This window comes from Proteus mirabilis HI4320, assembly GCF_000069965.1.
Taxonomy (GTDB): domain Bacteria; phylum Pseudomonadota; class Gammaproteobacteria; order Enterobacterales; family Enterobacteriaceae; genus Proteus; species Proteus mirabilis.
Map to the genome: position 1 here is coordinate 1,326,443 of NC_010554.1, position 115,343 is coordinate 1,441,785.

The 115,343-nt window shown below is 37.3% G+C and carries 105 protein-coding genes and 1 pseudogene (2 of these 106 running past the window's edge); 56 read left to right on the top strand and 50 right to left on the bottom strand.

Annotated features, from left to right (window positions below):
- On the top strand, positions 1 to 294 hold the end of the coding sequence (locus tag PMI_RS06050; RefSeq protein WP_004242940.1) for a LysR family transcriptional regulator. The gene continues 594 nt to the left of window position 1, outside the view; only the last 294 of its 888 coding nucleotides appear in the window; its start codon lies off the left edge, out of view; it ends in the stop codon at positions 292 to 294.
- A gap of 3 nt (positions 295 to 297) precedes the next feature.
- On the opposite strand, the gene PMI_RS06055 is transcribed toward PMI_RS06050, so the two are convergent.
- The gene (locus PMI_RS06055; RefSeq protein WP_012367924.1) at positions 298 to 1,800 is read right to left on the bottom strand and encodes an MFS transporter; all 1,503 of its coding nucleotides are present in this window, start codon (positions 1,798 to 1,800) and stop codon (positions 298 to 300) included.
- 154 nt (positions 1,801 to 1,954) lie between these two features.
- Between PMI_RS06055 and PMI_RS06060 the strand changes: the two genes are divergently transcribed.
- Positions 1,955 to 2,551: a TetR/AcrR family transcriptional regulator gene (locus tag PMI_RS06060; protein WP_012367925.1), complete on the top strand. Its 597-nt coding sequence runs from the start codon at positions 1,955 to 1,957 to the stop codon at positions 2,549 to 2,551.
- 433 nt (positions 2,552 to 2,984) lie between these two features.
- Positions 2,985 to 3,989: a hypothetical protein gene (locus PMI_RS06065; RefSeq protein WP_012367926.1), complete on the top strand. Its 1,005-nt coding sequence runs from the start codon at positions 2,985 to 2,987 to the stop codon at positions 3,987 to 3,989.
- A 132-nt stretch (positions 3,990 to 4,121) separates the two neighbouring features.
- On the opposite strand, the gene PMI_RS06070 is transcribed toward PMI_RS06065, so the two are convergent.
- A complete protein-coding gene (locus PMI_RS06070; RefSeq protein WP_012367927.1) occupies positions 4,122 to 5,720 on the bottom strand; it encodes an ABC-F family ATPase in 1,599 nt (532 codons plus the stop codon).
- A gap of 250 nt (positions 5,721 to 5,970) precedes the next feature.
- On the opposite strand from PMI_RS06070, the gene PMI_RS06075 reads away from it, so the two are divergent.
- Positions 5,971 to 6,426 (top strand): YaiI/YqxD family protein, encoded by a 456-nt coding sequence (locus PMI_RS06075; RefSeq protein WP_004251194.1) that lies wholly within the window; start codon positions 5,971 to 5,973, stop codon positions 6,424 to 6,426.
- A gap of 56 nt (positions 6,427 to 6,482) precedes the next feature.
- Positions 6,483 to 7,883, top strand: a complete 1,401-nt coding sequence (locus PMI_RS06080) for an amidohydrolase (RefSeq protein WP_004251191.1) — start codon at positions 6,483 to 6,485, stop codon at positions 7,881 to 7,883.
- A gap of 73 nt (positions 7,884 to 7,956) precedes the next feature.
- Here PMI_RS06080 and yidZ read toward each other — a convergent pair whose 3' ends face one another.
- The 3 genes from yidZ to mnmH form a co-directional block, all read right to left on the bottom strand.
- Complete coding sequence (gene yidZ, locus PMI_RS06085) at positions 7,957 to 8,928, bottom strand: HTH-type transcriptional regulator YidZ (RefSeq protein ID WP_004242951.1); 972 nt, start codon at positions 8,926 to 8,928, stop codon at positions 7,957 to 7,959.
- Entirely contained in the window at positions 8,921 to 10,105 is a 1,185-nt protein-coding gene (locus PMI_RS06090; RefSeq protein ID WP_012367928.1) for an MFS transporter, read from the bottom strand. Before PMI_RS06090 ends, yidZ begins: the two co-directional genes overlap by 8 nt.
- A gap of 191 nt (positions 10,106 to 10,296) precedes the next feature.
- Positions 10,297 to 11,385, bottom strand: a complete 1,089-nt coding sequence (gene mnmH / locus PMI_RS06095; RefSeq protein ID WP_012367929.1) for a tRNA 2-selenouridine(34) synthase MnmH — start codon at positions 11,383 to 11,385, stop codon at positions 10,297 to 10,299.
- A gap of 303 nt (positions 11,386 to 11,688) precedes the next feature.
- On the opposite strand from mnmH, the gene PMI_RS06100 reads away from it, so the two are divergent.
- The 9 genes from PMI_RS06100 to PMI_RS06140 all read left to right on the top strand — a co-directional run bounded on the left by PMI_RS06100 (position 11,689) and on the right by PMI_RS06140 (position 20,787).
- Entirely contained in the window at positions 11,689 to 11,970 is a 282-nt protein-coding gene (locus PMI_RS06100; protein ID WP_004242955.1) for a YtcA family lipoprotein, read from the top strand.
- A gap of 3 nt (positions 11,971 to 11,973) precedes the next feature.
- Positions 11,974 to 13,014, top strand: coding sequence for a multidrug transporter subunit MdtN (gene mdtN / locus PMI_RS06105; protein ID WP_004242957.1), 1,041 nt, complete (start codon positions 11,974 to 11,976; stop codon positions 13,012 to 13,014).
- Positions 13,001 to 14,857, top strand: a complete 1,857-nt coding sequence (locus tag PMI_RS06110; RefSeq protein WP_012367930.1) for an FUSC family protein — start codon at positions 13,001 to 13,003, stop codon at positions 14,855 to 14,857. Before mdtN ends, PMI_RS06110 begins: the two co-directional genes overlap by 14 nt.
- Positions 14,854 to 16,329: a TolC family protein gene (locus PMI_RS06115; RefSeq protein ID WP_004242959.1), complete on the top strand. Its 1,476-nt coding sequence runs from the start codon at positions 14,854 to 14,856 to the stop codon at positions 16,327 to 16,329. Before PMI_RS06110 ends, PMI_RS06115 begins: the two co-directional genes overlap by 4 nt.
- A gap of 57 nt (positions 16,330 to 16,386) precedes the next feature.
- Positions 16,387 to 16,785 (top strand): DUF6122 family protein, encoded by a 399-nt coding sequence (locus PMI_RS06120; protein WP_004242961.1) that lies wholly within the window; start codon positions 16,387 to 16,389, stop codon positions 16,783 to 16,785.
- Between the two features lie 91 nt (positions 16,786 to 16,876).
- A complete protein-coding gene (yegD, locus tag PMI_RS06125) occupies positions 16,877 to 18,229 on the top strand; it encodes a molecular chaperone (RefSeq protein ID WP_004242963.1) in 1,353 nt (450 codons plus the stop codon).
- A gap of 137 nt (positions 18,230 to 18,366) precedes the next feature.
- Positions 18,367 to 19,392 (top strand): threonine aldolase family protein, encoded by a 1,026-nt coding sequence (locus PMI_RS06130; protein WP_012367931.1) that lies wholly within the window; start codon positions 18,367 to 18,369, stop codon positions 19,390 to 19,392.
- A 172-nt stretch (positions 19,393 to 19,564) separates the two neighbouring features.
- Entirely contained in the window at positions 19,565 to 19,828 is a 264-nt protein-coding gene (locus tag PMI_RS06135) for a YjbD family protein (RefSeq protein ID WP_004242966.1), read from the top strand.
- 359 nt (positions 19,829 to 20,187) lie between these two features.
- Positions 20,188 to 20,787, top strand: a complete 600-nt coding sequence (locus tag PMI_RS06140; protein ID WP_012367932.1) for a LysE family translocator — start codon at positions 20,188 to 20,190, stop codon at positions 20,785 to 20,787.
- Positions 20,788 to 20,848: 61 nt separating this feature from the next.
- Here PMI_RS06140 and xylB read toward each other — a convergent pair whose 3' ends face one another.
- The 4 genes from xylB to PMI_RS06160 form a co-directional block, all read right to left on the bottom strand.
- Positions 20,849 to 22,303 carry a xylulokinase gene (gene xylB / locus PMI_RS06145; protein WP_012367933.1) on the bottom strand — a complete coding sequence of 485 codons (1,455 nt, stop codon included), beginning with the start codon at positions 22,301 to 22,303 and terminating at the stop codon, positions 20,849 to 20,851.
- A 78-nt stretch (positions 22,304 to 22,381) separates the two neighbouring features.
- Positions 22,382 to 23,698 carry a xylose isomerase gene (gene xylA, locus PMI_RS06150; RefSeq protein WP_012367934.1) on the bottom strand — a complete coding sequence of 439 codons (1,317 nt, stop codon included), beginning with the start codon at positions 23,696 to 23,698 and terminating at the stop codon, positions 22,382 to 22,384.
- Positions 23,699 to 23,708: 10 nt separating this feature from the next.
- Positions 23,709 to 25,184 carry a Na+/H+ antiporter NhaC gene (gene nhaC, locus PMI_RS06155; protein ID WP_012367935.1) on the bottom strand — a complete coding sequence of 492 codons (1,476 nt, stop codon included), beginning with the start codon at positions 25,182 to 25,184 and terminating at the stop codon, positions 23,709 to 23,711.
- Between the two features lie 6 nt (positions 25,185 to 25,190).
- Positions 25,191 to 26,360: a MalY/PatB family protein gene (locus PMI_RS06160; RefSeq protein WP_012367936.1), complete on the bottom strand. Its 1,170-nt coding sequence runs from the start codon at positions 26,358 to 26,360 to the stop codon at positions 25,191 to 25,193.
- A 188-nt stretch (positions 26,361 to 26,548) separates the two neighbouring features.
- On the opposite strand from PMI_RS06160, the gene PMI_RS06165 reads away from it, so the two are divergent.
- The gene (locus PMI_RS06165; RefSeq protein ID WP_004242974.1) at positions 26,549 to 27,718 is read left to right on the top strand and encodes a XylR family transcriptional regulator; all 1,170 of its coding nucleotides are present in this window, start codon (positions 26,549 to 26,551) and stop codon (positions 27,716 to 27,718) included.
- A gap of 12 nt (positions 27,719 to 27,730) precedes the next feature.
- Here PMI_RS06165 and PMI_RS06170 read toward each other — a convergent pair whose 3' ends face one another.
- A complete protein-coding gene (locus PMI_RS06170) occupies positions 27,731 to 28,015 on the bottom strand; it encodes a VF530 family protein (RefSeq protein ID WP_012367937.1) in 285 nt (94 codons plus the stop codon).
- A 104-nt stretch (positions 28,016 to 28,119) separates the two neighbouring features.
- Positions 28,120 to 29,187, bottom strand: a complete 1,068-nt coding sequence (locus tag PMI_RS06175) for an alpha/beta hydrolase family protein (RefSeq protein WP_012367938.1) — start codon at positions 29,185 to 29,187, stop codon at positions 28,120 to 28,122.
- A 221-nt stretch (positions 29,188 to 29,408) separates the two neighbouring features.
- Here PMI_RS06175 and PMI_RS06180 point away from each other — a divergent pair, with 221 nt between their 5' ends.
- On the top strand, positions 29,409 to 29,723 hold the full coding sequence (locus tag PMI_RS06180; protein ID WP_004248086.1) for an antibiotic biosynthesis monooxygenase family protein: 315 nt from the start codon (positions 29,409 to 29,411) through the stop codon (positions 29,721 to 29,723).
- Positions 29,724 to 29,756: 33 nt separating this feature from the next.
- The gene (locus PMI_RS06185; RefSeq protein WP_012367939.1) at positions 29,757 to 30,458 is read left to right on the top strand and encodes an ArsR family transcriptional regulator; all 702 of its coding nucleotides are present in this window, start codon (positions 29,757 to 29,759) and stop codon (positions 30,456 to 30,458) included.
- A gap of 490 nt (positions 30,459 to 30,948) precedes the next feature.
- Here PMI_RS06185 and PMI_RS06190 read toward each other — a convergent pair whose 3' ends face one another.
- Entirely contained in the window at positions 30,949 to 31,347 is a 399-nt protein-coding gene (locus PMI_RS06190; RefSeq protein ID WP_012367941.1) for a hypothetical protein, read from the bottom strand.
- 983 nt (positions 31,348 to 32,330) lie between these two features.
- Between PMI_RS06190 and PMI_RS06195 the strand changes: the two genes are divergently transcribed.
- Positions 32,331 to 33,458, top strand: coding sequence for a hypothetical protein (locus PMI_RS06195; RefSeq protein ID WP_012367942.1), 1,128 nt, complete (start codon positions 32,331 to 32,333; stop codon positions 33,456 to 33,458).
- Between the two features lie 134 nt (positions 33,459 to 33,592).
- Here PMI_RS06195 and PMI_RS06200 read toward each other — a convergent pair whose 3' ends face one another.
- Positions 33,593 to 34,102 carry a GNAT family N-acetyltransferase gene (locus PMI_RS06200; protein ID WP_012367943.1) on the bottom strand — a complete coding sequence of 170 codons (510 nt, stop codon included), beginning with the start codon at positions 34,100 to 34,102 and terminating at the stop codon, positions 33,593 to 33,595.
- Between the two features lie 154 nt (positions 34,103 to 34,256).
- Between PMI_RS06200 and PMI_RS06205 the strand changes: the two genes are divergently transcribed.
- The 5 genes from PMI_RS06205 to PMI_RS06225 all read left to right on the top strand — a co-directional run bounded on the left by PMI_RS06205 (position 34,257) and on the right by PMI_RS06225 (position 37,259).
- On the top strand, positions 34,257 to 34,748 hold the full coding sequence (locus tag PMI_RS06205; RefSeq protein ID WP_004242988.1) for a hypothetical protein: 492 nt from the start codon (positions 34,257 to 34,259) through the stop codon (positions 34,746 to 34,748).
- A 258-nt stretch (positions 34,749 to 35,006) separates the two neighbouring features.
- Entirely contained in the window at positions 35,007 to 35,228 is a 222-nt protein-coding gene (gene osmB, locus PMI_RS06210) for an osmotically-inducible lipoprotein OsmB (RefSeq protein WP_004248092.1), read from the top strand.
- A 541-nt stretch (positions 35,229 to 35,769) separates the two neighbouring features.
- The gene (gene ydfG / locus PMI_RS06215; RefSeq protein ID WP_004242991.1) at positions 35,770 to 36,519 is read left to right on the top strand and encodes a bifunctional NADP-dependent 3-hydroxy acid dehydrogenase/3-hydroxypropionate dehydrogenase YdfG; all 750 of its coding nucleotides are present in this window, start codon (positions 35,770 to 35,772) and stop codon (positions 36,517 to 36,519) included.
- Between the two features lie 97 nt (positions 36,520 to 36,616).
- Complete coding sequence (locus PMI_RS06220; protein ID WP_004242992.1) at positions 36,617 to 36,973, top strand: DUF1283 family protein; 357 nt, start codon at positions 36,617 to 36,619, stop codon at positions 36,971 to 36,973.
- A 49-nt stretch (positions 36,974 to 37,022) separates the two neighbouring features.
- Positions 37,023 to 37,259, top strand: a complete 237-nt coding sequence (locus tag PMI_RS06225) for a DUF1161 domain-containing protein (protein ID WP_012367945.1) — start codon at positions 37,023 to 37,025, stop codon at positions 37,257 to 37,259.
- Between the two features lie 229 nt (positions 37,260 to 37,488).
- On the opposite strand, the gene bioD is transcribed toward PMI_RS06225, so the two are convergent.
- From bioD to PMI_RS06240, 3 genes are all read right to left on the bottom strand, one after another.
- A complete protein-coding gene (bioD, locus tag PMI_RS06230) occupies positions 37,489 to 38,160 on the bottom strand; it encodes a dethiobiotin synthase (protein WP_004242994.1) in 672 nt (223 codons plus the stop codon).
- A 195-nt stretch (positions 38,161 to 38,355) separates the two neighbouring features.
- Positions 38,356 to 39,567 (bottom strand): sugar metabolism global transcriptional regulator Mlc, encoded by a 1,212-nt coding sequence (gene mlc / locus PMI_RS06235; RefSeq protein ID WP_004242997.1) that lies wholly within the window; start codon positions 39,565 to 39,567, stop codon positions 38,356 to 38,358.
- Positions 39,568 to 39,696: 129 nt separating this feature from the next.
- Entirely contained in the window at positions 39,697 to 40,611 is a 915-nt protein-coding gene (locus PMI_RS06240) for a LysR family transcriptional regulator (protein ID WP_012367946.1), read from the bottom strand.
- 138 nt (positions 40,612 to 40,749) lie between these two features.
- On the opposite strand from PMI_RS06240, the gene PMI_RS06245 reads away from it, so the two are divergent.
- Both PMI_RS06245 and tus read left to right on the top strand, forming a co-directional pair.
- Positions 40,750 to 42,015 carry an MFS transporter gene (locus PMI_RS06245; RefSeq protein ID WP_004251149.1) on the top strand — a complete coding sequence of 422 codons (1,266 nt, stop codon included), beginning with the start codon at positions 40,750 to 40,752 and terminating at the stop codon, positions 42,013 to 42,015.
- Between the two features lie 472 nt (positions 42,016 to 42,487).
- The gene (gene tus, locus PMI_RS06250; protein WP_012367947.1) at positions 42,488 to 43,417 is read left to right on the top strand and encodes a DNA replication terminus site-binding protein; all 930 of its coding nucleotides are present in this window, start codon (positions 42,488 to 42,490) and stop codon (positions 43,415 to 43,417) included.
- A gap of 75 nt (positions 43,418 to 43,492) precedes the next feature.
- Here the strand turns inward: tus and fumC are convergent, their stop codons facing one another.
- Positions 43,493 to 44,890 carry a class II fumarate hydratase gene (fumC, locus tag PMI_RS06255; RefSeq protein ID WP_004243002.1) on the bottom strand — a complete coding sequence of 466 codons (1,398 nt, stop codon included), beginning with the start codon at positions 44,888 to 44,890 and terminating at the stop codon, positions 43,493 to 43,495.
- Positions 44,891 to 45,464: 574 nt separating this feature from the next.
- Between fumC and PMI_RS06260 the strand changes: the two genes are divergently transcribed.
- Complete coding sequence (locus PMI_RS06260) at positions 45,465 to 47,138, top strand: YdgA family protein (RefSeq protein WP_012367948.1); 1,674 nt, start codon at positions 45,465 to 45,467, stop codon at positions 47,136 to 47,138.
- A gap of 81 nt (positions 47,139 to 47,219) precedes the next feature.
- Here the strand turns inward: PMI_RS06260 and PMI_RS06265 are convergent, their stop codons facing one another.
- The gene (locus PMI_RS06265; protein WP_012367949.1) at positions 47,220 to 48,179 is read right to left on the bottom strand and encodes a hypothetical protein; all 960 of its coding nucleotides are present in this window, start codon (positions 48,177 to 48,179) and stop codon (positions 47,220 to 47,222) included.
- 559 nt (positions 48,180 to 48,738) lie between these two features.
- Between PMI_RS06265 and add the strand changes: the two genes are divergently transcribed.
- Positions 48,739 to 49,740, top strand: coding sequence for an adenosine deaminase (add, locus tag PMI_RS06270; protein WP_004248098.1), 1,002 nt, complete (start codon positions 48,739 to 48,741; stop codon positions 49,738 to 49,740).
- Between the two features lie 58 nt (positions 49,741 to 49,798).
- Here add and PMI_RS06275 read toward each other — a convergent pair whose 3' ends face one another.
- Together PMI_RS06275 and PMI_RS06280 are read right to left on the bottom strand one after the other, a co-directional pair.
- Positions 49,799 to 50,794: a bile acid:sodium symporter family protein gene (locus tag PMI_RS06275; protein ID WP_012367951.1), complete on the bottom strand. Its 996-nt coding sequence runs from the start codon at positions 50,792 to 50,794 to the stop codon at positions 49,799 to 49,801.
- Positions 50,795 to 50,816: 22 nt separating this feature from the next.
- The gene (locus tag PMI_RS06280; RefSeq protein ID WP_012367952.1) at positions 50,817 to 51,860 is read right to left on the bottom strand and encodes an oxidoreductase; all 1,044 of its coding nucleotides are present in this window, start codon (positions 51,858 to 51,860) and stop codon (positions 50,817 to 50,819) included.
- 132 nt (positions 51,861 to 51,992) lie between these two features.
- Between PMI_RS06280 and PMI_RS06285 the strand changes: the two genes are divergently transcribed.
- The 9 genes from PMI_RS06285 (at position 51,993) to PMI_RS06325 (ending at position 61,406) form a co-directional block, all read left to right on the top strand.
- Complete coding sequence (locus tag PMI_RS06285; protein ID WP_012367953.1) at positions 51,993 to 52,460, top strand: DUF2569 family protein; 468 nt, start codon at positions 51,993 to 51,995, stop codon at positions 52,458 to 52,460.
- A gap of 93 nt (positions 52,461 to 52,553) precedes the next feature.
- Positions 52,554 to 53,135, top strand: a complete 582-nt coding sequence (rsxA, locus tag PMI_RS06290) for an electron transport complex subunit RsxA (RefSeq protein WP_004243017.1) — start codon at positions 52,554 to 52,556, stop codon at positions 53,133 to 53,135.
- Entirely contained in the window at positions 53,135 to 53,761 is a 627-nt protein-coding gene (gene rsxB, locus PMI_RS06295) for an electron transport complex subunit RsxB (RefSeq protein ID WP_004243020.1), read from the top strand. The genes rsxA and rsxB overlap by 1 nt, the downstream gene beginning before the upstream one ends.
- A complete protein-coding gene (gene rsxC / locus PMI_RS06300; RefSeq protein ID WP_012367954.1) occupies positions 53,754 to 56,273 on the top strand; it encodes an electron transport complex subunit RsxC in 2,520 nt (839 codons plus the stop codon). Before rsxB ends, rsxC begins: the two co-directional genes overlap by 8 nt.
- A 5-nt stretch (positions 56,274 to 56,278) precedes the next feature.
- Positions 56,279 to 57,355 carry an electron transport complex subunit RsxD gene (gene rsxD / locus PMI_RS06305; protein WP_004243022.1) on the top strand — a complete coding sequence of 359 codons (1,077 nt, stop codon included), beginning with the start codon at positions 56,279 to 56,281 and terminating at the stop codon, positions 57,353 to 57,355.
- An 11-nt stretch (positions 57,356 to 57,366) separates the two neighbouring features.
- On the top strand, positions 57,367 to 57,993 hold the full coding sequence (gene rsxG / locus PMI_RS06310; protein ID WP_004248104.1) for an electron transport complex subunit RsxG: 627 nt from the start codon (positions 57,367 to 57,369) through the stop codon (positions 57,991 to 57,993).
- A 1-nt stretch (position 57,994) separates the two neighbouring features.
- Positions 57,995 to 58,699 (top strand): electron transport complex subunit E, encoded by a 705-nt coding sequence (locus tag PMI_RS06315; RefSeq protein WP_004243024.1) that lies wholly within the window; start codon positions 57,995 to 57,997, stop codon positions 58,697 to 58,699.
- 12 nt (positions 58,700 to 58,711) lie between these two features.
- Positions 58,712 to 59,350 (top strand): endonuclease III, encoded by a 639-nt coding sequence (gene nth / locus PMI_RS06320; protein ID WP_004243025.1) that lies wholly within the window; start codon positions 58,712 to 58,714, stop codon positions 59,348 to 59,350.
- A 112-nt stretch (positions 59,351 to 59,462) separates the two neighbouring features.
- Positions 59,463 to 61,406 (top strand): exoribonuclease II, encoded by a 1,944-nt coding sequence (locus PMI_RS06325; RefSeq protein ID WP_004243027.1) that lies wholly within the window; start codon positions 59,463 to 59,465, stop codon positions 61,404 to 61,406.
- Positions 61,407 to 61,628: 222 nt separating this feature from the next.
- Here PMI_RS06325 and yciH read toward each other — a convergent pair whose 3' ends face one another.
- From yciH to pgpB, 5 genes are all read right to left on the bottom strand, one after another.
- Positions 61,629 to 61,952, bottom strand: coding sequence for a stress response translation initiation inhibitor YciH (yciH, locus tag PMI_RS06330; RefSeq protein ID WP_004248106.1), 324 nt, complete (start codon positions 61,950 to 61,952; stop codon positions 61,629 to 61,631).
- The gene (gene pyrF, locus PMI_RS06335) at positions 61,945 to 62,691 is read right to left on the bottom strand and encodes an orotidine-5'-phosphate decarboxylase (protein WP_012367956.1); all 747 of its coding nucleotides are present in this window, start codon (positions 62,689 to 62,691) and stop codon (positions 61,945 to 61,947) included. Before pyrF ends, yciH begins: the two co-directional genes overlap by 8 nt.
- Before the next feature lie 43 nt (positions 62,692 to 62,734).
- Positions 62,735 to 63,904 carry a lipopolysaccharide assembly protein LapB gene (gene lapB, locus PMI_RS06340; RefSeq protein WP_004243030.1) on the bottom strand — a complete coding sequence of 390 codons (1,170 nt, stop codon included), beginning with the start codon at positions 63,902 to 63,904 and terminating at the stop codon, positions 62,735 to 62,737.
- Between the two features lie 12 nt (positions 63,905 to 63,916).
- Positions 63,917 to 64,234, bottom strand: a complete 318-nt coding sequence (locus tag PMI_RS06345; RefSeq protein WP_004243031.1) for a LapA family protein — start codon at positions 64,232 to 64,234, stop codon at positions 63,917 to 63,919.
- Between the two features lie 158 nt (positions 64,235 to 64,392).
- Positions 64,393 to 65,112: a phosphatidylglycerophosphatase B gene (gene pgpB / locus PMI_RS06350; protein ID WP_012367957.1), complete on the bottom strand. Its 720-nt coding sequence runs from the start codon at positions 65,110 to 65,112 to the stop codon at positions 64,393 to 64,395.
- Positions 65,113 to 65,390: 278 nt separating this feature from the next.
- Here pgpB and ribA point away from each other — a divergent pair, with 278 nt between their 5' ends.
- Together ribA and PMI_RS06360 are read left to right on the top strand one after the other, a co-directional pair.
- Entirely contained in the window at positions 65,391 to 65,990 is a 600-nt protein-coding gene (gene ribA, locus PMI_RS06355) for a GTP cyclohydrolase II (protein ID WP_004243033.1), read from the top strand.
- A 229-nt stretch (positions 65,991 to 66,219) separates the two neighbouring features.
- Positions 66,220 to 67,035: a MetQ/NlpA family lipoprotein gene (locus PMI_RS06360; protein WP_004243034.1), complete on the top strand. Its 816-nt coding sequence runs from the start codon at positions 66,220 to 66,222 to the stop codon at positions 67,033 to 67,035.
- Positions 67,036 to 67,089: 54 nt separating this feature from the next.
- Here PMI_RS06360 and PMI_RS06365 read toward each other — a convergent pair whose 3' ends face one another.
- On the bottom strand, positions 67,090 to 68,550 hold the full coding sequence (locus tag PMI_RS06365; RefSeq protein WP_004251102.1) for an LbetaH domain-containing protein: 1,461 nt from the start codon (positions 68,548 to 68,550) through the stop codon (positions 67,090 to 67,092).
- A gap of 206 nt (positions 68,551 to 68,756) precedes the next feature.
- Entirely contained in the window at positions 68,757 to 71,429 is a 2,673-nt protein-coding gene (gene acnA / locus PMI_RS06370) for an aconitate hydratase AcnA (RefSeq protein ID WP_004248112.1), read from the bottom strand.
- Positions 71,430 to 71,650: 221 nt separating this feature from the next.
- On the opposite strand from acnA, the gene PMI_RS06375 reads away from it, so the two are divergent.
- Complete coding sequence (locus PMI_RS06375) at positions 71,651 to 72,484, top strand: Evf family palmitoylated virulence factor (protein ID WP_004248113.1); 834 nt, start codon at positions 71,651 to 71,653, stop codon at positions 72,482 to 72,484.
- Positions 72,485 to 72,543: 59 nt separating this feature from the next.
- Here PMI_RS06375 and cysB read toward each other — a convergent pair whose 3' ends face one another.
- From cysB to topA, 12 genes are all read right to left on the bottom strand, one after another.
- Positions 72,544 to 73,518 (bottom strand): HTH-type transcriptional regulator CysB, encoded by a 975-nt coding sequence (gene cysB, locus PMI_RS06380; RefSeq protein WP_004243041.1) that lies wholly within the window; start codon positions 73,516 to 73,518, stop codon positions 72,544 to 72,546.
- A gap of 441 nt (positions 73,519 to 73,959) precedes the next feature.
- Entirely contained in the window at positions 73,960 to 74,706 is a 747-nt protein-coding gene (locus PMI_RS06385; protein WP_012367960.1) for a hypothetical protein, read from the bottom strand.
- 104 nt (positions 74,707 to 74,810) lie between these two features.
- Complete coding sequence (locus tag PMI_RS06390) at positions 74,811 to 75,560, bottom strand: hypothetical protein (protein WP_012367961.1); 750 nt, start codon at positions 75,558 to 75,560, stop codon at positions 74,811 to 74,813.
- Positions 75,561 to 75,663: 103 nt separating this feature from the next.
- Entirely contained in the window at positions 75,664 to 76,413 is a 750-nt protein-coding gene (locus PMI_RS06395; RefSeq protein WP_012367962.1) for a hypothetical protein, read from the bottom strand.
- Between the two features lie 104 nt (positions 76,414 to 76,517).
- Positions 76,518 to 77,267: a hypothetical protein gene (locus tag PMI_RS06400; RefSeq protein ID WP_012367963.1), complete on the bottom strand. Its 750-nt coding sequence runs from the start codon at positions 77,265 to 77,267 to the stop codon at positions 76,518 to 76,520.
- Positions 77,268 to 77,371: 104 nt separating this feature from the next.
- Positions 77,372 to 78,124, bottom strand: a complete 753-nt coding sequence (locus tag PMI_RS06405) for a hypothetical protein (RefSeq protein WP_012367964.1) — start codon at positions 78,122 to 78,124, stop codon at positions 77,372 to 77,374.
- A complete protein-coding gene (locus PMI_RS06410; protein WP_012367965.1) occupies positions 78,105 to 80,015 on the bottom strand; it encodes a lipase family protein in 1,911 nt (636 codons plus the stop codon). The genes PMI_RS06405 and PMI_RS06410 overlap by 20 nt, the downstream gene beginning before the upstream one ends.
- Positions 80,016 to 80,036: 21 nt before the next feature.
- The gene (locus PMI_RS06415) at positions 80,037 to 80,822 is read right to left on the bottom strand and encodes a DUF4123 domain-containing protein (protein ID WP_004251087.1); all 786 of its coding nucleotides are present in this window, start codon (positions 80,820 to 80,822) and stop codon (positions 80,037 to 80,039) included.
- A complete protein-coding gene (locus PMI_RS06420; RefSeq protein ID WP_004248123.1) occupies positions 80,822 to 82,795 on the bottom strand; it encodes a type VI secretion system Vgr family protein in 1,974 nt (657 codons plus the stop codon). Before PMI_RS06420 ends, PMI_RS06415 begins: the two co-directional genes overlap by 1 nt.
- A gap of 33 nt (positions 82,796 to 82,828) precedes the next feature.
- Positions 82,829 to 83,101 (bottom strand): PAAR domain-containing protein, encoded by a 273-nt coding sequence (locus PMI_RS06425; RefSeq protein ID WP_086935851.1) that lies wholly within the window; start codon positions 83,099 to 83,101, stop codon positions 82,829 to 82,831.
- Between the two features lie 909 nt (positions 83,102 to 84,010).
- Complete coding sequence (gene sodC, locus PMI_RS06430) at positions 84,011 to 84,535, bottom strand: superoxide dismutase family protein (protein WP_004243045.1); 525 nt, start codon at positions 84,533 to 84,535, stop codon at positions 84,011 to 84,013.
- A gap of 173 nt (positions 84,536 to 84,708) precedes the next feature.
- Positions 84,709 to 87,306: a type I DNA topoisomerase gene (gene topA, locus PMI_RS06435; RefSeq protein WP_004243046.1), complete on the bottom strand. Its 2,598-nt coding sequence runs from the start codon at positions 87,304 to 87,306 to the stop codon at positions 84,709 to 84,711.
- Between the two features lie 305 nt (positions 87,307 to 87,611).
- On the opposite strand from topA, the gene PMI_RS06440 reads away from it, so the two are divergent.
- Entirely contained in the window at positions 87,612 to 87,860 is a 249-nt protein-coding gene (locus PMI_RS06440; protein WP_036896103.1) for a YciN family protein, read from the top strand.
- 332 nt (positions 87,861 to 88,192) lie between these two features.
- On the opposite strand, the gene sohB is transcribed toward PMI_RS06440, so the two are convergent.
- Positions 88,193 to 89,239, bottom strand: coding sequence for a protease SohB (gene sohB, locus PMI_RS06445; protein WP_004243049.1), 1,047 nt, complete (start codon positions 89,237 to 89,239; stop codon positions 88,193 to 88,195).
- Positions 89,240 to 89,452: 213 nt separating this feature from the next.
- Here sohB and PMI_RS06450 point away from each other — a divergent pair, with 213 nt between their 5' ends.
- Together PMI_RS06450 and cobO are read left to right on the top strand one after the other, a co-directional pair.
- Positions 89,453 to 90,214 carry a YciK family oxidoreductase gene (locus PMI_RS06450; RefSeq protein ID WP_026090429.1) on the top strand — a complete coding sequence of 254 codons (762 nt, stop codon included), beginning with the start codon at positions 89,453 to 89,455 and terminating at the stop codon, positions 90,212 to 90,214.
- A 23-nt stretch (positions 90,215 to 90,237) separates the two neighbouring features.
- Positions 90,238 to 90,828, top strand: a complete 591-nt coding sequence (gene cobO, locus PMI_RS06455) for a cob(I)yrinic acid a,c-diamide adenosyltransferase (RefSeq protein ID WP_004243052.1) — start codon at positions 90,238 to 90,240, stop codon at positions 90,826 to 90,828.
- Positions 90,829 to 90,880: 52 nt separating this feature from the next.
- Here cobO and PMI_RS06460 read toward each other — a convergent pair whose 3' ends face one another.
- From PMI_RS06460 to rnm, 4 genes are all read right to left on the bottom strand, one after another.
- On the bottom strand, positions 90,881 to 91,792 hold the full coding sequence (locus PMI_RS06460; RefSeq protein WP_223878685.1) for a hypothetical protein: 912 nt from the start codon (positions 91,790 to 91,792) through the stop codon (positions 90,881 to 90,883).
- A 233-nt stretch (positions 91,793 to 92,025) separates the two neighbouring features.
- Positions 92,026 to 92,952: a 23S rRNA pseudouridine(2605) synthase RluB gene (gene rluB / locus PMI_RS06465; protein WP_004243055.1), complete on the bottom strand. Its 927-nt coding sequence runs from the start codon at positions 92,950 to 92,952 to the stop codon at positions 92,026 to 92,028.
- 366 nt (positions 92,953 to 93,318) lie between these two features.
- Complete coding sequence (locus PMI_RS06470) at positions 93,319 to 93,939, bottom strand: L-threonylcarbamoyladenylate synthase (protein ID WP_004243057.1); 621 nt, start codon at positions 93,937 to 93,939, stop codon at positions 93,319 to 93,321.
- Between the two features lie 24 nt (positions 93,940 to 93,963).
- Positions 93,964 to 94,824 (bottom strand): RNase RNM, encoded by an 861-nt coding sequence (rnm, locus tag PMI_RS06475; RefSeq protein WP_004243058.1) that lies wholly within the window; start codon positions 94,822 to 94,824, stop codon positions 93,964 to 93,966.
- Positions 94,825 to 95,142: 318 nt separating this feature from the next.
- Between rnm and PMI_RS06480 the strand changes: the two genes are divergently transcribed.
- From PMI_RS06480 to PMI_RS06510, 6 genes and pseudogenes are all read left to right on the top strand, one after another.
- Positions 95,143 to 96,720: an anthranilate synthase component 1 gene (locus PMI_RS06480; RefSeq protein WP_012367968.1), complete on the top strand. Its 1,578-nt coding sequence runs from the start codon at positions 95,143 to 95,145 to the stop codon at positions 96,718 to 96,720.
- A pseudogene (gene trpD / locus PMI_RS19635) lies at positions 96,720 to 98,313 on the top strand (bifunctional anthranilate synthase glutamate amidotransferase component TrpG/anthranilate phosphoribosyltransferase TrpD). Before PMI_RS06480 ends, trpD begins: the two are co-directional and overlap by 1 nt.
- A 5-nt stretch (positions 98,314 to 98,318) precedes the next feature.
- Positions 98,319 to 99,692: a bifunctional indole-3-glycerol-phosphate synthase TrpC/phosphoribosylanthranilate isomerase TrpF gene (gene trpCF / locus PMI_RS06495; RefSeq protein ID WP_012367970.1), complete on the top strand. Its 1,374-nt coding sequence runs from the start codon at positions 98,319 to 98,321 to the stop codon at positions 99,690 to 99,692.
- Positions 99,693 to 99,708: 16 nt separating this feature from the next.
- Positions 99,709 to 100,899: a tryptophan synthase subunit beta gene (trpB, locus tag PMI_RS06500; RefSeq protein ID WP_004243066.1), complete on the top strand. Its 1,191-nt coding sequence runs from the start codon at positions 99,709 to 99,711 to the stop codon at positions 100,897 to 100,899.
- Entirely contained in the window at positions 100,899 to 101,708 is an 810-nt protein-coding gene (gene trpA, locus PMI_RS06505; RefSeq protein ID WP_004243068.1) for a tryptophan synthase subunit alpha, read from the top strand. Before trpB ends, trpA begins: the two co-directional genes overlap by 1 nt.
- Positions 101,709 to 101,978: 270 nt before the next feature.
- Positions 101,979 to 102,293 carry a BON domain-containing protein gene (locus PMI_RS06510; RefSeq protein ID WP_004243069.1) on the top strand — a complete coding sequence of 105 codons (315 nt, stop codon included), beginning with the start codon at positions 101,979 to 101,981 and terminating at the stop codon, positions 102,291 to 102,293.
- Positions 102,294 to 102,944: 651 nt separating this feature from the next.
- Here the strand turns inward: PMI_RS06510 and ompW are convergent.
- Positions 102,945 to 103,586, bottom strand: a complete 642-nt coding sequence (gene ompW / locus PMI_RS06515) for an outer membrane protein OmpW (protein ID WP_004248133.1) — start codon at positions 103,584 to 103,586, stop codon at positions 102,945 to 102,947.
- 443 nt (positions 103,587 to 104,029) lie between these two features.
- On the opposite strand from ompW, the gene PMI_RS06520 reads away from it, so the two are divergent.
- A complete protein-coding gene (locus PMI_RS06520) occupies positions 104,030 to 104,791 on the top strand; it encodes a YciC family protein (protein ID WP_004243072.1) in 762 nt (253 codons plus the stop codon).
- 132 nt (positions 104,792 to 104,923) lie between these two features.
- On the opposite strand, the gene PMI_RS06525 is transcribed toward PMI_RS06520, so the two are convergent.
- On the bottom strand, positions 104,924 to 106,708 hold the full coding sequence (locus tag PMI_RS06525) for a SulP family inorganic anion transporter (RefSeq protein ID WP_012367971.1): 1,785 nt from the start codon (positions 106,706 to 106,708) through the stop codon (positions 104,924 to 104,926).
- Positions 106,709 to 107,013: 305 nt separating this feature from the next.
- On the opposite strand from PMI_RS06525, the gene PMI_RS06530 reads away from it, so the two are divergent.
- Together PMI_RS06530 and yciA are read left to right on the top strand one after the other, a co-directional pair.
- Entirely contained in the window at positions 107,014 to 107,667 is a 654-nt protein-coding gene (locus PMI_RS06530) for a septation protein A (RefSeq protein WP_004243074.1), read from the top strand.
- A 73-nt stretch (positions 107,668 to 107,740) separates the two neighbouring features.
- On the top strand, positions 107,741 to 108,172 hold the full coding sequence (gene yciA / locus PMI_RS06535) for an acyl-CoA thioester hydrolase YciA (RefSeq protein ID WP_004243075.1): 432 nt from the start codon (positions 107,741 to 107,743) through the stop codon (positions 108,170 to 108,172).
- Positions 108,173 to 108,270: 98 nt separating this feature from the next.
- Here the strand turns inward: yciA and tonB are convergent, their stop codons facing one another.
- Complete coding sequence (gene tonB, locus PMI_RS06540; RefSeq protein WP_012367972.1) at positions 108,271 to 108,996, bottom strand: TonB system transport protein TonB; 726 nt, start codon at positions 108,994 to 108,996, stop codon at positions 108,271 to 108,273.
- 115 nt (positions 108,997 to 109,111) lie between these two features.
- On the bottom strand, positions 109,112 to 109,291 hold the full coding sequence (locus tag PMI_RS06545) for a YciY family protein (RefSeq protein WP_004248137.1): 180 nt from the start codon (positions 109,289 to 109,291) through the stop codon (positions 109,112 to 109,114).
- Between the two features lie 307 nt (positions 109,292 to 109,598).
- Between PMI_RS06545 and cls the strand changes: the two genes are divergently transcribed.
- Together cls and PMI_RS06555 are read left to right on the top strand one after the other, a co-directional pair.
- Entirely contained in the window at positions 109,599 to 111,059 is a 1,461-nt protein-coding gene (gene cls / locus PMI_RS06550; RefSeq protein WP_004248139.1) for a cardiolipin synthase, read from the top strand.
- Positions 111,060 to 111,166: 107 nt separating this feature from the next.
- Positions 111,167 to 111,496 carry an HI1450 family dsDNA-mimic protein gene (locus PMI_RS06555; protein WP_012367973.1) on the top strand — a complete coding sequence of 110 codons (330 nt, stop codon included), beginning with the start codon at positions 111,167 to 111,169 and terminating at the stop codon, positions 111,494 to 111,496.
- Between the two features lie 147 nt (positions 111,497 to 111,643).
- Here the strand turns inward: PMI_RS06555 and PMI_RS06560 are convergent, their stop codons facing one another.
- The gene (locus PMI_RS06560) at positions 111,644 to 112,180 is read right to left on the bottom strand and encodes an Ail/Lom family outer membrane beta-barrel protein (protein ID WP_004243080.1); all 537 of its coding nucleotides are present in this window, start codon (positions 112,178 to 112,180) and stop codon (positions 111,644 to 111,646) included.
- A gap of 352 nt (positions 112,181 to 112,532) precedes the next feature.
- Between PMI_RS06560 and gloA2 the strand changes: the two genes are divergently transcribed.
- Complete coding sequence (gene gloA2 / locus PMI_RS06565; protein ID WP_012367974.1) at positions 112,533 to 112,922, top strand: SMU1112c/YaeR family gloxylase I-like metalloprotein; 390 nt, start codon at positions 112,533 to 112,535, stop codon at positions 112,920 to 112,922.
- Positions 112,923 to 113,010: 88 nt separating this feature from the next.
- Here the strand turns inward: gloA2 and PMI_RS06570 are convergent, their stop codons facing one another.
- Positions 113,011 to 113,313: a putative quinol monooxygenase gene (locus PMI_RS06570; protein ID WP_004251042.1), complete on the bottom strand. Its 303-nt coding sequence runs from the start codon at positions 113,311 to 113,313 to the stop codon at positions 113,011 to 113,013.
- A 440-nt stretch (positions 113,314 to 113,753) separates the two neighbouring features.
- Here PMI_RS06570 and leuE point away from each other — a divergent pair, with 440 nt between their 5' ends.
- Both leuE and ttcA read left to right on the top strand, forming a co-directional pair.
- A complete protein-coding gene (gene leuE, locus PMI_RS06575; protein WP_004243084.1) occupies positions 113,754 to 114,422 on the top strand; it encodes a leucine efflux protein LeuE in 669 nt (222 codons plus the stop codon).
- Positions 114,423 to 114,772: 350 nt separating this feature from the next.
- Positions 114,773 to 115,343, top strand: the 5' portion of a protein-coding gene (gene ttcA, locus PMI_RS06580) for a tRNA 2-thiocytidine(32) synthetase TtcA (RefSeq protein ID WP_004243086.1). 350 nt of this gene lie beyond the right edge of the window; the window shows 571 of its 921 coding nt (coding positions 1–571); its start codon is at positions 114,773 to 114,775; its stop codon lies off the right edge, out of view.

Here is a 115,343-nt window from a genome sequence, read left to right on the forward strand (position 1 = left end):
GAAGGGCAACCGTGGATCTTTATTGATAAAGAGCAGAACCCTGTAAAAGTGACAATTAATAGCTGTTATCGTGTAAATAGTGCTATCTTAGCCAAAGCTGCCGTATTAAAAGGTTTAGGTTTTGCTATTTTAGCTGAACATTGTTGCCTTGATGCGATAAAGGCAGGCAAATTGCGAGCTATTTCTTTTCCTCAACAGCCCGCATCAATTAGTTTAGTCGCGATATATGCAAGTCGTCGTTCGCTTTCACGTAATATTGAACATTTTCTTGCATTTTTAACTCAGCGTTTATAATAATTAATCCGCTATCTGCTGAGAAAGTGCACCTTGTTTCTCTTTGCAAGGAAAAAGCATAATAAACAGAGTAATAAAACAGGAAAGCCCTGCGGTTAGCATGGCATAGGCAAATCCTGAATTAAATGCTTCAGGTAATAGGGCAACCAACTGATTATCTAGGGAAGCGGTTTTATTTTCTGTTACTAACGTAATAATATTAATCGGTTCTGCCACTATTCCTAATGCTTGACTTTGTATCATCATATAATTAATTGCTTGCTGTATCATTAATGTACCTAATAACGCAATTCCCATTGTCATACCGGTTTGTCTTAATGCATTCATGGTTGCAGACGCCATGCCCGAGCGGGACGGTGCTACACTTTTCATCACTAAAACCCCTATTGCGGGTGTCGCTAATCCCATTCCTGCACCTAAGATAAATAAATAGCTTCCTGTTATTGTGTAAGAGCTATTTGTTGCTAATGTTGCCAATAAACAAGAAGATATTGCAATCAACAAAAAGCCAAAGATCATTAATTTTCTGACAGATATATAACGAGAGAACCGTCCAAATAACATAGAAAAAAGAGCCATGGCGATAAACTCAGGAGCCATTCTTAAACCTGTTTCTAATGCACTCCAGCCTTGTGCTTTTTGTAGGAAAAAAGCGATAAAAAAGACATTACTATAAGTGGCAAATCCCAAAGTAAAAGAGGAAAGGTTATATTGGAAAAACGAGCGATCTTTAAATAACGATAGCGGTAATAACGGGCGTTCAATACGTTTTTCGACTATAACAAACAGGGTAATAAAAATCAGACCGACAATTAATGCGAATACAGTACGATAATCAGACCAACCTACAGAGCCAGCTTCAATAAAACCATAGGTTAGTAAACCTAATCCCAAGATACTGGTTAATTGTCCTAGGGGATCTAACGCAACATCCTCAGGATCGGCACTTTCACTTAATCCATACCAGCCTAGTAATACTGTAATAGCACCAATAGGAATATTAATAAGAAATATACTTGCCCAACCACTGGCATGAACTAATGCACCACCAAGGATAGGGCCAATAATCAGTGATAATGCACTAACCGAAGACCAAATACCAATAATACGGATACGTTCAATATCAACAGGAAAGGCATGTGTAATAAGTGATAATGCGCCAGGAATAAGGGCTGCAGCTGCAATACCTTGAATAATACGCCCAAGGATTAATATTTCATGTTGTTGTGCAATAGCACAGATAAGGGAGCCTAGAGTGAAAATAATCACCCCCCAGAGCCACACTTTTTTTCGTCCGAAACGATCACTTAATGGCCCGGAAGACAAAATACAAGCTGATAGACATAGTGCATAAGCATCCACAATCCACTGTAATGTAGCCATATTGGCATTAATATCATTCTGAATAGTAGGTAGAGCAACATTGACGATACTAATATCAAGAGTGGCCATAAATGTGCCTAAACAGATAGCACAAATAAGTGACAACCGTTTTGTATAACTCATAAGTTTTATTACCTTTATGGTGAAATAATAGTAGTATCATAATATCCGACTGACCGTCGGTCAATCAATTGATGATAATAAGTTTCATTTACGGTTATTGTGGCTATTCTCAATATGGAGTACCCTTTAACAGCCACTTAGAGGGAGATGAGCAATGTCATTAGAAGAAAAAAATATCGATAAACCAAGAACAAAGCCAGCCGAAGTTCGTTTAGAAGAGTTAATGAACGCCGCAGAAACACTATTTCTTGAAAAAGGATTTGATGCCACAACCGTCAGCGATATTGTAAAACAAGCGGGGGTCGCTAAAGGAACGTATTATCACTATTTTACGGCAAAAACAGATATTCTCGACGCACTGCGAACTCGATATATGGATTGGTATATTGATAAAGTTGAGCAAGCAATGGCAAGCTGCCAAATTCAAGATTTTCGCGCTAAATTAAAACAGTGGTGTGAAACTAGCGTTATTGCTTATGTTGAAAAACAAGAATTACACGATATGCTTTTTCATCAAGTCTTTCATCAAAGCGGTAATATTCATGAAAATAGAGCGCTACAGCAGTTACAAAAGATATTAATGGGGGGGACAGAGAATAAAACGTGGCAAGTCCTACAGCCTGAATTAACCTGCACGCTTATTTATCATGGTATGCATGCTGCCGTTGATAATTTAGAACACAGTACGGAATACACATCACAAACATTAGGTGCGCTATTATATCGACAATTTACACAATTATTAAGTTAACCAGACTATTAAATAATGAATATTCGGGTTGTTGATATAAAATAAGCGTGACACTGTCACAAAAAAGAAAATTGGGCGCGATTAACAACCGAAATCATTTGTGGTGTTTCTAATATTGTTGCATCACTTTTATACGGTTGTCTGTTTCTTAGCAACATAACCATAAGGTAGGACTTCAAAAGAGCAACATGATAATTTCATCAAAAATGAAAGGGGATTATGATTGACTCGTGGTTGGTAACATACAACAACAGAATGTTAAATTTCAAACAAAAAAACATGTATTAATCTTTATATATTTAAATACCACATGAAATTAATATTACCTATATTTTTAATATAATGATGTAATTAAAAGATAAAATAAAATATTTTCCCAATATAAATAAAGAGAAGCATTTCAATTAATATGTAATTATCATTAAGGTGTTATATGAGTAAATTAACAATTGGTGGAGTAAATATATCAACTTCGCAAATAAACAAATTATCACACGCATCTAAAGCTAGAGATGCAATGTCTATTTGGGAAAAAATAAAAGACTGGTTTAATCATGGTCAAAAAGAACATGTGCTTAACTTACTTTATCATACCTATTTCAATCCTAAAAATTCAATATTTGATAAGGTTGATAGCTTTGCAGAATTATATTCTATGACAGGGGCGCAATATAAAGATAATTTTCATTTATATTTAAAAGATGGTTATGATTTAAAAATGAAATTTGTTATAAAAAACGTTTATAATGGTGAGGTATCATTAGATAATTTAATTAAAGACATGATAGATCGGATACATAATAAAAATCCAAGTATAAAAGAAGATATAGAAAATATAAGAAGTTATATAAAAAAAAGACTGCATGAAATTCCTAATGAAGCCAATTATGATATTAATCAATACAATGTCTATTTATCCCAGATAAAAAACGACTTACTACCAAATAATTATTTTAACGTAGAGCGTTATTTGGATGGTGTAACAGATTTTGTTCGTTTATATAATATAAATAATTCTAGAATTAGTGTAGACGATAAAATTGAAGACCGTTGTAAATTACAAAAACTTATGAATATAATACAGCATATTGATATAGAATATAGAAAAAATATTCAAATAAAACTTGTGAAGAATACTGTTGCTTTAAATATAAAAGATAAAAATTCAAAAGAGTTTTTGAATTTAATTAAAATCGAATTATTGTCATTGTACAATCCTCATGTAGGTATAATAGAAGGATTTATAAAACATGGAATGGAAACTTTATTTAAAGATGAAGACAAAAAAGAAAAAGCCTGTGGATCATTAAGGAAAGCTATTATTGATTATAACTATCCATTTATTAGAACACTTGAATTCAATGTTACTGATGAGACTATAAATAATATTTATATAAATAATATAGTACCAAGTGAGTATATCTCCTTCCGCCAATAAAAAACGCCCATAATTACAATGAATTAAGTGACAATAGCTACAGCTATAACTCTATCTTTAAATAAAATAAAGGCTTGGAACGTAAAATAACACCAAGCCTTTTATTTTTTATATTAATAAATAAGTGGGGTACTAACCATCAATCCCTTTCTTAGCCAAGAACTCATCATAAGTGCCTTGGAAATTAGTCACTTTTTCAGGCGTAATTTCAATAATTCGGTTAGCCAATGAGCTGACAAATTCACGATCGTGAGAAACAAAAATTAACGTCCCTTGATAGAGTTCTAACGCCATATTCAGTGACTCAATAGATTCCATATCTAAGTGGTTGGTAGGTTCATCCATAATCAGAACGTTTGGTTTTTGCATCATTAATTTACCAAACAGCATTCTGCCTTTTTCACCACCAGATAATACTTTGACTGATTTTTTAATATCATCTTGTGAGAAAAGAAGGCGACCCAATACACTACGCACCGACTGTTCATCATCTTCTGGCTTCATCCATAAACTCATCCAATCGAAAACGGTCATATCAACTTCAAAATCAGTGGCATGATCTTGTGCATAATAACCTATAGTGGCATTTTCAGACCATTTAACGCGTCCATTATCAGGCGTTAATTCACCCACTAATGTTTTGATCATGGTTGATTTACCCACACCATTGGTGCCTAAAATCGCCACTTTTTCGCCCACTTCCAGCATCATATTTACGTCTTTAAATAAAGGCGCATTTGCTTCATAACCTTTAGCAATATTCTCTACTTCTAAGGCATTACGGAATAATTTCTTCTCTTGCTCAAAACGAATAAAGGGATTTTGTCGGCTAGAAGCTTTGACTTCGGTTAATTGAATTTTTTCAATTTGTTTTGCACGCGAAGTAGCTTGACGAGATTTTGATGCATTAGCACTAAAGCGGCTAACAAAGGATTGTAATTCACTAATTTGTGCTTTTTTCTTTGCATTATCAGCGAGTAAACGTTCACGCGCTTGTGTTGCCGCTAACATATACTCATCATAATTACCTGGGTGAACTGTTAGTCCACCATAATCAAGATCGGCCATATGAGTACACACCATATTTAAAAAATGGCGGTCATGGGAAATGATGATCATAGTGCTATTACGTTCATTTAATGTTTGTTCTAGCCAGCGGATCGTATCAATATCTAAGTTATTCGTCGGTTCATCAAGTAATAAGATGTCAGGATCAGCGAATAGGGCTTGTGCAAGGAGCACACGTAGTTTCCATCCTGGCGCCACTTCACTCATTGGGCCATTATGTTGCTCAAGTGGAATACCAACGTTTAATAATAATTCACCGGCACGTGATTCAACGGTGTAACCGTCCATTTCACCGAATTTCACTTCAAGATCGGCAACACGTAAACCATCTTCTTCGCTCATTTCCGGTAAGCTATAAATACGTTCACGCTCTTGTTTAATTTCCCATAACTCAGCGTGCCCCATAATTACCGTATCAAGCACGGTAAACTCTTCATAAGCAAACTGATCTTGTTTTAGCTTACCCAAACGCTCATTAGGATCAAGGAATACGTTACCGCTAGTAGGCGCGAGATCACCACCGAGAATTTTCATAAAGGTGGATTTACCGCTGCCGTTAGCACCGATTAAACCATAGCGATTACCGCCACCAAACTTAACAGAAATGTTTTCAAACAGTGGCTTCGAACCAAACTGCATAGTGATATTATTACTTATTAACAAGACGAATACTCATGATTAGTGAATGATAAAGATAATGGGGCGGCATTATGCCATAAACTTACCCCATTAAGACAGTAGAGTAAGGTTAGCCGATGACTTATTTTACGATATCATGCACTTTTACGCGTTAATCACTTAACACTTAACTCAAAAAGACTATGTGATTTACCTGCTTTAATAACGATATGAGTGGGAATGTGTTATTTTAATAGGATTAATTTTCAAAAAGAAACAATCAAAGAGAGTTACTATGCCGATATGGGTTGATGCTGATGCCTGTCCTAAAGTTATTAAAGAGATACTTTATCGGGCAGCAGATAGAGAAAAAGTGGTGATCACTTTTGTGGCAAATCAGCGATTAAGTATACCCGCATCGCCTTATTTGCGCACATTGCAGGTTTCTGCAGGTTTTGATGTGGCTGATAATGAAATTGTACAACGTGCAAACCAAGATGATTTGGTGATCACTGCCGATATTCCTTTAGCGGCTGAAGTGATCGAAAAAGGGGCTATTGCACTCAATCCTCGAGGTGAACGTTATACAGAGTCAACAATCCGCGAACGATTAAATATTCGTGATTTTATGGATACGATGAGAGCAAGTGGCATTCAAACAGGAGGACCAGCAAGTTTATCACAGCGCGACCGGCAACTTTTTGCTAATGAGTTGGATAAATGGTTACTACAGCAAAAACGTAAAAAATAATAAATTATCAATAAAATAATAAACTTTTGAATATTCTTACCATCCGAGAGGTAGTTATGTCATTTACTAAATCAATGCTTGCACTCGCTGTTATGGCGGTTTCTTTTACTAGTCACGCAGCCAAACAGGCTGATTTAATGATTGTCGATGGCACAGTGTTAACAATGGACGCACAAAATCAGGTTATCGAACAAGGAACGGTTGTTGTAAAAGAAAATAAAATTATCGCCGTTGGGGGGCCTGAGTTAACACAAGAATACCAAGCCAACAAAGTGTTAGATGTGGATGGTGATATCGTGATGCCAGGATTAATTAATACCCACACACATGCATCAATGACGGTTTTTCGCTCTTTAGCCGATGACGTGCCAGACCGATTACATCGTTATATTTTCCCTTTAGAAAATAAAATGGTGTCTCGCGATATGGTTCGCGTGGGAGCAAACCTCGCCAATGTTGAAATGGTAAAAGGGGGAGTAACTACCTATGTTGATATGTATTATTTTGAAGATGAAGTCGCTAAAACGGTTGATAAGATGGGAAATAGAGCCATCTTAGGTGAATCAGTGATTAATTTTCCGGTGGCTGATGCACAAACCCCTGAAGAAGGCATTCAATATGCTGTCAATTTTATTAATGAATATAAAGATCACCCGCGCATTATTCCTGCCTTTGCACCTCATGCACCTTATACCAATACCACAGAGAATCTGCAAAAAATTGCTAAACTCTCGGTAGAGCTTGATGCCCCTGTGATGATCCATTTAGCAGAAACCGATAGAGAGAAAGAAGAAATTGCAAAACGAACCGATGGTAAAAGCCCAGTTCAATATATGGCAGATATTGGCGCTTTAAATAATAAAGTCATTGCCGCTCATGCGATTATGGTTGATGAGCAAGATATTGATTTATTAAAAAAATATGATGTAGGTGTGGCTCATAATATTAGTGCTAATACCAAATCAGCCAAAGGTGTTTCGCCCGTTGTTGCCATGCTAGAAAAAGGTGTTCGTGTTGGTTTAGGGACTGACGGGCCAATGTCGAGCAATACACTCACAACGATGAATGAGTTAAATTTAGTAGGCAAAATTCATAAATTAGAGAATAAAGATCGCGCCGCAATGCCACCATTAACCGTCGTTGAAATGGCAACAATAGGCTCAGCCAAGGCATTACATATGGAAGATAAATTAGGCTCTTTAGAATCGGGAAAACTTGCTGATATTATTGTTGTTGATACTAAAGCACCTAATATGGTGCCTATGTATAGCCCATATGCAGCATTAGTTTATGGTGCGAATGGAAGTAATGTTCGTCATACCATTGTAGATGGTAAAATTTTGATGGAAGATCGCCAACTGTTAACCGTAGATGAACAAGCGATTATCAGTGAAGCTCAAAATTTTGCGAATAAAGTACGCCAAACCGTTGTTGATAGTGGTGAAGTTGTTAAATAGATTGTAGTAATATAGCGTTAATAAGTTTATAAAAGGTGATTTGATATCAAATCACCTTTTTTATTTTAAACTATCAGATATCGGAGGTTTGTTGGTTAATACTTTTTCTTATTGTATTTCTTAGCCATATAATTTTTGTATTATGGCTATTACGCTTATGCCATAATAAAACAAAAGGTAGATGAAGCTGGTCTAAAAACACAGGGGGGAGAGGGATAGGTAATGTTACAATATCAGGAAAATGTGTTTTCACATAATAACGACAATATCCTGGTGCACAAGTAATTAATTGATGGTCAGGTTGAGATATCATAAAAAGAGATTGCTCAAAAGAAGTATAAGTAATTGCTATCTGACGACTTTTGTTCATTTCTTTTAAGATATTATCCAAAGCCCAATGACTTTGTTTGTCATATTCTGTACTCACCTGAGAAAACGATAAAAAATTATTAAGATCCCACTTCATTTTCATTAACGGATGATTTTTGTGTAGATAAACGAGTGGGATATCATCAAATAATATTTCATAATCAATCACATCAGGAAGTAGCTCTAGTAACTCTTTTGAGCGTGAATAGTATTCTCGTCCAACAAGCCCAATATCAACTTCTCCATCAATAATATTAGAAAGGGAATTATATTCCCAATTTTTTATCTGAAGTGTGGATTTTGGGTAATGAGATAATATTTGTTGTGGTAAAGAAGGTAACATGACCTGATGTAACGGTGTTTCTAAAACTAAATTAAATTTAAGTCCAACAGGAACTTCTGTATTACGTTTATTGGCTATATGGTGGCTAATATTAATAAAATCAGATAAAGAATCTTCAATACTTAACGATAATGGTGTTGGGATCAACCCTTGTGGACTACGGATAAAAAGAGGATCATCAAACCATATCCTTAATTTGGCTAATGCTTTACTCACAGCAGAAGGAGAAATGGATAACCACTTAGCGGCCAAGGTGACACTGCGCTCCTGTAAAAGAATTTGAAATATGACTAACAAATTCAAATCAATTCTATGTAATGGTTTGTTAGACATTATATTTAACCTTTTTTTGTTCTGTGAACCGAGGAAAGCATAGAAAAAGAGTACCTACAATACAACTGATAAATAAAATAACCACCAACATATTTATTGAGGATACTTCAATCCACCCCATTACCCAAATATAAAGTGAAGAAAAACTTAATTGTGAAATACCCAGCACAGAGCTCGCAACGCCGGCTCGTTGGCTAAATGGAGAAAGTGCTTGGCTCATAATAATCCCAAATAATAGCGCAAATCCTGAGCCGCATAATGCAAAGGTAATAAAAAACCAACGCATATCACTCTTTTTCCCTATAAAAAGGAAAATAATACCTATTCCAAAACATATAAGCCCTACTGATAAAATATGCTTATAGCGATATTTCATTAATATTTTTGGCATTAAAAAAGAAATAGTCATACTTATCATTGCTAATGATGTCATTAATATTGAATACTCTCCTGTTGAATAATTCATTTGTTGCATCACTACAATAGGAGAAATATTGACATAAGTAAGAATAACGGCCATTCCTAAGCATGAAATAAGTAAACGACTTAAAAAATAGTGAGTAAGAAAAGACTCTGTTGTTGGTTTTATTACAGATAGATTTACTTTTTTAATTTTAATTTCTTTTTTATGGTAGGTTTCTTTTATTCCCAAAAAACAAAAGATAAAAACCAATAGGGAATAAGCCCCCATAAGATAGAACATCATTGACCATTCGCAATATAATAGAATAATAAAGCCTAGAACGGGAGCTAATACCGGAATAATACAAGTAATACCATTTATCATAGAAAGTACTTTAGCACGTTGTTGTTCTGTTAATGTATCTCTTAATATCGCAAAAGTAACAACGTAACAAAAACCTGACCCACTACCTTGAAAAAATCGTGAAATCAAGAACTGTTTTTCCGTTATCGAAAGCCCAGCACTTAATGACGCTAAGAAAAAAATCAGAGTACCAAATAAAATAACAGGCTTACGACCTAAATTGTCACTGCACCATCCAGCAATTAACATGGATGACACCATTCCCATCAAATAAATTGAAAATGCATGGTGCAATGTCACTTCAGAAGCATTTAAATCGCTAGCAATTGCTGTTAATCCAGTTAAGTATAGATCAACACCAAGAGGATAAATCAATACTAAAAAAAAACTAAAAATAACATATTTAGTCATAAACCACCTCGTTTTAGAAAGTGGCATTCTAGTAACTAAAAAAAATAAAACCTAATGATAAAAGAGCAATCGCTTATTTCCATAATGGAAATAAGCATGCTTTTAGTTTTTATATCCTTTATTTTCTACTTATCTTTAGGGATATATACTAAAATTCGATTTATTTTTTATCCTATTTTCTTGCGTGGGAATTAATGGTTAGCAAACCATTGTTCAACTTCTTCATAGCTACCCGTATAGATAATTTTATCTTGTTTTTTACTTAACTGGTAACGATACATAGGATCGTAATATTCTTTTAGTAAAGGCGATAACCATGAAAAATGCACTTCTGTATTCGCACTTATTTTTTGTGCGGCTAAAGCATTATCAAGTAATTGGGTTAACTCCGCGGCTCTTTGAGCACCTAATCGACGTCGAATAGCATACAATCCATGATGCAAATAATCACTGTATTCTTGCCAACCTTTTTCTTCACCATACGCTTCAATAAAGTCATGAGTCATACGATCAAAATATTCTTCTTTGAGTCTTGCCATACGCCGCTCAAATGGATCATCCACCACAACCAAATGGGCTGTTGCCATTTGTATACGCAAACTTTCCGGTAAACCATTAGCACCAATAGCACGGCCTTCGTCTTCGAGTACCCAGCGGGAATGATAGGAGGATTTTTTTAACATATCGACAGCAAGGTAGTTTTCGAAAGTCGCTTGAGCAAACTGAGCCTCAACAGTGCGACCAAATGAGGAGCCTCGATGATGAGCGAATCCTTCTAAATCAATTCCCTCTGGTAAAGAGCGTACTAAGGTTGTTTTACCATTACCTGTACAACCACCAATTAAGATAATAGGGCGTTGTACTAGCTCATTGGTCATTTCGATCGTCGCTTGTCTTAACGCTTTATATCCACCTTCAATTAAAGGATAATCGATGCCTATTTCAGCTAACCATTTTTGAACAATGTGTGAACGCATACCGCCACGAGCACAGCAAATAAATCCGGAAGGAAAACGCTCGCAAGCCTCGCGCCAAGCAGCAACACGATGTGCTTTTATCTCGCCTTTAACTAATTGATGCCCCAACTCTACCGCTTTTTGAGAGCCATGTTGTTTGTAGCAAGTCCCTACAGCCGCACGCTCTTCATTATTCATTAAAGGTAGATTTATTGCGTTGGGCATCGCTCCTTGATTGAATTCTATTGGCGCACGAACATCAATAATCGGTGTTTCATTGGCAAGGAGTCGGCGTATATTTTGAGCAGAAAGCGTTGATTCCATAATAAAAACTATAATATCTAAACAGGCAGAAAGATTGTCTACTATACTCTTAAAATTACCTAATAGCACACACAGAGCACGTTTTTGTGAGTAATAAAATCAAACTCTATTTAACCAGCACTGCGGCATTATTTTGAAAAGCGTATTTAAAATAAAGAAAATTGAATTGATCATAAATAATTCAACTACAATAACCTTATGCTATTTTTAGCAAAATAATATAAGTCACTTTATTACAACTAAAAATATTATAGTATTGATAGCTATGAATGGATTTAATCATAAAATGATAGGTGCATTACCTTGAACTTAATAAAAAAACATCATCGAATTATCAGCTTAACTGTGATGACTGTATTGTTGACGGGCTGTTCACAAGGGCATTCTCCTTTTATTCCTATGCTAGGTGCTTATTTTCCCTATTGGATGTTATGTACATTTATTGGCCTATTAGGTGCTTTTTGTCTACGGGTTTTACTTATCTACTGGGGAATTGATGATAAATTGCCAGTACCTTTGTTATTTTATTTTGCGATTATGTTATCAATTTCTTTAACTATCTCCTTACTTTATTTTACTTATTAAACTATGGATAAAAAAATTAAAAAAAGCCTAGCACGCGTGATCACCATTATTGTTTTTTTGATAACGCTCATTTTATTATGGCAAAGTATTCATATATCGGCATTAAATCCTCTTAGTGAAGATGCCATCATTGATGCAAATAAAATTAATATCTCAGCCTCGGTGCCTGGACGCATTGCTGCTGTTTATGTCAAAGAAAATAGTAAAGTCAAAAAAGGCGATTTACTGTTTACACTTGATCCCACAATGTACGCACTCAGGGTAGAGCAAGCAAAAGAGCAACTACAGATTGCACAAGCGACATTAAGCAATAAGCAACGTATTATTATTGCGGAAACATCCAATTCAGAAGTGGCACAAGAGCAAATAAAACGTGCGCAGGTCAATTTATCATTAGCCACACAATCATTAAATCGATTAGAACCTTTATTAGCAAAAGGCTTTGTCACAGCACAACAAGTCGATGATGCTCGGACGTTAAAACATGATGCTGAAGTGACATTAAAACAAGCACAGAAACAGAATGTGGCATCTGAAGCACTTATTAATAATACCGATTCAGAAGAAGCATTAGTCAAGTCATTAAAAACATCGCTTGCCATGGCAGAGTGGGAGTTAAGTAATACTGAGGTAAGGGCGCCAAGTAATGGATATATCGCAGGGGTCGTTTTATCTCCCGGTGAATTTATTTTATCAGGGCAATCTGTTTTTACCTTAATTGACTCTGATACTTGGTTTGCTTCGGCCTATTTTAAAGAGACAGATTTAAATAATATAAAAATTGGTAGCTGTGTGGTGATTTACTCCATGATTGATAATCAACACCCCATTAAAGGTAAAGTTGAAGGAATTAGTCGGGGGGTCATGTCGACCGATCTGATTAATATTCCAAGAGACTTACCTTATGTACCTAAATCATTAAATTGGGTACGGGTTGAGCAGCGTTTTCCTGTCAAAGTCATTATTACTGAACCACCAGAAGCACTCATGCGCATCGGTGCCACTGCTACTGTAAATATTGTACCTAACGATGATGACTGTTAAATCTTCGCTGATAGCAAAACAAGTCAAACAAGATTTATTACCTTTTGACTATCGGTTCGCCACTACGTGGCGCATAGCGTTACTGTGTGCCTTAATGGCCGTGATCGCTATGGTTTATGAAATCCCTGAATCAGCAATCAGCTGTTATTTAATTATCTATTTGATTAAAGCGGATGCGGTACAAAATATATTACTCTCCCTTGGGGTCATTATTTTATGCTCCATTGTGGTTGGTGTGGCGTTAGTACTGTTTAATCTCACTATTCAAAATATTATTTTACGCTTCTTTTTTATGGCTTTTTTCTCAGCCATTTTTATGTATTTAGCTTCAGCAAGTAGTCTTGGTGATATAGGCAATTTAGTTGCTTTGGTGATCGCCTTTTTAATGACGCTAATTGAAGATATCCCATTTGGTGATGCTGCAACCAGAGGATTGCTTTATGCGTTATTAATGGCCGTTTCGCCGATGCTATTGGTGATTATATTCAATTATTTTTTTGGTATTAGCCCACGGAAATTACTGCTTAATAAAATTTCAACGCGCTTTATGGCAGCCCATGATTTTTTCTTAGGGAAAAAAACTAACCAGATAACGCTGAATGAAATACTAGGAACACAAGCAGAATGCCAACGTTATTTGATGGTTATGAAAATCCTTTATCTATTAGGTAAAGAAGATATCCAATGGTTAGAAAACATGGTTGATAACTCCTATGCAATATTAGTTATGTCAATAACAATGGATGACAATACCTCAACATCGTTACGTTTTATGTTAGCGAAAAGATGTAAATATATTGCGGACTGTTTTGCCAACCACTCGTTAGATAACATTAAAGATAGTGTGCAACGTCTTCAGCCAATAAATAGAATCGCTTTATTGGCTAAATTTAATACTATTTTGCTAACAAAACGAACCACTAAACCCATTAAAAAAGCCACACCCTTTTTTGTAAGCGATGCATTTAGTAATCCTAATCATAAATACTTCGCTATTAAAACAACTCTTGCCGCTATTTTATGTTATTTGTTTTATGATTATTTTAAATGGCAAGGTATCCATACAGCGATGATCACTTGCTATGTGGTTGCACTTACTTCAGTGGGCGAAACGGTTCATAAACTTACACTAAGAATAATAGGGTGTCTGATTGGCGCATTAATTGGCATGATCTCACTGCTTTATATTATTCCTAATATTTCTGATATTTTTCAGTTGATGGTATTGATCTTCTTCTGTCTTTTACCTGCAGCCTGGGTTGCCGCCGGTAATGAACGTATCTCTTATGCTGGCGTACAAGTAGGCTTAGCCTTTTTGCTAACGACACTACATGGCTTTAAACCGAGTTTTGATATGGATGTGGTTTCCGACCGTATTTTGGGTATTTTATTAGGCAATATTGTTATGTATGTCATTTTTACTCGAGTCTGGCCCGCGAGTATCGTCAATACAATATACAAACAGCTCGCCACGATTTTAGATGACTATACAAAGTTAAGATGCTCTGCCAATAAAAGTGAGTGTTTAGATTTAGTCGCCTCTATTAATGAGACTATTGCACAATCTAAAGATAATATTGATTTACTGCTGTTTGAGAGAAAAGATAAAGAAAGAAACAAAGTACTCACCTTGTTTTTTAAACAGTCATTAAGCAAGATTTCTTACATCAGTCGCCATAGTTATGCTGATAGGTTTATTTTTGATGATAATGGAGAGTATTCCGATACACTGCCTTTATCTCCAGATGATTTTAAAAAAAATGTCTTAACTGAAGAAATAAAAATGTTGCCCATCAATGAAAGAGAACAAGTATTTAAACAGTTAATAAGAGAAAATAGATGATGATAAAATCGGCCATTAATCATAAAAAATATATTCTATCATCGTGGTTAAGTTTATTACTTGTTGGATGTATTGATACTAGCGATTATGGGAAATACTCAGCACAACAACCGATGCCTTATAATAATACAAACTATATGGCAGCTTCTGAGCAATACCTCGCCACACCTCAGCAAGAGCAAACCACTAAAACGAGCTATGGATTGGCCGAGCTTATCGATCTTGGTCAGCAAAATAATCCTGAAACACGGATTGCTTGGTTATTAGCGAAAAAATCAGCCACCGATATTGGTATGGTAGAAAGCACTTATTTGCCGATTATTACCGCAACGGCATTGGCAGGCTATCAAAGAGGAAAAGTAGATTTACCCGCCAATCCAATTGTTGATGATATTAAAACATCAAACAGTGCTTTTATTCCAGCGTTAACCTTTAGATGGCTTATTTTTGACTTCGGCAAACGAGGAGCTTTAGCCGATGCCGCTAAACATGCTTCTTTGGCAACAAACCTTAATTTTAATCTGATGCATCAAAAAATAATTCATGATGTTTCTGTTGCCTATTTTAGTTATGGTGCGGCCCTTAAAAAAGTCACTCTTACCCAAGAGGCACTGCAAAGAAGCAAAGATATTTTATATGCCATAGAGCAAAAACGTGCGCGGGGATTAGCAACCGTATTAGATGTTGCTTTAGCCAAACAACAAGTTGCCCAAGTAGAATTACAACATGTGTTAGCTAAAGGTCATGAAAAAGATCAATATCAGTTATTACTGTCTGCAATAGGTGTCTCTCCCTTTGAAAAGATAAAAGTGAATTATGATAATGACGCGCGCTTACCTGATGATATTTCCCCATTGACTCACGATGTGATAAAAAAAGCGTTATCACAACGCCCTGATATTTTAGCTCACTATGAATTAGAGCAAGCGGCATTAAAAACGGCACGCTCTGTTGAATCTGACTATTTTCCTAAAGTGTATCTCGCCGGTGCTCTTGCTGGTGGTTCGGGGCATTTTGATGTTCAGGGGTTACCTGAAATTAGCCAACGAACTTCATCGTCGAATATTTTAATTGGCGTGAGTATTCCCTTATATGAAGGGGGCATGCGTCAGTCGCGAATGAGCAATGCTCAATCAGATATCCAATTAGCACAAGAAAATTTGCGCAAAAGCCAAGATACGGCAATCAAAGAGATCTCTCTCAGTGAGAATGCGTTAAGATCGGCCCTTGAAGCAAACAAAGCGGCTAAAAATCTCGTTGATACCGCACAATTAAGTTATACCGCCAGTGTCGATTTTTTTAACAATGGACTAGGTACAGTAACGGAGATTAATACCGCAGAAATTGCACTATTAAATGCACAACTCTCACATATAGATGCTTATACAGGCTCATTAATTGCCGCAGTAGATTTAGCCTTTGCTTTAGGGGATATTGATCAGGGCTTACCTAATATACACCTTGATAAATAGAGATAATCACCTTATAAAAAGGGCTGCCTATCAAATAATAAAGCAATAGAGACTTTTGTGATCTTTGAAATCGCCAGAACAATAATACATTATGGTTTACATTTTTTAGCGCCAATAGCACTCGCTTATCTATTTTGGGGTAAAAACTGGCGGCTTGCTGCGCTTCTTATGATGAGTACGATGGCAATAGACATTGACCATTTGTTTGCAACGCCAATCTTTGATCCCAATCGTTGCAGTGTTGGTTTTCATCCATTGCATACTCTATGGGCTGCCATTGTCTATATCGTTTTATGGTTTATTCCTTCTTGGAAATGGAAAGCCATTGCCGTTGGGTGCTTATTTCATCTATTAACCGATTCTGTTGATTGTTATTTAGGTGGTTTAAAACCTGATATGGCTATAACAATAAGCTGTAATAAACTTTATTCGCCAGAAACGCCATTCGAATATTAAAAGACAAAACACCACAATCTGGTAGTAATTACAATAAGCTTGATGTAGAGTGCTCAGTCTTTTTTTTAACGAAGTCTAGCTGGGAGGCGATATGTTTATTGGCTTTGACTATGGAACATCAAATTGTTCTGTGGCAATAATGAAAGAGGGGAAACCAACGCTATTACCTTTAGAAGGTGAGAATGTTTATATTCCATCTACTCTTTGTGCGCCAACCCGTGAATCTGTTTCCGAACATTTATTTCGCCACTTAAATATTAAACCTACCAACTCTATTGGCGAACAACTATTAAGAAAATCAATCGCGTTTAATCGTGATGAAGATATTGAATTAGTGCCTGAGGATATTGTTTTCGGTCAGGCGGCATTAAGTTTGTATCTAAAAGATCCCCGTGATGTTTATTACGTCAAATCGCCTAAATCTTTTCTTGGTGCCTCAGGTTTACATGAGATACAAATCAGCTTTTTTGAAGATTTAGTGTGCGCCATGATGGCCAATATAAAACAACAAGCGGAACAAAGCACCCAAGAAACCATTACTGATGCCATGATTGGTAAACCTATTAACTTTAATGGGTTAGGGGGAGAAGCTGCTAATAAGCAAGCTGAACGTATTTTAATTAATGCAGCTAAACGAGCCGGCTTTAAACAGGTTTTATTTGAATTTGAACCGGTAGCCGCTGGTTTAGAATATGAATCCACATTAACCAAAGACCAAACAGTCTTGGTAGTTGATATTGGTGGTGGTACAACGGACTGCTCATTGATTCAAATGGGCCCTAGCTATCGGGGTAAAACCGATCGTGCCAGTACACTATTAGCGCATAGTGGACAACGTGTGGGTGGTAATGATCTTGATATTTATCTAGCTTTTAAACAGCTAATGCCTTTATTTGGCATGACAGGGCTAACTTCATCGGGCATAAAATTACCGCTAAAACAATTTTGGGATCCTATTGCCATCAATAATGTTGAAGCACAAAAAGATTTTTATTCTCAACAAAATTTAGCGGCATTAAATCAACTACGTCGTGATGCTCAAGAGCCAGAAAAGATAAAACGCTTAATTGAAGTCTATAATGAAACACTAGGATATGGCATTGTCCGCAAAGCGGAAGAGGCGAAAATGGCATTATCAGATTGCCATACCTATTTAGCCAGCATCGCGTTATTAAGCGAAACATTAGAAACCAATATCACTCGCCAGCAAATGGTTGAAGCCATTGGCTCCCCTAAAGATAAGATGATTGATTTGGTCAATGATGCCGTACAACAAGGGGGCGTAGTACCTGATGTGGTGTTTATGACCGGAGGCTCTGCGCGTTCACCGATTTTATGTCAAGCTATCGAGCAACAGTTACCTAATGTGCCTATTGTAAAAGGTAATGATTTCGGCTCAGTAACCGCAGGATTAGCCCGTTGGGGTGAAGTTTGTTTTAAATAGGCGGTTTTAAATCGCTCTATTTTTAAATATATTAGACTCAGCATGTGGTGTTTATTTGATAATTTGTCAATTAAAGGCCATATGCTTTTCTTTTATCTATAATAGACAGACCAAACACAACATAAATAGGAGTACACGTGTACCGCTTCCAAAATGATTATAATGAAATTGCACATCCTGCGGTCATGAAGGCAATTACAGATACAGTAGGTCAACGTTATGATGGTTATGGTATGGATACCCTTTGTCATCAAGCTAAAGAATTAATCAAACAGCGAATTAAACAACCCGAAGCGCAGATCCATTTTTTTAATGGTGGCACTATCACTAATTTAACCGCTATTTCTCACTTTTTACGCCCACATCAAGCAGTAATTTCTGTCAGCACCGGGCATATTGCGACTCATGAGACGGGAGCGATTGAGGCAACAGGCCATAAAGTGATCACCACTTTTTCTGCTGATGGTAAATTGACCCCAGATTTATTGAGGCCGATCCTCGCTGAACATAACGATGAACATTGGGTGCAACCTAAACTTGTTTATATAACCAATGCCACTGAAATTGGCACGGTATATCGTAAAGCCGAATTACAAGCGTTACGCGAATTTTGTGATGCACATAATTTATGGTTATATCTTGATGGTGCACGTTTAGCGACAGGGTTGATGTCTGATAATAGCGATCTGACGATTGAAGATATCGCACACTTAACAGATGCTTTCTATATTGGCGGCACGAAAATTGGTGCTATGTCAGCAGAAGCATTAGTGATTTGTCATCCTGCATTAAATTCTGATTTTCGCTTTAGCTTAAAACAAAAGGGCGGATTACAGGCAAAAGGTTGGTTATTAGGGGCACAATTCGCGGCATTATTTAGCGACGACCTCTACTTTAAATTAGGTAAACATCTCAATGAGATGGCCTCACAATTAGCCGCATTCTTTACTGAGCATGGTTTTGATTTTTTAGCACCAGCAGAATCTAACCAAGTGTTTGTCATTTTACCTAATGATATTGCAGAAAAGCTAACGCAGCAGTTTGTTTTTCATCGCATATTACTTGACGATCCACAGCTAAGCTGTTTGCGCCTTTGTACTTCTTGGGCAACAACACAACAAGATATTGATGATTTTAAAGTTAAATTTCTTAAACTTATTTAATCGGTCTATCTGTTAGTTTAATCCTTCACTCACTTTATGATATTACGCGTGTAATAAGCGCGTAATATCTATCTCGATCGCGTTTTACTATCAAAAAAGGCAATTGATTGATTGTGAGTCGTTGAAATGATGTTATATTAAAGACTCCTTTCTCAATACAGGGTGTGATTGTATGAAAAAGCTGACTCTTCAAGAGATGACAGATGCCCAACAGATGCGCGTTAGAACCAGGATCGGTCAAGAGAGAAAGAAATTGGGGCGTGAATTAACTAACGCCGAAATGAATAAAGTGAAAGATGCTATTATTACCGAAATCTCCCTCGAAGTAGAAAAAGCCAGCAAAAAAGCCCTTTCCCAGAAGAAAAAACAGAAATTAGTCTCTAGTGATGAAACCTATAGCTGGTCTGCCCAAAACCATCGTCGCGGGTATCGTTAGCAATAGCTATTATATTAGCCCTAATATATCAATATATTTATTAGGGCTAATAGTTATATTTTCTTGAAAGGTATCAGAATAATATATTTGTAGGGCAGGCTATATCTTCTAGTAATAAGTCACCTTCAATTACCTTATTATATAATATCGTTATTTTAACTTATCATACCGTAGAAAATTCCATATAATAGAATAAAAGCTGAAACTTATCCATATGGATAGACAAATTCCTAAAATAATGAATTTCTCTAGCGCTAAGTATTACCATTCCTATAAAATTAAGCACTAGTTGGTAAATAAAAAAAGAAAAGGCAATTTAATATCTCCTTATTCATTATTTATTGATTAGAATTTTATATATGACTTTCGACATTTTTTTATCATTAGCCATATTTTCATTTGTTACTTCAATTACACCAGGCCCGAATAATATTATGCTTCTAGCATCAGGTATTAACTTTGGCTTAAAGCGTACAATGCCTCATGCTATCGGTGTGTCTCTCGGTTTTTTTGTGATGTTATTGGCTGTGGGGATAGGCATAGGAGCACTTATTAAATCATCGCCCATTATTTACAATATATTAAAATATCTCGGAGCGCTGTATTTATTGTGGTTAGCTTGGAAAACGGCAATTAGTCATTCTGTTGAGCAAAATAGTAATAAACAAGGCTCACCGTTAACCTTGTTAGAGGCTGCATTATTTCAATGGATTAATCCTAAATCATGGATGATGGCGATTTCAGGGATAACATTATATACCTCACCACAATATCCTTATATTTCAATGTTGTTAGTTGCTATTATTTTCACATTAATTAATTTTCCTTGTGTTGCTATATGGGCCACTTTTGGTCATAGCTTACGAGAGCGATTAAAAAATCCCAAAATATTAAGGCTATTTAATTTTATTATGGGTGGTTTATTAGCATTAAGTGCTATTTCTGTATTATTCCAATAAATAGAAAAGGGCAAGTATCATCTCGCCCTTTGTATAACCCTGATGTTAACGCAATATTGTTTTATATTTTCATTGTTTCAATAAGTGTGTAGAGCTTTTTAAAGGCATTATATTTATCTTGATATGCCTTATGTTTTTCTAAATTGGGAACATGACGTGTTTCAAGTTTTGGCTGAGAAAGAATAATTTGTGATAAATGAGCCGGATTTATCGCTAATTGCGCCAGTCTAGCAGCTCCCAGCGCGGGACCAACATCACCACCTTGACGATAATCCAAGGTTTTTCCTGTAATATCAGCTAGTAATTGTCGCCAATATTCACTTCTTGCCCCTCCACCAATTAACGTTATATTGTCTGCGTGTTGTCCAGCCTTATCCGCCACTTCAATTCCTTGCCTCAACGCAAAACTAACACCTTCTAACACCGCTCGACATAAATCCGCACGCTGATGTTGGTGAGTTAACCCCCAAAATACACCTTTGGCATCCGCATTATTATAAGGTGTCCGTTCACCAGAAAGATAAGGCAAAAAGAGTAGGGAACTATCAGAATGAGCATGCTGTTCTATTTCTTTAAACATTGCACCAACATCACTGATCCCCGTTAATTGGCATGCCCAATCTAGACAAGAAGCCGCACTTAATATTACCGACATTAAGTGCCAAGTTTGTGGCAATGCATGGCAAAAACTATGTACCGCATTGTCACTGTTTTGGAGAAACTTTTCACTGACAACAAAATAGACACCGGATGTGCCCAAAGAGAGCATTCCTTGACCCGGTTGATATACTCCTACACCAATTGCACCCGCTGCATTATCACCACCACCCGCTATAATCGGCACTTGTTTCATTTGCCATTTTTTAGCAATTTCTGGCAGTAAGTAACCCGTTATCTGGTTACCTTCAAATAAGGTCGGCATTTGACATCGAGAAAGCCCCGTTGCCGCTAATAATTCATCACTCCAATCGCGTTTTTGCATATCCAACCACAGTGTACCCGCCGCATCCGACATATCACTGGCAAAATTACCACTCATTTTCCAACGTAGAAAATCTTTTGGTAATAGCACATGAGCAATCTGACAAAAGATCTCCGCTTCGTTTTCTGCGACCCATTGCAATTTAGGCGCTGTAAACCCAGGCATAACTAAATTGCCCGTAATTTCTTTAAATTGAGGGTACTGCTTTGCCAGTCGTAAACACTGTTTAACACTGCGACCATCGTTCCATAAAATAGCAGGGCGTAATATATTTTGCTGCGCATCAAGTAATACCGCGCCATGCATTTGACCACTGAGACCAATGGCTTGGATCTGTTCCATAGGTTGAGTACGACTCAGTTGTTTTATCGCTTCATCAGTTGCCTGCCACCATGCTTGTGGATCTTGCTCTGACCATTGAGGATGAGGGCGTGAGAGGGTTAAAGGTATAGAATGACTGGCAACGACATCACCTTGCTCATTCATGATGATCGCTTTAACACTTGATGTGCCTAAGTCTAGCCCTAAATACATGACGTTTTACCCCATGATCTTATGTTAATTAAATCAATAAACACAGCGCTACTCTGCTGTGTTTATCTTTTTATACCCTTAACCAAAAATATAACGATTCACTAAACTCTCTAGCATCTCTTGACGTCCGCTTTGTAAGCGGGGCGCTAAGGTATTGCTTTGTGCATATTTTGCCACTTCTTCAAGACTTAATTTGCCTTGTAGGATATTTTGGCCAAGTTCAGCACTCCATCCCGCATAACGTTGAGCAATAAATTTATCAAGTCCACCGTCTTGGATCATTCTTGCTGCAATACGTAATGCCATTGCCATGGTGTCCATTCCGGATATATGCCCATAGAAAAGATCGTATTTATCATTACTTTGACGACGTACTTTGGCATCAAAGTTTAATCCACCAGTCGTAAAACCACCGGATTTGAGAATTTCATACATAACTAATGCATTTTCTTCTACACTATTGGGGAATTGGTCTGTGTCCCAACCTAATTGTGGATCACCTCGGTTAGCATCGACTGAGCCTAAAATACCTAATGCAATAGCTGTGGCGATTTCATGATGGAAACTGTGACCCGCTAAAGTTGCATGGTTAGCTTCTATGTTCACTTTAACTTCTTTTTCTAAGCCAAATTGTTTTAAGAAACCATAAACTGTCGCAGTATCATAATCATATTGATGCTTAGTTGGCTCTTGTGGCTTCGGCTCGATGAGCAGTGTACCTTGGAATCCAATTTTATGTTTATGCTCAACAACCATCTGCATAAAACGACCAATTTGTTCCCGCTCTTGGCGTAAATCTGTATTTAATAATGTTTCGTAACCTTCGCGGCCTCCCCATAACACATAGTTTTCGCCTCCCAGCGTTTTTGTTGCTTTCATCGCTTCACAAACTTGAGTTGCCGCCCAAGCAAATACTTCTGGATCAGGATTTGTTGCAGCACCAGCTCCGTAACGAGGATGAGTAAAACAATTTGCAGTTCCCCATAATAATTTAACGCCCGTTTCTTGCTGTTTTTGCGCTAATACCTCAGTTATTGCTGCCATATTGGTGATATATTCATTAATGCTATTTCCTTCAGAGATAACATCAACATCATGAAAACAGTAAAAAGGTACATTGAGTTTATGGAAAAATTCAAAAGCAACATCCGCTTTACGCTTTGCTTGTTCTAGTGCTTCTCCCGGTGTCTGCCAAGGTCTATCAAACGTACCAATACCAAACATATCCGAACCATTCCAGCAGAAGTTATGCCAATAGCAGGCAGCAAATCGCAGATGATCTTCCATTCTTTTCCCTAAAATAATTTCATCTGGATTATAGTAGCGAAAAGCGAGAGGGTTATCGCTGGTGGTACCTTCATATTGAATTTGTTCAATTTTATCAAAGTAAGACATGGAACCGTCCTTATTTAGTATCAAGTTGTAATTCTGAATGTGATCCAAGCTCAGCAGTCATTTCTTCCTGCTCTTCTGGTGTTAATTTAGCAATGCCAAAACCGGTGAAACCCCATAACATGGCAAAGAAGATGCCACTCCAGCACAATACAGCCCAAGGCAAATAACTTAGGGTTGCAACACCTAATGTACCCGCCATATAAGCGCCGGCAGCAGTCCAAGGTAAGATAGGCTCAAAAATAGTGGCGGAATCTTCAACAGTACGAGCAAGGTTTTTAGGGTGTAAACCGCGTTCAATATACGCACCACGTAACATTTCGATAGGAATAAGAATAGAGATTTGTCCATTGCAAGTAACACCAATCATGGTCAGTCCACAGGCAATAGTCGCTAAGATCATCGATCCCGTTGAATGCACCATTTTTAGCAGTGCATGAACTATCACTTCTAATGCACCGCTTAAAGATAGAGTCCCCGCAAAGGAGAGTGCGCAGAAACAGATAAGTAGGGTGCTCATCATGGAGTTCATACCACCACGATTTAATAAATTACCTAATAATTCAGGTACTTCTTTACCTTGGATCATGGAGACATTAAAGCCATCAACGGCACTTTTTACGATATCATGTAAGCCAAATCCTTGAATAAGATAAGCATTCAACATCGCAATAGCGGCAGAGGCCAGCATAACTGGAATAGTCGGTTTTTTCGTGACCGAACCATATAAAATGACTAATACAGGAATAAGCAGGATCAAGTTGAAGTGGTAAATATTCTCCAACCCATTGGTAATTAAGGTAACTTTTTCAGGCACTCCTTGTCCTGCTAAATCGCCATTCATACCATAGACAGTCATGATAATCGCTGTGAGGATCAAGGAAGGTAATGTGGTATAAAGCAGGTGACAGATATGTTGATAAAGATCTATTCTGGCCGCCATTGCAGCAAGGTTAGTATCCCCTGATAGCGGTGAGAGTTTGTCACCAAAATAAGCACCAGCAACAACAGCACCCGCAGTTGCTGCAAGATTAGCCTCCATACCGACAGCAACGCCCATAAAAGCGACGCCAATAGTGCCCGCCGAGCCCCATGAAGTACCAGTACAAACTGATACTAATGATGTCACTAGCAGTGCTGTAACATATAGCATTTCAGGACTGATCATCTTTAATCCATAGTAGATCATCAGTGGAATGGTTCCTCCCACCATCCATGTCCCGATTAATAAACCAACGCTAATTAAGATCAGCAAAGCCGGCATCGTTTTGGCGATTTTTTGTGAGATAGCCGTTAAGATTTCGTCGTAACGATAGCCTAATCGTTTAACTAATAATGCCGCGACGACGGTTGATAACACCATTAGTGGTTCGGGAGGTAAATCAAAAGTGGCGTAACCTCCGCCTAATAGCACCACCATTGTAAATATAGGAAACAGTGACTCGAGAAGTGTAGGGGTTCTCGGATTATTTATCGTTTGCGTTTTCATTGTAATTTATTCCAAACTGGCGTGAGGTGAGGTACGAATAAGCCGAGTAAAAACGGTTTCTAATATTGAACGAGGTGTAGCAATATTAATGCGGAAAAAACCATCCCCAGCCGCACCAAAACCGCTTCCCCAACTCATTTCTACTTCGGCTAATGAAACAAACCAATGCTTTAATTGTTGTTCGGTTAACTGCATTTTTTGATAATTGATCCATAGCATGTAGGTGCCATGGCTTTGAGTAATAACCCAATCAGGAAAATAACGTGCACATTGCTCTTTTACCCACTGCCTGTTTTCAGCAAGGTAATGTTTAAGCTCCTTGATCCATTGTTGACCTTGTAAGGTATAAGCTTGTAAGAAAGCAGGGACAGAGAAGTAACCAGGATTATGAATACCTGCGGCAATTAAGCATTGTTTAAATTTCTCACGATATTCTGGATTAGCAATCACAATATTGGCTATTTCAAGCCCCGCTAAATTGAAGGTTTTAGCCGGTGATGTGCAAATAAAAGAGTGTTGCTCTACATAGCTACTTAAAGTTGATATAGGTCGATAAATGGCATTATCAAAAACAAAATCAGCATGAACATCATCAGAAATAATAAAAACTTTATATTTTTCAGCAAGTTTAGCAATTTTTAATAAATCAGCTTGTTGCCATACTGTTCCGGTTGGATTATGGGGAGAAAGCAATATAAAACAGACAGATTGTTTAAATTTATCTTCTAAATCGTCAAAATCTATTTCATAGCACCCATTATGATAAATTAATGGGCTTTCTAGTAGCTGGCGATGATTTACACAAACTGTATTGCTAATAGGATGATAAGCAGGTGACAAGGTTGTCACTTTATCGCCAATTTGAGTAAAATTTTGAATATAGAGAGAGACGGCTTGGATAATACGAGGGCAAAACACCACAGATTCAGGTGTAACATGCCAAGCATATTGAGATTTAAACCAATTTACCGCAACATTATTCCAATCAGAGCTAAGATCGGTATAGCCATAAATACCGGTTAAATTAAACTGACTGAGTTTGTTAATAATAAAATCTGGTGCAGAAATATCCATATCGGCAACCGATAATGGAATAACATTGGCGTTACTGTTGCACCATTTAGCACTGTAGGTATTTTGCCTAGAAATTAATTTATTAAAGTTATTCTGATTCATGAAAATCCCCTCGGCAATGTGGTTTAACAACAAAATACTCGTTGTACTTACTCTTGGTTATTCCTATTTTTTACTTTGCTATTACGAAATCTGACTTGTGTGATAGTAATCACATAGCCACGAAGGAGAATGCTGGCAAATACAAAGCTGTGGTTTAATGGCCAACATGGAAGAGTGGGTGATCTAATATGAAAAAAGATAAATATTTTCGTATCGTGCTGTTATTCAACGCTAATAAAGTCTATGACCGACAAGTTGTTGAAGGGGTAGGTGAATACTTGCAGGCGTCACAGTGCCATTGGGATGTATTTATTGAAGAAGATTTCCGCACTCGCCTTGATAATATTAATCATTGGGTTTGTGACGGCATTATTGCAGACTTTGACGATCCCATTATTACTCAACATTTAAGCCAATCACCCTTATCTGTTATTGGTGTCGGTGGCTCTTATCATCAAGCAAAAGATTATCCTTCTGTGCCGTATATTGCTACTGATAATTACCAATTGATTCATCAAGCTTTTTTACATTTAAAGCAAAAAGGGCTTAAACATTTTGCTTTTTATGGATTACCGGCAAAAAACTACCCGCATTGGTCTAATGAGAGAGAATATGCATTCCGGCAATTAGTTACTCGCGAAAAATACCCTGGCATCATTTATAACGGTATGGATATCACACAAGAGAATTGGCAACATGCACAGAATCGTTTATCTGACTGGATACAAACGTTGCCACCACAAACTGGTATTATTGCCGTCACCGATGCCAGAGCGCGTCATTTACTGCAAGTCTGTGATAACTTAAATATTAATGTGCCTGAAGAAATCAGTATTATAGGCATTGATGATGAAGATATGACACGTTATTTATCACGTATAGCGTTATCTTCTGTAGTACAAGGTTCACGACAAATGGGATATTTAGCCGCGAAGCTTCTGCATCAAATATTAGAAGGGCATCCAACCGAACAACTACCAAGAATATTAGTTCCTCCAGTAAAAATCATTGAACGTCGCTCAACAGACTTTCATTCATTTAGTGATCCTACCGTTGTACAAGCAATGCACTATATTTATTACAATGCTTGTAAAGGAATAAAAACTGAGCAAGTGTTAGACGCTGTAAATATGTCGCGTTCTAATTTAGAACAGCGTTTTAAGAAAGAAGTAGGGAAGACTATCCATGCCGTGATTTATGAAGAGAAGCTGAAAAGGGCGAAAAACTTATTAGCCACAACAACATTATCAATACAAGAGATTTCTTTGATGTGTGGCTATCCGTCGTTACAATATTTTTACTCTATTTTTAAAAAAGAGTTTGGCATGACACCAAAGGATTTTAGAGATGAGAATTAATAAAAATAACAATTATTTTTTATAGCGACTATTTGCCCAAGGATCACTTTCAGAATAATTGATTGTATCATCAAGGTTTTCTTCAACAAGATTTAGATATAGTGCTTCTACCTCAGAGCGCGCCCAAGGGGTTCTGCGCAAAAATTTCAAACTCGACTTTACACTTGGCTCGTTTCTAAAACAGTTAATTTTGATTCGTTGGCTTAATTTAACCCAACCATATTTAGCCACTAACGCATTAACTTGCATTTCAAGCGTGATACCGTGTAGTGGATCTTTAGAACGAGCTTCTGTCATGGTTTACTCAAATAGGTTGATAATAAAGCGTAGCAGAGTACAAGAAAGTAACACAAGAGACAACCAAAGTATAAAGCCATCTATATTGTTATTATGGTTAAAAATCATAAATTACAATCCATATTATAGGGAGAGAAATCCGGATTTTTATTTTTTATCCAATCGATAATAAGTGGTAACGAACCTTCAGTGTAAGCTTTACGGCCAGCCCACAGAAATTGTAATTGACGGTATATTGGCCAATCACTTTCTAATTGATAATTAAATTCTGGCACACGGAGTAATCCATGACTAGCATGAGGGAAAACAACAATATCAGCTTGATGATGAGTATTTAATATTGCACGATAGCGACAAGCATTAAGCTGAGCATTAACGTTTAAGTCATTATTTCCCCATACCGCTAATATACGACCATTCATTTTTCTTAAATAACTTGATGAATCACTTAAGTAATTTTTAACAACAAAATTAAATCGATCTTCACTCATATCATTGCGACGAGTGCGATCTTTTGTACCATGTAGTCCAAAAATATCATCATTTTCTTTTTGTTCTTTTGCCAGCAATTGTATAATTTCATCCGGTGTTTTTCCTTGCTGTTCATAACGCAATTTTTGATAATATTGTCCTTGTTCTCGCCAATTGACAGCACCACCAATAATCACAGAAAAAGCTGGTTGTGATTGACTAGCGGCGATAGGAATAACCCATCCGGCTTGAGAAAACCCTAAAAAACCTACTTGAACTTCGGGATAACGAAGTTGCATTAATTTTAATGCAGCTACCGTTTCTTCAGCGCGAGCTTCCATTGATTGATGTAGCCAGTTTCCTTGACTATCACCAATGCCTGCTTTATCCCACGAGAATATCGCGATATTTGCATCCAAAAATGTATTGAACAGAGGGTTGTAGCCACCATTTGAATAACGATCTTGAGGCCCATCACCATGAATAACAACGATAACCGCTGACGGAGTCTTATGTTGAGGAGTAAGAAGAGTTCCTGATAGACGGTTTCCTTGAGATAAAAAACTTAATTCTTCTTGATCTTTGTTTTCATAGTCAAAGTCTTGAATATGGCTTGTAAAAAATAATAGGGTGGTGATAACAAGCAGTAATAGAATAAATATAGCAATTATATATTTACCTACAGCATAATGAACTTTCATTATTTTTCTCTTACGTTATGTTTTTGCACATAAAAATCTGATAATACTACATTTTTTGTTATAAATATAACAAGTAACAAGTGCTTTTAAAGATATCATTGCTTAATAAAGATACTAACTTCATTTCTACTCTACATTCAGTACAGAGTAACATTTCAATAGGTATCGAAACGTTTATTATTTTCTTTGTTATCCTGCTTATTCTTAACAAGGAGAATAAAATGATCGCTGTTATCTTTGAAGTTCAAATAGCCACAAGTAAGCAGGGGCAATATTTATCTTTAGCATCTCAACTAAGACCATTACTAAACAACATTGATGGATTTATATCTATCGAGCGCTTTCAAAGCCTAGCGACGGAAGGAAAGCTATTATCGCTTTCTTGGTGGAAAAATGAAGATGCTATACTGCAATGGAAAAATAATATTTTGCACAGCAAAGCACAGCAGGAAGGTAAAAAGAGCATTTTTGATTTTTATAAAATAAGTATAGTTAAACTAGAACGTTGTTATGAGTTTACAAGTACTCACACGTAATTGCACCGTACTGGACAATAGAGCCGTTATAAGATGAATAATTACAAAACAAAAACGGAATATGAGCATACTTTGGAGTCAGCAATAGCCGCGGTTGGAGCCGCTATTGCGGATATTTCCAGAGTAAAAATACTCTGTGCTTTGATGGATGGAAGGGCATGGACAGCCACCGAGTTGAGCATTGTTGCGGATATCTCCGCATCTACCACAAGTAGCCATTTATCAAAATTACTCAGTAGCGGCCTTATTTCTGTGATCTCTCGTGGTAAATATCGCTATTTTCGATTAGCTAGTGATGATATAGCAAAAGTTATTGAAAATTTGATGAGCTTCTCAACAGTTCATGTATCACAAGCAAAAATTACCACCCCAGAACATTTAAGAAAAGCACGTACATGCTATAACCATTTAGCCGGTGAAATTGCCGTTAAAATTTATCAGGTACTTTGCCAAGAAGAATGGATAACAAAAGATGGAACAGAAATAACTGAATTCGGAGATAAACGCTTTAAATTGATGGGACTTAATTTCCAAGCAAAACATTCGCGCAATATTTGTTGTCCTTGTTTAGATTGGAGTGAAAGACGTTTTCATCTAGGTGGACAAATTGGCAGTGCATTACTTAATCATGCACAGACACAAGGTTGGATAAAACGCCACCAAGGATATAGAGAAGTGACGATTAATGAAAAGGGCAATAAAGCTTTTGCCCAATATTTTAATATAACAATATGATCTAGATGTAGGGGGATATCGTGCACAGATTAGTTATTAATAAAACCTGTATAGATATCGATAGAGTAATCGAATAAAAATCTCACACAAACATGCAATTAGTGGGATTAAGAATGAACCGTATATGATATAGATAGTCACTGTTATGTAGCCAAATTCACCAAGTAATGTCCCACTTCCTAAGTTAGAATTTTTGGGTAAATCGAAGTAGATATGTGTATACCATGCAAATAGAGATAAAAAATAAGGAAAAATAAAATAAAACAAACATTTATATAGTGAATTCATTTTTCCATTTAAAAAAACAAACACAGGTGTTATAACAATCAGATAGACAAGGTAGTAGTGACTTATAATATTAATATGACCGAATAATGCTATGGCATTCGTCGCATGCGAAAATATATTAAAAAAAAGCTGATGAGCCATTTCAGCATAATAAAAAAGCACACTGATAAATATTGATATATATGGTATTAGGGAGTTCTTATTAATACGCACCTGAAATGATTCCTCCTCGCTCTGGAAAATAGATATCAAGCAGTTGTTTTTTTAACTCCCAAGGAGAACGTATATAAATTGGAGTATCAAGATTACTAAATACACCACCAGATAACTTTAAAACATGAGTGATTCTAGTAGCACAAAATAAAGCATTAGCACCACCAAGTTCATAAATAAGTTTGGTAATGTGTTCAGCTTGTTCTCTCGGAATTACAAACTCTATAATAACGATATCATCACCATCCCATAACTGGTAAGAAAGGTAATCATCCCAATTGAAATCAGGATATTGAAAGAAATCACCTGACCCCCTTAATGTGTAAGAACCATCTTCACATTGATTATTTTTACATCCGGTATAGCTTCCAGCAGGATCATATAACAATGCATCTATAAGGCTAAATAAAAAACTATTACGATTTTGAATGGTGTAATATTCTTGTGACTTAGTTCTACTATATATTTTTATCTCTACATAGTAAATGTCATATCGAGTATCCCATAAAAATTCTCAGATTGGTTAGAAGTGGAGTTATTAAATTCTTAACACATATCTGAGTCAATAGGGCTTTGAAGCGCTAAATCATTAAAAGAAAGCATCCATAAAGTTATTGGTTATTACATGCCATTTAACATAATATACATTATGCGAACCACGATAGGTAAATACGGATAGTCGCTGAAATCTCTGTTTTTGGCTGATTGATTATGTTGGTTGGACCCAATGTTTTTTGTCTTTTTATCAGATACTACTTTAGAAAGGATTTTAATAAAGCCTTTTTAGATGTTTCTACCGTCAGTTAAGTTAGAAGGTTCTTGATTCACATAATCCACTATATGTATAAAGACGAACCTTCTCGATTGCGGTAAACCCCAACCCCATTCTACCGCAATCGCTCAGAACCCTTTTGTAACATAGCGTCACACATTATGCGAACCATGATAGGTAAATACGGATAGGCGCTGAAATCTCTGTTTTTGGCTGATTGATTATTCAATTGGACTTGGTCACTACTTTAGTATTTCCAACCGACTTTCTTTAATTTATATGCTGATGCTACATTGCTAGCCGAGGTTTGTTATAGGAAATGATGACATGTTCATAATATATAACACATCTCATATATAAGAGTGATTTTTGTATATTTCCTTGTTCGTCTTATTTCTATATTTAATACATCAGAATAGATAAAATTAAAGCTCCATTATAGTTAAAGTAAATTATTCCTATAGAGATAGTCGCATAAAGATAATCATATTGGAATATAAATATTTTTATGAATATTCCTTTTTTATATGCTAGGCTAATTTAATAAAAACCTTGTCTCTTAATAAGAAATAATTTTTAGTAAATTCCTAGGAACATTTATGAAAATGAAATACTCACCATTTTTTATATTACTCATGACAATAGGTACAACATTAAGCTATGCTACTGATGGTGAAATTAAAATAATGGCAGGGAAAACTGGCTATGTAGGCGAAGTTGTTCCAGTGACAAAATTAGCTGAAACCTTTCCTAAAAGTTTCACTGCCCCTTCGAGCGCTAATTATTATGCTAGGCTTGGTTTTCTGAGCCTTACCAACCAGACGGGTTATTGTGGTAGTACCGATGGGCTACAAAAAATACCTGAAATTAATGAATGGGGATTTAAACTAATAAATAAAAACTATCCTACCTCTGGCTATTTACTATTGGCGATAAATGGAAACATTGGAGGACAATATAAAACTAATAATTCAGGTATCCAAAATATAAAAGGAGTATTAACTCGATCTAAGTTGACTCGTTCAAGTTTATATAATGTAAGCAAAAATGGTTCTTTTTGTTGGGGACCTTCGGCTTATGATCAAGAAAATTTTTATGATCCTTCTTTTCGATCTTTTGTCTCTATCAGTATAAATAGTTATTCAGTTTATGCATATGGCGATATAAAACCTGGTATTTTTTCATTAGAAACTAGTTTTAAGTTGTCAAGAAATACAGCTAATAGCGTTGATGATAGTACTGCTTATTTTATCCGCCCTGGAGAAATTAAAGTTACGGCCTTAAGAAGCTGTAACGTGACAAGTAGTACTGAGACTAATATTAAATTTAAAGATCAATTTACATCAACATTTACTTCACCAACATTATTAGATACTTCACCAGTAAATTCCGTTAATGTTACATGTACTCAAGGTGGAAAAAACTATATTACAATAAAAGCTTATAATAGTCTTGTTAGTGGAAATATGTCTGGAATGCTTTTAAATGGAACAAAATCAAACAATCAATCAGAAGTTTATGTTGTTGCATCATTAAAAAATTTAACAAATCAAACATGTCAAGCGAATGATACAAGTGCCATTAGATTCTTTGATGGTCACTATATACCCAATATGGATAATATAAAATCCTTTAATCAAACTTTTCTATTTGGCCTATGTGCTAATGGCAAAGTTATAGCAGATAAATATTCAGGAGCTGTCGATGTTTCATTTATCGTTGAGTAATTATTCTGATAGAGCAGAAATCAGATATTAAAACCAATTTTAACTAAGTTTTTTATTAATATTTCTCTAAAGGTATAAATAGTAATTTTACACCTATTTATACTATTTACACCATTTGTCACACCACTTGTGAATTATACAACTTCCCCATTTAATTCTAATATATTTACATTCCAATTTTGACTACCTAATTCACACACCATACCACCGTCATATATAAATTCTTTCTTCTCATTATTCTCAATAAAACGGGTGAGATTTTTCATCGGAATATATCCAGAGGAGAGATAATAAGCATGAGAAACAGCAAATAAAATAGAAAAATTAACAGAATGCTCTTTCAGTATAGCATGAGCCATTTTTATTAATGATGCCGCAACGCCCTTTCCTCGGTATTTGTGAGCCACCACTACACAACTCAATATACCAATGGTTTCAGGAAATGAATCTAGGTAAACATCTCGTAAATAAACAGCTACATGTCCGATAACCTGATTATCATCAATTGCCAGTACCAACTTGTAAGGTATATCAACCTGATAAAAATTACCCTTCATATCCTCAAAAGCTGAATTTTGTAAGGCTATTGCTTGCTCCAGAATTTGTTCACTAACATCTGACCAACTATAACATTCAATTCTCATTTGATTTCTCGCTCTTATAAAACCCTTTATTTATTAATGGAATAATGTTAAATAATATTAATTATTTATTCTATTGGTGACCTATTGTTTTTCATTTATACTCCCCACCATTATAAACATATTTTTATAAAACACCTGTACAAATAGAGGACCAATGGAATATTTAAATACAAAAATTATTATCGGTAGTTCAATCATCGCTTTAGCAACACTGTATTTTGCTATTTATTTAATACTATATCTTATTAAATGCGTTAGGACTCAAACGCCTTTTACTTTAAGAAAAATATGGAAACAATGGTTATTGAGTAGTGTTATTGGTCTAATTGGTGCTTATATTGTACAACTTGGTGATAATCAAAGAAGAAGCGAATTTACCAAAGAAGAGGTTAGCTTTATGAATGAAAATAAAGCATATAGCCAATTTACCTCGGCAGACAAAGATCTCGCGTCAAAAATAACCCATAAATGTACTTACAATTCAGATGCTGTATTTGAACAATGTTTACCAAAAATACTGACTTGGGAAGCAAAAATTTATCAATCATATAATGCACATCGTAAAATTTCTGATAGTGAAGCGATAAAATATACAGAAGAAGAATTACGCGATAAGCATAATTACTGGATCAACAAAAAACGCTAACTCCCCGTCTGATCCGTTAGATTTAATAGGCTTAGAGTCTGTAAGTTATTTTAAGCCTATTCTTAATATCTCTCATTTTGTAATACAATGCTCATTGTATTAACTAACTTAATCAGATAGTTAGTTATTATTACTTTTTTAATGCTTTTTAATACGCATTTTAGGAGTATTGCACCCTATTCTTCCCGAATATTCTGATGCCAGTACGATTATGATAGCAGTAACTTTATAATGTTCTTTATACTGGAGCTTATAAAAATGAATATCACGTTTAAGAAAATTGGAACAATGTGTGTCGCTTCTGTTCTGCTTTTTTCACTTGCGGGTTGTTCAAGCATGACAAAACGCGATCGTAATACAGCAATTGGTGCCGGTGCTGGTGCTATAGGTGGTGCAATTTTAACAGATGGTAGTCCATTAGGAACCATTGGCGGCGGTGTATTAGGTGGTGTTATTGGCCATCAAGTTGGCAAAAAATAACTATTACCGTTATTTACTATGCTAAACTGAGCTTATAAATTTTTATAAGCTCAGATTCGAGCAATGACCTATATAGTAATCATAGTTACGAGTAAATGATGGTAAGAACGGCTCTATTGAAAATTAAAAATTTGATTATTTGGCTTTATCATCAGTTTAGCGATCTGCTCCATATCGCGGTGACTTTTGTACTCTGTTATTTTTGCTTTCTTTTATCTCCCACACTTACCATTGCCGTTATAGGCGTCGTGATTATTGTTGTAACCATGTTTTTATTAAGCCTATTTGTTTTGCCCTAGCTTTTTTATGACACCTCTGTATTAAACCTTCTCTACTGTGACACGAAATAAAAACCCCCTTTCAACCCACTTTGATCAGTAGTGAAAAACGTATAACTCAGTGATGATTAAAGTTAAAAATCTTTTACATTGGCAAAGAACCTTATCTTTCCCCTGATTTATCTCAAAGCTGCATTTTTCAACTTGACTCTTGTTAACGTTCGCTTTTTACTTTCAAAGATTAAAACAATGAGGATAAGTAAATGATTATATTTATCACCGGTGCTTCTGCAGGTTTTGGAGAAGCTATTGCTCGTCACTTTATTAACCATGGACACAAAGTTATTGGTACTGCGAGACGTCTTGATAAACTGCAAGCTCTTCATCAAGAACTGGGCGATCTATTCTATCCTTTACAATTAGATGTCACCGATAAAAAAGCAGTCAGTGAAATTTATCACCAATTACCAGAACAATGGCGCTCAATTGATGTATTAGTCAATAATGCAGGACTCGCTTTAGGATTAAGTACCGCTGATAAGGCCAATCTTGATGATTGGGATACTATGATCGAAACTAATAATAAAGGTTTAGTGCATGTCACTCGTGCATTACTACCCTCAATGGTTGAACGCAATGTCGGGCATATTATTAATATCAGCTCAACAGCGGCTTCTTGGCCTTATATGGGGGGAAATGTGTATGGTGCAACCAAAGCCTTTGTTAAGCAATTTAGCCTAGGCTTACGTGCCGATCTTCAAGGTAAAAAAATACGTGTTACTGATATTGAACCCGGTCTTGTGGGGGGAACTGAGTTCTCATTAGTACGCTTTAAAGGTGATACCGATAAAGTAGAACAAACTTATGCAGGAGCAGATGCGCTTACTCCTGAAGATGTTGCACAGGCGGTTTTTTGGACGGCAACATTGCCTGCACATGTTAATATTAATACGCTTGAGATGATGCCCGTCAGTCAATCTTTTGCCGGATTAAGTGTGCACCGACAAAATTAAACGCACTGAAAACTCATTTTTTGTTAAGGGATCATATATACTTGTTGATATAAAATAGTCATTGTTCAGTGCTACATAATTTTAGAGGATAGCCATTATGATAAATACGTTAACTAAGAAACAAGCAACAAGGACTCTGCTATTTTCACTATTTCTTGGTTTATCCGTGTCTTCTTTTTCTTCTGTTGCAGCTTCAACAAATGTAACCATTAATGGCAATGGCTATGATAATGTTTTAGATAAAGAGCAAGCTCGACAAATGAAAGAAGATTGGGATCAAAAACGCGATCTCCGTAATAAAATCAACCAACGCGAAAAAACTGAGTTTAATAAAATAGATAAAGCTATTGATGAGCGTGATGCTTGTTTAAAAAGCGCCAATATCTATGCTTACTGGGAGCCAGAAACACGTCGCTGTTTAGACAGTAATACTGGTCGCCCAATTAACCCTTAATATAAATAAAACAATGATGTTTTAAAAATCAAGCAAGGAGAGAAATGTTATGAAAAAATATCTATTTGCATTACTGGCTACATTGTTCGCATTTGCACCTTTAGCCGCAAATGCTGGATGTGATGAAGTCGTTCAAGATATTCAACAAAAAATTGAAAATAATGGTGTTCCTGCGGCTAACTTTACCCTAACAGTGGTTGAAAATGATCAAGTTGCACAGACTGAAGGTAAAGTTGTAGGTACTTGTGAAAATGATTCTAAAAAAATCATTTATACTCGCCATTAATCATTGATTTAATAGAATTAATAGCTAAAAAGGGTACTTTGTGTGCCCTTTTCTTTTTTAACCTAAATAGCGATTAGGCTATTAATATTTAGTATTCATTGTTAAATAAAAAAACACCCAATGAGTTAACCCATTAGGCGTTGATAAGTAATAAGTAAAACTAAATATTAATAGGAAATAAGTTATTGAATAGAAATAACTTATTTTTATTCTCTTTAATTGACCTTAACTAAGCGGGTTGAGCGATTTCTAACTGGCTTAAGTCAAGATAACAAGAGAGATCACGTTCTTCAGGGCGCAATAAATACGGGATTTCACCAATCAATGGGGCTGGAATATGTTGAGATAACCTTTCTACAATTTTTGCATAGTGCGGTAACCCAGGATTAATTCTATTAGCCACCCAACCAACTAATTCTAAACCATCATTAATAATAGATTGCGCGGTTAGAATTGAGTGATTGACACAACCAGGTTGGATCCCAACCACTAGAACAACAGGAATTTTTTCTTTAGCAACCCAGTCTGAATAAAAAGTATTATCATCAAGTAAATAGCGCCAACCACCATTTCCCTCGATAACAACGCATTCAGCTTTTTGGCCCAAATTATTTAGTTCACTTGAAATTTGATGGAAGTCTATTGCATTTTCACTTACATAACAATTTTCTAGCAAAATAGGGTTAATTTCGTCGTAGCGAGCGTCAATAGGTGAGGAATTATGAATAATCTGAGCATCACGATTACGATTACCCTCAACCGTTTCATGTAATTCGGTTGCGATAGGCTTAAAGCCCACTGCTGTTGTCCCGCCACGATTTATTGACTGAAGAAGTGCTCGGGTGACAACAGTTTTACCTATGTTGGTATCTGTCCCCGTAACAAACAAGCGTGTTAACATATAATTTACTTCCGTTATGACAGATAAATCAGGTTTACGAAAAATGACAGAGATTAGAGTTTAGGGTAACACTGTTTATGGTGGCTTGAGTTAGCTCAATTTTTTAGTTAATTGAGTAAAAATAGGGTAATGTAAGTGATCAATTGGCCTACTTCTCTATGCATAATACTTTAATTATACTTTATTGTATTATTATTAGCCTTGCATTAACTCAAGTAATAATGAGCCATTATATAAGGCTTCTTTTACTAGTGATGCCGCTGGCAATGTGCCTTTATTGCGCAATTCTGTTTCTTCAATAACCAAGTTATGGGCATATCTAGGTAATACATGGTGTTGGATACTACTAAGGATCAGGGGGAAAAGTGCAGATTTTGCTCTACACAGAGGTGAACCTATTAATATTTTTTGAGGATTAAAAATATTGACCATCACGGCTAAAATAAAACCAAGTCGTTGCGCCACTAAATTAATGATGTCTAATGCTTGTTTATCACCAATTAATACAGCATCACATAGCGTTTCTACCGTAATCGGATATTGATTAAGTATTGAGGTGGGATTTTCTTGCGCCAAGTGCTGTGCTTTTTTAATTAACTGAGGGATCGATATTTCCGTTTCTAAACACCCTTTTGCACCACAATAACATTGCGTCTGTGAATCAATAACTTTTGTATGCCCTATTTCGACGGCACTATGGCTGTTTGAATGTAATGTCTTTCCATTAGTCACAACCCCTGCACCGACAATATCATCAATAACAATTTGCAGAATATCGGTGTTATTTTTGGCTGCACCATAGAGTGATTCAGCCATCGTCCAAGCCGTTACACTGTGTTGTAAGAAAACAGCAACACCTGTTTTTTCCTGAATTTTATCAGCCAGCGGAATATCTTGGATAGCATAGTAAGGAGAGCTATAAATAACGCCACTAATCGGATCAACAATTGCATTCATGGTAATACTAATTGCAGTAAGGCGCTCTACTCTTGATTGATAACGTTGAAAGAATGTATCTATTGCAGCAAGGAAATGATGCAAAAAAGCATCACTATTTTGTTTAGGAAAGTCGAAGGTATCTTCAACAACTAATTGATTATCTAGCTCTCTTAAACTAAAAAGTAGGCTACCATTATTTACTCGAATACATAAAAATTGCCACCCTTTGCTCTCTAACTTTAAACCAACAGCCGGCCGTCCTCGAAATCCTAACCCAGGAAATTCTGTTTCATGAATAAGGTGTGCTTCGACTAATTCTCGCGTAATTTTAGTAATACTGGCAGGCGCAAGTGTTGCTTTTTTAGATAATGAGATACGAGAAATAGGACCATGTTCATCAATTAATCGAAAAACAGTGCCAAGATTAAATTGTTTTACATGATCAATATGGCTAGGCGGGATCCCCATTTCATCTTATCCTTAATAAAAAAGCCGTAATTAATTCGAAGCTCTAAATAATTATTTTTCGATTATGTCGTCAGTTTGTGATAATTGTACAATAATTACATAAAAATCGTGATGGAAAGCACATATAAATCAAGATTTTTGATCTTCTAAGATATTTTTTAGCAATAATTGAGTCAACCTGTTGGCCGCAGCGGGGATCGTTCGTTTGTTATGAGAAACTAACCATACTTCAGAGAAAGCATTCGAATTAGCAAAATGCAGATAATGCACACCATCAACTTTCATGCGGGTAAATGATTTTGTCACAATAGAAATCCCTAATCCGGCAGCAACAAGCCCCAAGATGGTCATCGCCTCTCCGGCTTCCTGTGCTATCGTTGGTGTAATTCCCGCAAGGCTAAGCAATTGAATAATTTCATCATAAAGCGCCGTTCCTACATCTCGCTCAAAAAATACAAAAGGATATTGCCCAATATCTTGAATATTTACGCCTGTTTCTTTGTATGCAAGTAAAGGATGCCCTTCATAAACTGCCAAAATAAAAGGTTCACGAAATAGGAGCTGGTGGTGCAAATTATCAGGTAACACCGTATTACGCATAATTCCCAAATCGATGTGGCCAGTTAATAATGGTGATATCTGCTGTTTGGTATTCATTTGATGCATATGAATACCGACTTCAGGATAATTTTCCCTAAATTGACGCAAACTTAACGTAACCAAATGCATAAAAGGTGTTGTTGAGGTAAAACCAATTGAAATTTCACCTAATTCTCCTTTTTCCATTCTTGATGCTCGTGTCGCTACCGCCTTAACTTGTGCCATAATTTGATAGGATCCTTTTAAAAACATTTGTCCTGCCGGGGTTAACGAAACAGAACGATTGGTTCTTTCGAGTAAACGAGCCCCTATCTCACTTTCTAAGGCTTGTATTTGCTGACTTAAAGGAGGTTGGGAAATATTTAATCTCTCAGCTGCCTTACCAAAATGTAATTCTTCAGCAACAGCAATAAAATAACGTAAATGGCGAAGTTCTATATTCATAATTTGTATTATTCGTTGATGTAAATGCCTATTGATACTTTAAAAGTCTTATTGCTAATAATTAATATATTAGACAAAAAAATCAAATGTTTCTAACATTGATATAAATCAAATTTAAGTATTGGATAGCCACTTTTTATGGACACTCATGAAATAAGCAGTAAAAACATGGCCCTAAAAGAAGATGTTTCTATCAACACCACTTCTAAACCAAACAGTCCGAAACACTATATCCAGCGTGATGACGCGCTTTATATAAAAGTGACAGTGTCATTTTTTATGGTTGGTTTAGCCACTTTTGCATTACTCTACTTTGTGCAACCTATCTTACCTATCCTATCAAAAGAATTTTCAGTCACCCCAGCAACCAGTAGTCTTGCTTTATCGCTTTCTACAGGTCTTATGGCTTGTGGTCTATTGATTACAGGGCCTCTTTCTGATGCGTTTGGTCGAAAAAATGTGATGGTTATTGCGTTATTTTGTGCGGCTTTTTTCACACTATTAAGTGCCATGATGAATAGCTGGACGGGGATTTTAATTACACGAGCACTCGTAGGACTATCACTTAGTGGTGTTGCAGCCGTTGCGATGACCTACCTTAGCGAAGAGATCCATCCTGCTTATCTAGCCTTATCGATGGGGCTTTATATTAGCGGTAACTCTATTGGTGGTATGAGTGGCCGTGTTATTACTGGTGTTTTGAGTGATTATTACTCTTGGCGTGTGTCTGTGATTATTTTAGGTATTTTTGCCCTTGTTGCTGCTATCATTTTTTGGCGAATATTGCCGACATCACAACATTTTAGGCCAGCAACCTTAAAACCACGTAATCTTCTTATCACAACTAAATTGCATTTTAGAGATAAAGGACTCCCTCTTCTTTTTATTGAAGGTGGCTTGTTAATGGGAGGGTTTGTAACTTTATTTAATTATATTGGTTATCGCCTATTAGATGCACCTTATTCATTAACTCAAACAACCGTTGGTTTAATTTCAATTGTTTATTTGAGTGGAACTTATAGTGCATCGAAAGCAGGCTTATTAACCAATAAATATGGATTAGGTAAAGTGTTTATTGCCGGTGTTTCTATGATGCTAGCGGGTATATTAATTACACTATTTGACTCTCTAGCAATTATTTTTATAGGTATGCTTATTCTAACTACAGGTTTTTTTGCTGCCCATGCGGTAGCAAGTAGTTGGGTTGGACGTCGAGCTAAACGAGGACGTGCGCAGGCCTCTTCCCTTTATCTATTTACCTATTATGCAGGCTCGAGTATTGCGGGAACACTAGGTGGGATCTTCTGGGTCAATTTTGGTTGGCTTGGTGTTGGTTTGTTTATTGCTTTTTTAATGTTAACCGCACTATTAATCGCACTGCGCCTTAATCAAATAGCACAATAAAAAGTCATAATTTTCTATCTGTTAATTTATAAAAACCTATTGATAATAAAGAAAATTGTGACTTTACTTTGCTTTTTTTAGTATGGAGTCTCTATTTTGAAAAGGACAACAACCATGACTTTAATAAAATTACCAATAATACTAGCAACACTATTATTTACATCTATATCTGTTGCCACAGTAGACAACTGTCCACCGACTAAGCCAGATTGTGTAGACGAATATACAGCTTTTCATTACCCTCCTGAAGAAGATTAAAAATAAAACCAAGCTAGCTTAAAAAAACCGCATATAACGATATTTAAGAAAAATATCATCAACAAAGTGCCCTTTTATCGCTATACTGTATAAATAAACAGTATAGCGTAATTTTTTAATTTTCACCCTACTAGACGATATACATTCCACTGAAGTTTATGTATTGTTTTTAATAACGGCTAATTGTATGTTGTAACTAAATAAGGTTATAGAGATGAGCAAATATGATGCAATACAGCGATTTAATCTCTGTTTTCAACAACTTGAAACAGAAATCAATGCTCTTACCGATTTTCTTCGTCAGTTAAAGCAACTTCCTTCTGCGGTTTTTGAATTACCTGAGGTAAGTAAAGAAGATGAACATGATGAGATAACAAATGTTACAGTGTCACCTAGTTATGATCTTGATGCTTTAGAACTCTCTTTAAAATTAATGACCAATCTCTTTATCTATGATAATGCCCCACATGTCAGTAGCAAGCGTGCGATACGTTTACCGGGGGTACTCTGTTTTAGTGTCAGCAATCCTGTATTTAAGAATGTAAAAACACAAGTAGAGAGCATTAATTCATTAAAAAAACAGCTTTCAGATATTGTGACGAAAGAGTCTGGTATTTCGAAAGAAGAACGTTTTGATTTTGTCCATAATCAGCTAAAAGGCTTAATTACACTTAATGCTTATCGCACCCTCACCCTACTTTCTGATCCTGATACAGTACGTTTTGGCTGGGCCAATAAAAACATTATAAAAAACTTAACTCGTAATGATGTGTTAGCTCAGCTAGAAAAAAGTCGAGAAGCCAATCGCGCCGTACCTCCTTATACTAGTGAACAATGGGCTGAACGTATCGATAAAGAGATAATGACCCTTTCACAACTCCCGGAAAATGCCAAATTAAAAATTAAGCGTCCAGTGAAAGTCCAACCTATTGCCAGAGTTTGGTATTCGGAGCAACAAAAACAGGTACAATATGCTTGTCCCCTACCATTATTAGCTTTCTATATTGATAAAGCGTCGGATTTTAAGCCCATAATAGGTGAATTAGCTGATTATGATGTGAATAATATTCAAATTCGCCATCGCCCTAAAGCCAAAAAGTTACAATTACTTATTCCACGCTTACATTTATATCTTGAAAAATAAGCAATAGAAAAAAAATCCCGCTATCTGGGATAGCGGGATCCAATATTGTACTAGATAAAATAAGCGTATAATTGCTTATTTTTTCATACTACCAACCATATCTTCTGGACGTACCCAGCTATCAAATTCTTCTGCTGTCAGGTAGTTCAGTTTCAGTGCAGATTCTTTCAGCGTTAAGCCCTCTTTATGAGCTTTCTTCGCGATCTCTGCAGCTTTGTCATAACCGATATGGGTATTTAATGCCGTAACCAGCATTAAAGACTCATGTAATAATTTATTAATACGCTCACGGTTTGGTTCAATACCAATAGCACAATGCTCGTTAAAGCTACGCATACCATCAGCCAATAAACGCACTGATTGTAGGAAGTTATCAATAATCATTGGGCGATATACGTTCAGTTCAAAGTTACCTGAAGCACCACCGATATTGATAGCAACATCATTACCCATAACTTGAGCGCACAGCATGGTCAACGCTTCACACTGAGTTGGGTTCACTTTACCTGGCATAATGGAGCTACCTGGCTCATTTTCTGGAATAGAAATTTCGCCAATACCGCAACGAGGGCCAGATGCTAACCAACGTACATCATTAGCTATTTTCATTAATGAGGCAGCTAAACCTTTTAACGCACCATGAGAATGAACCAGTGCATCACAGGTTGCTAATGCTTCAAATTTGTTAGGAGCCGTGACAAATGGCTGACCTGATAATTCAGCGATACGTTTAGCAACGCGAACTGCGTACTCAGGATGTGTATTTAATCCTGTACCAACCGCCGTTCCTCCCAACGCAAGCTCACACACATGAGGAACTGAATCTTCGATATGTTTGATATTATGCTCAAGCATCGCCGCCCAACCGGAGATTTCTTGACCTAATGTAAGTGGTGTCGCATCTTGCAGGTGAGTACGACCAATCTTGACGATATCATGGAAAGCTTCTGCTTTCTCTTTAAATACTTTCAGTAATGATTTTAATTCCGGCAGTAAATCCTGACGTAATGCGATAACAGCAGCGACATGCATGGCCGTTGGGAACACATCATTTGAACTTTGACTTTTGTTAACATCATCATTCGGATGAATTTTGCGTTCCATGCCACGGATACCACCTAGTATCTCACTACCACGGTTAGCTAACACTTCATTCATATTCATATTTGATTGAGTGCCAGAACCGGTCTGCCAGATTGCTAATGGGAATTCAGTTGGGTGTTTACCTGCCAGCACTTCATCAGCAGCAGCAATAATTGCATCTGCACGTTCTTTAGGTAATAACCCGAGATCCATATTGACACCGGCGGCGGCTTTTTTGGTTAAAGCAAGCGCGTGGATCAGTGCAACAGGCATTTTTTCTACTGAAATACGGAAGTGTTCTAGAGAACGCTGCGTTTGAGCTCCCCATAACTGGTCAGCTGGTACTTCGATTTGTCCCATTGAGTCTTTTTCAATGCGAGTGGCTGCCATTTCAATCTCCTTAAGTACACAGAATAATTGATTAGTTCCGAATTACTTTCTAGTAAATAACTCGGATACAGCTATCATGCCATAAATAGAATAATAAATATGAGAGCTAAAGCGAGCTTATGAAATTTATAACAGAATGAAATTGGTTGATTTTTCTGATTAAATGAGGTTGGCTCACGATAATATTGGTGTTTTTGCTCTCTATTTATAACCATATTAATTACAAGCTTTTATTCTGTATCATAAATACAAATATGGCTTAAATAAATATACTTTTAATCCAAAAAAGACCAAAAAACGACATTTTTATCTTTAATTGCCTTATTTAAGTTATCTATAATTATTTCTCTTTAAACTCATTGTGTTAGCTTATAACTAAGTAAGTTCTGATTGCGTTCTTATTTCACTAAATCTATATTTACAGAGAATATAGATAGCAATTAATATACGCTAATTATCTATATTCATATTCAGAGTATTGATAACCAAAACCAATTTGTTGGATTGTTTAAGGGTAGCAAAACAATCTTAAGAACGTATGCTACGAAGCATACACAGAGGATGGACTAGAATTATGAAGAAATCGCTTGTCGCTGTTGGTGTTATTGTTGCACTAGGTGTTGTTTGGACCGGTGCATCATGGTACATGGGCAGTAAAATTGAAAGCCGCTTACAGGAAGAAACCAAACGCACTAACGTTCAATTAGCGCAACTTGCTAAAGAAAGCCAATTAGGTGCGGATATTAAACTTGAAATTCGTGACTATAAGAAAGGCGTCTTTACTTCTACTGCTGATCTTGCGGTTGTGATTTCAGAGCATGCCAAATCAGATGAAGATAAAAAAGTAGAAGAAGTGCTCTTTAAGACGGATATTGACCATGGGCCATTCCCTCTTTCTGATATTGCTCAATTTAATCTAGCTCCTAAGTTAGCAGCAATGAATAATACTTTAGTGAATAATGAGACCACTAAAGATCTATTTAAGTTGACCAAAGAGCCATCATTTATTGATATGCACTCTTCTTTATCGTTTGATGGCAGTGTATCAGGTAAAGTTAACATAAATCCTATTAATTACAGCAAAGATGGTAGCCAGTTAACAACATCTGCGTTTCAGATTGATTTTTCTTCCGATAAAAATGCAACAAACATCTCAACAGCAGTAAAAGGTGATGAAGTCATTGTTAAGAAAGGTAATGATGAAACCTTTACGCTGAAAAATATTGCAGGCTCTGTCGAAGGAACTAAAGTTAAAGACGATCAATATCTATTTGATACACAAACACTGAACTTTGGCGATATTACCTTTACGAGCCAAGATAAGTCATCTAATTTCACTTTAAAAGATACTTCTCTTGCTACTAAGAGCCAAATTAAAGATAAATTATTCTTTATCACTCAAGATTATAGTTTTAAATCTCTTAATGTTGGTGGTTTTGATTTTGGTGCGGGTAAATTTGCTTACTCAATTGATAAAGCAGACCCAGATGCGATGTTGCTATTAACAAAAGTTTATAACAGCACCTTCTTACCTTGGAATCAAAATAAATACGATAATTCAGCGATGATTGAGCAAGCTGTACGTGATGTTTTGGAAAAAGGTTTAGTATTCCGTATCGATGAAGCATCGCTTACCAATAGCAGTGGCGCAAGCAAACTAAACTTTAAGTTAGATTTAAATGCGTTCAATGCTGATGCACTGAAAAAAGAAGACAAGGCGCCTTCAGTTCTGTTTAATGAATTGTTTAATAATATCAATTTTAATATCGATCTTTCTGTACCAATGCTAACGGAGTTCCGTAGTACCACACAATACCTTGATGTTATGCGTTATTCTGAAAAAGGCTTAACAGACGAAGATAAAGCTGAAATTCAGAAAACAACCGCTAACGACATGGCACAGTTAAAAACTGAATTACAGCAAAATATCAATCAAATTTCTCAAGACGAGAAAGATGCTCTGCCATTGATGCTGTTATCACAAGACGGTAATAAACTGTCTTTAAACCTGAACTATGCTGCTGATAAATTTACTATGAACGGTAAAACTTACAGCTTTGATGAGTTTATGGAAGTAACACAAGCCCCTCAAATGTTAGGTTTAGCGGCTATGTTATTTGGTGCAGGTGCTTCTTCTTATGATTATGATGACTCTGATTATCCTGAATATTCAGAAGAGCCAGATCAAAATGATGCAATAGAAGAGCCACAAGTTGAAATCCCAGCGGCACCTGCTGAAAACAATTAATTTTAGTCACTGATAGCATACAGTCACTAATCAATAAAGCCCCCTATCACCATTCTTATGATAAGGGGCTTTTTATTGTTATTAACAATCACAATGAGGCTTAAACACTTCGCGTGTGCCCCAATCTTCTTTACAACATGAATCAATCGCTTTATGCATTATTTCTGCAAGGGTATTAACTGTTGATATAATAGTAGAGAGCTCTTCACAAACATGACGACACGTTGAATTATCTTTATTCAGATCAGGAAGTTTAGGTAATGTTAAACTGTCACATAGAATTTCTTGCAGAACTAAAGAAAAATTAGCGATACCTGTTGTGTATATATAAGAGCGTCCTCCCGTCATCTGCGCTAAGCGCACATACTCTTTCGTGATGTTATCTCTATCAGCAATAGTAGGAAAGCGATCCACATTAGAGGGATCATCATTAGGCGTTCCCTGATAAGTATATACTTTTACTTTTTCGCTTCTAGCAACCACTATTGCCTCATTGTTTTTAAGCACAGCGGCTTGTGTTAATACACCTCCGCCACCTTCCATACCTTCATCACCTAAGACAAAAATTGCACGACGAGCGCCATCTCGCCAATCGAAATATTTACACACATCAATGACGGCTCGGCATAAATCTTCTTTATTTCCAGCATGATCTCGTCCATCAGCCTCTTTAAATGGCGCTCTTGCTTGTAATTTGTGAGCAGATACACCTTGTGTCATTAAATAGTCAGTCACTGAGCGATCGAACTTAGTATTATCCCACGTACCTTCTATTCCTAAAAAAGTGACTCTTAAACTTGATGGGCAACGTCCTAATGCCTTTTGAACAGCATCATCTATTTGTTGACTTAAATCAGAAGATTCATCAGCCATTGAGCCACTTGTATCTATTACCACAACTAAATCTAAAGCAACATTGCCATCTCCTGTCTCCATTTGTGAACTTAAAGTAGGGTTAGCAGATGGTGGCGGAATTATTGGTTTAGCTATTTGTTTATTACTATCATTATTTATTAAACTATTATTTGATTTTCCATTCATATTCTCGCTCCAATATATGCAATATTAAAAATAAAGTGATTAGCCTTTTTCTAGCAAGAATATATTATGATTTTATTTTGTTTGTTCACTTCCTTATTAAATATAATAGATTTGTTGTTTTTTAATATCCCAATATTATTAACAATAATTAATAAAACAATCACTTTATTTATAATTAGATAATCAGCCCTTCCGCTAATAGACATTCTTAATTCTTACTAACACCTATCAGTATATCTGATAGCTTATATCAAAAACTATGATATGTTTGTTTTTAAAGGAAAAATTACATTTTCAGCCAAGTTGATAAGAAGCATCAACTATACTGAAAAATAAAGATAATAAATGTACAGTATTAATTTAAAAATAATTTTTATCATCGAAAAATACAAAAAAAACGCCTCTTTATGTATTAAAAATAAACAACTTCAGTTTAATTTATAGTGAATCAATTGAAAATCATTCATAATAATAGGCAATTTATTACTTTATTCCCCTTAAAAGAAAGTCACCATAACAAGTGGATTTTCATTATTATTATTAAAAAGGAAAATAACACGTGATTGACACACAGTTGCCTTTAACCGATTTGCACCGCCATTTAGATGGAAACATCCGTCCGGAAACAATTTTAGATTTAGCACAACAACATAATATTGCCCTACCTGCCTATGAGCTAGAAACATTGCGCCCACATGTGCAGATAACTAAAAATGAGCCTAGCTTAGTGAGCTTCTTACAAAAGCTAGATTGGGGCGTTGCTGTACTCGCCGATTTAGACGCTTGTCGCCGTGTTGCTTATGAGAACGTCGTCGATGTTGCTAATGCAGGTATTGATTACGCAGAATTACGCTTTTCACCTTACTATATGGCCATGAAGCATCAATTACCGATTGAAGGTGTTGTTGAAGCAATTATTGATGGTGTACAAAGTGCCTTACACACTTATGATGTTGAGATCCGTTTAATCGGCATCTTAAGCCGTACTTTTGGTGAAAATGCCTGCCAGCAAGAATTAAATGGTCTATTAAAACATCAAGATAAAATCACCGCACTTGATTTAGCTGGCGATGAATTAGGTTTCCCTGGGCATTTATTCCAACCTCACTTTAACCGTGCTCGTGATACTGGCTGGAAGATCACCGTTCATGCAGGTGAAGCGGCTGGTGCTGAAAGTATTTGGCACGCGATTAAAGAATTAGGGGCAAGTCGTATTGGTCACGGTGTTAAAGCCATTGAAGATCCCCGTTTGATGGATTATCTCGCAGAGCACCAAATTGGTATTGAATCTTGCTTAACCTCAAATATTCAAACCAGTACTATTGCCTCTTTAGCACAACATCCTCTTAAGAAGTTCTTAGAGCACGGTATTATCGCCTCGCTCAATACTGACGATCCGGCCGTGGAAGGTATTGAGTTAAAACATGAGTATACTGTTGCTGCTCCTGCGGCGGGTTTAACTGCAGCACAAATTCGCCAAGCACAAATTAATGGTCTTACTATGGCTTTTATTAGCCAAGCTGAACGTGATGCATTAATTAAAAAAGTGAGTTTAGGTTAATATTAACGAAAAATACCGCCTTATTGCTAAGGCGGTATTTTTATCTTTTGCTCTATTTTTACAGTGACTGCTGATGGTGTTTTTTAGCTTGATTGGCATAACGCTGAGCTAATATGGCACAAACCATTAATTGAATTTGATGAAATAGCATCAGCGGTAATAGCATGATCCCCACCGTTGCTGCGGGAAATAGTACATTTGCCATGGGAACCCCATTCGCCAAGCTCTTTTTCGAGCCACAAAATACAATCGTGATTTCATCAGCTTTATTAAAGCCAAGCCATCTTGCACTATAAATATTAATAACAAGTACAATAGCCAGTAATACACAACTGACAATGGTGATAGTCAATAACGACCAACCGTCAATTTTATGCCAAATACCTTCAACGACGGCTTCACTAAATGCAACATAAACCACCAGCAAAATAGAAGAGCGATCGGTTCTATTCACTAACATCTTATGATTATCAACCCAACGGCCAATTAATGGACGAGATAAATGACCGATAATAAAAGGCACCATCAGTTGTAATAAAATAGATTGTATCGCCCCCGCAGTATCAAAATGCTCAGCAGAGCCTTGTGTTTCCATTAAAAAACCCACCAGCACAGGGGATAAAAATACCCCTAAAATGCTTGATGCTGATGCACTACAGATTGCCGCGGCTACATTACCACCGGCAACAGAAGTAAAGGCAATAGCGGATTGTACTGTCGCAGGTAAAGCACAAAGATATAAAAATCCCATATAAACGGTAGGTGACATCCAGTCAGGTACCATAAACTGTAGTCCCAACCCTAGTAATGGGAATAAAACAAAAGTACTGGCAAAAACCACTAAATGTAAGCGCCAATGACCAAGTCCTGACAATATCGCTTCTCTAGAAAGCTTTGCCCCATGCAAAAAAAACAATAAGGCGATCGCAGCCGTAGTGAGATGTTGAAAGATGACTTTTATCTCACCTTGCGCAGGTAATAATGTTGCGAGTATGACCACCAAGATCATAATCATTAAAAAAGAGTCAATTTTTAGCTTTTGCCACCAAGACATGGTTTTCGTCACTCCCTAATGTTTACAGCTTAATTGTGGTTTTTGATTGATTTGAAAGGCTACCGGCTTCAATTAAACGCATAACATTAATGGCCTGTGACACAGTAACAGGACTCTCTTCACCAAATGCAATCGCACGATAAATTTGCTGATAATAAGCGGGATAATTACCTGATAGAGTCGGTAACTTTGTTGTTACTACTTCACCACTCTCTGTCGATAATGTTAATTCACCCTCTTGAGGATCAGCCCCCCAGTTATACATTTCCGTCGGGAGATAACCCGCTTTTAATGCATCTTCTTGGGTATCTAAACCATATTTTACATAACTGCCTTTGGTCCCATGAATAGCAAAAATAGGCGTAGGTGAGGCAACCAACATAGAGGCATGTAAAATAACTTTCAGATGACCATAGTCTAATAGTGTATGAAAGTAGTCAGCATTTTTAGCATTAGGGCGCAACTGAGCAATATCAGCAGTGATTGCATAAGGTTGACCAAAAAGACATACCGCTTGGTCTAGTAAATGAGGGGCCAGATCGTACCAAAGTCCTCCACCAAGTCCGGCATCTTCACGCCAACGTTGGCGCACAGCGGGTCTAAAACGATCGAAATGCGCTTCATAGGCACTGACTTCACCTAATGTTTTATCGGCGAGTAATTTTTGAACGGTAAGAAAACCGGCATCCCAACGACGATTATGAAAAACCGAGAGTAATCTCTTAGCTTCTTTCGCTTGTTGTGCCAATTTTTCTGCTTCATCGAGTGTCAAAGTAAAAGGTTTATCGACAACAACATGTTTACCGTTTTTTAAGGCTTGTGAGGCGTAGGTATAGTGAGTGTTATTAGGTGTTGGAATAACAATTAAATCGATGTCTGGATCATCAATCAGTCGTTGTGGGTTAGCATACACCGTAATATTAGGAAAATCAGCGATAACTTTACTTTCATCAGAGCTTGAAATGGCTGATAGTGTTAACCCCTCAGTGGTACAGATCAGGGGAGCATGAAAGGTTTTACTTGCATAACCATAGCCTATAATCCCCACATTTAAATTTTTTGTCATAACCCTATCCCGCTTTTATCTTTTTATTCTATAAATGAAAAATGACTTTCACTTCTACAGCTAAATAAATAATAACAAAGTTTGTGATAATATCTCGTTTAGAACTTAGTATAATAGTAGGATCTTTGATTAATGAAATTAAAACCTCAGACAAACGTTTTGCCCCAGCAATCCCCTAAAGCCCCTATTACGGGTTGGTTACTTGCCCCTTTGGCTTATTTGCTGTTGTCGATAGTGGGCTTAGGTTTAATGTCTGTTTTATATTTAATACGATATTTTTCAGATTTTTCGATTATCCACCAGCTACCTTTTCATGTGGTATCAAGCTGGTATCTTTCCGTGTTAACAACATGGGCGATGTTTGCATTTACCGCTTATTTATTAAGACAGTTCTTTTACCGCGCTAAAAATTTTCCTCGTTTATTTATTATTTGGTTATTAATTAACTTATTGTTGGCGATAAAAAGTTTCGGTTTTGCCCCTGTTGATGATCAAACCGCGGTTAAGTCACTATTATGGGCCGTTATGGCAACTGTCTGCTTTGTGCCTTATATCAAATATGCTAAGCGTGTCCGTGAAACTTTCACACAAGATCGATAACTTCATACATTTCAGCTTGATATTATACTCGCCCGTTTAGCCTCTTTATTTTATGAGGCTTTTTCTCCATTTTTTAACAATTTTGGCATAGCAATGACTGATTACTTGCTTTTATTCGTTGGTACCGTCTTGGTGAATAACTTTGTACTCGTCAAATTCCTCGGTTTATGCCCATTTATGGGTGTATCAAAAAAATTAGAAACCGCGATAGGAATGGGGTTTGCGACAACGTTTGTCATGACGATTGCCTCTATTAGCTCTTGGCTAATGGATACCTTTATTTTAGTTCCCTTAGACTTACTCTATTTACGTACACTCAGCTTTATTTTAGTGATTGCTGTTGTGGTGCAATTTACAGAAATGGTCGTAAGAAAGACGAGTCCAACGTTATATCGTCTATTGGGGATTTTCTTACCTTTAATTACCACCAACTGTGCCGTATTAGGGGTCGCGTTACTGAATATCAATCAATCACATACCTTTATGCAATCAGCAGTATATGGTTTTGGTGCTGCGGTAGGATTCTCCTTAGTTATGGTGTTATTTGCAGCCATTAGAGAAAGACTGGCTGTCGCCAATATTCCTGCTCCTTTCAAAGGCTCTTCTATTGGCTTAATTACTGCGGGTTTAATGTCTCTTGCCTTTATGGGTTTTAGTGGTTTGGTGAAACTGTAATGAATTCTTTATGGATAGCAATTGGTGTACTGGGTGTACTAGGGCTTCTATTCGGCCTGATTTTAGGTTATTCCGCTCGTCGCTTTAAAGTAGAAGAAGATCCTATTGTGGAAAAAATTGATGCCATATTACCACAGAGTCAGTGTGGTCAGTGTGGTCATCCTGGTTGCCGCCCTTATGCAGAAGCGGTAGCTAATAATGGAGAAATGATTAACCGTTGTGCACCGGGTGGTGAACAGGTTATGTTAAAAATTGCCGAACTGATGGGGGTTGATCCACAACCACTTGACGGTGATGAAGAAGCATTAAATCCGGTGAGAAAAGTGGCTTTAATTGATGAAGACAACTGCATCGGGTGCACAAAATGTATTCAAGCATGCCCAGTGGATGCCATCGTCGGCGCTACTCGTGCAATGCACACCATAATAGAAGATCTCTGCACAGGGTGTGATTTATGTGTTCCACCTTGTCCAACAGACTGTATTACTTTAGTTCCTGTGAAAATGACGACCTCTAATTGGAAATGGGATTTAAATACTATCCCTGTAAGAAATATTCCTGCAGAGCCAGAAGAAACACCCGAAGATGAACCGTCATTAAAGACGGAGGATAACGCTCATGTTTAATCTCTTTTCGTTATTTAAAAAAGATAAAATTTGGGATTTTAAAGGCGGCATTCATCCTCCCGAAATGAAATTACAATCAAGTCGCACGCCTATGCGTATAGCCCAGTTACCGGATGAGGTTACCATCCCTATTCATCAACACTTAGGTACTCCTGGGCAACTTTGCGTTAAAGTGGGTGATCATGTTTTAAAAGGCCAAGCCTTAACTCGTGGTGTAGGAAGAACATTACCCGTTCATGCTTCTATATCAGGTACGGTCACGGCAATAGAGCCATTTCCAAGCACTCACCCTTCTGGTCTGCCTGAAATTGCAGTGAAAATTGTCTCTGATGGTAAAGACGAATGGCGAGAAAAATCACCACTAGTTGACTATCAATCACAAAGTAAAGAAGTATTGCTTACCCGTATTCATGAAGCAGGCATTGCTGGATTAGGGGGAGCGGGTTTTCCAACAGCCACAAAATTAAAAGGTGGTGGTGATTTAGTTAAAACGCTCATCATAAATGCCGCTGAATGTGAGCCTTATATCACAGCTGATGACAGACTTATGCAAGAGCACGCAGATGAAGTTATTGCGGGTTGTCAGATATTAATGCATATACTGTCACCGGATGAAGTGCTGATTGGTATTGAAGATAACAAACCTGAAGCTATTGCCGCCTTAAAACAAGCATTAGCAGCACTCACAAATGAAAAACGTATTTTTATTCGGGTGATCCCTACCAAATATCCATCTGGAGGCGCTAAACAGTTAACCAAAATATTAACGGGCAAAGAAGTTCCTTCTGGCGGTCGCTCCTCTGATATTGGCGTATTAATGCAAAATGTGGGGACGGTAGTGGCAATTAAACGTGCCATTATCGATGATGAACCTTTAATTGAACGTGTCGTCACCGTAACTGGACAAGGGGCTAAAACCCCAGGTAACTTTTGGGCACGTTTAGGTACTCCTATTTATGCACTTATAAAACAAGCAGGCTTTGTTGCTGGCTCTGAGCAGATGGTCATTATGGGGGGGCCTTTAATGGGCTTCACCTTACCTGACTTAAATGCCCCCGTTATAAAAATTACTAACTGCTTATTAATTCCCTCTCCAGAAGAGATGGATACAGATAATATTGAAGAAGCCTGTATCCGTTGTGGTCAATGTGTTGACGCCTGCCCTAGTGGTTTACTACCACAACAACTTTACTGGTTTAGTAAAGGGAAAGAGCATGAGAAAGCGCAACAACATAATTTATTTGACTGCATTGAGTGCGGGGCTTGTGCTTTTGTCTGCCCTAGTAATATTCCATTAGTGCAATATTACCGCCAAGAAAAAGCAGAAATACGAGAAATTGATGCGGAAGCTAAGCGAGCGGCTGAAGCTAAGGCTCGCTTTGAAGCGAAAAAAATCCGTATGGAACGAGAAAAGCTTGAACGTGAGGCAAGACATCAACGTGCTGCAGTTAAGCTTGATGATCACCAACAAAATGAAGTGCAATCTGCACTTTCTCGTGTAAAAGAAAAACATAGCATTGGCAAAATTATTGCTGTTAAAGCAGGAGAACAACCTGACAACGCAGCGGCTATTGCTGCACGCAAAAAACGTAAAGAAGAAGCCCGAGCAAAACAAGCTGCTAAATTGGCACAACAGGTACCACAAAATACCCATACCACCGCCGATGCAGAAAGTGATCCGCGCAAAGCCGCTGTAGCGGCAGCATTAGCTCGTGTAAAAGCTAAGAAAGCTCAACAAGCGCAAGCAACTACAAAAGTAGACACTCCTGCTGAAACTCAGGCTGAGGTGGAAACCGATCCACGCAAAGCCGCTGTAGCGGCAGCATTGGCCCGCGTAAAAGCTAAGAAGGCTCAACAAGCGCAAGCAACCGCAAAAGTAGACACACCTACTGAAACTCCTGCTGATGCTGAGCTGGAAATCGATCCGCGTAAAGCTGCTGTGGCTGCTGCTATTGCTCGGGTAAAAGCTAAAAAATCCCAGCAAGCGCAAGCAACTGCAAAAGTAGACACTCCTGCTGAAACTCAGGCTGAGGTGGAAACCGATCCGCGCAAAGCTGCTGTAACCGCAGCATTGGCTCGGGTAAAAGCTAAGAAGGCTCAACAAGCACAGGCAACTGCAAAAGTAGACACACCTACTGAAACTCCTGCTGATGCTGAGCTGGAAATCGATCCGCGTAAAGCTGCTGTGGCTGCTGCTATTGCTCGGGTAAAAGCTAAAAAATCCCAGCAAACGCAAGCAACCGCAAAAGTAGACACACCCGCTGAATCTCCGGCTGAGGTGGAAACCGATCCACGTAAAGCTGCTGTGGCTGCTGCTATTGCCCGCGTAAAAGCTAAAAAATCTCAACAAGCACAGGCAACTGCAAAAGTAGACACACCCGCTGAAACTCCAGCTGATGCTGAGGTGGAAACCGATCCACGTAAAGCTGCTGTCGCCGCTGCTATTGCTCGGGTAAAAGCTAAAAAAGAAGCACAGCAACGCCATGCTAAAGAAGAAGTGACATTGGATTAATACAAATGAAATTTAGACCAATACAAAATAACAATAGCAAATTGAAAATCGCCAGCTCTCCATTTACTCATAATCAACAATCCACCAGTCAAGTGATGTTGTGGGTAATATTGGCCGCTATTCCAGGTATTCTATGCCAACTCTACTTCTTTGGTTTAGGGACGCTATATCAAATCATCTTGGCAATCATTGTCGCGCTATTGGCGGAGACTATTTGTGTCAAACTCAGAAAAGAAGATCCACTTCTATACCTAAAAGATAATTCCGCTTTACTAACAGGTATTTTACTAGCAATTAGTATTCCTCCTTTAGCGCCTTGGTGGATAATTGTTTTAGGGACATTTTTTGCGGTTGTTATTGCCAAACATATTTATGGCGGATTAGGTCAAAACCCATTTAATCCCGCGATGGTCGGTTATGTGGTGCTATTGATCTCCTTTCCTGTACAAATGACATCATGGATGCCCCCCATTGAATTACAAGCCGTATCTTATAACTTTATAGATAGCTTAAGTATTTTCTTTACCGGACATACACCCTCAGGACTCACCCTTGAAGATTTAAGGCGCTCTGTAGATGGCATTACCCAAGCCACACCACTTGATAGTTTTAAAACCGGATTATTAACCCACTCTATTGATGAAGTATTAGCAACGCCAATCTTACAAGGTGGATTTGCGGGAATGGGTTGGCAATGGGTGAATGTTGCCTATCTGGTTGGGGGCGTTATCTTGTTATATAAACGAATTATTAGCTGGCAAATTCCTGTTGCCATGTTAACGCTGCTTGGTGTTTGTTCACTGATCAGTTGGGGGATCGATGCTACTCGTTACTCTCAGCCACTATTACAGCTTTTCTCAGGTGCGACGATGTTAGGGGCTTTCTTTATTGCCACCGATCCTGTTAGCGCCTCCACCACACCAAAAGGGCGATTAATCTATGGTGCAATCATTGGCCTATTAGTGTGGATTATTCGTGTCTATGGTGGCTATCCTGATGCCGTGGCCTTCTCAGTCCTATTAGCTAATATTGCTGTACCGCTTATTGATAGTTATACCCGTCCTCGGGTTTATGGACATTAATGGAGATAATGATGATCGAGATACTAAAACGTCATGGGTTAACATTAGCTATCTTTGCGGCCTGTACCACAGGGTTAACGGCTGTCGTCTATCACTTGACGGCGAATACTATCGCAGAACAAGCGGCTTTAGAAAAACAGAAATTATTAGACCAAGTGATCCCAACCTCTCTCTACAATAACCATCTCGCGCAAGATTGTTATATTTTGACAGATAAAGCATTAGGTAATGAAAAACCACATAAACTTTATGTTGCTCGTTTTAATGGTAAACCTGTCGCCGCCGCATTAGAATCAACGGCACCTGACGGTTATTCAGGGGCGATTGAATTATTGGTTGGTGCTGATTTTAGTGGCAAAGTACTCGGTGTTCGCGTGACAACACATAATGAAACACCGGGGCTAGGTGATAAAATAGAAACGCGTATTTCAGATTGGATTTACTCATTAAGTAACAAGTTTATTACCAGTGCTCATGACTCACATTGGGCGGTAAAAAAAGATGGTGGTGATTTTGACCAATTCACTGGAGCAACTATCACACCAAGAGCCGTCGTTAATGCATCAAAACGCACTGCATGGTTAATACAATCTTTACCTGAAAAATTAGATACCCTTTCAGCTTGTGAGGCGAATTAAAATGAGTATGATCAAAGAACTGTTTTCACAAGGATTATGGAAGAATAACTCTGCTTTAGTTCAATTATTAGGGCTGTGCCCATTACTGGCAGTGTCTTCTACCGCGACCAATGCTTTAGGCTTAGGTCTAGCCACAACATTAGTATTAGTTTGTACCAATGTGGCAGTGTCTAGTTTACGTCGTTGGGTTCCCTCTGAAATTCGTATTCCAATTTATGTTATGATTATCGCATCCGTTGTTAGTGCGGTACAATTGCTTATCAATGCCTATGCTTATGGTTTATACCAATCGTTAGGAATATTTATTCCTCTTATTGTCACTAACTGTATTGTGATTGGTCGTGCAGAGGCGTTTGCAGCTAAAAATGAAGTTTTCCCTTCAGCAATTGATGGCTTTGCTATGGGATTAGGTGCAACAGCGGCACTTTTTGTTTTAGGGGCAATGCGTGAAATATTAGGTAATGGCACTTTATTTGATGGTGCTGATTTATTATTAGGTGAATGGGCGCAAGTATTAAGGGTTGAGATAGTACATTTAGACTCACCTTTCTTACTGGCTATTTTACCACCCGGTGCCTTTATTGGTTTAGGTTTTATGCTGGCCATAAAATACCTGATTGATGAAAAACAGAAAAAACGCGTTCCATCCACGACCAAAACCTATGAAAAAGAACAAGGTTGTGGCAGTCATATTGTTAAAAACTAATTTGTGAGCATAATGAATCAAGCTAAACGTATAGAAATTTTAACTAGGTTGCGGGATAACAATCCGCATCCTACTACTGAGTTAAGATTTAACTCCCCGTTTGAATTATTGATCTCCGTGTTACTCTCTGCACAAGCCACCGATGTTAGTGTTAATAAGGCAACAGCAAAACTTTACCCTGTTGCCAATACACCCCAAGCAATGCTGGAATTAGGTGTTGAGGGGATCAAATCCTATATTAAGACCATTGGCCTATTTAATACAAAAGCTGAGAATGTGATTAAAACCTGCCAAATATTGGTAGATAAACATCATGGCCAAGTTCCTGAAAATAGAGAGGCTTTAGAGGCATTACCCGGTGTCGGTCGTAAAACAGCGAATGTCGTACTTAACACCGCTTTTGGTTGGCCGACCATTGCTGTTGATACACATATCTTTCGCGTGTGTAATCGCACTAAATTTGCACCGGGAAAAAATGTTAATGAAGTGGAACAAAAACTGCTAAAAGTGGTACCGGCAGAATTTAAAGTCGATTGCCACCATTGGCTTATCCTGCATGGTCGTTATACCTGTATTGCCAGAAAACCACGGTGTGGCTCTTGTATTATTGAAGATCTCTGTGAGTATACCGAAAAAACAGATCCACAATAACATTGTGCAAATTTCTCTGTTTTTCTGATGCATATTACTTGCGTCATTACACACAATCGAATAAAACTATTGCCCACTTTTATTATTAAAATTGCCGACTTTCCGGAAAAATATGTTTCAAGACAATCCGCTGCTTGCTCAGCTAAAACAGCAACTCCATGCCCAAACACCGCGCGTGGAAGGCCTTGTAAAAGGGACAGATAAAGGCTTTGGCTTCCTTGAAGTTGATGGTCAGAAAAGCTATTTTATCCCTCCTCCTCAAATGAAAAAAGTGATGCACGGTGATCGCATTATTGCTGCCGTACATACTAATAATGATAAAGAGTCCGCTGAGCCTGAAGAGCTGGTAGAACCCTTTTTGACTCGCTTTGTCGGCCGTGTTCAGAAAAAAGAAGGTGATAATCGTCTATGGATTATTCCTGATCACCCTCTACTCAAAGATGCCATTCCTTGTCGTCCTATAAAAAGCTTAACGCATCCATTTGCCGATCAAGATTGGGCAGTGGCGGAAATGCGCCGACATCCTCTTAAAGGTGATAAACATTTTCAAGCTGAATTAACTGATTTTATTACCGATAAAGATGACCATTTTGCACCTTGGTGGGTGACATTAATGCGTCATCAATTAGAGCGAAATGCACCTGAAGTAGACAGTGAAACATTAACCTTACATGATGATCTACCGCGTGAAGATTTAACCGCGCTCTCCTTTGTGACCATCGATAGTGCTTCAACCGAAGATATGGACGATGCGTTATATATTCGTAAAGAAGAAAATGGCCAACTTTCACTGTATATCGCTATTGCCGATCCAACGGCTTATATTCAGCCTAATAGTGAATTAGATACCATTGCAGCACAACGAGCGCTAACAAACTATCTACCGGGCTTTAATATCCCGATGTTACCTCGTGAGCTATCAGATAATCTCTGCTCATTGCGCCCTAATGAAAAACGTCCTGCGTTAGTCTGCCAAGTGGGTATCATGGAGGATGGTGCATTAACCGATGAGATCCACTTCTACTCAGCATGGGTAGAATCAAAAGCAAAACTGGTTTATGACAATATTTCTGATTGGCTAGAAGGTGAAGAAACACAGTGGGCACCTGAAAATGAGATTGTTCATGAACAAGTCATGCTATTAAAAGAGATGAGCGAGAAACGTCATGTATGGCGTGAACAACATGCTCTCGTCTTTAAAGAGCGTCCTGACTATCGCTTTATTCTTGATGACAGTGGCAACGTATTAGATATCGTGGCGGAAAAACGTCGTACTGCCAACCGTATCGTGGAAGAAGCGATGATCACCGCCAATATTTGTGCGGCAAAGGTACTTAGTCGCAATCTCGGTTTTGGTATTTATAACGTTCATACTGGTTTTGATCCGCTCTATATTGATCAAGTCTCACAAACCTTAAAAGAGCACGGTATTGAAACCAACGCAGATGAGTTATTAACCCTTGAAGGTTTCTGTCGCTTACGTCGTGAACTGGATAATCAGCCAAACCAATTCCTTGATAGCCGTATTCGTCGTTTCCAAAACTTCGCTGAAATAAAAACAGAGCCAGGTCCTCACTTTGGTTTAGGCCTTGAAGCTTATGCGACATGGACATCACCGATCCGTAAATACAGTGATATTTTAAATCACCGTTTATTAAAAGCGATTATCAGCAAAAGTGCGGCAGAAAAACCGCAAGATGAAGATTGTGTTCGTATTGCCGAACGTCGTCGTGCTAACCGTATGGCCGAGCGCGATGTCGGTGATTGGTTATATGCGCGCTTCTTAAAACCTTTTGCTGGCACTGAGAGTACCTTTAATGCCGAAATTATTGATATTACTCGTGGTGGTATTCGGGTACGTTTAGTTGAAAATGGGGCTATTGCCTTTATTCCTGCACCATTTTTACATGCGGTACGTGACGAAATTCAATGTAGTCAAGAAACTGGCTCTGTCATTATTAAAGGTGAAACAGCCTATAAGCTCAACGACATTATTCCGGTACGTATTGAAGATGTGAAACTAGAAACGCGTAATATTGTTGCTCGTCCGATTTAACAGCTATTTAGCGTAATAGATATTATCAAGCTGATAACCTACTCAGGTTATCAGCTTTTTTATTTATTGCATTTTGCGACTCTACAGATATATAAAGTGACACTGTCACCACTAAAACTAGTTTGCTAATAATAAAAATGCGCCGACCTTCAACAAGATAAGCGCACTATATGTAGAATACTAGGCTTCAATCGATGATTGGGGTTGTGATAAAGAACTACCTTAGCCTCCGGCCAATTTCACTTTCATCCCTTTCGCTTCTAATAAAGATTTAATTAAATCCCGTTTATCACCTTGGATTTCAATTAATCCCTCTTTAACACTGCCACCACAACCACATTTCTTTTTTAATTCAGCCGCTAATTTAGCCAGAGCTGCATCATCCAAATCAATACCGGAGATAACACAAACACCCTTACCTTTACGGCCACTGGTTTGACGTTGGATACGCACAATACCATCACCGGCGGGGCGTGTAGGTTTCTGCTCTTCTTCTTTAATCCGACCAATATCAGTGGAATAAACCAGCCGAGAATTATTATCCATGTTGCACAACACCTTGTATAGAACGATTAATTTGCTGTAAAGTTTCCAGTGGATTTTCACTGCGTGTAATAGGTCTGCCGATCACCATATAATCCACCCCAGCCACTATCGCTTGCTCTGGCGTCATAACTCGACGCTGATCACCCACTTCGCTCCCCGCGGGTCGAATTCCGGGAGTGACCAATAAAAAGTCATCACCACACACTTGTTTAAAACGAGTGGCTTCATGGGCCGAACATACCACACCATCAAGACCACAGGCTTTAGCCAGTAATGCTAAGCGTTCGGCTTGTTCTGCTGGAGTTAGGTTAATGCCCAATTCAGTGAGATCGGATTGATCCATACTGGTCAACACAGTGACAGCGGTTAATAGCGGTGCCTCTTTGCCAAATGATCTTAAGCTCTCCTTTGCCGCACGCATCATACGACTACCACCACTCGCATGCACATTTACCATCCATACCCCTAAATCGGCAGCCGCGGCAACTGCTCTCGCCACCGTATTGGGTATATCATGAAATTTTAAATCTAAGAAAATATCAAACCCTTGCTGTTGCAATTGCGTTACAAATTGCGGTCCAAAGCGAGTAAACATCTCTTTACCAATTTTAAGGCGACAAGATGAAGGGTCGATAAGTTGTGCAAAATCGAGTGCACTTTTTTGGTCTTCATAGTCTAGTGCCACAATAACGGGCGCGCAGGTAGAGCTGGGCGATTTTTTATCACAATCAAATGACATTTTAAGGCCTTTATTTATCAAGAGACTATTAAAAGTGACATCGTCACTGACCATCTAAGCCACGTATCGGCTTAACGGTATCCCAAGAGCGACAGGATGGACAATGCCAATATAATGCATGGGAGGTAAAACCACATTTATGGCAACGGTAATCAGGTTTTGTGCGGATCTGCTCACCGACCATATAACGTAATAAGATCAGGCTCTCTTTTGCGCGTCCTTCTTCTGCTTCAGCTAAATGATAGCGCATTAAACGATAGAAAAGTCGCATGGTAGGATGACGTTCTAGTTGGCGATTAATATATAACTGTGCAGCTTCAATGCCCTCTTTCTCTTCAATAATATCGGCAAGATAAAGCTCTGCAATGGCACCACAATTACTCTCGACACATTGACGTAGATAGGCTTCCCAACGTGCAGGATCACCTTGAGATTGGAAGCATTCAAAAAGCATTGGCAAGGTTTCACTGACCATCTCTTTATCTTGCTCAATTACTTTCATTAATACATCAATGGCTTTATTTTTTTCATCGCGCGCGATATAGATACGACCATACATAATGGAAACACGGGCACAAAGTGGATCCATTTGCCCGGCTTTTTGTAGAAAACTTAGCGCATTATCAAGATTATCACTGCTCATTTCTTGCAATGCGAGTTCACAATAGAAATGGGCAATTTGCTCTTTAAGTTCATGTTGACCCAGTTTTACCAATTTCTCTGCGGTTTCTATCGCCTTACCCCAGTCACTGGTAAGTTGATAAATGGCTAGGAGGGATTGTAATGCACTTTGACGAAAATCCTGCTCATCAATCAGCTGTAAAAACATATGTTCAGCGCGATCATAAACCCCTGCTGCGACATAATCACGGCCAAGTTGCTGAATAGCGAGAAGACGTTGTTCAAAAGAGAGTGCCGCGCTCTCCATTAACGATTGGTGAATACGAATCGCACGTTCAACTTCACCACGAGAGCGAAATAGATTACCTAAAGTAAGATGTGCTTCAAAGGCTGAGCTATCCTCTTTAAGCATTTCAAGGAACAGATCAACCGCTTTGTCTTGTTGATCAGAAAGTAAAAAGTTAACCCCTGCCACATATTCACGTGACAGGCGATCGGCATTTTGCTGTTTATCCTGTTGCGCACCACGACGCCCCATATACCAGCCATAAGCCGCAGCGACCGGTAATAACAGAAACAGCAACTCAAGCATCTATTCTCGTCCTTATTTTACAGTAGAAACGGCTGTAGAACGATTTTCTTGGCTTTCTTGTTTGGTTTGTTCACTTTCAAGGCGCTTAATTTTACGCTTTGCTCTTACTAATGATAAACGTACTCGCAAGTAAAAAACGCCACTGACGATCCAGCCCAGTACAAAACCAACACCAAACAGCGTGGCTAATAAAGTAGAGATACGATATTCACCTTGAGCAATAAGATAATTGAAGGTGATCACCTGATCATTATTTGAACCTAACGTCATGGCTATTACGACAATAGCTAGCACCAGAACAACCAAAATAAAAAGTAGAACTTTCTTCACATTATTTCCTTTTTATTCTCTTTTCTTTGGATAAGGGATAAAGGTAGCATTTTCACCACTCACAAAGAAAGTCATTTCTTAGAATCATCTGATTTTCGTATATTTTTTCACATAAATAGTGAAAAATAAATTCGCTATCTCAAAAAGAAAAACGATTATCAAGGTTTTAACAACAATCGTCGTTCAATCATCCAAAATGCACACCACACCAACACAGCACTAATCAGAATACCGACAATCACATCAGATGCCCAGTGCATACCTAATATTATTCGTCCGACAGTCACATCAATACCCCATAATATCCCTAAGCTGGCTAAAAAATAATGACGTCGTAACATACACAGCACAAACACAAATAAAGCCAGTGTTGCAGAGAATAAGCTGTGTCCAGAAGGAAAGGCATAACCGGTTTCTGCTCGCCAATGGCTTAATTGCCATTGAGGGATCAGCGACGAATGAGATAATCCATTATGCAACAGTTGCTCACGCTCAGGACGAGACACTTGGTAAAAATGTTCTGGTGATATTGATAGTTGGTTACTGACCCAAACCACATAAGGTCGTGGCTCTTTAACGCTATTTTTTACAGCCACTTTGATCAACTGCCCCAACATCAAAGTCGCGACCATAATAATTGCTAACTGAATAAATGCTTTTTTAGGTAGTTTAAGAATAAAAAAGAGCAAAACAAGGCAAAGTAATATAGTTAAAGCTCCCCAAGGTTTAGCCGCACTATTGGCTATCCATAAAGTGCTTTCGCCTCCCAGAGGATGTGCTGATGGTTGCCATTGCCATCCCAGAATAAGCACCACAATAGGTACAATCAAAAGCAATCCACTTCCTAAAAGCATCAATACTGATATTTGCTTATTCAATCTATTTGTCCTTATCTATTCTGTATGCACTGTTTTTATTTACTGATGATTAACTGATATAAATGATTAGTATAAACAATACCAGTTTAGCAATAAATAATTATGCAAGTAGGCTTAAAATCTGATAATTTGTTTAGGTGTGATTTATTAAGTGTGTGTTATCAAATTCCCTGCCGATTTAGACAAGGAACCATTTCAGTGTTTTATTTCTCTTTGTCCTCGTTATAAAGTGTATAATCTTGAACGAGAGTATCACCTGAAATTATGAGTCAAAAATAATGAAATTAAGACGTATCGCAGAAGCAAAACTCCCTACTCCTTTTGGTGAGTTTTTAATGGTGGGTTTTGAAGAAATTGCCACAGGAAAAGATCATGTTGCCCTCGTTTTTGGTGACATTTCTGGCACAAAACCCGTTTTATCCCGTATTCATTCTGAATGTTTAACTGGCGATGCACTATTTAGCCTGCGTTGTGATTGTGGTTTTCAGCTAGAAGCTGCCCTTTCACAAATTAGCAAAGAAGGCCGTGGTGTATTACTTTATCATCGCCAAGAAGGTCGCAATATTGGTTTACTTAATAAAATCCGCGCTTATGCATTACAAGACCAAGGATTAGATACTGTCGAAGCTAATCTAAAGTTAGGATTTAAAGCTGATGAGCGTGACTTCACCCTTTGCGCTGATATGTATAATCTATTAGGCATACATGAAGTACGATTATTAACCAATAATCCAAAGAAAATCGAAATAATGAAAGAAGCTGGGATCAACGTGGTAGAGCGTGTTCCATTAATCGTAGGACGTAATCCAAGTAATGCTCATTATCTTGATACTAAAGCGGATAAAATGGGACATATGTTATTTAAAAAAGCGCAATAACATAAATATCGGATAGATTATCAGCGTTATTATTCAATCCGGGTGATTTAGCCCGGATTTTATTTTCCTGCACTTACCCCCATCAAGCTACTGACTATTTTCAAGATGATTTTTTTATCCTTTAATTATTAAATTATATCATGTGAAATTTTATCATATGGCAAGCTGTTGACTCTTTAACTGGCTTTAAGCTATTTATAACTAAATAATTTTTAATAGGAATAGCATAATGCCATTACATTTTTCTGGTAGGATTTTTGCGTCTCTTTTATTAGCTGGGACACTATTAACAGGTTGCGATAACAATGATAACAACCGTTATGCAATTAAAGTGGGGGTGATTAATGGTGCAGAGCAAGATGTGGCAGAAGTCGCTAAAAAAGTGGCTAAAGAAAAATATGGTTTAGAGGTTGAGCTGGTGGGTTTTAGTGGCTCATTGTTACCTAACGATCCCACTGCAAACAAAGAATTAGATGCCAATGTGTTCCAACATCGCCCTTTCCTTGAGCAAGATAATCGTTCTCGTGGTTATAACCTCGTCGCGGTAGGCAATACCTTTGTTTTTCCTATGGCAGGTTATTCAACCAAAATTAAACATCCTCAAGAATTAAAACCCGGTGATACAATAGCACTGCCCAATGATCCAACCAACTTGGGGCGCGCATTATTATTGCTACAAAAAGAGAAACTGATCACCTTAAACCCTGACAGTGGCCTATTACCCACAACACTCGATATTATTGATAATCCACTTAAATTAAATATTATGCAATTAGAAGGTGCGCAACTACCACGAGTATTAAACGATCCCCAAGTAACAGTTGCGATAATTAGCACAACTTATATCCAACAAATTAATTTATCACCAACCAAAGACAGTATTTTTATTGAAGATAAAAGTTCACCTTATACTAATATTATTGTTACAAGAGAAGATAATAAAGAAGCAGAGAATGTACGCGATTTTATTAAAGCCTATCAGTCACCCGAAGTGGCAACAGCCGCTGAGACTATTTTTAAAGGTGGTGCTATTCAAGGGTGGTAAACACGACTTATAATTTATCAGGTCACTTATAATAAGTGACCTATTTATTAATAGTTATGACCCAAAATAAAACTTTAATTTATTATTTTCATCTGCTTTAATTGATACTTGAAGATCATTACCATATTGATCATATATAATACAATTCATTTCTTCATCTTTCCTACTGGATGTAAACGCTTTTCCATATTCTATACTATAGCTCCAGAAACATACCCCATCCTCATCATTTGCTGATGTGACCGGAATTAAAGTATCTGGTTTAAAATGGAATTCCTTAGTGTAATAATGAGGCTTTAATGGAATTTTTTTAATATATTTATCAGTCGATGTGCTAATAATCTGATAATGACCTTTTTGAAAATAATGAAAAGATTTATTTTCTTCATACTCTACACTCTTAGTTATCGTTCTATTATTACCGTTAAACCTTAGATAATATTTCGTCAAGACATCACCTGATGTTTCTACATCTTTTTCTATTCTAGGATTTACCAGCGGTTCTATGTCTACATCTGCTTCTGTAAATATTTTTTTTGGTGCAACGTCCAGAATGATAAAATTTAAATAATCACTGTAATTATTTTTAAAGGCTGTAGTATACTCTTTTCCTTTAATGTGAGTCTGTGCACAAATTCTAAAGGTATCTATCACTTTATTAACAGAAAGATAAATAACACAAGTAGATGCATCAGGGGAGTTCAATGTTGCTTCTTCACTGCTTGGAAATACAAATCCATTTTCTTTATCAGATAAAGAAATATCATTGCGGTCAATAGGAAGATTTTTTTCATTTACAATATGTGTATTTCTATAAATATCTTCTTTGGCTATTTTTATGATACGACCATTTTTATCTAAAGCCTCTATATAAATAGTAATAGGTACCTGATGTCTACCATTAACATATGCAGTCGCTGTACTGTTATATCTATTAATATAAATATAAAATGCTCTTAGTTCATCAATATCATCCCAAGAGCCAAATTGGCTCTTAATAACCTCACCTTTCGATACAATTGTATTTCCCTCAACAGTCGCATAACCAGTCACCCAACCATTTTTTTCAACTATTGCATCACCACGAACAATAGCATATTCTGATACTTTAGCATTATCTTTAATAACAGCATTATCATATATTACAGCATCGTCAGATATTCTCGCATTATCTTTAATAACTGCATTATCATATATTACAACATCATCAGATATTGTCACATTATCTTCCACTAGCACATTACCATAAATCTCTGCATTGTCTTTTACTTTACTATTTCCCTTAACTATTGCATTACCGTAGATCTTCACATTATTTCTTATAATTGCATTATCTGTGACTTTAGCATTACCAAATACCATTACATTATCAAAAATAAAACAATTATCATCTCTACTTAAATTACTTTCATTTTCTATCCATCCTCCTGGACTATCTGTATACACTCTTCTAATTCTATATAAAGTAACACCATTATATTCTTTTGTTTCACTCGTTATTTTATATTTCTTCATAAACACCTCCATAATAACACCCTGTTAATATTGTTATATTAACTTGATACTCATTAAAAATACGTTTAGCATTTAATGGTTAGTTTATAGTATTAGATGAAATCATTTGTCGATATTATGAAATATAAAAATATTCTATTATAAAAAAGAAAGCGAAGAATTAATTCATCATTCTTCGCCAACTAATTAATACTTACTAAATTATTTTACAACATATTACGAATAACATAATGCAAGATCCCGCCATGTTCAAAATAAGCCAGCTCAGTTTGCGTATCAATACGACAACGAGCCATAATAGTTTCTTGGCGACCATCTGCAAAAGTAATATTGACAGCGACATCTTGACCCGGTGTTAGCGAATTAAGCCCCGTTATCTCAATTTTTTCATCACCTTTGAGCCCTAAAGTCTGGCGTGATACACCGTTAGGAAATTCTAAAGGTAATACTCCCATACCAATCAAATTAGAACGGTGAATACGTTCAAACGATCCGGCTATCACCACTCGCACACCTAATAATCGTGTACCTTTGGCGGCCCAGTCACGGCTAGAGCCTGATCCATATTCATTACCGGCAATAATGGCTAAAGGCGTATTTTCTTGCTGATAACGCATCGCCGCATCATAAATGGCTAACGTTTCTCCCGTTGGAATATGTTTTGTAAAGCCCCCTTCGATCCCCGGCACCATTTCATTACGAATACGGATATTTGCAAAAGTTCCTCGCATCATAACTTCGTGATTACCACGTCTTGAACCGTAAGAGTTAAAGTCTTTTGGTTCAACACCATGCTCTCGAAGATAACGCCCAGCAGGGCTATCGGCTTTAATATTCCCAGCAGGTGAAATATGATCGGTGGTCACCGAGTCACCTAATATGGCTAAAATACTGGCTTGGTGAATATCTTTAATCGCCTCTGGTGTTTTTGTCATACCTTCAAAAAAAGGAGGATGGCGAATATAGGTAGAATCAGGTTGCCAAGCATATACAGGGGTATCTTGTATTTTTAGTGATTGCCAAGTTTCATCACCATCAAATACCGCAGAATACTCTTTATGGAACATCTGCGTTTTTACTTTTTCCACCGCATCGGCAATGGCTTTACTGTCAGGCCAAATATCTTTTAAATAGACTGGATTGCCCTGCTTATCTTCACCTAATGGCTCTTTGGTCAAATCAATATTCATATTACCAGATAGCGCATAAGCCACGACTAAAGGAGGGGAAGCAAGCCAGTTGGTTTTCACTAAAGGATGGATACGACCTTCAAAGTTACGATTACCCGATAGTACAGCGGCTATAGTTAAATCATTATCTTTAATCGCCTCTTCAATCGGGGCTAATAAAGGCCCTGAGTTACCAATACATGTGGTACAACCATAACCAACCAAATTAAAACCAAGTTTATCTAAATAAGGTGTTAATCCCGCCAGTGCTAAGTAGTCAGTCACCACTTTAGAGCCGGGGGCTAGCGACGATTTGACCCATGGCTTACGCTGCAGGCCTTTTTCTACCGCATTTTTAGCCAGTAGACCTGCGGCCATTAAAACATTAGGGTTAGAGGTATTGGTACATGAGGTGATCGCTGCAATTACTACCGCACCATCCGTTAAGGTAAAAGGTGGCTGATTATCAATGGTGACCTGAGGATATTGAGCAAGAGGTTTTTTATTTGTTTCAAGCTCTACTGCAGCTTTAAATGCTTTTGGTACATTCAGCAAATTAACTCTATCTTGTGGACGTTTAGGGCCAGCAAGACTTGCTTCCACAGTACCCATATCTAACGATAAGGTTGAGGTGAAAATGGGTTCATCACCGGCATGACGCCATAAGCCTTGCTCTTTACTATAGGCTTCAACTAATGCAATTTCTTGCTCTTCACGCCCAGTAAGACGTAAATAATCTAGTGTAATTTCGTCAATAGGAAAGAAGCCACAGGTTGCACCATATTCAGGTGACATATTGGCAATCGTCGCTCGGTCAGCAAGAGGCAAAGAAGCTAGTCCATCACCATAAAACTCAACAAATTTCCCTACCACACCATGTTGACGTAACATTTGCGTTACGGTTAATACTAGGTCAGTCGCTGTGATCCCCTCACGTAGTTTACCCGTTAACTTAAAACCTACCACATCAGGGATCAGCATTGAGATCGGTTGGCCTAACATCGCAGCTTCCGCCTCAATGCCACCAACGCCCCAACCCAACACGCCCAGACCATTGATCATAGTAGTATGTGAATCGGTTCCAACCAAAGTATCAGGGTAAGCAATATGTCGGCCATTTTGTTGTTCAGACCATATCGCTTTACCTAAATATTCTAAGTTAACCTGATGGCAAATGCCCGTTCCAGGAGGTACTACACGAAAACGTTCAAACGACTGTTGCCCCCAACGTAAAAAGAGATAACGCTCATAGTTACGCTGCATTTCAATTTCAACGTTTTTCTCAAAAGCATCATCACTGGCATATTTATCAACCATCACCGAATGGTCGATAACCAAGTCAACAGGAGAAAGTGGATTAACTTTTTCTACATTTCCCCCCAAAGATTTTACGGCTTCACGCATAGCGGCTAAATCAACAACGGCAGGTACACCCGTAAAATCTTGCATTAATACTCTTGCTGGGCGATAGGCAATTTCACGGGAGGCGTGGGCATTTTTTTGCCAATCCACCAATGCCTTAATATCATCTTCAACAACCGTATCATCATCAAGATAGCGGACTAAATTTTCTAGCAGAACCTTTAACGATTTAGGGAGACGAGTGATATCCCCTAATTGACGAGCAACTTCAGAAAGACGGTAATACTCATATTGATGAGTACCTACAGAGAGAGTAGAAAGACTCTCCTTTTTCAGACGTAACGACATAGCTCCTCTCCTTCTTATTTTTATGCTGACAGCAATCACAAACTATCAAAATAGGTAAGGTTATCTATTAACCATATCATAGAAAGAGAAATTTCGCTTACGGACCACACGATTTGTTAATATGATGTTATTGAGATTATATTACTAACAAAACTTAATCTCTTTCTTTTAACTTAATTAGGATTTAATGGGGGTATTATTGCAAATAAAGGATAATGTATATGAACAATCAACAAGCCGAACAACTAAAAAAGATTATGATGGCTGATAGTTATTTTGCACAACCTATTACGCCCCCTTTTCCACAGCCTTTAGCAATAAAATCATTACAACAGACACTTAATATCAAAGATACAGAAGGACTTGTTCAATTTATTATCGCTTCACCTAAACGTTTTAACGAATCAGAAAAAATGATCATGACACAACTGAAAGATATACAAATTGCCTTAATCTCTATTATGTCGAATCATCTTTCAGTATTGAAAAAAGAAGATAGTGAAGCTTATTATCAACCAGAGCATTGGCTAGAAACCCTTAATCATTTACCTTTGCTTAGCCGTAATAAAGTTGAAAGCAAACGACTTGATAAGCAAACATTTGATTTTTCAATTGCTCAAGCCTTTGTGCAACTGTTATTAGGTGCAGCCATTAATGCAGCGTCACCGTCATTAGCCGAGTTTATCGATTTTTTACGCAATCAGGGACAACAAATTGAACTAGGAATACGCCAATCCTTTGATAGCTATAAAACGATAACTATTGCAGGTGTGACGGAAATCCTTAATCATAATAATCAGCTTATTTTTGTACCTAAATTAAAAATAATGAGTCTACGTTTCTCACATCGAACAGCCAAAATGTTATTAGCCAGTTGTTCGGGGCGAAAATTTACGATTTCAGTAGAATACACAACAATCACCTCAATTTTTGATATTGGTGCACTTAATGATCCGCTGATTAATCGACAATTTTATGCTTTTTTAAATAAGTTTCGTCAGTTGAGTATTACTCAATCTGATTCATTTTTTAGTGGGGACTTTTTATTGCAATAGCATTAATGTTATAAGTTACATAATGGTAAAAGGCGGGATAATATACCCGCCTTTGCGTATTAAACTAAAGGTAACTCGATATCTTTAAATAACTCTTCAATTTCTTCATTGGTGCGTAAAGCTGTCGCTTGTTCCACCAAATTACGTGTTAGATGTGGGGCAAAACGCCACATAAAGTCATACATATAACCGCGTAAAAAACCACTACGTCGAAATGCAATTTTTGTGGTGCTATAACTAAATTTATCACGCATATCAATAGCGACTAAATCGCTATCAAGCATCGGATCAAATGCCATACTCGCAATCACACCAATACCTAAGTGTAGCCTGACATAAGTTTTTATTACATCCGCATCCGTTGCAGTAAAAACAATTTTAGGCTTTAAACCCACTTTACCAAAGGCTTCGTCAAGATCAGAACGCCCAGTAAAACCATGGGTATAAGTAACGATATCGTAAGTTGCAAGCTCTTGTAAGGTAACTTCACGCTTTTGCGCCAATGGGTGATCTTTAGTTACCACCACAATACGATTCCAACGATAACAAGGTAACATCACTAAATCGTTATACAGATGTAGTGATTCTGTCGCTATAGCAAAATCACTTTTACCACGGCAAACATCTTCTGCAATTTGTGTCGGTGAACCCTGATTCATATGTAATGACACTTCGGGATAACGTTCTATAAAACCTTTAATCACAGGGGGTAAAACATAACGCGCTTGTGTATGAGTGGTGGCAATAGAAAGCGAACCGCGATCAGGATAAGTGTGTTCCCCTGCAGCCGAGCGGATAGCTTCTGTTTTGGATAATATCTCACGAGATAATCTGACAATTTCTTCCCCCGCTGGCGTCACATGTGTTAAGTGCTTACCACTGCGAGAGAATATTTGTATACCCAACTCATCTTCTAGCATACGAATTTGTTTACTGATCCCCGGCTGAGAGGTATATAAACGCTCTGCTGTCGTTGAGACGTTTAAATCGTTATTCACCACTTCAACGATATAACGCAACTGTTGTAATTTCATAGAAGCACGATCCCTTTACAAAAGACTTATTATTCTGTTATTCCGCTCATATTCATATAACTAAAAAGAATAATAAATAAGCAATATATAACCACTATATCACTTATTTCATTTCGGTCTAACGTAATTAATAAGGTTATTTAGGTTTTATTATATCGAATAGTTATAAGCTATAAAAATCGGTAGAAATCTTGCTGTCTCTGGATGGTCTTGATTGTATTGTGATAATAACAATTTACTGATTCGATTTGCTGTTAAAACCACTGTACTATTGCCTAGTAAGCGTTGGAAAGTACAGTAAACGGTCAGGAGCAACAGAATCATATTTAACGTAATGTACATACATAGAAGATGATCACCATCGAAGGTTAGCTCATATCAAATAAATCTATAAGATTGCATAGTTAAATTAATAGTTGAATTAGAATAGTAACCTATTGATTAATCAATATATCTAACAAAAGAAGTAAACGATTTCTCATCACTATTCTCGATTATTTCATTAAAACTAACCCTTCCAGTATAAATAGAAAAGGTCGGTTCTTTAATACTCCCATTAGGAAAAATAACTTTTTCATCTTTTGAGATAGTCGTGGTTAGTTTAGGCTCAACTTTATAATTAAAATAAATTTCTCCATTTGATTTATTAGATAGTTTTTTCTCACCTTCCGTGATTGATGGTGAATAATAGATAGATTGATCATCTTCTTCCACTATAACAGGGGCTAATGTAGTAAATAGTTCTATTTTTGAATGTTTGTTATCGACAATTGGGATAACCTTACTAATCACCATATGATTTTTATAAATGGTAGAGATTGGCGCTAGTTCTATTTTTATCAATTTCCAATTACACCATCCTCCCCCATCGATAGGCACGGTATAGGTCGCGTTTTTATTATCCTCTGCTATTTTACGTTCTACCTCCACTTTTTGTGTTAAAGAGGAGTAAGAGACTTCGGTATAATCAGCATTAAAATGAGAACGTTGGCATTTATTTGACGTATAAGTACCTCGGACTTGCACTACTGTTTCAGGGGAAATAGTTGAATAAACCGTGATTTTATTGCCATCATTATTCATATTGACGGGGAATTTATTATCAAGATATATATTGATAAGCCCACTACAACCACCTAACAATAGATAAGGAATAAGAACAAATAATTTAATCATTGTCATTAGCATAGTTAATCCCCATTCAACTCCGTTCACCTGCTTAAAATCGCAATCGCATATCCCTTCTTACACTTTAGACAGCAAAAAACTACTTACTCCCCCAAACAGATTAATCAATCAATATATCTAACAAAAGAAGTAAACGCTTTTTCATCACTATTCTCGATTATTTCATTAAAACCAATCATTTTACTATAAGTCGAACCACTCAGTGTTTTAATATTGCCGTTAGGGAAAATAGCTTTATTATCCTTTGAGATAGTCGTAGTTAGTTTAGGTTCAACTTTATAATTAAAATAAATTTTTCCATTTAATTTATTGGATAAACTCTTTTCACCTTCTATTCTTGATAGTGAATAATAGATTGATTGGCCATTTTCACTTTCAATCATTATAGGAGCTATTGTTGTAAATAATTCTACTCTCGAATATTCACTATTAACAATAGGAAAAACAAGAGTGCTAATTCTATCTTGTTTGTATTTCACCGATATTGGTGCTATATCTATTTCTTTCAACTTCCAATTACACCATCCCCCTCCATCAATAGGCACGATATAGGTCGCGTTTTTATTATCCTCTGCTATTTTACGCTCTACCTCCACTTGTTGCGTTAAAGAGGAATAAGTGACTTTAGTATAAGAAGCATTAAAATGAGAACGTTCACACTTATTTGACGTATAAGTACCAATAACTTCCACTACTGTTTCAGGGGAAATAGTTGAATAAACCGTGATTTTTTTGCCATCATTATTCATATTGACAGGAAATTTATTATCAAGATATATATTGATATACTCACCACATCCACTTAATAATAGATAAGGGATAAAAATAAGTGATTTAATCATTGTCATTAACATAGTTAATCCCATTCAACTCCATTCACCTGCTTAAAATCGCAATCGCATATCCCTTCTTACACTTTAGACAGCAAAAAACTACTTACTCCCCCAAACAGATTAATCAATCAATATATCTAACAAAAGAAGTAAACGCTTTTTCATCACTATTCTCGATTATTTCATTAAAACTAATCATTCCAGTATAAATAGAAAAGGTTGGATCTTTAATGCTCCCATTAGGATAAATAACTTTTTCATCTTTTGAGATAGTCGTGGTTAGTTTAGGTTCAACTTTATAATTAAAATAGATTTCTCCATCTGATTTATTGGATAACTTTCGTTCACCTTCCGTGCTTGATGGTGAATAATAGATGGATTGCTCATTCTTGCCTTCTACTATAATAGGGGCTAATGTGGTAAATAGTTCTATTTTTGAATGCTTATCATCGGTGATTGGAATAACTTCACTAATTCGCATATATCTTTTGTGAATGGTAGAAACTGGTGATAATTCTATTTTTACTAACTTCCAATTACACCATCCCCCTCCATCAATAGGCACGATATAGGTCGCGGTTTTATTATCCTCTGCTATTTTACGCTCTACCTCTACTTTTTGTGTTAAAGAGGAGTAAGAGACTTCGGTATAATCAGAATTAAAATGAGAACGTTCACACTTATTAGATGTATAAGTACCTCGGACTTGCACTACCATTTCAGGGTAAATAGTTGAATAAACCGTGATTTTTTTGCCATCATTATTCATATTGACGGGGAATTTATTATCCAGATATATATTGATATACTCACCACATCCACTTAATAATAGATAAGGAATAAAAATAAGTGATTTAATTATTGTCATTAGCATAGTTAATCCCCATTCAACTCCGTTCACCTGCTTAAAATCGCAATCGCATATCCCTTCTTACACTTTAGACAGCAAAAAACCACTCACTCTCCCAAACAGATTAATCAATCAATATATCGAACAAAAGAAGTAAACGCCTTTTCATCACTATTCTCGATTATTTCATTAAAACCAATCAATTTACTATAAGTCGATCCGCTCAGTATTTTAATATTGCCGTTAGGGAAAATAGCTTTGTTATCCTTTGAGATAGTCGTGGTTAGTTTAGGTTCAACTTTATAATTAAAATAGATTTCCCCACTTGATTTATTGGATAACTTTTGTTCATCTTCCATTATTGATGATGTGTAATAGATGGATTGTTCATCTTTTTCTTCCACTATAACAGGGGCTAATGTAGCAAATAATTTTATTTTTGAATGTTCACTATTAGTCAATGAAAAAACCATATTCCTTGTAACAAATACCTCATATTTACTAGAGACTGGTGCTATATCTATTTTTACTAACTTCCAATTACACCATCCCCCTCCATCAATAGGTACGATATAGGTCGCGGTTTTATTATCCTCTGCTATTTTACGCTCTACCTCCACTTTTTTTGTTAAAGAGGAATAAGTGACTTCGGTATAATCAGCACTAAAATGAGAACGTTCGCACTTATTAGATGTATAAGTACCAATAACTTCCACTACTGTTTCAGGGGAAATAGTTGAATAAACCGTGATTTTTTTGCCATCATTATTCATATTGACGGGGAATTTATTATTAAGATATATATTGATATACTCGCCACATCCACTTAATAATAGATAAGGGATAAAAATAAGTGATTTAATCATTGTCATTAGCATAGTTAATCCCCATTCAACTCCATTCACCTGCTTAAAATCGCAATCGCATATCCCTTCTTACACTTTAGACAGCAAAAAACTACTTACTCCCCCAAACAGATTAATCAATCAATATATCTCACAAAAGAAGTAAACGCTTTTTCATCACTATTCTCGATTATTTCATTGAAATTAATTATTCTGCTATAACTAGATCCGTCCAATATTTTAATATTGCCGTTAGGGAAAATAGCTTTGTTATCATTTGAGATGATAGTCGTGGTTAATTTAGGTTCAACTTTATAATTAAAATAAATTTCTCCATCTGATTTATTGGATAATTTTTGTTCATCCTCCATTATTGATGATGAGTAATAGATGGACTGTTCATCCTTTTCTTCCACTATAACAGGGGCTAATGTAGCAAATAATTTTATTTTTGAATGTTCACTATTAGTCAATGAAAAAACCATATTTCTTCTAACAAGCACTTCATATTTAGTAGATAATGGTGCTATCTCTATTTCTACTAGCTTCCAATTACACCATCCTCCCCCATCGATAGGCACGGTATAGGTCGCGTTTTTATTATCCTCTGCTATTTTACGTTCTGCTTCCACTTGTTGTGTTAAAGAGGAATAAGTGACTTCAGTATAAGAAGCATTAAAATGAGAACGTTGGCATTTATTTGACGTATACGTACCGCGAACAAGTACTACCGTTTCAGGGGAAATAGTTGAATAAACCGTGATTTTTTTGCCATCATTATTCATATTGACAGGAAATTTATTATCAAGATATATATTGATATACTCACCACATCCACTTAATAATAGATAAGGGATAAAAATAAGTGATTTAATTATTGTCATTAGCATATTTGAACCTTTTCAGCGCCGTTATACCTTCTGGCATAAGTAATGTGGGTAATAATGTATCTGCAACCATAAGATCTAAGTCTAGCAAATAACTGCTTTCATCGTATTTGGCTTGTGATAGTCTTTTTTGATTGACCAATTCTGCTCTAATATCATATGCAGATTCTGTTAATCCGTTATATTTAACTAAACTAATTATTTTAGAAATAATAAAGTTTGTATATTTACGACTTGAGTGGTCTCCACCACCAGTTACACCAGGTGATGCTGTTTTGGGTAACTTATATAGTTCAAAAAATTCTTGTTTAAGCCGATGATCGGGTAGTAATTCAGAAACGAGATAGAGCTTTTCATCAGTATCAGAGACGAGATAGCGTTTTTTATCTATTTCCATATTTACCAAAAGACTTGGTGCATATCCAACACTTGCCAACACGTATTTATACATAGATGTTTTTGATGTTGGTTTGTAAAAATGCACAGCATCACCATGGTGAATAAATGTATCACTTTTTATATTGAAATTTGTTTTCAATTGATCAATAGCTTTACTCGCCATACCTTGATGTTTCCAGTCTATATATGTTATTGCAATTTCTATAGAATACCCTAACCAATCATGATCACTTATAAAAGCGATATTATTCATATCTTTTTCAAAAGGAAGGGCTGGTACTGGATCGTCTTCATTGACATGACGATGATGAATAATATCTCCCAACTGCTCTGTAATAGAAAGGGTTAATACCCGAGGCATACCAATAGTATAAAGCACTGGATTATATTCTCTTAATTTTATGGCATGTAATAAAGCTAATGCCCCCCCTAGACTATGCCCTGCGATAAATAATTTTCGGTTTGAAGCTAAACCTTTGATTAAATTTAATGGATTTTCATCATCATTCTTTGAACCTATTTTCGGCCTTAATTTATACTTACCATCCATGGTCCTAAATGAATTATAAAAACCAGAGTGTACATAGCCTTCTATTCCCATATCCTGCCGCAGTTTAACTGGTTTAAATTTTATATCTGTAAATATATCAGTTTTTCCTGCCGTTCCTCGCCAAACAACAATAACTTCCTTATTATTTGCGATATAAAACATTTGGGTATCTAAATTCTTAGCTGAATCAATAAACTCAACATCTGTATAGCGTTCACTAAACGGAACATCATATATTATCGGGGTAAAAGATTCTTTCGCAAATTGCTGTGGGATTTGGGATAAGTCAAAGAGTTGATTAAAAAAAACGTCCTCAATTGAGCCTAAATAATTTCCTGCATTAGGCTCCTTATCATTATTAGCTTTAAAGCTCGCATAAGACAATACAGATAATATACTTAAATTACAGGCATTAGTAATTGAGTAATCTTTCTGATGATGTAATAAGAATGACCAGGCTCTAAATGGACATACTTCAAAAACCCAACGTTCATTACGAAATATTACCATATATCCATTGGGTTGCTGTTTTTTAAAATGATATTTAGGTAACTCTGGTTGATCCCATTTTAAAATTTTAGGCGTCGCATCACATAAATCACCAATAGTTAAATAGCGGTAATTATCATTACGTTGTGTTGCATCATAGCGAATTTTGGAAGAACCATTTCTGCGTACTCTTAAAGGACGTTTTTCCATTTCATCAGCCAGCATTTGTGCATTAATAGAAAAGCGCCCCCCTGTTGGCGGTAAATCTGTTTCTCTAACAATCCCATTACGATCTGTTTTACCTGTTCTTTTTTCTCCCCCAGAGACAGTCAGTGTATAGGGCATATCCGAAATAGGATTGTTCAATTCATCTACCAGTAAGATTTCTATCCAAGCATTATGTTTAGCACAATCGGGGCAATAAGGATCATTATATTTATCGTATCTAAATGTCATTTTTCTTCCTTGTCATCCTTGTTATATAGTCATATCAGGTAATAGATTATTTTTATTTAGATAGCGTAAAAATAAATCATCATACAGATAGGCGGTATCTAATCTATTTTTCTGACATTCGTCCATCCAATCGCGGATAAACCCTATTAAACGACCGTCAACTTCATCTAACTGATAAGCTAATTCACTCTGTTTTTCCCAAAACTGAATATAGAAGTTATTAATTACATTAACATAAGCCTGTTCAGAATCACGCCAAGCTGTAATTAGATGCTCTCTTAATTCATAATCTACGGGGCTAATAAAGGGATCTGCATATTGAGGTCGCGTATAGTTTTCATTAACCTCATCACCTTCAATCAAGCAGTCATCAACAGGCATCATTAAGACAGCCCAATCGCCAAGTGATAATTTTGGTAATAGCGTACGCGCTATACGCGCATCAAAAAAACGAAAGATAACTTTTTTATCATTCATTATCACTAGTTGATGCTTTTGCCAATGAGTGATTTGGGTACGCCAATCGAGTTGGCTATGATAAGCCCATCCCCAGCTATTATCACCTAATGGCATAGTATCTAATACTTGGCCCAAATGTGAGTATTGCGAGGGTTTTACTTTTACCAACCATGGACTGACACTCGATAAGTGTGATAATGCCGTTCCACGATATATAGGGAATGCCTCTTCAATCCAATCATTAATATAAAATTGTTTAATCGGATTTGGTTGCGATAACGTGTTAATTAAAAAATACACATCACTTTGAATGGTATTTGTTAACCATGAAGTCCATGTCAGTGACATTATTCATCCTCATTTGGTTTTATAATTATTCCCCCTGAGTGCTGTGCTGCTACTGCACAGTATTTTTTTACAGGATACGGAGATAACTCTAAAGGAGGGACGCCTTGCGGTAGCTCCAAATCGATAGAAGTCCCACTTCCTGCACTACCACCACCGACGACCAAATTATTCGAAGTAAATATCATATTGGGAGTGATCCGTATAAAACTCTCTCCCACTTTAAGGGTGATTTCTGTCCCCGCATCAAGCACAATTTTACCGCCACTCACAAAATAAGTTTGCAGAGTGCTTTCATGCACCGCATTTCCATTTACTTTCGTCTTTTCATCACCTTCAATATGTAATGATACATTTCCAGTGATATGATTTTTTTGTGAGCCTTTTAAAATAAAGTGATCATTACCTGCGATTTCGGTAAATTGATCATTATTAATCCGTTTTTTTGCATCATGCTGAATATGGAAATGTGCGTTATGTTCAATATGAGCATTCATATCGTGTTGTGCATGAAGATAGATTTCTTCTCGGCCTGCTTTATCATCAAAGCGTAACTCGTTAAACCCTTCTCCTTTATGCGTTTTTGTTTTAAACGTAGTACGCGTCATCTCATAAGGTAGGTTTAGTGGCGGAGTATTGCGTCCATTATATGTACAGCCTGAAATTATAGGTCTATCTATATCTCCATTTAGATAACTGATAAGCACTTCTTGTCCAATCCTAGGTATTGCCATAAAGCCATAACCGTTACCATTCCATCCCTGCGCTACCCGAACCCAACATGAGCTTCCTAATTCTGGTTCTCGCATGCGATCCCAATGAAAATAAACTTGTACAGCCCCTTCTTCATTGGTATAGATTTCTTCACCTTCAGGGCCAACTACTGTGGCTAATTCATCGCCATCAGCTGTTGGTTTATGAATAAAAGGCGGGCGCCAATTTAAATTATCAGGAATAAAGGTTAAATTATTCGATAATGTTGTTCCTTGCCCTTCCCTATTATCAGCTAAGGGTTGAGTGCCGTGATGAGTAATAGCAATGACTTGCCAACGGCGATTCATATTTGAGCATGGGTGAGAAGATAACGAAAAAATTTTTCCTGGCATCAAAGCAAAACAATTAGTTAATGCATTGCCGACGCAACGTTGTTGTTGTATCTCTTCCATTCGAATTTTGGTATAACGATCTGCATCATCTTGCGTCTGAAAACGCCCATAACTTTCATAAAATGGATGCTGATTATGTATTTCCCCTTCTATTTTACTTTCAAGGGGATAAGAAGGACGTTTAGAATTATAATCTTTGTAAAGAATTTTATCTGAAAGCAGTGACTCTCTATAACGCCAATGATATGCAGTATGATCTCTAGTATCTGTTTCATATTGTGGGTTGTAAATTAAGTCAATATCTGCCGTCATACCTAAGTGAGAATCGCTGTAAAACATCCGTGGCTCAATTCCTGCATCTTCAAACCAAAAGCTTATTCCCTCTTCTGCAGCTAAACGGCAAAAAAACTGATAATCTGATTCACGCTTTTGTGTTATATAATCACGCTTAGGATAAGCATCCTCAGCATAGAGTTTGCAATCCGCTTTAATATGAGACTCAAATAATAATTGCTGAAGTAAGTCAGGCACCGTTATTTGTCGAAAAATTCGACTGTTTTGCCCTAAAGACATAACCCAAATTTCAGGTCGAATAATAAAGTGATACCACGTTTGATTACCATCTGTATTTTGTTGCTCCGCACTAGCTAATAGCCCACGTACAGTACGAATAGGTTTACCATTGCGCGTAACCGTTAAGGAACAAGCAAACCCCAACATATCATCAAAACAGATAGACGGTAATGAACTTACCGCAGTTAAAGAAAGTGTAAATAACTCAGATAAATGCTCAGTCAGTTGAAATTCTGTCACAGTGAATGTTTCTTCAGGAATTCCTTTAAATTGACAGGTAAAAACTAATCCATCCATGACTATTTCTCCTTGCGAATAATAAGAAAAAATTTAACAAGTAACTCTATTCTTTCCATAAGAGCAGCCACATTGGACAATAGAGCCTTCTACAGCAATTTTTTGTCCATCCAGTATCATTCCTTGCTCTCCAGTCACTATCGTGCCTTCTTCATTGCATACTGGACAACGTGTTGTTTTATCTCCAAGCCTCAATATGCTAATCCCTTCATTGGTGACCGTTAATATGCTAGCAAGACAAGTCGCTCCGGTGGTCGTTTTGTCATTATGTAATCCAATTTTTTTCCCAAGGACTGTGGCTCTCATCATTGTTTCCTTACATATATGAAGCTATAAAGATCGCTACGCAGTATCAAAAATAACAAATTAAACTAAACGATTACACTAAAAACACTTCGTCCGTTATATCCGCTACCTTAGCCAATGCGTACAATAAGACTTGAATAAAGGATAATAAAAGCTTATTAATAAACTGTAAACAGCTCCCATATTTAGCATCTCTCTAGCATAAGTCACTTTGCGTAAAATGATTAAAATATCACTATATCATGCTGTGAAAATAATCATAAAAAGTATTTGTTAGTATAAAATATGAATAATAAATAAACAAATTACTCATAACCCAGTAAATACTGGGTACAGTAAAATATATTTTGTTTCCAATATGGAAAGCTCAAAAAATAGTTCATAATGCATTGATTTTTAACAGTTAAAAATTAATCACATTCAATTTCATTACCTTGCCACTTTAAATAGCTCAATTTTATCAATATATTTAGCTAATAAGCTTGGTTTAATTAAAATATAATTCTAAATAAGCCGTTTATTTTATTTAGCCTATATAATATGTCTGTTTTTTAATCTTCTTTTGGGCTTTTTATATTCATTTTATGAATAATGATAAAATTCGGATTGCATAAATAAGGAGAAACGAAATAAATAAAGATTCATATTATGTTAGATATATTATTTTTTATAAATAATTAATCAAATAAGTAATAGTAGAAAATGACGGGGAAAATAGAAAAAGAAAAAATGATATGGTTAACACCCAAAAAATACATAAGAAAAACCGCTTAAAGCAGTCGTTTTTTAATCAATATTAAATGTGATTTCATCACATTGCGATGGGATAAAACTATGCACTATTTTAGTGAGTATAACCATTAACCCAAAAGCCATCATCAGATAGCTTTTGGATTATAAATAAATGAATTATTTAATCACACCACATGCCATTCTAGCACCACCACCGCCAAGCGCTTCTGGGTTATCTGAGTAGTTATCTCCCCCAACGTGAACCATTAAGGCTTTATCTTTAATTTGATCAAGCTTAGTCAGTCTAGGAGCAAGAACGGCATAATCAGCGTCACCTTTACTATTGGCAACCAAACCAGGTAGATCACCTAAATGCCCTTCTTTGTTATAAGGCCCTAAGTGAACACCTTTATTTTCAGGATCAAGATGACCACCCGCTTTTAATGCTGGAACAGGTTTTCCATCTTTCATATCTGGCTCACAAGAGCCATTAGCATGGATATGAAAACCATGAACACCCGGTGTTAACCCAGTAAGTTTTGGCGTAAATAACAGCCCATAATCGGTTTCGGTAATAGTGACAACACCAATATCATCACCCGCCCCTGTAGGTAAGGCTTCTTTTAACGTAACATCTAAGCTCGCCGCACTGGCAACCGATGTAAAGAGTAGTCCAGAGAGTAACAAAGGTATCAGTTTCATAGTATCTTCCTCTTATTATTTATGCTCAGCATAAAGTCGTCGATATCAACAAATAGAGACTCACCATTAATACTGTTTCAATGTACGTTAATTAGCATATCGTCTTAATGCAAAAAAAGCGACTTATGTCAGTAAGTCGCTTTTTTATCTTAAAATATCAATAACTATCGATATTATTTACTTTTTTCAACCCATTTGCCATCAATATAAAAGGCTGACCAACCTGTTGCTTTCCCCTCTTTTTCAGAAGAGACATATTGCTGTTTAGTTTTACGACTAAAACGTACTATGGTTGGATTCCCTTCTGGATCGGTTACAGGTGCTTGTGCTAAGTAGCGCATTTTTTCCGATAATCTATCTTTAAAACGTACTAACTCAGCCACTTTCGGTGCACGGGTTTCCCTTGATTTAGGGAACGTATTGGCCGCAAGGAAAATACCCGCCGCGCCATCACGTAACACAAAGTAAGCATCCGATTTTTCACAAGGCAATTCAGGTAGTGGAACCGGATCTTCTTTTGGTGGTGCAATTTCACCACTCTTTAAGATCTTACGTGTATTTTTACACTCTTCATTGGTGCAACCCATGTACTTGCCAAAACGCCCCATTTTTAGATGCATTTCAGCGCCACATTTATCACACTCAATCACTGGGCCTTCATAACCTTTTAAGCGGAATTCACCTTCTTCAACTTCATAACCATCACATGCAGGATTATTACCACAAACATGTAATTTACGATGAGTATCAATAAGATAACTGTCCATTGCCGTACCGCATTTCGGACAACGACGACGGGCACGTAATGCATTAGTTTCCGCATCATCTCCTTCCAAGATATTAAGTAATTCATCTTCAGGAATAAGATTTATCGTTTGTTTACAACGCTCTTTTGGTGGTAAAGCATAGCCCGAGCACCCTAAGAATACCCCTGTCGTCGCTGTTCTAATTCCCATATGACGAGAACAAGTAGGACATTCAATAGAAGTAATAACCATAGGGTTAGGTCGCATTCCTCCTTCTTCTGGATCTTTTTCAGCGACTTCTAGTTGCTGACTAAAATCTGTGAAGAATGCATCTAATACCGCTTTCCAGTTTTCTTGGTTGTTGGCAACATGGTCGAGATGATCTTCCATTTGAGCCGTGAAATCGTAGTTCATCAAATCACTAAAGTTTTCTTCTAAGCGATCGGTAACAATCTCACCCATTTTTTCTGCATAGAAACGACGGTTTTCAACTTTGACATAACCTCTATCTTGAATGGTAGAGATAATTGAAGCATAAGTTGAAGGTCGACCAATACCTCGTTTTTCTAGCTCTTTAACTAATGTCGCTTCACTAAAACGCGCTGGTGGCTTAGTAAAGTGTTGCGTTGGCGATAACTCAGCTAACGCTAATTGCGCCCCTACATCAACCGCTGGTAATGTTTTATCTTCATCTTTACTGCGCATTGCTGGCATGACTTTTGTCCAACCCGCAAAACGTAATGTGCGACCTTTAGCGCGTAGTTTATAATCCCCTGATACAACCGTAAGTGTGGTTGAGTCATATTTTGCCGGTGTCATTTGACAGGCGACAAATTGATCCCAAATCAGTTGATATAAACGCTTCGCGTCGCTATCCATATCTTTTAAAGATTCAGCCGTCACATTGATATCAGAAGGACGAATAGCTTCGTGCGCTTCTTGTGAGTTCTCTTTACTTGAATAAACATTCGGCTCTTTAGGCAGATATTTTGCACCAAATTTATCGTGAATATAATCACGTGCCATTTGGATTGCATCCTGACTCAGGTTGGTAGAGTCAGTACGCATATAGGTGATATAACCTGCTTCATAAAGACGTTGAGCCAACATCATGGTCTTTTTCACCCCAAAGCTTAAGCGAGTACTTGCCGCTTGTTGCAATGTAGAGGTGATCAAAGGGGCACTTGGTTTACTGGATGTTGGTCTATCTTCACGGTTTTTAACGATGAAAGTGGCATTCTGTAACGCCTTAACCGCCACCTGAGTTTCCTCAGAGGAGACTGGTTTAAAGGCGTTATCTTGATAGTGCGTCACTTCCATACGCAAGGGTTGTTCATCGGGTGTCAGCAGTGAAGCGTGTAATTGCCAATACTCTTCTGGCACAAATGCTTTAATTTCACGTTCACGCTCGACGAGTAGGCGTACCGCAACTGACTGTACACGCCCCGCAGATAAACCACGCGCCACTTTTTTCCATAACAGCGGAGAAACCATATAGCCAACTACACGATCCATAAAACGACGTGCTTGTTGCGCGTTAACACGGTCAATATTCAGCTCACCCGGTGTTTGGAATGCTTGTGTAATGGCATTTTTCGTAATTTCATTAAACACGACACGACTAAATCTATCATCTTCACCGCCGATCACTTCGCGTAAATGCCACGCGATAGCTTCTCCTTCGCGGTCAAGGTCCGTTGCGAGATAGATATGATCTGCTTTTTCAGCCAATGCTTTTAGTTCAGCGACTACCTTCTCTTTACCCGGCAGAATTTGGTAGTTTGCATGCCAACCATTATAAGGATCGACACCCATACGGCTGACTAAGGCTGATTTCTCATCCTTTTTAACCTTTTTCACGCCTTTCGTGGCGGATGAGTTTTCGCTCTTCTGGCTGCCAGAACCACTTTTTGGCAAATCACGAATGTGACCCACGCTAGATTTTACTACGTAGTCATTGCCAAGATATTTATTGATTGTTTTGGCTTTAGCCGGGGACTCCACGATAACAAGAGCTTTACCCATAATTACCTTTACCTAATTAAACTTTGTCATGACGGTATTGTTTAATACCCTCAGCTCAGAAAACTTTTGAAATCTCTTTTTATATTGCGTTAGTTTTGCAATATATCAACCTGTTTTTATTCAAAGCTTTTGTTTAAACGCAAAACACGCTACTTTTTTTGAGGTATTTTAATCACCTCATCACTGATTCAGGTCTAAAACATAGCGATGTCTATGTATATAGAGTAGCTAAGCTTTTAAAAATGCCACACTCTACCTGATAAAAAGCGAGGCGCAACAAATTATTTTTCTAAGGAGCATAAATGATGTCGACACAAACTACACCTATTTCCGCAGAGATGCTACTTGAAAAAGCGAATAAAATCATACGTGAACATGAAGACTATTTACAAGGTATGTACGCAGATTCTGTTGAACAAAAAGGCAATGTACTGGTATTTAAAGGCGAATTTTTTTTAGATGAGCAGGGTTTACCCACGGCTAAAAGTACCGCTGCATTCAATATGTTTAAACATTTAGCACATGTGTTATCTGAAAAATACCATCTAGCGTGATGATGTTTGCTGACTATTTTGGCACTTATTGCCAAGAAATCGGTTATTAACTATCAATATAAGATATAGAGAAGATTTTCAGAGCCTATCAATTCAATATGTAATATCAATTATATTTATTTTCTCTTTATCGCTATATTGAGTCTTCCTAGAAAGAGGAAATATTGCCCGATTGTTGTTAAAAATTATCAATTATTTTTATGCCAGTGTGTACCTCACTGGCTTTTTTTATTCGAAAAACGCTGAATAAATAATAAAAAAATAGCGATACTCAGCTTACATCTAACTGCTGAATATCGCTAGTTTGATAGCAACTCGTTATTTGATAATGCTTATAACAGTGGGTTTTTACCCCTTTGTAGCCAACGCATCATTAATTTATCCACGCTTTCCATTGCGCCACCAGTAACTCGTTCTACCATTTTTTTCTTCAGGATATATTGAACGGATAATACTTCAAAATCATTAATACGACTAATGAGCCAATCATCGCTGACCCCCACTTCATCAATCAGCCCTTTATCTACAGCATCCGTTCCATACCAATACTCGCCAGTTGCAACACTATCGATATCTAATTCAGGGCGATATTTATGTACGAAAGACTTAAATAGCAGATGAGTTTCATTGAGATCTTGTTTAAATTTCTCACGACCTTCATCCGTATTTTCCCCTAATAGGGTTAGCGTGCGTTTATATTCACCGGCAGTATGTAACTCAACATCAATGTCATTTTTCTTTAATAAACGATGAATATTGGGTATTTGAGCGACCACACCGATAGAGCCGATAATCGCAAAAGGTGCCGCAACAATTTTATCAGCGACACAGGCCATCATATAACCCCCACTGGCGGCGACTTTATCGACCACTGCAGTTAATTTGATCCCTTTATCTTTTAAACGAGTTAACTGGGCTGCTGCTAGGCCATAACCGTGAACCATACCGCCAGGACTTTCAAGACGAAGCAGTACTTCATCACCCGCTTGTGCCACAGAGAGGATAGCGCTTATCTCTTCACGTAATGCACCAACTTCATGGGCATCCATGCTACCTTTAAAATCAATAACATATAAACAAGGTTTAACAACGCCTTTGCGCCCTTCTTTAGCATTGTTTTTACTCAGTTTTTGCTCTTTCTTTTGTTGTTTTTTAAACGCTTTATGCCACACTTTTAATTCAGCCTCATCCATTTTGGCTTGTTGCATAACACGTTGTTTATCGTGGTAAGACTCAGCAAGATCAGTCACCTTTAATGTGCCTTTTCGATGTTGCTTTTTACTACCGATAACCACAAAAAACGAAACAATAGCAATAATAGCGACTACAACAGTCGCAATCTCAGCTAAAAACAGTCCATATTGTAAAATATACTCCACAAAGGCCTCTTTTAAGGTTAATAAAACACAGTGAAATCATAGCACCTAGTTTAACGAAATTTTACGCTGATGCCAGTAACAAAGGCGCCATTCTGGCAGTTATTATCTGTATCACTAGCCGTTAATCACTTTAAAAATGAGTCGCTAAACTGGTTCTTAAGCACATAAGACGTTACACTTTATTTATTTTTCAATAAACAGGATATTAATATGTTGCAATATCAACCCGATCATACTGTATTAAGAGATAAAATAATTCTAGTAACGGGGGCTGGTGATGGCATAGGTAAAGAAGCTGCTCTCACATATGCTCGCTATGGTGCGACATTAATCTTGTTAGGACGTACCTTATCTAAGCTTGAAGATGTACAAAATGAGATTATCACTTCAGGCGGGCAACAACCGATGCTTTACCCTTTAGATCTACTCACCGCGAGCGAGAACGATTATCAGGAATTTGCTGATACTATCGTAAAACGTTTTCCTCATTTGGACGGTGTATTACAAAATGCCGGCCTACTCGGTGTCGTTGAGCCGATAATTAACCAACCAAGTACACTTTGGCATGATGTGATGCAAGTCAACGTTAATGCAACCTTTATGTTGACTAAAGCCTTAATCCCCCTAATGCTTAAGGCACCTCATGCAAGCCTTATTTTGACAACCTCCAGTGTAGGTCGCCAAGGCCGTTATGGTTGGGGGGCTTATTCTGTCTCTAAATTTGCCACAGAAGGCTTAATGCAAGTGTTACATGAAGAATATAAAGACAGTAGCTTGCGTATTAACTGCATCAATCCGGGTGGAACACGCACCAGTATGCGAGCAAGTGCCTTCCCCGATGAAAATGCACAAAAACTTAAAACGCCAAAAGATCTAATGCCGTTATATCTCTATCTAATGAGTGATGACAGCATTGAAGTGAGTGGTCAATCTTTAGATGCACAACCCGATCGTAAAGCCGGACCTGCTGAATAACTTGAGAATATAAGGTTTATCCTATGAGTGATGCACAACACCAACAGCGCCAACAACGTTTGAAAGAAAAAGTTGATGCCCGAATTGCGCAGGCGCAACGCGAACAAGGCATTTTGATGATTTTTACTGGTAATGGTAAAGGGAAAACCACCGCTGCCATGGGAACCGCTACACGTGCGGTTGGTCATCATAAAAAAGTCGGTGTTGTGCAATTTATTAAAGGGACATGGGAAAATGGAGAACGTAATCTTTTAGAACAAGCCGGCGTTCCCTTCTATGTTATGGAAACCGGTTTTACATGGGAAACTCAAGATAAAGCTGCCGATACACAAGCCTGTTTAAATACTTGGCAATATGCACTGCAATTACTCAATTCACCTGACTATGATTTAGTTGTGTTAGATGAACTTACTTATATGATCAGTTTTCATTATCTACCACTTGAAGATGTGGTTGCGGCTATTACTTCTCGTCCTGATCATCAAAGTGTTATTATTACAGGACGAGGCTGTCATAGACAATTAATAGAATTAGCAGACACCGTTACGGAAATGCGTCCTATTAAGCATGCGTTTGACAGTGGTATCAAAGCACAAAAAGGAATTGATTGGTAAAATAAACGCGTATAATAAACTCGTATTATGTGTTCAGATTGCCGTAATATATTTATATCAATACAGGTTCACCTAATATACCTGCACCAAATATTCTTCCGGTCTCTTTTATTAATTGAAAGTAGGCTTCTTTATCATCCAGTATATCATTTTGTATTTGTTGGCTATAAATCCATGCCATAGACATGATATGCAGATGATAAATATTATAAAGCTCTTGTTTCTTATCAGGATCACGAGACGCTAAATACGAGTAAACTATTTCATAAATAGTATTGGCTTCTTGTACTAATTCTTTATTATTAAAATTTATTTCACTCAGTGTAGGATTAAAATCCTCAGTACGTGTATCTTTTTCATTTATCCAACTAAACTGTTCTTTCTTAGCTTGTTTGGTTAATAAATCGTGATTGTTATCGAAATGAATACCATAAGGATATTTGGCTAAAAATGTTTGAAACTCCTCTTGAGAGAAGCATTTAGTCAATACATTGCCTACCCCAGAATTCTTCCAATCTGGTAAATAAGGAGGAATAGGCTCATTTAATGGAATGTCACAACGAAAGATATTGTTGTCGATAAACACAGCATCTGTGCTATTAATAGCACCATGTATTAATTGTCCATTGATCCAAACAGAGCGCGTATCTAAATAAAAGTGTTCTTTATTTTCTTCTGAAGTAAACACGGAAGTAAAGCTATAGTATATTTCCTGAGAGGGATTAATAATCCCCCCATTATTTCCAGGGTAAACCATAAATACTTTCTTTTCACCTGAGTTTGATTCTAATATATGCTCTCCATTGGTTAATGTTATTTTTTTTACCTCACCTTTATTAATCGAAAAATGATTAGTATCAATTTTAAATTGTAACGGCACATTGTTATTGTTACTGATATAAAAAATGCCTGTTTGTGTTGTCGATGTTGTTGCCTCATCACAGCCTAAACTAAGAAAGTTCATACACAACACTGTTGTTAAATAAATATAACGATGCATATTATCGCGTATACCTTATCGTAATAAATACAAATAAAATATTAATATGATAGAAACAGCTTATCATCGTATTAATATAAGCATCATAGTTTTATTTATTATAAAAATAAAGCTATCAAAAAAAGAAGTCTGCTAAAAATTAGCAGACTTCTGTATCTAACTGAAAATTTAATTTGAATTTATCAATAATTATTCGTTTATTTGCTTTTACTTCCCGCTGATTGGCGGCGGCTTGAGGCACGCTTAGCCGGTGAAGTTGAAGTACGCGCAGAAATTTTGGTATGACGTTTCACCGCCCGACGAATTTGATTTGCTTTAATTCGACGCTGATCTTTTTCGACAGCCACTTTGGTTACTGTCTCATCGTTTAGTTCCACCAGCTGGCGTAAATAGTTAATTTGATTTAAGCCTAGCTCAACCCATCCGCCACGTGGAAGTCCTTTAGGCAAATCAATATCACCATAACGAACACGAATAAGGCGACTAACCTGCACACCTACCGCTTCCCACATACGACGGACTTCTCGATTGCGTCCTTCCGTTAGCGATACATTGTACCATTGGTTAATGCCTTCACCACCGCGATAAGAAACCGAACGGAATGATGCCGGCCCATCTTCTAATTGTACCCCACGAGTCAATTGACGAATTTTTGCATCATCAATTTCACCAAAAACACGTACCGCATATTCACGCTCAACTTCACGACTTGGGTGCATTAAGCGATTGGCTAACTCACCATCAGTGGTAAAGAGTAATAAACCACTGGTGTTAACATCAAGACGACCAACGGCTATCCAACGCGCACTATTTAAACGCGGAAGACGTTGGAATACGGTCGGTCTGCCCTGTGGATCACTACGTGTACATAGCTCACCTTCTGGCTTGTAATAAGCTAACACTCGACAAACATCTTTTTGTGCTTCGCGAATACTTAATATACGACCATCTAAACGGATTTTGGCTGTAGAATTGGCATCAATACGATCGCCTAATTTTGCCTTCACGCCATCAATACTGATACGGCCTTCTTGAAGATAGCCTTCAATCTCACGTCGAGAACCATGACCAGAACGAGCAAGAATTTTTTGTAATTTTTCAGTACGTTGCGATTTATCGCTCATGAAACAACCTCATGTGTCGCCTTCACAGGCGTCATAAAATAAATTAGTTTTTAAATCAATCAGGTAAAAAATAACCCATGTTTATTAAACTGTTTAACAAACACAGGTCTATTGATTCAGGGATAAGCCATGCCAAAGTGACAATAAAATGAGCATGACAAATAAAATCGTGTCGATAAAATAGCACCTAAGGCTTCCATCGTTACTATGCCGTTTACTTCAAAAACAGCTTTCTTGATGTCACTAACCACAAGATGCGCCCAATGGCTTTATCGCAGTGCGTAAATTTAACACAAGCAATAAATCTCTTCACCTTTTATCTCACTATAATAAGTCCCCTATGATGCATTTACCAAATTTAAAAGGTTATTGAAAAGGCGTAATATCGCCCATTCCTTCACGGACAATAACGGGGCTATCTTCTGTTAAATCAATCACCGTGGTTGGCTTTTGCCCCAAGTAACCGCCGTGGATCACTAAATCAACCTGTTTACCCAATAAGTCATTAATCTCTTCCGGATCTGACTCTGCAAAATCATTACCCGGTAATATTAAGCTGGTAGACATTAATGGCTCACCGATATTTTCTAATAATGCCAGCGCAATAGGATTAGAAGGTACACGTAAACCAATTGTTTTACGTTTATCATTCATTAAACGCTTAGGTACATCTTTGGTGGCTTTTAAAATAAAGGTGTAGTTACCAGGCGTATTATTTTTAATTAAACGGAAAACAACATTATCAACATAGGCATAAGTGGCAATTTCTGATAAATCTCGACACATTAGAGTGAAATTATGATGTTTATCGAGTTGGCGAATTCGACAAATACGCGTCATCGCATCTTTATTATCCAAACAACAACCTATCGCATAGCCTGAATCTGTTGGATAAATTACCACTCCGCCTTTGCGTAAAACATCCGCACTTTGTTCAATTAAACGAGCCTGCGGATTATCAGGGTGAATGTAAAAAAGTTGGCTCATATATCCCTCAACGACTTTTTGATGTTATCCCTGCCATAATGTCCATACAGGTTCAACATTAGCGGGTAACCATAAATTACGTCCTAGCTCTATCCACGAGCAAGGGCGATGAAAATCAGAACCTAACGAAGCTTTAAGATCATAAGCTTGTGCTAAAGCTGCGTGTTGTTCTCGCTCTTGTGGTGGTTGTTGGCATTGTGCCACTTCTATAGCATCACCACCTTGTTGTTTAAAATAAAGCACTAATCGCTTTAACCATTTAGAGGATAGACCATAGCGACCAGGATGTGCCAATACCGCAACTCCACCCGCTTGATGAATAGCCGTGACAGCGTCACCAATTGAGCACCATTGTGGCGGTACATAACCTGTTTTTCCTTTTGCTAAATAGCGTTTAAATACTTTATTGACCGATGCCACATGCCCTTCATTAACCAAAAAACGCGCAAAGTGTCCTCGTGTCACTTGCCCGCCTTTCGCTAGGGCACTTGCCCCTTCCCATGCTCCAGCAATACCCGCTTTAGCTAAACGTTCGCCGATCATTTTAGCGCGAGTTTCACGGCATTGACTCTGTTTTGCTAGGCATGTCGTCATGGCTTGATGTTCGATATCAATCTGTAATCCAACAATATGGATTTCTATATTCTCCCACAAAGTCGATATCTCGACACCTGATATCAAAGTTAAAGGTAAACTTTTTTCTGCAATATAATTTTTGGCAGGTTGGATAGCAGCAGTAGTATCGTGATCGGTTATCGCTAATACCGTAATTTGTTTTTCAATGGCTCTATCGATTAATTCATCAGGTGAGAGCTCGCCATCTGATGCAGTAGTATGGCTATGCAGATCATAAATCACGCGTAAATCAGATAGCAATTCAGTCATTCCTTCTCCCTGTTTATCCTCAGTGATACAACGAATTTTTAAGAGTATGCCATAAAGTACTTGACGAACCTAATATAATCCAGTTTACTAGTACACAACATGAGCTAGTCTATTAAATATAAACTTATCATCCGCTGTAAGGAGATCTTATGAATATCAATCAACGTCTTATTGCTCTGTGGTGGCGCAAAACTCTTTTATGGGCGGTTTGATCTCCTGCTTAGCATCAGTGATATCTAAAACCCGCCTACCGCGGGTTTTTTTATATGCCAATTTTGTGCTTATCAGCACCAGAAAAAAGAAAATAGAGCGATAATAATGAACACTTCACTTGCATTCCCATTAACAACTAAGGTAACGGCATTGCCTTATCACAGCGAGCCGGCGTTACTTTTCAATACGTTGTGTGAACATCGTCATCACACCTTATTGTTAGAATCCGCACAAATTGATACCAAAGCCAATTTAAAAAGTTTGTTAATCGTTGATAGTGCATTACGTATTAGTGCAAACAAAAATCAAGTGACTGTCGATGCGTTAAGTCTCAACGGCCAACATATCTTAGCGTTATTAAAAAACGCACTAAAAGAAAAAAGCACACTCTCCGTAGAGCGAGCGGAACAATGTGTATTTACTTTTGCATCATCATCTTTCCCTCAAGATGAAGAGAGCAAGTTAAAAGCGGCTAGCGTATTTGATGTTTTACGTTTTTTCCTAGCAAATAGCGCTGCAAAAGAAGCCAATGCTATTTTTGTGGGAGGGTTATTTGCCTATGATTTAGTGAACGGATTTGAATCCTTACCTGATTTAGAAGCGGTTTTTTCTTGCCCTGACTACTGTTTTTATTTAGCTGAACAGTTAATTGTGATCGACCATCAACATCATCATAGCCAATTAATTTCCGTTGCCTTTACGGATAATCCACAAGAGTGTCAGCGTCTTGATACCCGTCAGGCACAATTAGTTGCACTCGCACAGCAACCTTTAAAACAACCACAACGTCAACCATTAACACCTCAGCAAGCGGTTGTAAGTAGCAATATGAATGACGAAGAGTATGGTGCTATTGTTGAAGCGATGAAAACCTATATTCGTCGTGGCGATATTTTCCAAGTTGTTCCATCACGTCGTTTTCAAATTAACTGCCCTTCACCACTGGCTGCCTATCAAGTTTTGAAACAAAAAAACCCCAGTCCCTATTTGTTTTATATGCAAGATGCGTTATTTACCGTTTTTGGTGCGTCACCTGAAAGTGCGTTGAAATATCAAGCAAGTGATCGCCAAATTGAAATTTATCCTATCGCAGGTACACGCCCAAGAGGTCGCAATGCCGACGGCTCAATCAATGCTGATTTAGATAGCCGCATTGAGCTTGAAATGCGCACAGATACCAAAGAGTTATCAGAACACCTTATGTTGGTTGATTTAGCACGCAACGATTTAGCGCGTATCTGCCAAGCTGGAAGCCGTTATGTCGCCGAATTAACCAAAGTAGATCGCTACGCTTTTGTTATGCACTTAGTATCAAGAGTGGTAGGAACATTACGTCATGACTTAGATATTTTTCATGCCTATCAAGCCTGTATGAATATGGGGACACTCTCAGGAGCACCGAAGGTCAGTGCTATGCAACTGATTGCACAATATGAAAAAACCAAACGAGGCAGTTATGGCGGTGCAATTGGCTACTTTACTGGTAACGGTGATTTTGATACTTGCATAGTTATTCGTTCTGCTTATGTAGAAAAAGATATTGCAACTATTCAAGTGGGCGCTGGTATTGTGCTCGATTCTGATCCCAAAATGGAGGCAGAAGAAACTCGCAATAAATCACAAGCGGTTATCAATGCCATTTTACAGGCGCATGCTGAAACGCATATGCAGGAGGCTTGCTAATGGCGACGCTCTTACTACTCGATAATATCGACTCTTTTACTTATAACTTAGTCGACCTTTTACGCAGTCAACATCATCAAGTGATCATCTATCGCAATGATGTCAGTGCTTCTTTTATCGAAAAACAATTAAACCTGTTAGATAACCCTATTCTTATGTTGTCTCCCGGCCCTGGTACACCATCACAAGCGGGTTGTATGCCTGAGCTACTTAATCGCATGTTAGGTAAATTGCCTATTATTGGTATCTGTTTAGGGCATCAAGCCATTATTGAAGCTTATGGCGGTAAAGTCTCTTCTTGTGGGGAAATTTTACACGGTAAAGCTACGCTCGCCACCCATGATGGGCAGGCGATGTTTGAACATCTGCCAAATCCTCTGCCCGTCGCTCGTTATCATTCACTCTCTGGCGAAATTGTACCTGAGCAACTTATCGTCAATGCGTGGTGTGATAACACCGTGATGGCCGTGCGCCATCGCCAACATCGAACTTGTGGTTTTCAGTTTCATCCAGAATCAATTTTAACCACTAAAGGCGCACAACTTTTACAACAAACCATTGCATGGGCACAAGCACCAAGAGGAGACGCATAATATGGATACTATCTTCAATAAATTATTTGCAGGACAACAATTAAGCTTAGAAGAGAGCCAAACACTGTTTAGTGCGATTATTCGTGGTGAATTAACAGAATCACAGTTAGCAGCGGTATTGATTAGTATGAAAATGCGTGGTGAGCACCCTCAAGAGATTGCCGGAGCGGCTCGTGCCCTATTGGATAATGCATCTCCTTTTCCACGCCCAGATTATCTGTTTTGCGATATTGTGGGTACTGGCGGCGATGGAGCCAATAGCATCAATATTTCAACAGCCAGTGCGTTTGTCGCGGCAGAAATTGGTCTAAAAGTGGCTAAACATGGTAATCGTAGCGTGTCTAGTCGCTCAGGATCATCAGATTTATTAGCGGCATTTGGTATTCCGCTAGATAAAAGTGCCAACGATGCCCGCCAATTGTTAGATGAAATTGGACTATGCTTTTTATTTGCGCCGCTTTATCACAGTGGTTTTCGCTTTGCCGCCCCTGTGCGCCAACAGCTAAGAACACGCACGCTCTTTAATGTGTTAGGCCCATTAATTAATCCAGCGCGTCCGCCTTTAGCATTAATTGGTGTTTATAGTCCTGAATTATTAATGCCTATTGCAGATACCTTAAATGTCTTGGGCTACAAACGTGCGGCAGTGGTCCATAGTGGTGGAATGGATGAAGTGTCATTACATGCTCCCACACAAGTGGCTGAATTACACAATGGGGAAATCACTCGTTATCAATTAACCCCAAGTGATTTTGGTCTGCGTCCTTGTGCGATAAGTGATCTTGAAGGCGGTACACCTGAGGTTAATCGCCAATTATTGGCTAATTTACTGCAAGGACAAGGTAAACGCGCACACACTGAATCCGTCGCTGCCAATGTCGCCTTATTAATGCGTTTACACGGACAAGAAGATTTGAAAGCTAATACCGAAGTTGCTATGCACGCAATCTATAGCGGTAAAACCATTAATCGAGTTAATGCGCTAGCCGCAAGAGGATAAAAATAATGACTGTATTAAATGCCATTGTTAAAGATAAAGCCGAATATTTAGTTGCACGTAAAGCACAGCAACCTTTATCAACCTTTATAGATAAGATTGCGCCATCGACACGCTCATTTTATCAAGCATTAACGCAATCACACCCAGTGTTTATTTTAGAGTGTAAAAAAGCATCGCCCTCAAAAGGGATTATTCGCTCTGATTTTGATCCCGTTGCCATTGCGAAAATTTATCAACCCTATGCAGCCGCTATTTCGGTACTGACTGATGAAAAATATTTTCAAGGCAGTTTTGATTATTTACGTCAAGTGAGTGATGCCGTTCATCAACCTGTTTTATGTAAAGATTTTATTATCGATGAATACCAAATTTATTTAGCTCGTTTTTACCAAGCTGATGCCATTTTATTAATGCTTTCTGTTCTTAATGATGAACAGTACCGTGCGCTTAGTGCCGTTGCTCACCAATTAAACATGGGAGTATTAACAGAAGTGAGCACCGAAGAAGAGCGTCAGCGAGCCATTGAGCTTAAAGCAAAAGTGATCGGGATTAATAATCGTAATTTACGTGATCTCTCTATTGATTTATCCCGTACCGAACAACTTAGCCAAGGTTTACCGCAAGAGGCTATTGTTATCAGCGAATCTGGAATTCATACCCATCAACAAGTTAAAACACTAAGTCAATATGCTAATGGCTTTTTAGTGGGTAGTGCCTTGATGTCACAAGAGAATATTGCCCAAGCGGTAAGAGCACTTATTTTGGGAAAGCATAAAGTGTGCGGCTTAACCCGTACACAAGATGTTAAAGCGGCCTATCAAGCGGGTGCCTATTATGGAGGATTAATTTTTGCTGAGAAATCACCACGAAGAGTGACACTGTCACAAGCACAATTATTGGTAACACAAGCGCCATTAGCTTTTGTGGGCGTTTTTCAAAACCAATCTATTGAGCTTATTTGTGACTATGCTAAACAACTTAATTTATCTGCGGTTCAGTTACATGGCGCTGAAGATGCACAATTTATAGCCCAACTAAGGGAAAAAATCGCCCCACAATGTGAAATTTGGCAAGCGCTTAATATGGCTTATCACCATGATATTCAGCACATTGCGCAAGTTAACAAATATGTATTAGATAATGGTACAGGTGGCACAGGCAACACCTTTGATTGGCAAACTATTCCGCCTACTTTACGCCATAAAGCATTACTTGCAGGTGGCCTAAACAGTGATAACTGTTTAGATGCTCTAAACACCGGTTGCTTAGGACTTGATTTTAATTCAGGGGTGGAATCTTCAGCAGGTATCAAAGATCCACAACGTCTATCGCAAGTCTTTACACAATTACAACAAAGCAAATTTTCACAAAATTTCTGACAAGGACAACATCACAATGAGAAAACTTAATCCCTACTTTGGTGAGTTTGGTGGTCAATATGTACCAGAAATATTGATCCCTGCATTAGATCAACTTGAACAAGCCTTTATTGACGCACAAAACGATCCGTCATTTCAGCAAGAGTTTCAAGATCTACTCAAAAATTATGCAGGTAGACCAACGGCACTGACACTCTGTCGCAATTTGACCCAAGGTACTCGTACCCGTTTATATCTAAAACGTGAAGATTTATTGCATGGCGGTGCTCATAAAACAAACCAAGTATTAGGCCAAGCACTGCTAGCAAAACGGATGGGAAAAACAGAAATTATTGCAGAAACGGGCGCTGGGCAACATGGTGTTGCCACTGCGTTAGCTTGTGCCCTGTTAAATATGAAGTGCCGTATTTATATGGGGGCAAAAGATGTTGAACGTCAATCACCCAATGTATTTCGTATGCGTTTAATGGGTGCCGAAGTTATTCCGGTGCATAGTGGTTCATCAACATTAAAAGATGCGTGTAATGAAGCGTTACGTGACTGGTCTGGTTGCTACGAGCGTGCTCACTACTTATTAGGCACTGCGGCAGGCCCGCATCCTTATCCCACTATTGTTCGCGAATTCCAGCGCATGATTGGGGATGAAGCTAAAGCGCAAATTTTAGCCCGTGAAGGTCGTCTCCCTGATGCCGTTATCGCCTGTATTGGCGGTGGCTCTAACGCCATTGGCTTATTCGCCTCATTTATACCAGAAACCTCAGTACAATTAATTGGTGTTGAGCCGGCAGGAAAAGGGATCGAAACAGGAGAGCACGGAGCACCATTAAAACATGGCAAGTTAGGCATTTATTTCGGTATGAAATCACCGATTATGCAAACCGAAGAAGGCCAAATTGAAGAGTCCTATTCTATTTCTGCAGGATTAGATTTCCCATCCGTAGGCCCGCAACATGCGCATTTAAACAGCATTGGCCGTGCAGATTATGTTTCTGTAACAGATGATGAAGCCATTGAGGCTTTTAAAACGCTATCACGCCGTGAAGGGATCATCCCCGCATTAGAATCGTCACATGCTCTGGCCTATGCGTTGAAACTGATTGCCCAAAATCCAGATAAAGAACAACTCTTAATTGTCAATTTATCCGGACGAGGTGACAAAGATATTTTTACTGTTAACGATATTTTAGCTGCACGAGGAGAAATTTAATGAGCCGTTATCAATTATGCTTTGAAGCATTAGCACAAAAACAACAAGGCGCGTTTGTTCCCTTTGTCACTTTAGGTGATCCCGATGCTGAACTGTCGTTAAAAATTATTGACGCATTAATTGAAGGGGGTGCAGATGCGTTAGAGATAGGCATTCCATTTTCTGATCCACTGGCTGATGGCCCTACTATTCAAGGGGCAAACTTACGGGCATTAAATGCTAATGTCACCCCAACCCTCTGTTTTGAGTTATTAAGCCAGATCCGCCAAAAACACCCCACTATTCCGATTGGACTATTGGTGTATGCAAATCTTGTTTTTAGCAATGGCGTTGATAATTTTTACCATAAATGCCAACAAGCGGGTGTTGATTCAGTACTGATTGGTGATGTTCCCTTGCGTGAAGCAAAACAATTTCGAGAAGCGGCATTAAGCGCGAATATTGCCCCGATTTTTATTTGCCCGCCCAATGCAGATGATGAGTTATTACAAGAGTTAGCCACCAGCGCAGAGGGATATACTTATCTATTATCAAGAGCCGGTGTTACGGGGACAGATAAACGAGCAGAACAGTCACTCACTCATTTAACCAGTAAACTTAAAGCTTATAATGCACCACCTGCATTACAAGGTTTTGGTATTTCTGAGCCACAACAAGTTTCACAGGCCATTAGTAATGGTGCATTTGGCGCTATCTCAGGATCAGCCGTTGTACAAATTATTGAAAATAACCTACATCAACCTGATGTGATGTTAAAAATGTTGACGCAGTTTGTGCAACAAATGAAAGCCGCAACAATAAGCGTTTAAGTCTAAAATTATTATCGCCGTCTGCTTAGAGAAAACTTTTTCCTAAGCAGATTTTTCCTAATTTAATCATTAACAATCGACCATCACTTCCCCATCAGCCTCTATTCATAGCGCGAGTAATGCTTGATTCGCCTAAACAAGCATAAAACTATTTTTGCTCAGTCAGTTGGCAATCTGTCATTTCTTGCACATACTTTATATAGGGTATACAGCTTTAGGTTTTCTATTCAGTAGTACTCAATCAATAATGTCATTATAAGGAGTTTGATAATGAAACTATGGGCAAAAATTTCTACCGTATTAGCGGCATTACTTATGGCCATGACTTTATCTGCATGCTCTCCAACGGCAACATCAGAAGGCACTGGGGGATATTTTGATGACTCGGTGATCACCACTAAAGTAAAAACAGCTTTAATTGGTGAGAAAAACCTAAACTCAACACAAATTAGCGTTGAGACATTTAAAGGTAAAGTTCAGTTAAGTGGTTTTGTCTCTTCACAGGCTGATGCAAATCGCGCCATAGAAACCGCACGTAAAGTCACTGGCGTTAAAGGTGTCATTAACTCAATGGTTATCCGTTAAGCTATTTTTTATAAGTCAGTAAGAAAAAAGCCACTTCGGTGGTTTTTTTCTTGTCTCATCTAAAGCATTCCACACTCTTTGGTATGAAGATCAATTTTTGACAAATTCTCTGTTTTACTAAAATTAGCCGTTTCTTTTTTACGGGTAAAATACCCCAAAAAAAACCGTTAAAACTAAAGTTATACTTATCTTTTTTCGATGTTATTTTCACCACACTGGTGACTTTCACTTAAATTTGATGCGACCATCATTTTCTTAATAGTACTATTCAATATCAGTAATAATATTTTGGCCGATTTAGGCGCTATTTTTTAATTATTATTAGGCAATATCATGGGCATATAAAACATGCAAATAAAATACATCTATAAATTCCCATTTATGCAAGACAATTAAATGCTCATCGAGAATAGTGATTATTTTTTTAACTAATAAAAAATATAAAGATGTATTTTTAATGCACTATTAAAATATACCTCTATTATTTTAGTTATAATCAGCTAAGCCTTAATACACATAATAGAGGTAATAAAATTTTTTAGTCTAAACACGATCACTGTAGATAAGCAATTATGATTAACACAGATAAAAAAAAAGCGGAGCCACTGCCCCGCTGATACTTAATAGCATATTCTGTTATTGCAAGAATAATTAGAAACGATAACCAACACCGAACATAAACACAAATGGGTCTAAGCGAGTATCCACTTTATAGTGGTTTCCATCGCCATCTTTAAATTTGACATCGGTTTCGATATTCATCCACCAAACAGAAGCGTTCAGCATCCAGTTTTTATCTAGGTTATAGTCTAAACCTGCTTGTGCTGCGAAGCCCCAAGAGTTTTTAAGATCAAGATCATTTAATCCAAGTTTGCCTACCGCTGGATTATTATTGAATTTTTCATCAAAGAAGGTCGTAAAGTTTAGACCAGCACCTAAATAAGGGCGTAATTTATCTTCAGCACCACCAAAGTAATACTGTGCCATTAATGTTGGTGGTAAATGTTTAACTTTAGCAATTTCGCCCACACCAGTTAAAGAAACTTTATGCTCAAAAGGTGTTGCTGCTAATAACTCAACCCCAATATTATCAGTTACCATATAACCAAAGGTTAAACCTAATTGAGTGTTGTTATTAGCATCAAAATGCCCACCTAATATAGTATCTGAACCTGTATTAGGACGAACTGTTGCAGTACCCGCACGGAATAAAAAATCACCCGCTTGATGAGCAAAAGAAATAGACGGTGCAAGTGTTGCAGCCGCTAGAATAAGCGCAGAAAGTTTTTTCATTATTTAACCCATTCCTGTAATAAGTAAAATCTCCGCTAAAATATACCCATTAATAAGTAATTATGATCTAATGCCGATCACAACTTTGGAATTATTTTTGCAGAAAGTGTTATTCCTCTCTTTATTATTTATGATGCTGATTATTTATAATTGATCCACATCAAATTTAGCATTAATACAATATTTTCTTATAATTAAATTTATTGTTTTTAAGAATCATTAAATAAAAGAACCTCATTAAAAGATGATATTTGACAACATCGTTATTTAATTGTTAATTTAATGTTTCATCTGATTTGATTATTTAATTTTCATTCACCAAACGAATGAAAAAAACCTTTCAATAACAATAGCTATAGAAATAACAGAAATGATCCCTTTTTGTTGTCTTAAAAGGTACAATATGTCCCATTGACTTAGTCTATTTGTATAGGAGCAGTTTCATGCCTACCCCGGCACGCACAATCTACCGTGATAGTCTTAACTTTTATAAAAATGAACAACGTAGCATTATCACGCTATCTGCAGTTTTGGCCCTCATTTTAGCTGTCATATATCTATTGGTTGGCCCTAATGCACAAGAATCACAAATAATTAATGACTTTATTATTAATTTTCAAAAAACCAGATTCGCTGATGTCTCACCCGCTGAATTAGAAGCGATGAATAACAGTGTTATTGGGGTATTTCAAAAGGTCTTACTGGTCTATGTTTTTGAGCTTTTTCAGCAAAGTATTCTGGTTTTAGTGATTTTAATGTTGGCAATGGCACTTTCTGCCGGTCATAACGTGACATTGAACCAAACGTTTAATGCCAGCTTACCCCGTTTACCGAAGATGTTTCTGCTAATTTTGCTCTGCTCTATTTTAATTAGTGCAGGCTTTATGTTGATTATCCCTGGTATCATTTTATTAGTGGGATTTGCACTAGCGCCAGTCGTACTGGTACGCCAACAATCTATTGGTAGCGCAATACGTCTAGGCTGGAAAATGGGCTTTGGTGAATCAGGGGCGCTGATCCCTGCCTTAGGAATTTGGATTTTATTACAATTTGGGATTGGCTTCTTAAGCAATATTACGGGTGAATTGCCTAACATGATCCACAAATTTTTATATTATTTTTTAAAGAATATTACGTCTGCATGGATGATTATTTATCTATTCCGTCTGTTTATGCTGACTGAAAATAAATATATCACCAAGTAACCCCCTCGCAGCAAACAATGCCGCGCTAATGTGATTAATAGATTAGCACGGCATTGTTATTAACATAATCATTTAAAAATAATCAATTAACCTTACACACCTATCCAGCCACTAAACCCCATGTTATTCATTCTATCCCCTCGTTTCCGTATCCCTGATGAAAGTGGCTTGGTTATCTTCAGCAAACGGCACTTGTTGTTGCTGTTTGTGTTTTTCTTTTATTTGTTGTCGACTTTGATATAAACGAATAACAAAATAGAGATCGGGGGCAATAATTAAATCATCATCATTGATAGTGATCTTGTTACGTGCAATCCAACGATTTAATTCTGTTCTGCGCCCAGCCAATACCAATTTAACGCCTTTGATCCTAAGCTCTCTAATTAGCTCATCAATAACAGCAAAAACACTCACATCGTCATAAGTAAAACTTACGGTAGCATCAACCGCTAACCATGCAGGACGTTGTGGCGCGCTGTCCACTAGCTGTAGTACCCGCTTTTTAAAATAGCCAACATTGAAATAGGTTAAGGGGGAATTAAAACGATACATCATCAATCCTGATATCGATTCAATGCCGTTACCTTGGTTGATTGAGTGGATCATTCCTTGTTCATCAACACCTAATAACTGATCACTTGGGCGGAATACAATACGTAAAAATTGCAATAACCCAAGTAACACAGCAAAACCAATGCCGTTAATCAATCCCGCTAACAACACCGCTAATAAAGTAAACGTTGCTAAGGTAAAAGCTTGTCGATTTCGTTTACGATAAGACCAAATATGACGAATACTTAGCAATGACCAAGAGGAAACAATCAGCACAACGCCTAAAGAAGATAACGGAATGTAGGCAATAAAGTCGGTCATAAAAAGCAACACAACTAAAATGACTAACGCAGCCACAATAGAGACCAATTGTGTTTTACCGCCAACAGAATCATTCACCGCAGTACGGCTACTGGCGGCACTTACTGCAAATCCTTGCGAAAGTGCCGATGCGATATTAGCAATGCCTAATGCCTTTAATTCTTGGTCGGCATCAACATCATAACCATTTTTGCTAGCAAAACTTCTTGCCGTCATCATAAAGCTAACAAAACTAATCACCGCAAGGTTAATGGAAGGAACAATTAATTCACGAAGTGATCCAAGATGAAAGCCACTCATTGAAACGATGGGTAAAAAGAGATCACCGTTGTCTGCTTCTTTATCAACAATAGCAATCCCATAATTGACTAAATCAAATTGCCAACTTAAATAGGTCATCACCACCATAGCAATTAACGGAGCGGGCCAACGTTGTCTAAAATGACGAATACATAATAGTAATGCTAAGGTTAGCGCCGACATCAACAGTGTTGGCCAATGTGCTTCTTTTAATCGAAAAGGTACTTCAAGTAATTTTTCAATTAAATATTCTGGGGAGGTGGTAAAACCAAATACTTTACTCAATTGCCCCACCATGATAGTGATGGCAACGCCATTTAATAGACCTTGTAATATAGGTCTAGAGAGAAAGTCCGTAAATGCGCCAAAGCGAAAATGACTCGCAAGAATGCACCAAAAACCGGTCATTGCAGTCATTATAATGGCCAGTTGCCAACGGGTATTTTCATCCCCCGCAGAAAGAGGGATGACAACTGCGGCTATCACGGCACAAGTTGCAGCATCAGGGCCAGTAATTAATTGGCGTGAAGTGCCAAATAAAGCATACATGATCATGGGTAAGATACAGGCGTATAATCCCACAATGGCATTGATACCGAGTAATTCGGTATAAGCGATAGCAACAGGCAATGCAACCGCAGCAACAGAAAGCCCTGCTTTAATATCATATCCAAGATATTCACGCTGATAATTAAACAATAAGCCTAATCCAGGCATCCATTTTATTATTCTTTTTCCGTTCATTGATTTCCTCTTATCTGAATTACTTTTTCGCGCATTCATCAAAAAGTCGCGTGAAGAGATAATGGCTCAATGAATCATATACTAGAGTGATGTTTTAATCTCCTACCATAATCAATACTTTATCTTTAAATGACGCAAGATTAAATTAAACCTTATATTCAATGAGTTAATCTAATATAAAACCGCCATATTGTGATAAATAAGCCTGATCTTATTAAAGATATGCAATTGTTTACCCTTTTCATGTCGCTTTGCATTAGAATAACCTAGTTTATAAATTTAACGACAATAGGTTTCTATCGGTTATGAAAAACGGCTGGCTTAAGCAATTACTTGATTTCGCTCCACTATTAGTGTTTTTTATCTTTTATAAATGGCAAGATATTTTCTATGCTTCTGGCGCATTAATTGTAGCAACATGGATCTCAGTCGGTTTAACATGGCTTATTTTCCATAAAGTCGAAAAAGCACCACTGATCACCGCAATCGTTGTAACGATATTTGGTACATTGACTATCGCTTTCCATTCAGATGTCTTTATTAAATGGAAAGTCACCGCAATCTACGCCATTTTTGCGCTAGTGCTTATTGCGATGCAACTCTTTACGCCGAAAACATTAATGGAAAGAATGCTAGGTAAAGAATTAGCGATGCCAGCGACTAATTGGAAAAAACTCAATATCGCTTGGGTACTGTTCTTTTTAGCTTGTGCGCTGGGTAATCTTTATGTCGCATTTTCTTTATCTCAAGAAACTTGGGTAAACTTTAAAGTCTTTGGGTTAACAATATTAACCTTAATCTTTACTGTGATTAGTGTTGTGTATATCTGGAACAACCGGTTACCCGAAGAAGAGACGAAAGAGGAATCAACAGAAAGTCATACATCTGAAACATCAGATAACGGAACAACATCAACATCTAAAGTATTACATAAAGATGTGACATCTAAATCTGAATAATGACCTCTATTTTATCGGGAGACTGCCTCAAGGGAGTCTCCTTAGTTTTAACATTGATAGATAGTATTTCCCCATGACTGAACAACAATCTTTGCCTAATGGTGAGCTAGTATTACGTACGCTTGCCATGCCAGCTGATACTAACGCCAATGGTGATATTTTCGGTGGCTGGATAATGTCTCAAATGGACATTGGTGGTGCCATTTTAGCGAAAGAAATTGCCTTAGGTCGCGTTGTTACTGTAAGTGTAACAGGCATTACCTTTCTAAAACCTGTTGCCGTTGGCGACGTCGTTTGCTGTTATGCTCGTTGTTTAAAAACCGGTAACTCTTCAATTACTGTTAATATTGAAGTGTGGGTTAAAAAAGTAGCAACCGAGCCGGTAGGTCAACGGTATCGTGCCACTGAAGCCGTGTTTACTTATGTGGCAGTCGATGAGAATAATAGTGCTCGTCGCCTACCTGAAGGTAAAACAAATTTTACCTTAGCAAGTACCATGGAATAACCTTTTTAAGCTCAATAAAACCAACAAAAAAGGCACTTATCAAAAGTGCCTTTTTTATCATTGAGTGATGTGAAGCTTTATCAATCAATGGCTTCTTATTAACTTGCAGAAACACCATCTATATTAAAATCAATGATAACCACTTTACCTTTATAAGGGATTTTCTCATAACGCCATTGACGCATTGCTTTTCTCACTTCGCGTTCAAAGACATTTTTGGGGTTAGCAGAGAGAATTTCTACATTATCTACCCGTCCATCGGCATCGATATCAAAGCGTACTTTTATTGACCCCTCAATACCCACAGCCTTGGCACGAGGAGGATAGATAGGTAACCCTTGGCGAAGCACATTAGGTACTTTTCCTTCCCCTTGGCTAGTTGTCGCAACAGGCTTTTCCTCACCTTTATTACTCGGTGTAGCGTTGGGATTAAGATTTTTCATCTCATTTCCCTTGTTCAGCGCCAATGGCTGTTGCTGTGGCCGTTCGACAGGTGGCTTTGGTTTTTCCACCGGTTTTGGCTTAGGTTTTGGTTTCGGTTCGGGCTTCTTCTCTATCGGTTTTTCAATCACCGGTTTTACATCTGGGATCGGTTCTGGTTCTGGCTCAGGTTCTGGCTCGACAACAGGCTCAGGCTCCGGAGGCGTCACCTCTTCAACTACAGGCTCAGGCTCTCCTACTGGCTCATCTGCAGCAAAGGCTAGCATCTGTATAGAGATAGGTTCTGGTGCAATTGGCTTATCTTCTACAACATACAGTATGGCAGCCGCAACAAGCGAGGCATGCAAACACAGTGATATAAATACCCAAAGCTTAAAGCGCATAACTGATCTTATTTCACCTAAACAAAAAATAATGCCTCTAGTTTAAATGCAAATAGCAATCATATTCAATAACGTTTATCAAAATGATTGCTATAACAACTAAAAAAGCTAAAGATCAATTTAGTTCGGTGTATTGCACGAACAACAGCGCTCTATGTTTTCTAGAAGTATCAAGCTTACGCATTTGGTAAATACGTAAGTTACGGCGTGATTGACCCTCTAACCAACGGCGACGGCGACGTAACGCTTGTCTCATCATTCGCCAACGTGCCACTTCATTCCTGCTATGTCTCATTGCAATCAATACCTATTTTTTCAAATAAGTGGTGTATTATAGGACGTTCATTTTATGATCCAAGGGGGGATTGATAATTTGCCTTATTTTTTATTTATGCTTTATACCTTTCTCTCAAAAATAAAATGTATCAAAATAAGTATATAGCGACTTATTTGATGTTTATCTCTTACCAGAGAGATTTGACAGAGAAAATAATCCTGATTTAATAACAACATTTGGCAAATAATAGAAATAATGAACTATTGTTAGTAAATTGCCTCCGACCTATTCATGCGATTCTTTTTCAACGGAAAATAGCTTTACTATGACAACATTTTATACTGTATTAAGTTGGCTAACTTTTTTCTTCTATTGGCTATTGATCGCAGGGGTCACATTTCGTGTCCTAATGCATCGACGACCTGTCACCTCAACGATGACATGGCTACTGATTATTTATATCCTTCCTTTAGTCGGTGTTATCGCCTATTTTGCCTTTGGTGAACTTCATCTTGGTAAACGCCGTGTCGAACATGCTAGGCAGATGTGGCCTTCCGTAGTTGCATGGCTTGAAGAATTAAAAAAATGTAAACATATTTTCGCTAAACACTATAGTGATGTTGCGGAGCCCATTTTTCAGTTAACCGCTAAACGCCAAGGTATTAATGGTGTAAAAGGTAATAAGATCCAGCTACTAACAACTTGCGAAGACTCATTAAATGCCATCACGCGTGATATTAATAATGCGCGCGATAATATTGAAATGGTGTTTTATATCTGGCAATCCGGAGGATTGGTAGAGGAAGTCACTGAAGCCCTTATTCAAGCGGCTAAACGTGGTGTAAAATGTCGCATTATGGTGGATTCTGCAGGAAGCCGTAGTTTCTTTCGCACCAATGGCCCTGCAAGAATGCGAGCCGCCGGCATTGAATTTGTCGAGTCATTACAAGTCAATCTGTTCCGTTTCTTCTTGCGTCGTATGGACTTACGTCAGCATCGTAAAATAGTATTAATTGATAACTACATTTCCTATACCGGCAGTATGAATATGGTCGACCCACGCTATTTTAAACAAGATGCGGGTGTCGGTCAGTGGATTGATATTATGGTCAGAATGGAAGGCCCTGTTTCTACGACACTGGGTATTATTTATGCCTTCGACTGGGAAATGGAAACCGGTGAACGCCACTTACCACCGCCACCAGATAACAATATTATGCCATTTGAACAAGCAAATGGGCATACTACACAGGTGATTGCCTCAGGTCCCGGCTTTCCTGAAGAACTCATTCAACAATCATTAATTACGGCCATCTATTCAGCCAGAAAAGAATTAGTCATGACAACCCCCTACTTCGTGCCAAGTGACGATCTGGCTCATGCCATTTCAACTGCCGCTATGCGTGGTGTTGATGTCAGTATTATTGTGCCACGAAGTAATGACTCTTTCCTGGTACGTTGGGCAAGCCGAGCCTTTTTTACTGAAATACTTGAGGCGGGTGTAAAAGTTTTTCAATTTGAAGATGGCCTATTACATACAAAAAGTGTAATGGTTGATGGTCAACTGAGTATGGTTGGCTCGGTTAACCTTGATATGCGTAGTTTATGGCTTAATTTTGAAATAACTGTTGTGATTGATGATGAATGTTTTGCTAGTGATCTTAGCATCGTACAATATGATTATATTGCACGTTCAACACAACTTACTCTTGATGAATGGGAAAAACGTCCATTTATGAATCGGGTGTTAGAACGCCTTTGTTATTTCTTTAGCCCACTTCTCTAGAAAGAGTGATACAATCAGCTCAGTAATTATATCAACAATAAAATAGTTAGCGAAAACAGCTAACTATCGATATAAATAGCGCGACAATATTGACATAATTTATAGGCATGACCATGAACCAACCAACCTTAATCAGTGAAGAAGAAGCTTTAGAACAAGCCTATGATCTCTTTTTAGCGCAAGCCGCTGATAATCTTGATGTAGCCGATCAGCTGCTTTTTAATTTACAATTTGAAGAACGAGGTGCGGCTGAAGTTGTTACATTAGGGAATGATTGGCAATTTATTGTCGGTTTACCTGTTTCATCAGCCCGGTTTAGTGAAGTGATTATCGGTCTTGCACCGGATGAAAACGCCGATATTGATGATATTTTTGGTCGTGTATTAATTAGTCGTGATCCCCTGCAACCCATGTACCATATTATTTGGAAATCTTAACTTCTTAATAACCACACAATTTGTCTGTTTAACTACACTGGCGAACTTATCAATTTTAATTTGTTTAAAAGTAGCTTATATAAAGACTAAAAAGGTCGCAAAAGCGACCTTAAAAAATATATTGACTATCGTGTGTGACACCTTTGATTAAAAACGATAACCGATACCCACTACCCAAGTAGTAAAATCAATATCATATAGTTTGGAGTATTCATAAGAAACATCAATAGCTAAGTTAGTGATTGGGTTTACTTGTACACCTAATCCATAAGCCATTGATATCTTATTTTCTTTTTCTCTTTCATCATAGTAGTGAAAGTCTTCATGAAAATAGCCAAAACCTATTAATCCATATGCACTGACATAATTGTTAAGGCGGTAACTTGGACCTGCCGTTAACGAATAGTAGCTAATCTTTGAAGTACCTGCATATCCCCAATGATCATAACCATCATTTTTATTTTTTGCATATGAAAACGAACTGATAACGCCCCAATCATTAGCTACTTCATGATTATATTTTAAGTTAATACCTTTAAGGTTATCATTTATTAAATCTTCATCGACTTTCAATTTAGATTTAGCATACCCTATCGACACTGTATTTTCTAATGTTGCATAAGCATTAAAAGAAAGAGTAGAAACAACGAGTATTGAAGTTGAAAGCAAAAAATTAAATTTCATTTTTATTCTCTATATAAAATAACAAAAAAACTAAAAAAATTATATTTTTTATGAAGTTAAGCATCTTTAAACAATAAAAACGATACAATAAAAAACATTTATTATAAAGAAATTCTTATTAATAAAATGAAAATAAAATCTCTCTATTTAATTAGAGTAAACTTATATTATTTTTATCCACCATTAAGTAAATATTAAGAATTGTTATTGTTTTTGATTATTCTAAATTAACCAAAATATAAAAATAAAAAATCATACGCTTATATAAAATATATATTATTAAATCTATTATTTTATGCTATCTTTATAGCATAATTTATCTTATGTTATTTTTTTATTAGTTGAGTTATCAATGTTAAAATTAAATAAAATTCATCATGTGGCGATTATTTGTTCTGATTATAAGATCAGCAAACATTTTTATTGTCAAATACTGGGGCTTAGCCTATTAAATGAAAAATACCGTGAAGAAATACAATCTTGGAAAGCAGAGCTTGCGTTAGGTACAGTCTACCAAATTGAATTATTTAGCTTCCCAGATGCGCCAGCACGCTTAAGTTACCCAGAAGCTCGTGGTCTACGCCATGTGGCATTTGCAGTGGACGATCTTGATGCTTCAGTTGCTTATTTACAACAAAACAATATTCAATGCGAGCCAATACGTCTAGATCCTAGTAGCCAAAAACGTTTTACCTTTTTTCAAGATCCCGATGGCTTACCTTTAGAGCTTTATTCAATATAGTTCACAACATATAACAAGGCCGCAATAAATAATGCGGCCCAAATTAATATATTATTTATTAATACGTTAAAATATAGACATAAAATGATTAATCTATATTTTTATCAAATACACTATTGACTAAAGTGATTTTTGACTCTGCTTTTGTATATTGTTTAATCATCGGAATGATGCGACGAAAATGTTCACTATTACAATGAATATCTAGTGCTTCTTTATTTGGCCATGATTCAATAAAAATAAAGTGACCGGGATCTTTCTCATCAACAAATAAATCATAGCTAATACAAAGTGCTTCTTGTTGGCTAGCTTTCACCAATTCTTGGTAAAGTGGTAAGACCGTTTCTATTGATCCTGATTTAATAAAATCTTCTGCAATAACCTTTATCATAAATATCCCTTACTATTAATATAGAATGGTGATGAGCTACTATTTACTATTATAGAGGTTATATTATGATTAAAAATAATAGAAAAATTCAAACATAATACCGCCCAAACCAATAGGGTTTAATGGCCCAAAAAGACCAATAGGTAGAAAAGTGGTTGCCATGATCTATTTCCTTAGTTTTATATGCAAGTGTATACGTTGCTATTATTTTTGATAAAAATAGATAAATCAATAAGATAAACTCTACTTTTTAAGATAATATTTACCCTATTCACTTTTGTTCTGTATCACGATGCTCTTCCCCCCTATTTTCTACTAAAAAACAACTTACTTTCTGTATAAAAATCATTATTTACGAATAATTATGCTAAAAGTGTATAAAAATAGGCGTTTAAATTTTTCTGTTTCTCTTTATATAATAACAGGTCAAAGTTTATATCATGTACAGTAAAAGTATGGGGGTTACTGTGTGGCTTGAACAATTTGGAGTGCTCAATATTTGGACATATCTTGCGGGTATGTTCTTTATTATTATCGTCCCCGGCCCTAATTCCCTTTATGTGCTTAAAACCAGTGCATCAAGAGGAGTTGGTGCAGGTTATCGAGCCGCATTAGGGGTTTTTATTGGCGATGCTATCTTAATTTTCTTAGCATTTATCGGTGTGGCATCAGTTATTAAAGCCTCTCCTGTGCTTTTTACTATTGTCCGTTTCTTAGGTGCTTTTTATCTACTCTATCTCGGTATCAAAATTATTCATGCTAACTTCTTTGCCAAAAAGCAAAGCCATACTGAGACAAACTGTATTCAAGAACATGTATTTCGTAAGGCATTAACATTAAGCTTAACCAACCCCAAAGCGATTTTGTTTTATATCTCCTTTTTTGTGCAATTTATCGACTTTAACTATGCACATACTGGTTTATCCTACTTGATCTTAGCTTCTATGCTTGAAGCATTTAGCTTTGTTTATCTCTCTTTTCTTATTTTTGGTGGTGTAGCATTGGCGCGTTTCTTCGGTTCACGTAAAAATATCGCTAAACTGGGAAATGGTATTGTTGGGCTATTTTTTATGGGGTTTGCCACCAAACTTGCCACACTCTCCTCTTAAATAGACGTCCTTTAGTGACTTAAATAAGAGGCTGTTGTTATCAATAGCGATTATCTTTGTAGTAATCGCTATTTTTCCCCCATTACTATCTTGATCAGTAAGTCAGCCCCACAGGGTGGCGATTATTTTACTTAGCAGTTTCGAAATGCGCTATGCTTCTGTTATCATTGTCCGCTTATCATTTCCTTGCAATAAGTGGTGATTAAATTTTGCTTTTTAGCTTTATTCGTTTAAACGCATAGATATTATGTTATTCCGATAAAGCACCTCACGCAACAAATTGAAAATAAAGCAGAAAACCTCTTTAAAGTAAGTTAAAAAACCTTAGCAACGATATAGAACCGTAAAAAATGAGCATCCCAAAAGAGCAATATAATTTTAACAAATTACAAAAACGCTTACGCCGTAACGTTGGGCAAGCTATCGCTGATTTTAATATGATTGAAGATGGCGATAAAATCATGGTGTGCCTTTCTGGCGGGAAAGATAGCTATACTCTCCTATCTATCTTAATGAATTTGCAAAAAAGCGCGCCAATACAATTTTCCTTAATTGCCGTTAATTTAGATCAAAAACAACCGGGCTTCCCTGAACATATTTTACCTGAATATCTTGAGCAACTGGGTGTAGAGTATAAAATTGTTGAAGAGAATACTTACGGTATTGTAAAAGAGATCATTCCAGAAGGTAAAACCACCTGTTCACTTTGCTCTCGCTTACGTCGTGGTATTTTATACCGTACAGCCACCGAAGTTGGGGCAACAAAAATTGCTTTAGGTCACCATCGTGATGATATTTTAGAAACGCTGTTTCTGAACATGTTTTATGGTGGAAAGCTAAAGGGCATGCCACCTAAATTAATGAGTGATGACGGAAAACATATCGTTATTCGTCCATTGGCTTATGCCCGAGAAAAAGACA

What these genes read in the sequence shown, in the direction of transcription:
- PMI_RS06055 (WP_012367924.1), bottom strand. Translation starts at nt 1,800, where the DNA reads ATGAGTTATACAAAACGGTTGTCACTTATTTGTGCTATCTGTTTAGGC.
- PMI_RS06060 (WP_012367925.1), top strand. Translation starts at nt 1,955, where the DNA reads ATGTCATTAGAAGAAAAAAATATCGATAAACCAAGAACAAAGCCAGCC.
- PMI_RS06065 (WP_012367926.1), top strand. Translation starts at nt 2,985, where the DNA reads ATGAGTAAATTAACAATTGGTGGAGTAAATATATCAACTTCGCAAATA.
- PMI_RS06075 (WP_004251194.1), top strand. Translation starts at nt 5,971, where the DNA reads ATGCCGATATGGGTTGATGCTGATGCCTGTCCTAAAGTTATTAAAGAG.
- PMI_RS06080 (WP_004251191.1), top strand. Translation starts at nt 6,483, where the DNA reads ATGTCATTTACTAAATCAATGCTTGCACTCGCTGTTATGGCGGTTTCT.
- yidZ (WP_004242951.1), bottom strand. Translation starts at nt 8,928, where the DNA reads ATGTCTAACAAACCATTACATAGAATTGATTTGAATTTGTTAGTCATA.
- PMI_RS06090 (WP_012367928.1), bottom strand. Translation starts at nt 10,105, where the DNA reads ATGACTAAATATGTTATTTTTAGTTTTTTTTTAGTATTGATTTATCCT.
- mnmH (WP_012367929.1), bottom strand. Translation starts at nt 11,385, where the DNA reads ATGGAATCAACGCTTTCTGCTCAAAATATACGCCGACTCCTTGCCAAT.
- mdtN (WP_004242957.1), top strand. Translation starts at nt 11,974, where the DNA reads ATGGATAAAAAAATTAAAAAAAGCCTAGCACGCGTGATCACCATTATT.
- PMI_RS06110 (WP_012367930.1), top strand. Translation starts at nt 13,001, where the DNA reads ATGATGACTGTTAAATCTTCGCTGATAGCAAAACAAGTCAAACAAGAT.
- PMI_RS06115 (WP_004242959.1), top strand. Translation starts at nt 14,854, where the DNA reads ATGATGATAAAATCGGCCATTAATCATAAAAAATATATTCTATCATCG.
- yegD (WP_004242963.1), top strand. Translation starts at nt 16,877, where the DNA reads ATGTTTATTGGCTTTGACTATGGAACATCAAATTGTTCTGTGGCAATA.
- PMI_RS06135 (WP_004242966.1), top strand. Translation starts at nt 19,565, where the DNA reads ATGAAAAAGCTGACTCTTCAAGAGATGACAGATGCCCAACAGATGCGC.
- PMI_RS06140 (WP_012367932.1), top strand. Translation starts at nt 20,188, where the DNA reads ATGACTTTCGACATTTTTTTATCATTAGCCATATTTTCATTTGTTACT.
- xylB (WP_012367933.1), bottom strand. Translation starts at nt 22,303, where the DNA reads ATGTATTTAGGGCTAGACTTAGGCACATCAAGTGTTAAAGCGATCATC.
- xylA (WP_012367934.1), bottom strand. Translation starts at nt 23,698, where the DNA reads ATGTCTTACTTTGATAAAATTGAACAAATTCAATATGAAGGTACCACC.
- nhaC (WP_012367935.1), bottom strand. Translation starts at nt 25,184, where the DNA reads ATGAAAACGCAAACGATAAATAATCCGAGAACCCCTACACTTCTCGAG.
- PMI_RS06160 (WP_012367936.1), bottom strand. Translation starts at nt 26,360, where the DNA reads ATGAATCAGAATAACTTTAATAAATTAATTTCTAGGCAAAATACCTAC.
- PMI_RS06165 (WP_004242974.1), top strand. Translation starts at nt 26,549, where the DNA reads ATGAAAAAAGATAAATATTTTCGTATCGTGCTGTTATTCAACGCTAAT.
- PMI_RS06170 (WP_012367937.1), bottom strand. Translation starts at nt 28,015, where the DNA reads ATGACAGAAGCTCGTTCTAAAGATCCACTACACGGTATCACGCTTGAA.
- PMI_RS06175 (WP_012367938.1), bottom strand. Translation starts at nt 29,187, where the DNA reads ATGAAAGTTCATTATGCTGTAGGTAAATATATAATTGCTATATTTATT.
- PMI_RS06180 (WP_004248086.1), top strand. Translation starts at nt 29,409, where the DNA reads ATGATCGCTGTTATCTTTGAAGTTCAAATAGCCACAAGTAAGCAGGGG.
- PMI_RS06185 (WP_012367939.1), top strand. Translation starts at nt 29,757, where the DNA reads ATGAATAATTACAAAACAAAAACGGAATATGAGCATACTTTGGAGTCA.
- PMI_RS06195 (WP_012367942.1), top strand. Translation starts at nt 32,331, where the DNA reads ATGAAAATGAAATACTCACCATTTTTTATATTACTCATGACAATAGGT.
- PMI_RS06200 (WP_012367943.1), bottom strand. Translation starts at nt 34,102, where the DNA reads ATGAGAATTGAATGTTATAGTTGGTCAGATGTTAGTGAACAAATTCTG.
- PMI_RS06205 (WP_004242988.1), top strand. Translation starts at nt 34,257, where the DNA reads ATGGAATATTTAAATACAAAAATTATTATCGGTAGTTCAATCATCGCT.
- osmB (WP_004248092.1), top strand. Translation starts at nt 35,007, where the DNA reads ATGAATATCACGTTTAAGAAAATTGGAACAATGTGTGTCGCTTCTGTT.
- ydfG (WP_004242991.1), top strand. Translation starts at nt 35,770, where the DNA reads ATGATTATATTTATCACCGGTGCTTCTGCAGGTTTTGGAGAAGCTATT.
- PMI_RS06220 (WP_004242992.1), top strand. Translation starts at nt 36,617, where the DNA reads ATGATAAATACGTTAACTAAGAAACAAGCAACAAGGACTCTGCTATTT.
- PMI_RS06225 (WP_012367945.1), top strand. Translation starts at nt 37,023, where the DNA reads ATGAAAAAATATCTATTTGCATTACTGGCTACATTGTTCGCATTTGCA.
- bioD (WP_004242994.1), bottom strand. Translation starts at nt 38,160, where the DNA reads ATGTTAACACGCTTGTTTGTTACGGGGACAGATACCAACATAGGTAAA.
- mlc (WP_004242997.1), bottom strand. Translation starts at nt 39,567, where the DNA reads ATGGGGATCCCGCCTAGCCATATTGATCATGTAAAACAATTTAATCTT.
- PMI_RS06240 (WP_012367946.1), bottom strand. Translation starts at nt 40,611, where the DNA reads ATGAATATAGAACTTCGCCATTTACGTTATTTTATTGCTGTTGCTGAA.
- PMI_RS06245 (WP_004251149.1), top strand. Translation starts at nt 40,750, where the DNA reads ATGGACACTCATGAAATAAGCAGTAAAAACATGGCCCTAAAAGAAGAT.
- tus (WP_012367947.1), top strand. Translation starts at nt 42,488, where the DNA reads ATGAGCAAATATGATGCAATACAGCGATTTAATCTCTGTTTTCAACAA.
- fumC (WP_004243002.1), bottom strand. Translation starts at nt 44,890, where the DNA reads ATGGCAGCCACTCGCATTGAAAAAGACTCAATGGGACAAATCGAAGTA.
- PMI_RS06260 (WP_012367948.1), top strand. Translation starts at nt 45,465, where the DNA reads ATGAAGAAATCGCTTGTCGCTGTTGGTGTTATTGTTGCACTAGGTGTT.
- PMI_RS06265 (WP_012367949.1), bottom strand. Translation starts at nt 48,179, where the DNA reads ATGAATGGAAAATCAAATAATAGTTTAATAAATAATGATAGTAATAAA.
- PMI_RS06275 (WP_012367951.1), bottom strand. Translation starts at nt 50,794, where the DNA reads ATGTCTTGGTGGCAAAAGCTAAAAATTGACTCTTTTTTAATGATTATG.
- PMI_RS06280 (WP_012367952.1), bottom strand. Translation starts at nt 51,860, where the DNA reads ATGACAAAAAATTTAAATGTGGGGATTATAGGCTATGGTTATGCAAGT.
- PMI_RS06285 (WP_012367953.1), top strand. Translation starts at nt 51,993, where the DNA reads ATGAAATTAAAACCTCAGACAAACGTTTTGCCCCAGCAATCCCCTAAA.
- rsxA (WP_004243017.1), top strand. Translation starts at nt 52,554, where the DNA reads ATGACTGATTACTTGCTTTTATTCGTTGGTACCGTCTTGGTGAATAAC.
- rsxB (WP_004243020.1), top strand. Translation starts at nt 53,135, where the DNA reads ATGAATTCTTTATGGATAGCAATTGGTGTACTGGGTGTACTAGGGCTT.
- rsxC (WP_012367954.1), top strand. Translation starts at nt 53,754, where the DNA reads ATGTTTAATCTCTTTTCGTTATTTAAAAAAGATAAAATTTGGGATTTT.
- rsxD (WP_004243022.1), top strand. Translation starts at nt 56,279, where the DNA reads ATGAAATTTAGACCAATACAAAATAACAATAGCAAATTGAAAATCGCC.
- rsxG (WP_004248104.1), top strand. Translation starts at nt 57,367, where the DNA reads ATGATCGAGATACTAAAACGTCATGGGTTAACATTAGCTATCTTTGCG.
- PMI_RS06315 (WP_004243024.1), top strand. Translation starts at nt 57,995, where the DNA reads ATGAGTATGATCAAAGAACTGTTTTCACAAGGATTATGGAAGAATAAC.
- nth (WP_004243025.1), top strand. Translation starts at nt 58,712, where the DNA reads ATGAATCAAGCTAAACGTATAGAAATTTTAACTAGGTTGCGGGATAAC.
- PMI_RS06325 (WP_004243027.1), top strand. Translation starts at nt 59,463, where the DNA reads ATGTTTCAAGACAATCCGCTGCTTGCTCAGCTAAAACAGCAACTCCAT.
- yciH (WP_004248106.1), bottom strand. Translation starts at nt 61,952, where the DNA reads ATGGATAATAATTCTCGGCTGGTTTATTCCACTGATATTGGTCGGATT.
- pyrF (WP_012367956.1), bottom strand. Translation starts at nt 62,691, where the DNA reads ATGTCATTTGATTGTGATAAAAAATCGCCCAGCTCTACCTGCGCGCCC.
- lapB (WP_004243030.1), bottom strand. Translation starts at nt 63,904, where the DNA reads ATGCTTGAGTTGCTGTTTCTGTTATTACCGGTCGCTGCGGCTTATGGC.
- ribA (WP_004243033.1), top strand. Translation starts at nt 65,391, where the DNA reads ATGAAATTAAGACGTATCGCAGAAGCAAAACTCCCTACTCCTTTTGGT.
- PMI_RS06360 (WP_004243034.1), top strand. Translation starts at nt 66,220, where the DNA reads ATGCCATTACATTTTTCTGGTAGGATTTTTGCGTCTCTTTTATTAGCT.
- PMI_RS06365 (WP_004251102.1), bottom strand. Translation starts at nt 68,550, where the DNA reads ATGAAGAAATATAAAATAACGAGTGAAACAAAAGAATATAATGGTGTT.
- acnA (WP_004248112.1), bottom strand. Translation starts at nt 71,429, where the DNA reads ATGTCGTTACGTCTGAAAAAGGAGAGTCTTTCTACTCTCTCTGTAGGT.
- PMI_RS06375 (WP_004248113.1), top strand. Translation starts at nt 71,651, where the DNA reads ATGAACAATCAACAAGCCGAACAACTAAAAAAGATTATGATGGCTGAT.
- cysB (WP_004243041.1), bottom strand. Translation starts at nt 73,518, where the DNA reads ATGAAATTACAACAGTTGCGTTATATCGTTGAAGTGGTGAATAACGAT.
- PMI_RS06385 (WP_012367960.1), bottom strand. Translation starts at nt 74,706, where the DNA reads ATGCTAATGACAATGATTAAATTATTTGTTCTTATTCCTTATCTATTG.
- PMI_RS06390 (WP_012367961.1), bottom strand. Translation starts at nt 75,560, where the DNA reads ATGTTAATGACAATGATTAAATCACTTATTTTTATCCCTTATCTATTA.
- PMI_RS06395 (WP_012367962.1), bottom strand. Translation starts at nt 76,413, where the DNA reads ATGCTAATGACAATAATTAAATCACTTATTTTTATTCCTTATCTATTA.
- PMI_RS06400 (WP_012367963.1), bottom strand. Translation starts at nt 77,267, where the DNA reads ATGCTAATGACAATGATTAAATCACTTATTTTTATCCCTTATCTATTA.
- PMI_RS06405 (WP_012367964.1), bottom strand. Translation starts at nt 78,124, where the DNA reads ATGCTAATGACAATAATTAAATCACTTATTTTTATCCCTTATCTATTA.
- PMI_RS06410 (WP_012367965.1), bottom strand. Translation starts at nt 80,015, where the DNA reads ATGACATTTAGATACGATAAATATAATGATCCTTATTGCCCCGATTGT.
- PMI_RS06415 (WP_004251087.1), bottom strand. Translation starts at nt 80,822, where the DNA reads ATGTCACTGACATGGACTTCATGGTTAACAAATACCATTCAAAGTGAT.
- PMI_RS06420 (WP_004248123.1), bottom strand. Translation starts at nt 82,795, where the DNA reads ATGGATGGATTAGTTTTTACCTGTCAATTTAAAGGAATTCCTGAAGAA.
- PMI_RS06425 (WP_086935851.1), bottom strand. Translation starts at nt 83,101, where the DNA reads ATGAGAGCCACAGTCCTTGGGAAAAAAATTGGATTACATAATGACAAA.
- sodC (WP_004243045.1), bottom strand. Translation starts at nt 84,535, where the DNA reads ATGAAACTGATACCTTTGTTACTCTCTGGACTACTCTTTACATCGGTT.
- topA (WP_004243046.1), bottom strand. Translation starts at nt 87,306, where the DNA reads ATGGGTAAAGCTCTTGTTATCGTGGAGTCCCCGGCTAAAGCCAAAACA.
- PMI_RS06440 (WP_036896103.1), top strand. Translation starts at nt 87,612, where the DNA reads ATGTCGACACAAACTACACCTATTTCCGCAGAGATGCTACTTGAAAAA.
- cobO (WP_004243052.1), top strand. Translation starts at nt 90,238, where the DNA reads ATGAGTGATGCACAACACCAACAGCGCCAACAACGTTTGAAAGAAAAA.
- PMI_RS06460 (WP_223878685.1), bottom strand. Translation starts at nt 91,792, where the DNA reads ATGAACTTTCTTAGTTTAGGCTGTGATGAGGCAACAACATCGACAACA.
- rluB (WP_004243055.1), bottom strand. Translation starts at nt 92,952, where the DNA reads ATGAGCGATAAATCGCAACGTACTGAAAAATTACAAAAAATTCTTGCT.
- PMI_RS06470 (WP_004243057.1), bottom strand. Translation starts at nt 93,939, where the DNA reads ATGAGCCAACTTTTTTACATTCACCCTGATAATCCGCAGGCTCGTTTA.
- rnm (WP_004243058.1), bottom strand. Translation starts at nt 94,824, where the DNA reads ATGACTGAATTGCTATCTGATTTACGCGTGATTTATGATCTGCATAGC.
- PMI_RS06480 (WP_012367968.1), top strand. Translation starts at nt 95,143, where the DNA reads ATGAACACTTCACTTGCATTCCCATTAACAACTAAGGTAACGGCATTG.
- trpCF (WP_012367970.1), top strand. Translation starts at nt 98,319, where the DNA reads ATGACTGTATTAAATGCCATTGTTAAAGATAAAGCCGAATATTTAGTT.
- trpB (WP_004243066.1), top strand. Translation starts at nt 99,709, where the DNA reads ATGAGAAAACTTAATCCCTACTTTGGTGAGTTTGGTGGTCAATATGTA.
- trpA (WP_004243068.1), top strand. Translation starts at nt 100,899, where the DNA reads ATGAGCCGTTATCAATTATGCTTTGAAGCATTAGCACAAAAACAACAA.
- PMI_RS06510 (WP_004243069.1), top strand. Translation starts at nt 101,979, where the DNA reads ATGAAACTATGGGCAAAAATTTCTACCGTATTAGCGGCATTACTTATG.
- ompW (WP_004248133.1), bottom strand. Translation starts at nt 103,586, where the DNA reads ATGAAAAAACTTTCTGCGCTTATTCTAGCGGCTGCAACACTTGCACCG.
- PMI_RS06520 (WP_004243072.1), top strand. Translation starts at nt 104,030, where the DNA reads ATGCCTACCCCGGCACGCACAATCTACCGTGATAGTCTTAACTTTTAT.
- PMI_RS06525 (WP_012367971.1), bottom strand. Translation starts at nt 106,708, where the DNA reads ATGAACGGAAAAAGAATAATAAAATGGATGCCTGGATTAGGCTTATTG.
- PMI_RS06530 (WP_004243074.1), top strand. Translation starts at nt 107,014, where the DNA reads ATGAAAAACGGCTGGCTTAAGCAATTACTTGATTTCGCTCCACTATTA.
- yciA (WP_004243075.1), top strand. Translation starts at nt 107,741, where the DNA reads ATGACTGAACAACAATCTTTGCCTAATGGTGAGCTAGTATTACGTACG.
- tonB (WP_012367972.1), bottom strand. Translation starts at nt 108,996, where the DNA reads ATGCGCTTTAAGCTTTGGGTATTTATATCACTGTGTTTGCATGCCTCG.
- PMI_RS06545 (WP_004248137.1), bottom strand. Translation starts at nt 109,291, where the DNA reads ATGAGACATAGCAGGAATGAAGTGGCACGTTGGCGAATGATGAGACAA.
- cls (WP_004248139.1), top strand. Translation starts at nt 109,599, where the DNA reads ATGACAACATTTTATACTGTATTAAGTTGGCTAACTTTTTTCTTCTAT.
- PMI_RS06555 (WP_012367973.1), top strand. Translation starts at nt 111,167, where the DNA reads ATGACCATGAACCAACCAACCTTAATCAGTGAAGAAGAAGCTTTAGAA.
- PMI_RS06560 (WP_004243080.1), bottom strand. Translation starts at nt 112,180, where the DNA reads ATGAAATTTAATTTTTTGCTTTCAACTTCAATACTCGTTGTTTCTACT.
- gloA2 (WP_012367974.1), top strand. Translation starts at nt 112,533, where the DNA reads ATGTTAAAATTAAATAAAATTCATCATGTGGCGATTATTTGTTCTGAT.
- PMI_RS06570 (WP_004251042.1), bottom strand. Translation starts at nt 113,313, where the DNA reads ATGATAAAGGTTATTGCAGAAGATTTTATTAAATCAGGATCAATAGAA.
- leuE (WP_004243084.1), top strand. Translation starts at nt 113,754, where the DNA reads ATGTACAGTAAAAGTATGGGGGTTACTGTGTGGCTTGAACAATTTGGA.